Genomic DNA, 112960 nt, shown 5'->3' on the forward strand with positions numbered 1-112960 from the left:
GCGCGCGAGTAGCGCAGGGAGTTTGCCGTACGAGCGCGTGACGGCCGCCCACGTCATTTCGTACTGGATCGTGTGAAACGCCCTGATGAAGCTCAGCTCCTCGGGTGTGCGGCCGGCCTCCAGGGCAGCCTTCGCCATCTCCAGGCGAATCAGGTTGTAGGCGATCAAAGCGCCCCAGAACTCCTGGTAGACGCCTTCCACGGTCTGACTGCGAAGGGTCAACTCCATGCCCAGCATCGATTGCTTCAATTCACGGTAGCTGGTCTCGATTTGCCAGCGACGTTCGTAGCAGGACACGATGTCACCGGCCTTAAACCGCTGCCGATCGCTCAGGGAAGTCAGCAATACCCGCTGCCGGCCACCGGCATCGACGGCGAGCACGGCACGGGCCTGCCAGGACTCGGGCAGCTCCGGACACGCCTTTCGCGCCTGCGGCGACACGCGCATGCGCACCATCTGATCGCCGGACTCACCACTGAGCACCTCCCAGCGTGTATTGGACTTGGCCGGAATGATGAAATGCCGGTTCTCCCCGCCCGCGACCAGGCTGCACAGCAGCTGGGCGGACAGGAACCCTTTATCGAACACCGTAATGGAGTTCTCCGGCACACGCGGCATGAGTTCACGCGCCGAGATCATCTCGTTGACGTCATAAGGGCCGAATTCGACATCGCGTACCAGATGCGTGGGAATGGCGGTGAGCGTAACGGCACGCAACTGGGGATAGCTGCCCACCCGGTCATGCACGGCCGCGGATGCCCCGAAGTGCCTGCGGTTGGCGGCACTGTCGGCCGTGCGCAGCGTGGTGCCGTCCATGGCGAACAGCGAGAATCCCTTGAAGAGGTATTGCGCCTGATCCTGGGCAACCCAGTTCCTGGCGGACTCGTGAAAGAGCCACGCCAGCGGCGCGGCGCCGGTGCGTTGCCGTGCCTGGGTGATGGCGCTCTTGCTGACAAACGACGCATCGGGCGCGGGAAGCGCAAGTTCCAGCCCGTCAACCACCTCGCTGATTGACTGATGCCGGTACAACGCCAGTGCGATCACCAGCCACACCACCTGCTGCGCTGGCAGACGACGACGGCGCAGGCTGGCACTGCCGCTGGCCTGAACTGCCTGCTCGATCCATTCGTACGGCAGATGCTCGCCCAGCCGGTCCCATTCGAACGGTGGGTGTGAATCGACAAGAAGAGGAAGGTCGTCAACCAGCATGGCGACGAAAGTTAACATCGCCACGCCCTGTTTACAACAGGTTTGCTCCATCAACAAAAATGCCGTTCAGTCGCTTAACTGAACGGCATTACGTCCTTCGGCTGGTTTTTTCCTGTCGTCATCGAAGCGCTGTCCGCGGGATAAACCGAAGGCAAACAGAAAGCTTTCCATCTCTGGGCATGCATCCACGCGTGGCTGAATACGTCCGCTTCTTCACACCTACGACGCAGCCCTCAACGATCGTGGTGGGTGCCGTCGTTGGCGACGACACCCGAACTCTGACGTTCAGCGCCGCCGTGCGCTCAAGTATGGAACGCCCGAATGCCGGACAGGCAGGAATAAAACGGATGATCCGACAGTCTAGTTCTTGAGCCCAGTCGGGAGGCCCGTTGGACGATCCGGCGGTCTACCTTCTGAACCAGCGACGCCGCAGCCGCCCGCCTCGGCGGGCGTGGGCGAGGAAGCGCTGCGTTGAAGGCCGGGACGCTCTCCATCTTTTTAGCGGAGGTATTGCCATGAATATGCTCAGGCTTGCCGCGGTCGCAACGATCGCGCTTATCGGGACGGGCGCGTGGGCGCAGGAACTGACGCCGGAGCAGGCACAGATTCAGGCGGCCCAGTTCTCCACGACCGAGTCGGCTTCTCAGGACGTGGGCGGCGTGGAACCGGGCGTCGGCGGAGGCGCGCCGCAGCGCGTGACGCGCCAACAGGTCTATCAGGATCTGATCCATTCCGAAAAGTCGGGCCAACTGCAGATGATCCAGAACAGCGTCTTCCGCGGCCAGTGACGGCTTGATGGCCATGCCGGGCGCCGCGACGCGGCATACCGGCGCCAGAATCACTCCTTCCTCGTCTTCGATTGTTCGGGTTGCGGGTCACGTCCGCGTTGCGTCGGTGCCCTCGTACACGCATCCGGAGGCGTCACGTAGGTCACGTCTTTGCAGCAGCACGCATAGACCGGAAACCCGAACGCATTCGTGCCGATGACTTTCGTTGGCCCGTGCAGCGGGCACACTGCGTCCATACCATCATCTCCTCAACTCATGATCGACCAACCCGATCTCGTAGGCGCGGCTCGTCGGTTCGGGACGGCCGAACGCCGACTCGACTCGACTCGTCGATCACGTCTGGCGAGATAACCGTCCCCGGTCCGGCGCTCGAGGAAAGCACCGGAAAACGATCCACAGCGATATTCTACGACTCTCATCGCATCGTGAAGGCACGATTGTCGGAAGCAGGCGGATTACGCTGGATCAAGCCGGATAGATCCCCATGAACCGGAGGGGCGACGGGAGTGAATGCATAAAGTCTCAGCCATTCGCTGTATCCCTTTACCAGAAAGCCTCCCGAGCGCTCTATGTATTGCTGGCGAGACGCTTCATAGACTTTCCGAAGCGCAAACCAAGGCACGTGAGGCAAGTCGTGGTGAACCACGTGATAGTTGTTGTTGAGAAACAGCAACCGCCAAGGCAGCGCAGCCTCGTTGATCACCGATCGGTGTTCATGCGCATCAGCCGCGCGGTGCTCATGAAACGAGCGAACCGACCCTAGCGCAAGCGCCCCATATCCAACGACGCCGATAAAAAGCCAAGGCGCGATTCCGCAGCGGGTATCGAGCCAGTGCACGATCGCAGTAAGCGTCACACCGTGAATGATCCAAACCGGCACGTCGCTCAGGTCGCCGCGCGTAATTTTGTCGGTCGCATCCGAAACCAGTGCGGCGATCGAAAACGCTGGCCCGATAACGATGCGCCCGACAAACGTATTGCGCACCGTCAACAGCGCTCGCATCACGCGTCCGTTCTGCTGCCACGCACGCGGCGCAACAAAAAAGCTTTCCGGATCGAGGCCCGGATGCGTCAAGAGCGGATCGTCGTGATGCCGAAGGTGCGATTCGCGATAGATGCCATAGGGAAACCAGACCGCCAGCGGCGCGATACCGATTAGCGCGTTGATCAGCGGCGAGCGGGTAGGGTGGCCATGCAAAAGCTCGTGCTGCAGCGACATGTACCACGCGCTTAGCACCACCAGAACGCCAAGCGCGATAGGAAGCCCTAGCCGCCGGGCATGCAGTGCGACGCCAAACCATCCTCCGTAAATCACGGCGATCAACAACCAAGTCGGCCATTCGCTGCGCCAGGTCCACGTGCGGCGCAGGACCGCGAGCGCGTTGCGCTGATCGTCGTCGAGATAGTTCGCCATCGGCAGGTTCGGTCGGATTGGAATGAGCAATGCGGTCGATCGTAGAGCGACGCCCGCGCCGACAGAACCAATTTGTTGCGAAATGCTTGTGCCGATTTGGACAATACGGACCACGGAGGGCAAGCGCTGCTGCCCAACAGGCGAATCGGCTAACATGCGCGAATACGAACAACATATTCGAACTCTGACTTCATGACTAAAACCCCTCGAAAACAGGCCGTTGCACCGGATGCCCCCGTGATCCCCAGTGTCGGCGAGGGAAAGCGCGGCGAGCAAGGCTACGTCGGCTACCTGATGCGCCAGGCCGGCGCGGCGCTTCGGCTGCGGATGGAGCGCGCCCTGGCGGACTACGGCGTGACGCCCCCGCAATTCAACGTGCTGACGATGCTGGTCGCGTATCCGGGCATATCGAACGCGGATGTGGCGCGGCTCTCGATGCTGACGCCGCAGACGGTCAGCGTGATCGTCGCGAACCTGGAACGTTCGGGCGCAATCGAGCGCCGGCCGCACGCGATCCACGGCCGTATTCAGCACATCGATGTGACACCCGCCGGCAAAGCGCTGCTCAAGTCATGCCGCGTGCGCACGCGCGAAATCGAGCAGCAGCTGCTGAACGGCTTGAGCGAGGATGAGGAGCGCGTGATTCGACGCTGGCTCGTGCGTGTCGCGATGGAAGGCGGCGGGGCGGACGCGATAGCGGAATAGCAGAGTGACGAGCCGGAGGCGGCCTGTCTTCAGCGATGAGCGACCGCGCAGGCGTGGTCGAGCAGCGGCTCGGCTGACCCGCTGCCGCCCGTGACATCGGTGCCGCTGTTGAGGATCAGCCAGCCGTCGTTCGCGGCGGTGGGCCCGGCGCCGGTCACGAGTATCGTCTGCATGCCCATTTGGTCCGATCCCGCGCGATCGCGCGCGACGATGTCGAACGGATCGACATCGAACGCCGGGCCGGTCACGCGCATGATCCGATAGCGGCTGCCGCCGATTGTGTCCCAAGTCCATTGGCCCGGCGGGTCGCTGCGATGGCTTTCGAGCTCGGCGCTTGCGTCCGCGTGCATGCAGTCGATATGGATGTGCAGTTGCTCTTGCGAGCGCCGGTACTTCGAATTGACTTCGAGCCCGAGCAGATTGTCGGGCAGGGGTTTCTTGAGCGACGCTTCAACGAAACTGCGCGCGGTCCATGCGTCGGCCCAATAGTTCGGTGCGGCGGGGCCGAGCAGCAGCGGGCTTTCGATTCCGGTGACGCGCTCGGTCGGGATCAGCAGATGTTGCGCGACCCCATTGCGGTCCTTCAGAAGCGCGTAGTGTTGCGTGAGATTGACGTTCGCGCACAGGCCCGTCTTGCCGGTGTTTTGCGCGGCGGGCACGCAGTCGAGATGGACGATGTCCCACAGCGCGTTGGGGTCGGCGGAGGCGATGGTTTCGCAGCCTGTGCTTGCCGCCGCGAAGACCACCGCGGCGAGCACGGTTTTGACGAAAGGGTTCGAGCACATCGGGGACGTGGCCTTCTTCTTACTTCTTCAAGAAGCGCAGCGCGAATTTCGCGAGGCGCGGAACCGTGGCCGGACGCAGCAGACGTTCGTCGTAGCCGCTCATGCGCCGCTGGTTCTCGGCGAGGCAGAGTTCGATCATCGCGCGCGGGCTGAGCGCCTCGCCGACGCTGACCGCGCCCTTCGCGGCAAAGGTCGCGTCGTGCATGACGCCGTCGGCATCGATGCCTCTCGCAATGCCGACTCGTTCATAGATCAGGAACGCCCACACGGCCAAGACCCGCAGCGAGAACCACGGGCGTTTCCACCACGGCAGGTTCTTGCGGTACCACGCGGCCCAGTTCACGAAGAACAGGATGTGGCGCGCTTCCTCTTGAATGACAGGCTCGAAGGTCTCGACGAGCTCTTCCGGAAAGTAACCCGATTTCTGTGCCGAGCGAAAGAGACCGAACGCGAAGAAGCTGTCGATGCACTCGCTATGGCCCGTGACCAGCCACGCCCACTCGGGGTCCTTGGGGGCGGGATAGTCGGGTTCCGGCGCGAGCTTGATGCCGTACGCCTCGACGAGCTTCGACAGCACGACTTTATGACGCGCTTCCTCTCCTCCGTCCATATCGAGCGCTTGGCGCAATAGCGGGTCGTGCATGGAGGAGGCGAAGGTCGCGACGCGGATCGACGCGCGGCCTTCCGTTTGTACGGCGATGTCCCAGATGGGCAGGGAGGTGATGCGATGCAGTTCGTCGGGCGCGAGCGGCGGCCAATCGATGACGGCGGGCTTGTACGGATTGTGCGTTTCGAGCAGCATCCGGCAGAACATTTGCTTGTGCTCGTCGGAACCGATCCGCACGGGCGTGCGGCCGGGGGCGTTCCAATGGCGCATTGCATGATCTGCCGCTGCTTGTTCTTGCAGCGTTTCGGACATAGCGTTGCTGATGTAGGGCAGGAGCAAGGTCCGGCCATTCTGGCATAGTTCGCGTTGCACTGCCGCGAACTGCGCAACGCGTGCGCGGCGCGCGGCTAGGCGGTCTACATCGGCACGGCAGGCGAGCCTCGGCGCCCGCCGCAAAGAGGGGGCGGGCGTTTCAGTTACGGCTGTCGATCCACATGCGGCCCCAGCGGAAAGCGTATGCGAGGGCGTGTTCTTCGTCAAAAAAGTAGTCGAGTGCGTCGAACGAATAGGCGTGACTTTGCGCGGTGCTGGCTTTCTCGATCGTGATGCCGGCCGCGAACAGCCCGTTCGGCAGGCGTTGCGCCATCGGCGCGACTTCGTAGCCTTTGTAGAGAATGTGTTGGGTCATGGCGTTGACGGCGAATGCGTTTGAGCGTGAACAGTCCCTAGCGTAGAGGGCGTCGTGCCCGGAGTGAACGAATCATTCGTCGCAAGCTAATCACGGATGGGGGCTAGCTGCCGCCATGGATCGGAAGATAGCGACGATCCGGATCGAGGCCGCGTTGCGTGCCGGGCGCCGGGAGATCGCCCGATAAGCGCAGCCTGATAGGATGACGTGCCGCGTTAGCAGAAGCACCGACGGCGCGAGACAGACTTGCCTTGGTGCAGCGGCAGCGGAATACCAACGAGGGAAATAAGGATGCCGGAAATTAGAAAGGCGACGCGCGCCGATGCGCAGGCGGCGTGGGATATCAGGAAGCTGTCCGTGCTGGCGCAGTGCGAGGGGTTTTATCCCGGGCATCTGCTCGAAGCGTGGACCTCCGGCGTGCCGTCGGAGAAATGGGCGGAGCTGGTCGAGCGCGGGTTCTACGTCGCTCATGACGATGCGGCCGTGCTTGCCACAGGCATGATCGCAACCGATACGGGCAGGATCGACGCCGTCTTCGTCCATCCGGATCATATGGGCCGAGGCTTGGGCAAGCGGATGATGGATTTTCTGGAAGGACTCGCGCGCGCCCATGCTCTGCCCGAGCTGAGCCTCGATGCGACCTTGAACGCCGCGCCGTTTTATCGACGCTGCGGATTCGCCGGGGAGACGCTGTCGCTGTATCACTCGCCGAGAGGCTTCTCGCTCGAATGCGTGCCGATGACGAAACGGCTGACCGCTTGCCACGCATGACCGGCGCGACACGGATATCCAAACATGCTGAACGATCTCGTCGAAACCATTCTGCTGATCATCGCCGGGCTATTTCCGATCATCAATCCGCCGGCCGCGGGCTTCATCGTGCTGAGCATGGTGCCTCACGCGACGGCAGCCGAGCGGGCCGAGCTCGCCAGGCGCATTTCGCTCAACAGTCTCATCATCCTGCTCGCGTCGTTGTCGATCGGCGCTTACGTGCTGTCGTTCTTCGGGATCTCGATACCGGTGTTGCGGGTAGCGGGAGGGTTGGTGATCGGCTTCGCTGGGTGGAATCTGCTCCACGCCTCGGCGGATGAGGAGCGCGAGGCCGAGCCGAACGTGGCGTCGAGCGCGGCTCGGATCGCGACGCTGCGCGCCAAGGCGTTTTATCCGCTCACGCTGCCTATCACCGTCGGCCCGGGCTCGATCGCGGTGGCGATCGCACTTGGGACGGGTTCGCCGCGCGGGGGCCTCGCGCCGATTCACCTGGTGGGCGTGGCTATCGCGCTCGCGTTTCTGTGGGCTTCCATCTATGTCTGCGTGAGGTACGCGGCCTACGTCGAAAGGTGGCTCGGCCCGATCGGCACGCAAGTGGCCATGCGCCTGTTCGCGTTCGTGCTCTTCTGCATCGGTCTGCAGATCTTGTGGCTCGGGCTTGCCGAGCTGATCGGATCGGTGCATGTCAAGTAGGGGCTTTACAACCCGCTCGACACCTGTTCACGCCCGCAGCCTCACGACGCGCGCTTCGAAGCGGCCTTCGTCGCCTCCCTGACGAACGCGACGAAGCGCGCGGCTTTTTTGCCTCACTGCAGCCTCACTGCGCCGTTTGCTGCCGCTGATACTCGTGGTTCTTCATTTGCAGATAGTCCTGCCGATCCACTTCGTGCAGTTGCTGCGGATATTGTTCGGTCGCGTCGAACCAAGTCGCGAGGCGCTGAGCGAGTTGCTTGTCCGGCGGGCTTGCAAGTGAGCCGAGATATGCGTCAATCGCGAGGTAATAGCGCATCGTGTTGCGCTCGACGAGACCGCGCACGCCGCCGATATATTGCAGCTTCCCGCTCGACGGATCGCTCGTCGAAGTAAAGCCGACTTTGTCGGCGCCCAGAGTCGCGAGATAGGTTTTCATCGCGAGCCGCCCGGCAAGGCCGTAGCCATACGCGTAGGTCAGATGCAGGAACGTGCGGTTGCCGCTGATCGAAACGGCTTCGAGCACGATGCGGTAGTCCTTGGTGCTGAGCGGGCCGCTATCCGCGCTGAGCTCCACTTTGAAGTAGTCCGCGCTGCTTTCGACCGGGTGGTAGCTGAATTGCAATCGATAGGTGGACGGCAGCGCTTCTTCGACTTTCCTGCCGAGGTTCACGGTCAGCATGCTCGCGTTGTCGTTGCTCGATGCGTGGCAATACTTGATGTTCAAGTGCAGGATCAGTACGTCGCACCAGTTGCCGGGGCCGCGCACCGGATCGTCGAGCGCGCCGTTGACGGTCGCGAACGGATAGTCCATCACCGCGTAGATGTCGCCCTTGAGCCTCGACGGCGATTCTTCGGAAACGAGGGCCAGCTCGCGGTGAAACGGATTGTGCGCGAGCTGCTGCGTGAGGCTCTGGTAGGTGTCGCGCAGGCTCTGGGCGTCGTCGGCCGCGGCGGCGTTCGCGACGAGACCGTACCCGCAAAGGCACCACACCAGCAGCATGGCGAGCACCGCTGCCAGCTTGTGCCGTTTGGTGTGCCCGCTCGTTTTGCCTTCGCGAGCACGCGCTCCTGCCAGACCCGATCTCATCACGCCTCGCAATCGGCAGACTTGGCAAGCCGCCGCAGCGCTGCGTACTGCAACAGCATGATCGTCTTGCCGTCGACGATGTTGCCTTCGCGGATCATCGCGAGCGCGTCGTCGAGCGGCAATTCGATGACCTCGATATCTTCGCCCTCCGATTCGACCCCGCCGCCCGGTCCGACTTTCGAGGCCGACTCGTAGTCGGCGACAAAGAAGAACAGCTTTTCCGTGACCGAGCCAGGGCTCATGAACGCCTCGAAAACCTTCTTGACGTGCTGCACGTGATAGCCGGTTTCCTCTTCGACTTCGGTGCGGATGCGCTCTTCGGGGGACGCGTTGTCGAGCAGGCCGCCCGGCGCTTCGATCAGCATGCCGTCGTGGCCGTTGACGAACGCCGGAAAGCGAAACTGCCGGGTCAATACGACGGTGTCGCGCCGGCGGTCGTGCAGGAGGACGGTCGCGCCGTTGCCGCGATCGTAGGTCTCGCGCGACAGCCGCTGCCAGACGTTGTCGCGGCGCAGGAAGTCGAACGTGGTTTTCTTCAGGAGGTACCAGTCGTCGGAGAGCACTTGGGTTTCCAGGATGCGGACGCGGTCCGTGGTGGCCTTCGCGGGTTCATTCGCGTTTGCGTTCATGTGTCGGCTCCAGTTGCGGTGAGGCTGGCTCGATGATATCGTGCAAATTCGTGCAAAAACAAGATTTTTCGTGCAAACACTTTCATGCTCACCAGTCAACGAAAAAGCGAAATCCTTGCCATCCTCAAGCGCGACGGGCAGGTGCTCGCCAAAGCCTTGAGCGAATCGTTCGAGGTCTCCGAAGACACGATTCGCCGCGACCTGCGCGAGCTCGCGAGCGAGGGGCTGTTGCAAAGAGTGCATGGCGGCGCGCTGCCCGCGTCGCCGGCGACGGCGGATTTCGCGCATCGCCAGCCCATCGAATCGGCGACCAAGCGCGCGGTCGCGAAGGCGGCCGCCGGCATGATCGGCGAGGGGCAGGTCGTGATCGTCGACGGCGGCACCACGGCGATCGAACTCGTGCGGCAGTTGCCGCGCGAGCTGTCGGCAACGGTGGTCACGCATAGTCCGAACGTCGCGGTGGAGCTGGTCGAGCACCCCGGGATCGAGGTGATCGTGATCGGCGGCAGGCTCTTCAAGCATTCGATCGTGACGGTCGGCGCGGCCGCGATCGAGGCGCTTTCGCACATTCGCGCCGATGTGTTCTTCATGGGCGTCACGGGCGTGCATGCCACGGCGGGCTTGAGCACCGGCGATCTGGAGGAGGCGTATATGAAGCGCGCTTTGGCGGCTCACGCGGCGGAGACTGTTGTGCTGGCTTCGGCCGACAAGATCAACGCAGCGTCGCAATACCGGATCGGCGAGCTCGCGATGGCTAGCGCGATCATTGTCGAGAAGTCGACGGATGCTGCGCTGACCGAGCCGCTGGAGGCGGCGGGGGTGACGGTGGTGAGGGCGTAAGCGTTAAAGAAGCGCGGACAACGCTCCCATGTTGGCACGACGCATCGACCGGTTTAATCTCACGCGAACCGTCCCGATTCCCTCTGCGCCAACCGGAACCCCAAGTCATGACCGATCAAACTTCGACCATCGAAATCGAAACCGCACCGAACCCCGAATACGCCGTGATCCTGATGCACGGTCTCGGGGCCGACGCGAACGACTTCGTCCCGCTCGTTCCCGAGCTTCGCATCCCGGGTGCGCCGGGCGTGCGCTTCGTGTTTCCGAACGCGCCGGAGATCGCGGTCACCGCGAACGGCGGCTATGTGATGCGCGCGTGGTACGACATCTACGAATTCGGCGGCGTGACCCGCAAGGTCGACGAAGCGGGCATCGAGGCGTCCTGTGCAACGGTGCGCAAGCTGATCGACGAGCAGAACCGGCGCGGCATCCCGACTTCGAAAATCTTTCTCGCCGGTTTTTCGCAGGGCGGGGCGATGACCTATTCGGCGGGACTCACGCATCCGGAAGCGCTCGCCGGACTGATCGTCTTGTCGGGATACGTTCCGTCGAGCGGTTTCATCGAGAGCCGCTTCGAGGCGGCGAACCGTGAAGTGCCGGTCTTCGCCGCTCACGGCACGCAAGACGACATCTTGGCGATCCAGCTGGGCGAAGCCGGTCGCGATTTCGCGCTCGCGCGCGGCTGCAAGGTCGAGTGGCACGCGTATCCGATGCCGCACTCGGTGTGCCTCGAAGAGGTCGAAGCGCTGCGCACGTGGCTGGCAGCGCGCCTCGCACAACGCTGACCCATTCACCGCTAGAGTGACGGCTCGTCCCAATCGGTCGGGCCGTCACCTTGCGGCGCCGCGTAACTGCCGATAGAATCCATTCCCTGAGCTTTCGCTCTCGTCATTTCATTTCTTCATTTCACTCAACGTTCAAGGGAGGCGCCACATGATCTTCGCAATGCGTTCGCCAGTCCCTAACGTTTCTCCGCGACGGCCTTAAATCGTCGTCCGCGCGAAGGGGCCAGCCGCCTCCGCGCTGCTTTCAGAAAGTCCGTCGTTTGATCGTCAGCAGCCATGCTGGCGCGTCGACTATTTCTTTCGTTTCTTCTTGATTGGAGTACCTTGCACGTTCCGCGTCGCAGGGTCGTCGAAAAATGACTCGCAAAAAACTCGACTTCGGTGGAAGGGCGTTCGATGACGTCCTCGGTTTCACCTTCAAGCACTGGGGCCGGCAGCCCTGGCGCGTCTTCGTCGTCGCGATGGCGGCGTTGCTCGCGGCGGTAGCCGATGTCCTGACCCCGTTGTACGCGGGACGGCTCGTCGATGCGCTCGCCGCCGGCGCGAGCGACCGCGCGCTGGCGTGGCACGCCGCCACCACGGCGTTCTGGCTGCTCGTCGTGCTCGGCTTGACGGGCACGTTGCTGCGGCAGGCCGTGTTCCACAACATCATCGTGCTGACGCTCAAGATGATGAGCGAAGTGGCGGCGAACGCCTTTCATCGCGTCCAGCGTTTCTCCACCGACTGGCACGCGAACAGCTTCGCGGGCTCGACGGTGCGCAAGATCACGCGCGGCATGTGGGCGATCGATCTGCTCAACGACACGCTGCTGATCGCGCTGATGCCGTCGCTCGTCATGCTGGTCGGCGCGACCGTTTTGCTCGGCGTGCATTGGCCGGTGATGGGGCTGGTGGTGGGCGTGGGCTCGGTGCTCTATACCGTCGTGACCGTCAGCATTTCGCTGGGTTTCGTGGCGCCCGCCGCGCGTCTCGGCAACTTGTGGGACACGCGCATGGGCGGCGCGCTCGCCGACGCGGTCAGCTGCAACACCGTCGTCAAGGCGTTCGGCGCCGAGACGCGCGAGGAGGCGCGCATTGCGCGCGTCATCGGCAAATGGCGTCACCGCACGGGGCGCACGTGGGTGCGCGGCACCTTGAACGGCGGCGCGCAGGGCGTGATGCTGGTCGCGATGCAGGCGGCGATCGTCGGTGCGGCGCTGCTGCTGTGGATGCACGACCGCGCAAGCGTCGGCGACATCACGTTCGCGCTCACGATGTTCTTCATGTTGAAGGGCTATCTGCGCGACGTGGGCATGCACGTGCGCAACCTGCAGCGCTCGGTCAACGATATGGAAGAGCTCGTGGCGCTCGACAGCCAGCCGCTCGGCATCGACGACAAGCCCGGCGCCCGTCCGATCGTGATCGACAAGGGCGAGATCCGCTTCGAGAAGGTGACGTTCCACTACGGCAAGCGGACGGCGCCGCTCTATACCGATCTGAGCGTGCGGATCGCGGCAGGCGAGCGCGTGGGGCTGGTCGGCCATTCCGGATCGGGCAAGACGTCGTTCATCAAGCTGATCCAGCGTCTCTACGACATCTCGGGCGGCCGCATCACGATCGACGGTCAGGACATCGCCGAGGTGCAGCAGGCGACGCTGCGCCAGCAGATCGCGATCGTCCAGCAAGAGCCGCTGCTGTTTCACCGCTCGCTGGCGGACAACATCGCGTATGGCCGCCCCGGCGCGACGCAGGCGGAGATCGAGCGGGCCGCGAAGCTCGCGAGCGCGCACGAGTTCATCACGTCGTTGCCCAAGGGCTACGACACGCTGGTCGGCGAGCGCGGCGTCAAGCTGTCGGGCGGCGAGCGGCAGCGCGTGGCGATCGCGCGCGCGTTCCTCGCGGATGCGCCGATCCTGATCCTCGACGAAGCGACCTCGAGCCTCGACAGCGAAAGCGAGGTGCTGATTCAGCAGGCGATGGAGCGGCTGATGGTCGGACGCACGACCTTGGTCGTGGCCCACCGGCTGTCGACGATCCGCAAGATGGACCGGCTGCTCGTGCTGGACCACGGCCGGATCATCGAGGAGGGCAGCCACGACGCGCTGATCCGGCTCGAGAACGGCTTGTACCGGAGGCTGTTCGAACGCCAGGCGCTGGAGTTGACGAAGGGGCTCGACGATATCGAGCTTGGCGGCGCGTCTCGTGTGCCGGGCAAGCGTCAGATCGACGATCCGACGCTCGTCGCGGGGAAGTGATCGTCGATGCTTGAACGACAGGTCATGCAATTGGCGCCCGTCGCGACGAATCTGGCGCGGGCTTTCGCGCGTGGCGTGCAAAACCTGGTGATCGTCGCCGACGAGAGCTATCACGCGGGGCGGATCTACGAAGGCATGGGGTTCCGGCGGAGCCAGTGGGTGTCGAGCCTGTGCCAGGAGCCGCATGCAGCGGCGGCGGCACGTGGCGATACGCCGGACGAGCCACGCTGAATCGGCGCGGCTGCGTCCGGGCAATCCATGACGCGGGTTTAGTTCGCCGCCTGCTGCCCAGCGGCCTTTGCGTTCAGCGTGATAGTGATCGTCGGCGCGTATTGCGGCACGGTGATCAACGCGTCTTCCTCGCCGTCGCCGCCTGCGTCAGTGCCGAAAGTGAAGCGCTTGGGGGTGATCTGCGTCGTGGATGCCTTGACCGCGCCGGTCGCCGTGTCGTATCCCGTCTTGGCGCACTCGATTTTCAGATCCGAGCTGGAGCGCCGGACCGTCACCTTGTCGGGCGCGGTGACCGACCAGTCTCCCTTGTCATTCGAAAGCGTGCACTTCGCATCGGCAACGGGGCCATTGGCGTCGACCACAGCGACCGACAGTTCCTCGCGATTCTTGTCTTGCGCGTTGTTTTGTCCGCTGTTCGCTTCCGTGACGGTCACGACGTTTTGAAGGTTGTTGAGCTGGCCGCCGGAGCCTGCGAAGGCGTAAAGCGGAAGTATCGAAATAGCGACGGCAAATGCAGTTTTCATCGGGTTTCTTTCCTTTTTGTTGTTGTGCAACTGACAGCGCTCAAGCGGTACGCCCGGCAAACGGCGTCTTCACTTTCCGCCGTCCCCACCACGCCCACATCAAAGCCGCGACCACGATCAGCAGCGGAATCACGAGTACGCTTCCCTCGGGCCCAGTGGCGCCGCCGCTCAACAGGACGTTCCCGATCGGATGTGCCCTAAACAGCGAGCCTAGCGAAATCTCGCCGCTATCCGACGTCCCATAGAAGTACGACTCGCCCCAATCCCACGCCGCGTGAAAGCCGATCGCCCACCAGAGCGAGCCCGTGTACCAGAGCGACAGACAAAAAACGAGGCCGGCCAGCACCGCCGTCACGAGACCCACCGGTGTTTCGCCGGGATTCCAGCCGTGCAGCCCGCCGAACAGTACCGACAGCAGGATCGCGGCCCACCCAAAGCCAATCCGGCGAGCGAGCGCGTATTGCAGATAGCCTCGCAGCACCGTCTCTTCGAAAAGGCCCGCCATCAGGAAGACACCCGCCCACATCGCGGCATATTTCCAGGCTTCGCTCGCCTGCAGCGTCGAGGCATTCAACTGGAGCAGACCGGCTTTCAGGAGGATCAGCACCAGCGCAGAAATCGCCACGAAGCCGCACACCACGCCCGACACGAATCGCAGCCCCCGCGCAGTGCTCTGCAGGCCGAACGAGAAAAACGACTTGCGTTCGATCGCGGCGAGCACGCCCGTCGCGATGGCCGCGGCGGCGACTTGAACGCCCTCCATCAGCAATGCCGAACCCGCCGGAAGCGCATGGAAATTGACAGGCCCGAGCACGAAATGCCGCACAACGAACGAAAGGCCGAAGGCGACGCTCCCGACGATCACGATAAACAGCAACGCGAGCCAGCCGGTGCGAATGCCGTCGCGGCCGATAACAATCCGGCGCAGCTTGCCGCCGCGCCGGATCGAGGTTGAGGTTGACGTGGGAGTTGACGCTGCGTCAGCGGATGCCGGGCGATGTTCGATGTCGTCCAAATTGCCTCCTTACCTGGCTTGTTGTTATCTCAAGCGTGGCCTCGGAGTTCATCGCGTTTGCGAACACTCGGGTACCACGCGCGTGCGCAGTACCTTAGCGTTTTCTAAATCCGCCGTGCGCTGTTGCAGCGCGATTTAGTGTGATTCTTCGGATGAATTGCGCGGCTCGACGAACCGGCTTCGGCCCGTTCGAGCGCGCGATTTTTTATTTCCTGCTACGCATGGTACGAGGGGCATCCTCGCGTCATCAGAACGCGATCGTCGTTCTCACGCCGACGATCGCTTCGTCGCCGACACGTTGCGATGGATTGTCCGGATTGGGAATGCCGCCTGCCGGACGGAACGCGTACTGGAAGTCCGCCTGCACTTGCCACCACGGCGTGATTTGCGCCATATAGGTCGCTTCGAGAATCGTCTCGGCGCTGCGCGACGGGTAGCCCGGCGTGATCGTGCCTTGGGCGGTGGCGAGGTCCTGGGCGTGCGAGCCGATGTGCGCGTAGCCGATGGCGAGACCGGCGACGTCGTTGTCGCGGCCCTTGAACGGCGCCTTGAGCGTGACGCCCGCGTTCACGCCGAGGTCGATGAGATTGCGGTCGCCGGGCGCGCCCATGATGCGCGCGAACACGCCGACGGCTTGCGGGCCGTCCGCGCTCGGACGCCACACCATCTGATCGGCGACGGCGTAGATGCTGTAGTTGCCGCTATGGCTCGCCGGGACGCCCGTGCTGTTCGGGTTCGCGAGCGACAGACTGGTATTGTCGAAGCCCGTATCGTCGAAGTGGTTGCTGTTGTACCAGAAGCCCAGCTTATAGGTGCCCGGCAGGCCGCTCGGCTTCGGCGCGTTCGGGTCCGACGGCGGCTGGTTGATCGCGTACTGCACTTCGCCGATCACGAGTGCGCCGTTGTGCAAATTGAAGTTCGTGCCGCTCGCGTTGAGCTTCTGCGAATCGCCGGTGCCGGGCGCCGGGTTGCCGTCGAAGATGCCGCCGAGCACGGTGATCGCGTCGGTCGGCTGGGCACGCAGACGAATGCCGAGCGACGACAGCGGATAGGCCGGGCCGCCTGCGGGCAGGTCGTTGGAGGGCAGACCCGACCAGCCGAACGTCGCGTTCATGAACGTGCTCGCGTACTGGCTCACCATGAACTCTTGGTCGAGGCTCTGCTGACCCACTTTGACGTCGAACTTGCCGCCCAGGAACGCCTGCTGGTACCACAGTTCCCAGAGGCGCGTCGAAGCCTCGGCCTCGATGCCGGTCGTGGCCTGGAGCGTCTGCGTGTTGCGCAGCGTCAGGTCGGTGCCGTGAATCTGGAAGGCCGACACGTTGAAGGTGCCGCCCGGCAGGCCGAACGCCTTTTGCGTGTCGATGCCGAGGCCCATCTGCGTCACGCCCTGATAGGCGCCGCCCGTATGGGTGCCGCCCGACAGGTTCGCCATGTACTCGCTGGTTTCCTGCAGCCCGAACGTCACGCCGTAATTGCCGAGCCACGGACGCAGGCCGCCCATGTCGCCGAGCAGGTTCGAGCGATCCCAGAAGCCGGTGGGGGCGGGCGGCGTTTGGTCTGCTGCTGCCGTTGCCGCGCCGCCGTTATCGGCGCCGGCGGCGGGCTGCGAGGACGACGGGGCTTCCGTCGCAGCAGGAGCGGTGGGCGTCGACGAAGGGTTCGCAGCCGGCGCGGCCTCGCCGCTCGTTTGCGCGAAGGCGTGCGGCACGAGACCGAGGGAAAGCAGCAGCGTGAGGCTGGCCGGTGCGCCGGACATCCGCAGAGCGGTTTTAAGGTTCTTTTTCATGACAAGTGGAGTGGTTTTATTTCTGGCTGGCGGGCCAGGGTGTTAATGAATTTGACACACGCACTGTTGCGAAGCTGTGACTGTAGGGCGATAGCAACGGCCCGCGTAGGGGCCGATGCGTCTCAGGCGAAATACCCGTTTACGCGTAACGCACCCTCCAGTTCGCTGCCGGCGGACGACGTGACGAGCATCGCCACCATGGCGATGGCGCCGACCGTCAGCGCCAGCACCACATAGCCGGTTGGGGTGAGCGGGCTGCCAACGTAAGCAGCCCGAAGTGCCGTGCGAGCGGCAGACTTGGCGGCGCGGCGAAACTGGCCTTCGACCGAGGCGCGAACGCGCTGCGTGAAACTGCGATCCGAGCGGCCGGCGGCAAGTGCGGCGCGCGCGGCGTCGCCCGACGGCGTAACCAGGAAATGCACGCGGGCGGGCCATTCGGCCAGCCGCAGCGCGACGGCTTGCGGACGCTGGGCACGCGCTGCGCCCACGAAAGAGATGACAAACGATTTGACGAACATGATTCCCCCCGTCCGGCCCGACGAAGTCGGGCGACGTATGAATACGCGACGGCGTCTCGCAAGCGCGATTGCGAGAGACGGTCTAAATTTTTTAGGGGAGCGTGCTGCTGTCGGACCGGCCGGCCCGTATTGGGCTGGCCCATATTGGGCCTGGAGCCGATCGAAGATGAAGCGCGCTAACCCGACGAATGCGAGTTAGCGGCGAAGGAGTGAACCTGCTGCGGCTATCTCGCGGTTGTGCCGGCTTGGGCCGGCAACGGACTTCCACTACTCGAAGACGCGTCCACAAGGGACTCCTTTTTATGAGACGGGCGGATTGTAGACGGAGCTTGTGCAATGCGGCAAGTAAAAAAAGTATAAAAACAACGATTGTGTTTTCCCCCGACCAAACCGGTTGAAGCATCGCACTGCGTAATATCGAGCGCGTCTTATGGATTTCACCGACGACCTTTCGTCTTGGTTTCGATGTAAGGCTTATGTAGTGTTCTGGGCGCAACGAACCTTGGTGTAGTAAATGAGAATTACATTGGTTCTGCTTAGTGATTCGTGTTGACTTCGAGAGACGACGCTGTCTAGAATTCGCCCGTCGTCACAAAAGGGCCACATACCTCGGACAGCCGCGGTTGCAGCCGTTTCGCTGCCCGATCGGATGAACGTCCCGCGTTGCTTTCTTGGCCGCGCTCCCACCGCCGGGCAGGCGGCGCGCCCCTTCGCAGCACCCTCTGCGCTTTGACCAGCGCCCCATTAGCGCCGCAACAGCCTCTGTTTGCGTTTCGTAATGTTCGGTCGATCTCTTGTCACATATCGGTGCCATCCTCTAGTGCTGCGGAGGTGTGCCCATTGAATTCGTCGTTAAAGAACCCGTGCCGGGGAGGCATCGAATGAATTTCAGTTTTGACCTGAATCGCACTGCCAACGCTTCGGCGTGGCGGCTGCTCCCCAACCGCTGGGACTTCGTTGCGTTCCCGCTGATCATCGGCTTGATCGCGATGGCGGCGATCGGCTTCCATCAGACGATGGCGCCGATCGCGACGCTCAAGACCCAGGTGATCTCGACCAATCCGTCGAACCTGCCGGAATACGCGTTGCGCACGACGCTGCGCATGCTCGCGGCGATGGTGGCGTCGCTGGTGTTCACGCTGATCTACGGCACGCTCGCGGCGAAAAGCCGTCGCGCGGAGAAGGTGCTGATCCCGATCCTGGACATCCTCCAATCGGTGCCGGTGCTCGGCTACATCTCGTTCACGGTGACGTTCTTCATCGCGCTGTTCCCGACCCGCGTGGCCGGCGCCGAATGCGCGGCGATCTTCGCGATCTTCACGAGCCAGGCGTGGAACATGACGTTCAGCTTCTATCAGTCGCTGACCACCGTGCCACACGATCTTGAAGAAGTCTCGCGCGGCTTTCATCTGACCGGCTGGCAGCGCTTCTGGAAGCTCGAGGTGCCGTTCTCGATGCCGGGGCTCATCTGGAACATGATGATGTCGATGTCGGGCGGGTGGTTCTTCGTGGTGGCGTCGGAGGCGATCACCGTCGGCAACAACACGATCACGCTGCCGGGCATCGGCGCGTATCTCGCGCAGGCGATCTCGGACAAGAACCTCACGGCGATCGCCTGGGTGATTCTCACGATGACGATCGTGATCCTCGCCTACGACCAGTTCCTGTTCCGTCCGCTCGTCGCGTGGGCCGACAAGTTCCGCATGGAAACCACGAGTTCGGGCGTTGCGCCGGAATCGTGGCTGCTCGATCTGCTGCGCCGCACGCACCTGATTCACCGCGGGCTCGTGCCGATGGGCGTGCTGCTGGCGAGGGCGGCGCGTGTGCCGATGCGCCTGCCGCTGCCTCGCGCACGGCGCTTCGGCCCGGTGGCGTTCACCGGCAAGCGCTCGAAAATCGGCGACATCATCTGGGGGATTCTCGTTCTCCTCCTGACCGTCTATGTGGTCTATCGCGTGGTCTCGTATGTGAGCACCGGCGTCACGATGAGCGAAGTGGAGCATGTGTTCGTGCTCGGCTTCATCACGCTGTTCCGCGTGGCGATTCTGATCGCGATCTCGTCGGTGATCTGGGTGCCGCTTGGCGTGCTGATCGGGCTGCGTCCCGCGCTCGCCGAAAAGATCCAGCCGCTCGCGCAGTTCCTCGCCGCGTTCCCGGCGAACCTGCTATTCCCGGTGTTCGTGATCGTGATCGTGAAGTTCAATCTGAACCCCGATATCTGGCTGTCGCCGCTGATCGTGCTCGGCACGCAGTGGTACATCCTGTTCAACGTGATCGCGGGCGCGACTGCGTACCCGAACGACTACAAGGAAGCGGCGACCAATTTCCGCATTCGTGGATGGCAATGGTGGCGCCAGGTGATGTTGCCCGGCATCTTCCCGTACTACGTGACCGGTGCGATTACGGCTTCGGGCGGCGCATGGAACGCGAGTATCGTCTCGGAGTTCGTGCAATGGGGCGACACCAAGGTCCAGGCGCATGGACTTGGCGCTTACATTGCGCAGACCACGGCCGCAGGCGACTTCCCGAAGATCATCCTGGGCATCGCGGTGATGTCCTTGTTCGTGACCCTGTTCAACCGTCTGCTGTGGCGTCCGATGTTCCGACATGCCGAATCCAAGCTTCGGCTCGACTGAGAGAGATAGGCGATGCTAAATCCTAAAGCTGCAACTACCGAAGTGCTTCAGACGCCGCCGCGCGCGGGTACCCCGGACGCCGGCCGCGAAATCCTCAACGTCAAGGACGTGAGCCGCGGCTTCAGCAAAGCCCAGGAAGATCTGCTGGTGCTCGACGACGTGAATCTGACGCTGCGCGAAGGCGAGATCGTCGGGCTGCTGGGCCGCTCGGGTTCGGGCAAGTCGACGCTCCTGCGCATCATCGCGGGTTTGATTCAGCCGACCGACGGCCACGTCGATTACCTCGGCAAGCCGCTCGACGGTCCGGCCGAAGGCGTCGCGATGGTGTTCCAGACCTTCGCGCTGTTCCCGTGGCTCACCGTGCTGCAGAACGTGGAAGCGGGGCTGGAAGCGCTGGGCGTCGGCGCCAGCGCGCGCCGCGAGCGCGCACTCGCCGCGATCGACCTGATCGGTCTCGACGGCTTCGAAAACGCCTATCCGCGCGAGCTGTCGGGCGGCATGCGCCAGCGTGTGGGCTTCGCGCGCGCGCTCGTCGTCGATCCGACGCTGATGCTCATGGACGAACCGTTCTCCGCGCTCGACGTGCTGACCGCCGAAACGCTGCGCACCGACTTGCTCGACTTGTGGACGCAAGGCCGTCTGCCGATCAAGTCCGTGCTGATCGTCACCCACAACATCGAAGAAGCGGTGTTCATGTGCGACCGCATCCTGGTGCTGTCGTCGAATCCGGGCAAGGTGATCGCCGAGATCCAGGTGCCGTTCAAGCATCCGCGCAACCGTCTGGACCCGGCGTTCCGCCGTCTCGTCGACGATATCTACGCGCGCATGACGGCGCGTCAGGTGAGTGAAGCGGCGACGACGGGGCTCGAACTCGGCAGCCGGCTGCCGGAGGTGTCGACCAACCTGATGGCGGGCCTGATCGAGACGCTGGCCGTGCCCCCGTATAACGGCCGCGCGGACATGCCGGAAATCGCGCGCTCGCTGCACCTCGAAGTGGACGATCTGTTCCCGATCGCCGAAGTGCTGCAGCACTTGGGTTTTGCGGAAATGCGCGAAGGCGACATCTTCCTCACGCCGCAAGCGCGCGCCTTCGCCGAGTTCGGCACGCAGGAGCGCAAGATGATGTTCGCCGAGCATCTGCTGCGCAACGTGCCGCTCGCCGCGCGGATCAAGAAGGTGCTCGACGAGCGGCCGGGACATCGCGCGCCGCGCGTGCGTTTCGAGCAGGAGCTGGAAGATTCGCTGTCTGATCACGCGGCTCAGCAGACGCTCGACGCGGTCATCAACTGGGGCCGTTACGGCGAGGTCTTCTCGTACAACGACCAGTCGGAAATTTTCAGCCTGGCCGACGTCGAAGCCTGATAGGCGGTATCGATGAATGCATCGCGCGCCGGCGGGGTTGCCTCGCCGGCGCGCGATGTTTTTGCAAGGTAGGGCGGCTACGTCGCGAGCCGGTTCTGCATGTTCAATTCGCGAGCGTCAGCGCCTTGGCCACGGTTCGTTCGGTGGCAAGGCTGGCGGCGCAGTGCGACCCAAAGGCCAGCGCGAACTCGGCCGCCTGCCGGCCGACTGTCGCGAGCTGCTCGACGACCTTCGCATCCGAGCACGTATCCGGCGTCTCGAAGCGCGTCTCCAGGGTATTGACCGCGGCGCCGAACGGCGTCGGCCAGCCGCGCAGCGCATGCACGATCGAGCGCAGCGACGTCAGCACCGTGCCCGTCGCCTGCCAGCCATAGGCCGTCACGATAGTGCCGACGGCGCGGCCGTCCAGATACGGCCGCTCGTCGGCGCGCAGTTCTTCGAGCGTGTCGAGCGCGTTCTTCACCAGACCCGAGACGCCGCCGTGGTAGCCGGGCGTGGCGATGATGATGGCGTCGGCGGCGCGCACGGCTTCGATCAGTTCGAGCTGCGCATCGGTTCGCTCCGGATGCTCCGGTGCGTAGTGAGGCAGGCTGTGCAGAAACGTACCGCCGAAGAAGCGCGTACGCGCGCCTGCAGCCTCGGCGCCGCGCAGCGCGAAGCCGAGCGCGCGTTCGGTCGACGACGCGTCGCGCGTGGTGCCGCCGATACCCACGACGAGCGGCAAGGGAAGATGTTCGAAAGCAGTCAAGACAACACTCCGTCGGTCAGCGGCGCCGGAGCGCCGGGTCCTCAACTTCAAACTGCCATGGTAGTGACTGCTTAACTGCGCCGGAAACGACTTTTTCTTCTATCGATATGCCGGAAAGCGCAGTTCAGAACACTTTCGTGAGCGTCGCGAGCACGGTCGTCGCCAACGGATTCGACACGGCGATGTTGCCTGACGAATCGCGCGCGCCCGTCGTGTAGTTGTCGTAGACGTTGGTCGCGCCCCAGCCCTTCGTGACCGCGCCGGTCAGCGTCCAGCCGCCGTCGAACGTCTTCGACACCGCCACCTTCGCGTCCTGCCAGTTGTACGCCGAGAAGTTCTGCACGCGCTCCCAGCCGTAGTGCAAGAGCAGCGAGAAGCCGTGCGTCAGGTCGATGTTCGTGTTCAGGTCGAGATAACCCGAGCCGCGGCTCCCTTGTCCGCTGCCGATGCCGAGCGACTGGCTGTCATAGCCGAAGTAGTTCGGCGTGTACGTGAGCCAGTATTTCGCGGTGAACCACTTGTAGGTGAGCGCCGCGACGAACTCGCCGTAGTTGTAGCTCGTGTCGCTAGCGGCCATGCGCGCGCCCGGATATACGTAGTAGTACACAGTACCGGTGTACGACAGATCGCCGATCGATCCGCCGTAGCCGCCGTACAGATCCCATTCGACGGTACCGTCTTCGACGAACTTGCTGCTCACGCTGGAGAGCCACGTGCCGACGAACAGGCCGCTCGAGTGCGCGTAGTCGAAGCCGCCTTGGATCGCAGGCTTGCCCCAGCCTTGCCGGAAGCCGCGCGACACGTATTGCGAGGCGAGCGTCACGTTGGCTGTCAGCGGCGAGGCGGCGGCCGGCGCGGGTGCCGCGGCTGCCGCGGGAGCGGGCGGATCGGCAGGATTCGCGGCGAGCGTGGGTGCCGGTGCGGCGCTCGATGCCGGCTCAGCGGCTTGCGCGACCGTCGTCGATGGGTTGGCCGCGGCGGGCGCGGTCGCCGCGTCGGCGGCGCCGGCGCTGTTCGATTCAGCCGATTGCGCAACGGCAGCGGCCGTATGCAGCGTACCGATCAGGAACGCGCCGCAAAGCGCGGCTGACGTGAGGCGTGACTTCGTCTTGCCGTCGTGCATGAAGAAGATCTCCGTCGTTGAGGGCGGGCCGCTTTGAGTGCTTATTCGCGATGGCTTGCGGCTTCACCGGGCAGTGCGATTGAAGGGGCGGGCGTCTCGCGTCGATGTCTGCGGTGTCGAGCGGGCGTCCGGTCGAAATGACGGCCCGAGTATGTCCAGCCAAATCCGCCATTGCGCATAGCATTTCGGACGCGAATCTGCACGGCGGCGACACGCCGGTTTGGCATGCAAGATTCTTCATGCGGTGCACCATCGGCCAAGCCGCGCGTGCGGCGGGCGTTTGCGCGCTTTCGGGACGATCGTCCGTTTCCATGCGTGTCGCATTTGCGCAAGCGTCTGTCGGAATTCGTCGGCTGCAACGTCTTTTTTCTGGCAACTATGTATTAACGCTGCGGAGGCTGGCGCCTGCCGCCCCCGCTCTTGGAGGAGATGGATTCGATGAATGCCAGAAAGGTAGTGGTCGAGGGTCTATGCAAGGTGTTTGGCAACAACCCGAAGCAGGCTCTCGACATGCTCGCGGGTGGTGCGACGAAGGATGAAATCTTCGCGCGCACCGGCCAGGTGGTCGGCGTGCACAACGTGTCGTTCGATGTTCAGGAAGGCGAGATCTTCGTGCTGATGGGCCTCTCCGGCTCCGGCAAGTCCACGCTGATCCGCCTCATCAACCGCCTCGTCGAGCCGACCTCGGGCAAGGTGATCGTCGACGGCCGCGATATCGCGGCGGTCAAGCGCTCGGAACTCACCGCGCTGCGCCGCACCGACATGAGCATGGTGTTCCAGTCGTTCGCGCTGATGCCGCAGCGCACGGTGCTCTCGAATGCGGCATTCGGGCTCGAAGTGGCGGGCGTCGCGAAGAAGGAGCGCGAAAAGCGCGCGCTGGCGGTGCTCGAGCAAGTCGGGCTCGCGGCCTTCGCGCAGAAGCTGCCCTCGGAGCTGTCGGGTGGCATGCAGCAGCGCGTGGGGCTCGCGCGGGCGCTGACCGTGAACCCGTCGCTGATGATCATGGACGAGGCGTTCTCGGCGCTCGATCCCTTGAAGCGCAAGGAGATGCAGAACGTCCTGCTGCAACTGCAGAAGGAGCAGCGGCGCACGATCATGTTCGTGTCGCACGATCTCGAAGAGGCGCTGCGCATCGGCAACCGCATCGCGATCATGGAGGGCGGCCGGCTCGTGCAGCTCGGCACGCCGCAGGAAATCATCAGCAAACCGGCCGACGATTACGTGCGTGCGTTCTTCGAGGGCGTCGACACGAGCCGCTATCTGACCGCCGCCGACCTCATGCAGACCGACGCCGTGCCGCTCGTGCGCCACGCCGACACGGCCGCGGTGACGGCCTCGCTCAACGGTAGTGCGGACTACGCGTTCGTGCTCGACGCCGAGCGAAAGCTTCGCGGCTTCGTCACGCGCGACGCGCTCGGCGCGGCGACGGCCGCGGCCACGGCGGCACCGCATATCGCGCAGGTCGAAAGCATTTCGCGGGCGGCGACGCTCGAGCATGTCGTGTCGCGCGTCGTCGCGAGCGCGAGGGCGCTGCCGGTCGTGGACGACGACGGCTGTTATTGCGGCTCGGTCGATCGCGCAGCCGTCCTGAAAGTACTCACGCGTTCGCGAGGCTCCCATGTCTGAACTCATTCCGCTCGGCAGTTGGGTCGATCACTCGGTCCACTTCCTGCTCGATCACGACAGCGACACGTTCGACGCGATCGGCAAGGTGATCGAGGGCATCGCGGCCTTCGTCGAACACAGTTTGCAGGCGGTGCCGATGTGGGCGCTGATGGCGTTTTTCATCGGCATCGGGTTGTGGCGCGTCGGCTGGCGCTTTGCGATCTTTACGACGCTCGCGCTGCTCTTGATTTATGCGACGGGCTTCTGGGATCAAACGGTCGTTACCTTGGGCCTCACGTTGTCGTCGACGATCATCAGCCTCGTCTTCGGCGTGCCGCTTGGCATCTGGACGGCGAAGAACAAGCATGTGGCCGCGATCGTCCGTCCGATACTCGACTTGATGCAGACGATGCCCGCGTTCGTCTATCTGATTCCGGCCGCGATGCTGTTCGGTCTTGGGCGCGTGCCGGGGATTCTGTCGACCGTGATCTTCGCGATGCCGCCCGCCGTGCGGCTCACGAGCCTCGGCATTCGCCACGTGAATCGCGAGATCGTCGAAGCGGGGCAGGCGTTCGGCTGCACGTCATGGCAGCTGCTCTACAAGGTGCAGTTCCCGAACGCGCTGCCGTCGATCATGCAGGGCGTGAACCAGACGATCATGATGGCGCTGTCGATGGTGATCATCGCGTCGATGGTGGGCGCGGGCGGCCTCGGCAACGACGTGCTGGCGAGCATTCAGCGGCTCGATATCGGACTCGGCTTCGAGAGCGGCCTTTCGGTGGTGCTGCTGGCGATCATTCTCGACCGCATTACCGAGAGCTTCGGCCGCACGCCGGGCACGGCGCCGGCGCCACGCTTCGCAGGGCTGCGCCACGTGATGCGAGTGCGCCGCGCGCAACAACAGCCGCTGACGCAAAGCTAAGCCAACCGAGGGCCTTTTACTGGTGCGAACAGGTCCTATGCCCTTGGAGAGCGACGTGACGCCTGCCATGACGGAATCGCCGTTGCCGTCCCCCGTGCATTTCGGTTTTCTGACGTTGCCCAACTTCTCGATGATCGCGTTCACGAGCGCGATCGAAGTGCTACGGATGACGAACTATGTGGCGCGGGAGGCGCACTACCGATGGTCGATCGTCTCGACTGACGGGGTGCCCGTGCGGGCGAGCAACGGCATCACCGTCAAGCCCACGCGCACGCTCGAAGAAGCCGGGGTGCCCGACGTGCTGATCGTCTGCGGCGGCACGCAGATTCGCAGCGCGGTCGATACGCCGGTCAAGACGCTGCTTGCGGACATGGCGGAGCGCCGCGTGCCGCTCGGCGGGATTTGCACCGGCGCCTATGCGCTGATGAGCGCGGGACTCCTCGACGACTACCGCTGCACCGTGCATTGGGAAGACATGTCGGTGCTGCACAAGGAGTTCCCGCACGTGCGTTTTACCGACGAGTTGTTCGTCATCGATCGCGACCGGCTCACCTGCACGGGCGGCACCGCGCCGCTCGATCTGATGCTGCATCTGGTCGGCCGGCGTTTCGGCCAGAACCTCGCCGCTCAGGTCTCGGAGCAGTTCATTCTCGAGCGCATCCGCAGCGCGTCCGATCATCAGCCGATTCCGGTGGACGCGCGCGTCGGCTTCTCGCGTGCCGAGCTGATCGAGGTGGTGCGCCTGATGGAAGCGAATATCGAAGAGCCGCTCTCGCTCGAAGAACTCGCGCGGCTCGTGCAATTGTCGCAGCGCCATTTGCAGCGGATGTTCAAGGTGTATTTGAACGTCTCGCCGACGCATTACTACCTGTCGCTGCGCTTGCGCCGCGCGCGCGATCTGCTGCGCACGACGGATGCCTCGATCGCGCGCGTGACGACGGTCTGCGGTTTTCATTCGCCGTGTCATTTCAGCAAGGCGTATCGCGCGCAGTTCGGACATGCGCCGAGCCTGGAGCGGCGCCAGCCCGAGTGAACGGATTTCCCTGTCGTTGATTTCACTGATCCACATATCGATACCCGAGGAGAAAAATAATGAAGCGAATCCTGACAGCGGCGCTCTGTGCGCTCGGCATGGCGTCCGCCATCACAGCCGCACCCGCGCAAGCGTCGGACCCCGGCGTGTGCCGCAACGTGCGCTTCGCGGACGTCGGCTGGACCGACATCGCGGCGACCACCGGCATCGCGTCGACGATTTTCAGCGGCCTCGGCTACAACCCGACAAAGACGATCGCGTCGGTGCCGATCACGTTCGCCGGCATCAAGAGCAAGCAGATCGACGTGTTCCTCGGCTACTGGGCGCCGACCATGGACCCGATCATCGACCCGTTCGTCAAAGCCGGATCGATCAAAGTGCTGCCCACGCCAAACCTGACCGGCGCGAAGTACACGCTGGCCGTGCCGGATTACGTCTATAACGGCGGGCTCAAGTCGTTCGCCGATATCGCGAAGTACGCGGATAAGCTCGACGGCAAGATCTACGGCATCGAGCCCGGCAACGACGGCAACGCGCTGATCAAGAAGATGATCGACAGCAATCAGTTCGGCCTCGGCAAGTTCAAGCTCGTCGAGTCGAGCGAGGCGGGGATGCTCGTCCAAGTGAACAAGGCGACTCGCGAGAAGCAGTGGATCGTGTTCCTCGGCTGGGAACCGCATCCGATGAACGTGCAGATGAAGATCGACTACCTGAGCGGCGGCGACGACGTGTTCGGTCCGAACTATGGCGAGGCGAAGGTGTTCACAGCCACGCCGCCCGACTACGCTGCGCGCTGCCCGAACGCGGCAAAGTTCGTGTCGAACCTGCAATTCACGACGGGCATCGAGAACCACGTGATGGTGCCGATCATGAACAAGGAAGATCCGAACAAGGCCGCGCTCGCATGGCTGAAGGCCAATCCGCAGGTGTTGAACCAATGGCTCGCGGGCGTGACGACGATCGACGGGAAGGATGGACTGACGGCGGTGAAGGGGTATCTGGCGTCGCATTGAGCCGAGACCGGAATGCGGCACGCGGTATTTTGTATACCGCATGCCGCTTGCGCAGGATCGTTACCGCTTCTCGTCTTCGATATAGCTGCGAATCACATCGGCGAACCGGGTATCGCCCTTGAGCCCCAACCGCTCGGCGCGCTCCGTGTTCCAACTGCCCGGCCAACTGCCGACGATCTTCACGACGCGCTCGTCGGTTTCCCAGCGGATGCGCGCGACCGCTTCCTCGCCCGCCACTTCGCGCAGCGCCTCGACCATGTCATTCACGCTCACCGAAATACCCGGCAGGTTGACGACGCGCCGGTTGCCGAGCGCGGCGCCGTCCAGCTCGTAGCCTGCGATCAGCGCTTCGATCGCGCCGCGCGGCGACAACAGCCACAGCTTCGTCTCGCCCGGCACGGGGCACACGGCGGGTTCGCCGTTCAAGGGCTCGCGCACGATGCCGCTCGCGAACGACGATGCGGCCGCGTTCGGCTTGCCGGGACGCACGCTGATGGTCGGCAGGCGCAAGACGCGCCCGTCGACGAAGCCGCGCCGCGTGTAATCGGACAGCAGCAGCTCGGCGATGGCCTTTTGCGTGCCATAAGACGATTGCGGATTCAGCGCGGTGTCGTCCTGCACGACGGCGGGCAGGTCGCCGCCATAGACCGCGACCGAGCTGGTGAACACGACGCGCGGACGATGGCCGCGCGCGCGGCACACCTCGAGCAGCAAGCGCGACGCGTCGAGATTGATCCGCATGCCGAGATCGAAGTCCGCTTCGGCCTGACCGCTGACAATCGCGGCGAGATGAAAAATCGCTGCGGTGTTCGTATCGATCGCGTGTTCGAGCACGCTGCGCTCGCCGATGTCGCCGACGAGCGAGGTAACGCGCGCGTCACCGAGATCGGCGCCTTTCACGACGTCGAGCAGCACGAGCTCGGTGATGCGCCGGCGTTCGCCGTCCGGGCCCGCGATGTCGCCGCGTTTGAGCAATTCGCGCGCGAGGCGCTGGCCGAGAAATCCGGCGCCGCCGGTAATCAGAACTTTCATGTCGGGTCCTTCGTTCTAGAGCCAATCACAGATACGGCTTGAGCCAGCCGAGGCCCGCCGACGTGCCCGCGCGCGGGCGGTATTCGCAGCCGATCCAGCCGTCGTAGCCCAGTGCATCGATCAGCGCGAACAGGTACGGATAATTCAGCTCGCCGATATCCGGCTCGTGCCGCTCGGGCACGCCGGCAATCTGGATATGGCCGATGCCGTGCATGTCGCGCTTGAGCTTCACGGCGAGATCACCTTCGACGATCTGGCAGTGGTAGCAATCGAATTGCACTTTCAGGTTTGCCGCGCCGACTTCCCGGCAGATCGCTTGCGCATCGTCTTGCCGGTTCAGGAAGAAGCCGGGAATGTCGCGCGTGTTGATGGGCTCGATCACGACCGTGATGCCATGTGCGTGCGCCGCCTGCGCGGTATGCGCGAGATTGCGCAGATAGACGTCGCGATGTACTTCGCGCGATTGCTCAGGGCGGATCAGGCCCGCCATCACGTGGATCTTGTCGTTGCCGAGCACGCTCGCGTATTCGAGCGCGGTATCGATGCTGCGGCGGAACTCGTCTTCGCGGCCCGGCAGCGAGGCGATGCCGCGCTCGCCATTCGCCCAGTCGCCGGGCGGTGCGTTGAAGAGCGCCTGTGTCAAGCCGTGCGCGTCGAGGCGGGCCTTCAGCTCGGCCGCGGGAAAGTCGTACGGGAACAGGTACTCGACCGCTTTGAAACCGTCCGCGGCTGCGGCGGCGAAGCGGTCGAGGAACGCGTGCTCGCTGTACATCATCGTCAGGTTGGAAGCGAAACGAGGCATGGTGTGCTCTCCAAGCTAGGTGAATTAGCGGTTCACGAGCCGCGCCGGCGTGAGCCACACGGCGATCGCGCCGATCACGAGCATGCCGGACAGGACGTACATGCCCGCCTGCGTGCTGTGCGTGAGGTCTTTCAGATAGCCGATCATATAGGGGCTCGCGAAACCCGCGAGATTGCCGATCGAGTTGATGATCGCGATGCCCGCCGCTGCGGCGGCGCCGGAAAGGAACGCGGTCGGCAGCGACCAGAAGAGCGGGGCGCAAGTCAGCACACCCGCCGCCGCGAGCGACAGGAAGACCAGCGAGATCACGGTGCTATGGGAGGCGGATGCGGCGATCGCGAATCCCGCCGCGCCCATCAGCGACGGCACGATCAGGTGCCAGCGGCGCTCGCGGCGGTGGTCCGAGCTGTAGCCGAACAGGTTCATCGCGACGATCGCGCAGGCGAACGGAATCGCGCTCAAGAGGCCGATGTTCAGTGCGCCGGTCACGCCGGTGGATTTCACGAGTGTCGGCAGCCAGAACGTCAGCCCATATTGACCGGTCACGAACGCGAAGTAGATCAGCGACATCCACCACATGCGCGGATCTTTGAACACCGCGCCGAGCGAGTGCGATTGCTTCGCCTTTTCATGCGGCTGCGCGGCGATTTCGTCGGCGAGCATGCGCTTTTCCTCGTCGTCGAGCCACTTCGCGCCCTGGATGCCGTTGTCGAGATAGAGAATCGTCGCGATGCCGATCAGCACGGCGGGAACGGCTTCGATCATGAACATCCATTGCCAGCCGTTGAAGCCGCCGTTCGTGTGGAACGACTGCATGATCCAGCCCGACAGCGGATTGCCGAAGATGCCCGACACCGGAATCGCCGACATGAAGACCGCGATGATCTTCGCGCGCCGGTGCGTCGGAAACCAGTACGTCAGATAGAGGATCACGCCGGGATAGAAGCCGGCTTCGGCGAGGCCGAGCAAAAAGCGCAGCACGTAGAACTGCGTGGGCGTCTGCACGAAGACGAACAGCCCCGACAGGATGCCCCACGTGATCATGATCCGCGCAATCCAGATGCGCGCGCCGAGCTTGTGCATGAGCAGGTTGCTCGGCAGTTCGAACAGGAAATAGCCGAGGAAGAAGATGCCGGCGCCCAGGCCGAACACGGTCTCGCTGAATGCGAGGTCCTGCGACATCTGCAGCTTCGCGAAGCCGACGTTCACGCGGTCGAGATACGCCACCACGTAGCAGAGCATCAGGAACGGCACGATGCGCCAAAACACTTTCTTGTAGGTGCGATCGAGCTTGGCGTCGCCGGCGGTGGCGGCGTGTTCGGCGGGGTGGGTGGGGCGGACCTTCGCGGCCTCGAATGAACTCATTTCCTTGTCTCCTGTTGATCGTTGGCTACCAGCGCGCGTGAAAGGCGCGTCGCAAATCGTCGAGTGCGGCTTCGTCCAGCGGCGCGGGCTTCGGATCTGTCATCAGCCACAAGCGCGCGGTCTCCTCGAGTTCTTCGAGCGTGAACGATGCCTGCGAGACCGACGGCCCCCAGACCACCGGGCCGAGCCGTTCGAGCAGCACGCCGCGCACGTTCGGCGCGAGCGCCGCGACTTCCTCCGCGACTTGTGGATCGCCGGGGCGCCGGTAGCGAATCAGCGGCACGTGGCCGACTTTCATGACGTAGTAGGGCGTAATCGGCGGCAGCACGTCGGTGTCGCGCCAGACGCCGTGCAGCGTCAGTGCGACGAGATGCGTCGAATGCGTATGGACGATGCCGCGCGCCTCGGTGTTGTTCGCGTAGATGCCGCGATGCAGCGCGAGCGTTTTCGACGGCTTGCCGCCCGACACCGCGTTGCCCGCGAGATCGACTTTCGCGATCTCGGCGGGGTCGAGCCGGCCGAGGCATGCGTCGGTCGGCGTGATCAGCCAGCCGTCGGCAAGCCGCGCGCTGATGTTGCCCGCGCTGCCGACCGCGTGGCCGCGCGCATACAGGCTCGCGCCGACAGTGCAGATCTCTTCGCGCAGTTTCGCTTCGCTTCGGTCGACGGCTTGCATCACGCGGCTCCGCTAAGACGGCGCAGGGCTTTGTCGAAGAAATCGACGGCACCGAAGTTGCCCGATTTGAGCGCGAGGCCCAGCGGCTCCTCGCCGAGGGTGACTGTGGCCGGCACGCCCGGATCGATCTGCGCGCCGATGACGAGCGCCGGCACGCGCAGCGCCTGCACGACGGCGCCCGACGTTTCGCCGCCCGCGACGACGAACTTGCGCACGCCGAGTGCGTGCAGCCCGCGCGCGATCGAGGCGAGCGCGGCTTCCACGATTTCGCCTGCATGCGAGACGCCGAGCGCCTGCTGCACGCGCTTGACCTCTTCGGGTGCCGCGGTCGCGTAGATCAGCACCGGCTGCGGATTCGCGCCGAGCAGGGTCTCGCGTGCAAACGCGAGCGCGGCCTCGACGACCGGCTCGCCGCGCGCGACCGCGAGCGGATCGATTCGGAAGTGCGGCCTGCCGGCGCCGCGCCACGCCGTGACCTGCGCGTTCGTCGCCGTCGACGCGCTGCCCGCCAGCACGGCCGACAGTCCGTTCACCGCCGGCACCCTGGCCGCGTCGCCGTGCTTCGCCAAGAGGCCGGCGCGCCGGAAGTTGGCGGGCAGTCCAAGCGCGATGCCCGAGCCGCCGGTGATGAGCGGCAGGTCGGCGCACGCTTCGCCGAGCACGCGCAGATCGTCGTCCGTGAGCGCGTCGGCGATCGCGATGCGCACGCCCTCGGCGCGCAATGCGGCGATCCGCGCGCGCACGGCCGCGACGCCTTGCGCGACCGTGTCGAAGCGGATCAGCCCGACCTTCGAGTTCGTCTGCTTCTGCAGCACGCGCACGAGATTCGCGTCGGTCATCGGCGTGAGCGGGTGCGTCTCCATCCCCGATTCGTTGAGCAACGTATCGCCGACGAACAGGTGCCCGCGGTACAGCGTGCGGCCGTTCTCCGGAAAGACCGGGCAGGCGATCGTGAAGCCGCGATCGTCCCCGATCGCGAGGGCATCGAGCAGCGCATCCGCGACGGGACCGATGTTGCCTGCCTCCGTCGAGTCGAATGTCGAGCAGTACTTAAAGAAGAACTGACGGCAACCTTGCCCGCGCAGCCATGCAAGCGCTTGTTGCGATTGGGCGACCGCATCGGCGGCCGGGATCGTGCGCGACTTCAGCGCGACGACGAGCGCGTCCGCCTCGATGCGCTCGGACGACGCGGGGACGCCGATCGTCTGCACGGTGCGCATGCCGTTGCGCACGAGCATGTTGGCGAGATCGGTGGCGCCGGTGAAATCGTCGGCGATGCAGCCGAGGAGCGGCCGCGGACTGCTGTAGGGCGTACTCATCAAGAGGGAACTCGCGAAATCAGTGACCGGCCGGCAGTTCGATGCCGGGGAAAATTTTGATGACGGCGGAGTCGTCTTCGCCGCCGTGGCCGGCGCTCGACGCCATCATGAACATCTGGTGCGCGGCGGCGGAGAGCGGCAACGGGAATTTCGACGCACGCGCCGTATCGAGCACGAGGCCGAGATCCTTCACGAAAATGTCGACGGCGGAAAGCGGCGTGTAGTCGCCGGAGAGGATGTGGGGCACGCGGTTCTCGAACATCCACGAGTTGCCGGCGCTGTGCGTGATGACGTCATAGAGCGCATCGGCATCGACGCCTTCGCGCAGGCCGAGCGCCATCGCCTCGGCGGCCGCGGCGATGTGCACGCCGGCCAGCAGCTGATTGATGATCTTCACCTTGGAGCCGATGCCGTGCGCGCCGCCGAGCCGGTACACCTTGCCCGCGATCGCGGCGAGCACGTTTTCGCAGGCGGCGTAGGCGGCGGCGGGGCCGGACGTCATCATCGTCATGTCGCCGGAAGCCGCGCGCGCGGCGCCGCCCGAGACCGGCGCGTCGAGCATCTGCAGGCCGGCGGCCTCGATGCGCTTGCCGAGTGACATCGCGAAATCGGGCGACACGGTCGCGCTTGCGATCACCACGCCGCCGGGCTTCATCTGCGCGACGGCGCCGTGCTCGCCGAAGAGCACCGCCTCGGTTTGTGCGGCATTGACGACGAGCGTGATGACGACGTCGCACTGGCGTCCGACTTCGGCGGGGCTCGCGCACGCGATACCGCCCTCGGCCGCGAACGACTGCAAGACGGCTGCGCGCAAGTCACAGGCGTGAACGCGAAAGCCCGCGCGCAAGAGCGAGCGCGCGACGCCCAACCCCATGGCGCCCAGGCCGACGACTCCAATGTTTCTCGACATATCAGTTGTCCTCAGAAGAATGGACACCTCGCCGCGCACGCCGGCAGCGGCGGGATGTAATCGCTAGCAGATGCCCGCTTCCGCGAGGCGGCGGGCAGCGTTGTACATGTGCGTGCGCGCGGCGTTGAGCGCGGCCATCGGTTCGCCCGCGCGAATCGCCGCGACAATTGCTGCGTGTTCCTCGCGCACCTGCCGCGAGAAGTCTTCGCGGCGTGCCTCGTTGCGGCGCGTGACGGCCACGCCCGCTTCGAGATACTGATTGAGGAACGCGAGCGTCTTCAGGAAATAGGGATTGCCGGTGGCCGCGGCGATCGAGCGGTGGAACGCAACGTCTTCGGCGACGCCATCACGGCCTTCGGCCACCGCGACGTCGATTTGCGCGAGCGCGGCATCGATCGCGGCCATGTCGGCGTCCGTGCGATGCATCGCGGCCTCCGACGCGACTTCCGCCTCGATCGCGCGGCGCAGCGCGAGGATCTGCAGCACGGATTCGCCGTCGGCCACCTCCGCGTAGTCGATGCGCAGCGGACGAACGCCGCTCTTGCCGGCAATAAAGACGCCGCTGCCCTGACGCGCTTCGACCACGCCTTCGTTCTTCAAGCGCGAGATCGCTTCGCGGATCACGGTGCGGCTGACGCCGAATTCCTGCGACAGCACGGCTTCCGACGGCAGCTTGCCCGTGTCGGCGAAGCTGCCTTTTTCGATCTGTGCGAGCAGTTGCTGCGCGACGGAGTCGCTCATCGCGCGGGCAGGGATTTTTTCGAACATGGGATTAGGCTGTCTGGTTATGTGGTTATCATACAAGTTGAACTTGTGTGCTGCATTAGGGCGAACCCTTAATGCCTTCATGCCGTAGTAGGCGGCGAGAGTCAGCGTTGCGGCTTAGACAAGGACGTCAATAGACGCCGCCGACTCCCGCGAAATTCTCGCCGCAGGCCATCTCGTCGTTTTGGGCATCCGCGCCACGCGTCTCCCGGAACGTCACCGGCGGCAAGCCAAACTGCTTCCTGAACTCCCGCCCCAAGTGCGACGCGTCGGAAAATCCGCAGCTCGACGCGATATCGGCCACGGTCCGGTCCGAACTCGTTAACAGCCAGGCCGCCGTACGCAGCCGCACTTGCTTCGCAAACGCCTGCGGGCTCTTGCCGGTCTCGGCCTTGAACAGCCGCTCCAACTGACGCGGCGACAAATCGAGCTTGCACGCGAGTTCTTCGAGCGGCAGCGAGCGCCCGACATGCTGCTCCATCAGCAGAATCGCGCGCTTGACCTTCGGATGCGTCGCGGGCTCGAGCCCAGGCGGATGCGGTTGCGGCGCGTTGCCCTTTTGCATCTCGCCGACCAGCAGGATGCGCAGCGCCTTTTGCACCGTCGCGTGCTCGAAGTGACGCAGCAGAATCGCCGCCGCGACGTCGATCGACGCGCGCCCGCCCGAGCACGTGATGCGCCGCCGGTCGATCACGAACAGCCGGTCGGCGATCAGCGCATCGGTGCTGACCGTCGGAAATCGTTCGACGAAATCCCAGTAGTGGAACCAGCTCACGCAGATGCGGTGGCCGTCGAGCACGCCCGCGCGCATCAGCGCGAACACGCCTGTGCAGATGCCGACCAAGGTCGTGTTGCCGCGCGCGGCGCGCTGGATGAAGCGCAGTGTCTCGTCGCTCGCCTGCGGGCCGGAGTGTAAGAGGCCGCCGACTACGACGACGTAGTCGAACGGCTCGGCGGTATCGAACGTCTCCCAGGGCGTCACCTGAATGCCGCAGCTCGCGCGCACGGGCGCGAGCGTGTCGCCGATCACGCTCCACGAGCAGCGCACGGGCTTGCTGTAGTCGCCTTCGTCGGCGGACAGGCGCAGCATGTCGACAAAGCCGGAGAACGCCGTCAGCGTGAAGTTCGGCAACAGCACGATGCCGAAGCGGATGCGCGCTTTCGGCGCGGTGGTGGCGGCTTCGGCGGTGGTGAGCGGTTGCGAGTCGGCGAGTTTCATGCGGGTGTGTCGGGCGGTGGGGCGGTGTCCGGTGGCGTCGCGGCTTGCGACTGCCACGCTTCGAGCGTCGCTGATCGCTAGGGTCCCCGCTTGTGCTTTTCCGCCTCAAACCATCGGCGAAGCGCACTTCAAGGCCGCGTGCAAGCGGGTATGGCGGCGGCATCCCACGTCGATGCCGTTTTTGTTCTATCGGCGGATTTTACGCTTTGGTGTACTGGCGCCAAGTCACAAACGATGAGGCAGCCCAGCATGAACGTCAGCGTCTTCGATCTGTTCAAGATCGGCATCGGACCGTCTAGCTCGCATACGGTTGGGCCGATGATCGCCGCGTGCCGGTTCGCGTCGCACGTCGAGGATACGAACCTGCTCGGCTTCGTGCGGCGCGTCAAAGTCGAGCTGTACGGCTCGCTCGGCGCGACCGGCAAGGGGCACGGCACCGACAAGGCGGTATTGCTCGGGCTCGAAGGACATCTGCCCGATGCGATCGATCCGGACCTGATCGAGCCGCGTCTCGCCGAGATTCGCCGCGGCAAGTCGTTGCGCCTCTTGAACCTGCACGCGATCCGCTTCGACGAGAAGGAAGACATCGCCTTCTATCGCAAGCTGATGACCGGCACGGCCGTCGTGCATCCGAACGGAATGCGCTTCCAGGCGTTCGACGAACACGGCCAGTTGCTCGTCGAGAAAGAGTATTACTCGGTGGGCGGCGGCTTCGTCGTCAATCGCGAGGGCGATCGCGTGAACGGCGCGCGTCAGGGCGGCGAGGTGCCCTATCCGTTCCGTACCGGCGACGACCTGCTGCGCCAATGCCGTGCGAGCGGCAAGTCGATTGCGCAGGTGGCGTTCGCGAACGAATGCGCGTCGCGCTCGCCCGAGGACGTGCGCGAGGGTCTGCTTGCGATCTGGCGCACGATGGCCGCTTGCGTCGAGCGCGGCTGCAAGGCAGAGGGCAATCTGCCGGGCCCGATGGGCGTGAAGCGCCGCGCCGCCGAGCTGTCCAAGAACCTGCGGATGCGCTCCGAAGAATCGCTGCGCGATCCGCTTTCGATGCTCGACTGGGTCAATCTCTATGCGATGGCCGTCAACGAAGAGAACGCCGCGGGCGGGCGCGTCGTCACCGCGCCGACCAACGGCGCGGCCGGCGTGATTCCCGCCGTGCTGCACTACTACGTGAAGTTCGTGCCGGGTTCGAACGAGAACGGCATCGTCGACTTCCTGCTGACCGCCGCCGCCATCGGCATCATCTACAAGGAAACGGCGTCGATTTCGGGCGCGGAAGTGGGCTGCCAGGGCGAGGTGGGCGTCGCCTGCTCGATGGCCGCCGCCGCATTGGCCGCGGTGATGGGCGGCACGGCGAGCCAAGTCGAGAACGCCGCCGAGATCGGCATGGAGCACAACCTCGGCATGACTTGCGACCCGGTCGGCGGACTCGTGCAGATTCCCTGCATCGAGCGCAACGCGATGGGCGCGGTCAAGGCGCTCAACGCGTCGCGGATGGCGCTCAAGGGCGACGGCCACCACTACGTGTCGCTCGATTCCGTCATCAAGACGATGCGCGAGACCGGCGCCGACATGAAGACGAAATACAAGGAGACGTCGCGCGGCGGACTCGCCGTGAACGTCATCGAATGTTGATGAAGAACCACCACCACGCTTAACGCTTCAGGACTTAAGCCATGAGCCGCTATTCGATATTCAGTTTGTTGCGCAACGGGTTGTCGTATCACGAGAACTGGGAGCGTCAATGGAGAAGCCCAGAGCCCAAGCGCGAGTACGACGTGGTGATCGTCGGCGGCGGCGGGCACGGACTCGCCACCGCGTATTACCTCGCCAAAGAGCACGGCGTGCGCAACATCGCCGTGGTCGAGAAGGGCTGGATCGGCGGTGGCAATACCGCGCGCAACACGACGATCGTGCGCTCGAACTATCTGTGGGACGAATCGGCGGCGCTGTACGAGAAGGCGATGAAGCTCTGGGAAGGGCTCGCGCAGGACCTCAACTACAACGTGATGTTCAGCCAGCGCGGCGTGATGAATCTCGCCCACACGCTGCAGGACGTGCGCGACACCGAGCGGCGCGTGAACGCGAACCGGCTCAACGGCGTCGATGCGGAGTTCCTGACGCCCGCGCAGATCAAGGAAATCGAGCCGACGATCAATCTCAACAGCCGCTATCCCGTGCTTGGCGCTTCGATTCAGCGGCGCGGCGGCGTCGCGCGGCACGATGCGGTGGCGTGGGGCTTTGCACGCGGCGCGGATGCGCGCGGCGTCGACATCATCCAGAACTGCCAGGTCACCGGCATTCGCCGCGAAAACGGCGCGGTGACAGGCGTCGAAACCGTGAAGGGCTTCATCAAGGCGAAGAAAGTGGCCGTGGTCGCGGCAGGCAACACGACGACGCTCGCCGACATGGCCGGCATCCGCCTGCCGCTCGAAAGCCATCCGCTGCAGGCGCTCGTGTCGGAGCCGATCAAGCCGGTCGTCAACACCGTCGTGATGTCGAACGCGGTGCACGCGTACATCAGCCAGTCCGACAAGGGCGACCTCGTGATCGGCGCGGGCATCGATCAATACACGGGCTTCGGCCAGCGCGGCAGCTTCCAGGTCATCGAAGGCACGCTGCAGGCGATCGTCGAGATGTTCCCGGTGTTCTCGCGCGTGCGGATGAACCGCCAGTGGGGCGGGATTGTCGACGTGTCGCCCGATGCGTGCCCGATCATCAGCAAGACCGACGTGAAGGGCCTTTACTTCAACTGCGGCTGGGGCACGGGCGGCTTCAAGGCGACGCCGGGCTCGGGCTGGGTGTTCGCGCACACGATCGCCAACGACGCGCCGCATCCGCTCAACGCAGCGTTCTCGCTGGACCGTTTCTACAGCGGCCATCTGATCGACGAACACGGCGCGGCCGCCGTGGCCCACTAACTCAACGCACAAACGGAGACACCTATGCTGCTGATCGAATGCCCGTGGTGCGGGCCGCGCGCCGAATCCGAATTCTCATGCGGGGGCGAGGCGGACATCGCGCGCCCGCTCGACACCGACAAGCTCACTGACCGCGAATGGGGCGACTACCTCTTCATGCGCAAGAACCCGCGCGGCGTGCATCGCGAGCAATGGTTGCATACGCAAGGATGCCGTCGCTGGTTCATGGCGACGCGCGATACGGTGAGCTACGAAATCCAGGGATATCAACGATTCCCGACGCAAGCCGAGGCCGCCGCGAAAATCGTCGCCGGCCAGGTTGGCAACGCTGCACAAGAGGGCAAGCAAAAATGAGCCAAAAAGACCGCCTCGGTTCCGGTGGCCGGATCAATCGCGCGATCCCGCTCACGTTTACGTTCAACGGCAGGACCTATCAGGGCTATCAGGGAGATACGCTCGCGTCGGCGCTGCTCGCCAATGGCGTGCACTTCGTCGCGCGCAGTTGGAAATATCACCGGCCGCGCGGCATCGTGACCGCAGGTGTCGAAGAGCCGAATGCCGTCGTGCAGCTCGAGCGCGGCGCGTACACGGTGCCGAATGCGCGCGCGACCGAAATCGAGCTCTATCAGGGGCTCGTCGCGACGAGCGTCAATGCCGAGCCGTCGATCGAGCACGACCGCATGGCCGTCAATCAGAAGATCGCGCGCTTCATTCCGGCGGGCTTCTACTACAAGACGTTCATGTGGCCGCGCAAATGGTGGCCGAAGTACGAAGAGAAGATCCGCGAAGCCGCGGGCTTGGGCAAGGCGCCCGATACGCTCGACGCGGACCGCTACGACAGGTGCTACGCGCATTGCGACGTGCTCGTCGTCGGCGGCGGGCCGGCGGGACTGGCCGCTGCGCATGCGGCGGGCGCGGCGGGTGCGCGCGTGATCTTGGTCGACGATCAGCGCGAACTGGGCGGCAGCCTCTTGTCGTGCAAAGCGGAGATCGACGGCAAGCCGGGCCTGCAATGGGTCGAGAAGATCGAAGCGGCGCTCTCGCAGATGCCCGATGTGAAGATCCTCTCGCGCAGCACGGCGTTCGGTTATCAGGACCACAACCTCGTCACCGTCGTGCAGCGCTTGACCGATCACCTGCCGGTGTCGATGCGCAAGGGCACGCGCGAGCTGATGTGGAAAGTGCGCGCAAAGCGTGTGATTCTCGCGACCGGCGCGCATGAGCGTCCGCTCGTGTTCGGTAACAACGACCTGCCGGGCGTCATGCTGGCGTCGGCGGTGTCGACGTATGTGCATCGCTTCGGCGTGCTGCCGGGGCGCGAAGCGGTCGTGTTCACGAACAACGACGACGGCTATCAATGCGCGCTCGATCTCAAGGCGTGCGGGGCGGCGGTGACCGTTGTCGATCCGCGGCCGCAGGGCAGCGGCACCTTGCCGAACGCGGCACGCAGACAAGGCGTGAAGGTGTTGAACGGCGCGGTGGTGACCGAGGCGCGCGGCAAGCTGCGCGTGGCGTCGGCAGAAGTGGCATCGTTTGCGGGCGGCAAGGTCGGCGCCAAGCAAACGAGCCTGCCGTGCGATCTGCTTGCGATGTCGGGCGGCTGGAGCCCTGTGTTGCACCTGTTCGCGCAATCGGGCGGCAAGGCGCATTGGAACGATCAGAAAGCGTGCTTCGTACCCGGCAAAGCGATGCAGGCGGAGTGCAGCGTCGGCGCGGCGGCGGGCGAGTTCAGTCTCGCGCGCGGCTTGCGCTTCGCAGTCGATGCGGGCGTCGAGGCGGCGAAGGCGGTCGGCTGCAAGTCCGAGCGTCCGGTGGCGCCGCGCGCCGCCGAGATCAACGAGAAGCCGTTGCTGCCGCTGTGGCTCGTCGGCAGCCGCGAGGCCGCGCCGCGCGGGCCGAAGCAGTTCGTCGACTTCCAGAACGATGTGTCGGCGGCCGACATTCTGCTCGCCGCGCGCGAAGGCTTCGAATCGGTCGAGCACGTCAAGCGCTACACGGCGATGGGCTTCGGTACCGATCAAGGCAAGCTCGGCAACATCAACGGCATGGCGATTCTCGCGGAGGCGCTCGGCAAGACGATTCCCGAAACCGGCACGACGACGTTCCGCCCGAACTACACGCCCGTTTCGTTCGGCGCGTTCGCGGGACGTGAAGTCGGCGACTTCCTCGATCCGATCCGCAAGACCTGCATCCACGAATGGCACGCCGAGCACGGCGCGATGTTCGAGGACGTCGGCAACTGGAAGCGGCCTTGGTACTACCCGAAAAACGGCGAGGACCTGCACGCGGCGGTGGCGCGCGAATGTCTGGCGGTGCGCAACGGCGTTGGCATTCTCGATGCGTCGACGCTCGGCAAGATCGACATCCAGGGCCCCGACGCCGCGCAACTGCTGAACTGGGTCTACACGAACCCGTGGAGCAAGCTCGAAGTCGGCAAGTGCCGCTATGGGCTCATGCTCGACGAAAACGGCATGGTGTTCGACGACGGCGTGACGGTGCGCCTGGCCGATCAGCACTACCTGATGACGACGACCACGGGCGGCGCGGCACGCGTGCTCACATGGCTCGAACGCTGGCTGCAGACTGAGTGGCCGAACCTGAGAGTGCGTCTCGGGTCGGTGACCGACCATTGGGCGACGTTCGCGGTGGTCGGACCGAAGAGCCGCAAGGTGCTGCAGAAAGTGTGCGGCGATATCGACTTCGCGAACGAGGCATTCCCGTTCATGACGTATCGCGAAGGGACCGTCGCCGGCGTCGCGGCGCGCGTGATGCGCATCAGCTTCTCGGGCGAGCTGGCCTACGAGGTCAACGTGCCCGCGAACGTCGGCCGCACCGTGTGGGAAGCGCTGATGGCGGCGGGCGACGAGTTCGGCATCACGCCCTACGGCACGGAAACGATGCACGTGCTGCGCGCGGAGAAGGGCTACATCATCGTCGGCCAGGACACCGACGGTTCGATCACGCCGTTCGATCTCGGCATGGGCGGGCTCGTCGCGAAGTCGAAGGACTTCCTCGGCAGGCGCTCGCTCACGCGCTCGGATACGGCGAAGGAGGGGCGCAAGCAACTGGTCGGCCTGCTGACCGACGACGCTTCGTTCGTGTTGCCGGAAGGCGGCCAGATCGTCGCGAAGCCTCTCGTCAATCACCAGTTCGGCGATCTCGCGCCGATGATCGGCCACGTCACGTCGAGCTACTACAGCCCGATCCTCAAGCGCTCGATCGCGCTGGCCGTGGTGAAGGGCGGCTTGGGCAAGATGGGCGAGACGGTCACGATTCCGCTCGCGAACGGTAAGCAGGTCGCCGCGAAAATTTCGAGCCCGGTTTTCTACGACACCGAAGGAGTGCGTCAACATGTGGAATGAAGGTAGGGGCAATGCTTCGGCCGTCGTGGAGCGCGGCGTGCGTTACGAATCGCCGTTCATCGGTGTGCAGGATCTGATGCAGGCGCATCAAGCGGAGGCGTCGAAGCAGTTCCGCTTGAACGAGCGGCCGTTTCTCGAACTCGTCAATGTGCGCGGCGATCTCGCCGATCCCGCGTTCGTCGGCGCGGCGGAGAGCGTGCTCGGCTGCAAGCCGCCTGCGAAGGCGAACACGGTCGCGCAGGGCAACGGCTGCGACGTGCTGTGGCTCGGCCCCGACGAGTGGCTCGTGCGCTCGCTCGAGGCGCGCGCCGCGACGCTCGAGACGAAGCTGCGCGTTGCTTTCGAAGGCGCCTATGCGGCAGCCGTCGATGTCGGCAGCGGCTATACGGTGGTCGAAGTGAGCGGCGAGCGTGTGCGCGACGTGCTCTCGCGCGGATGTCCGCTCGACTTGCATCCGCTCATGTTGGCACGCGGGCAGTGCGCGCAAAGCCATTTCTTCAAGGCGTCGATCGTGCTGATCCCCACTGGAAACAACGCGTTCGAGATCGTCGTGCGACGCAGCTTCGCCGACTATTTCTGCCGCATCCTGCTCGACGCCGCCGCGCCGCTGATGTCGTGAAACCGCGCGAACCATTTGTGCCGCTCGCCGAGCGGCCGCTCCTGGATCGGGCGTCGCCGCTCGCACACGATGAACAGGCGCCGCGCCGCGGGCGCGGCTGGCGCGTGTTTATCGACGAACTGGTCGTGCCCACGCGCATCGGCATTCACCCGCATGAGCACGCGGCGCCGCAGCCCATCGTGATCGACGCGAGCTTGACGTATCGTTGCGTGCCGTCCGAGACCGGCGGGTGGATCGACTACGAGCGCTATTGCGAGCGCATCGCCGCGTTTCTCGCGGCGAAGCCGCATACGCGCTTGCTGGAGATGCTGGCCGTCGAGATGGCGCTGCTGTCGTTCCGCGAATGGCCGGCGCTCGATGCGCTGACGCTCGCGTTGCACAAGCCGAAGATTCGTCCGGGCACGAAGCGCATCGGTGTCGAGCTCGAATGGACGCGTGCCGACTACGACGCATGGTCTCGCGCGCAGATCGCCGCCGACGCCATGGCGGCGACCTGACTCCGGCACGCGTGTGTTGCGATGGCGCGCGCCCACATATCTCACTTGGTGAAGCTCGCGTATGAATCACGCGATCCGGCGGCTGCGCTCGCGCTGCTCGATCGCAGCATCGAGCTTGGCCACCGGCGTATTGCGCTCATCCGCTATTTGCAGGCGCAGTTCGTCGCGGCGCCGCTGGAAGCGCGGCATCACGCCTATGTTCACGAAGTCGCCGCAAGGATGAGCGCGGAAACGCTCGGCCGCGTAGCCGCCGAGGCAAGATCGCGATCGCTGTCGCGTCAGCCGTCAGCTCACGCGGCGGGGCACGGCGGCGGTGCCGTCGCCGCCTTCCAACACGCGGGCACGGACGAGCGGCCGGATCTTGACGATGCCGGTGGTCAGCGCCGTTCTGGCTAGCACGATTGCGCACGCGAGCGCTATTCTGTCGCCTTGCCAGCAACGCCTCGCCTCGCAACCCAGGAGCCACCATGCAATACAGGAAATTCGGCCATACCGGCCTGACGGTGTCGAATTTGTGCCTCGGCACGATGACGTTCGGCCTGCAGATCGACGAAGCCATGTCGACGCAAATTCTCGACAAAGCGACCGACGCCGGCGTGAATTTCATCGACACGGCCAACTCGTATCCGCTTGGCGGCGGCGCACAAATGGCGGGACGGACCGAGGAGATCATCGGCCGCTGGCTGAAAGGCAAGCGTCAACGCTTCATCGTGGCGACGAAGGCCGTCAGCCAAGTCGGGCCCGCGCCGTGGGACAAGGGCGCCTCGCGCAAGCATCTGCTCGATGCGATCGACGCGTCGCTCGAGCGCCTCGGCACCGACTACGTCGATCTCTACCAACTCCATTACGACGACCGCGACACGCCGCTCGACGAAACGCTCGACGCCCTCGATACGATCGTGCGCTCGGGCCGCGTGCGCTATATCGGCGTGTCGAATTTTCTGGCGTACCGGCTCGCGAAGGCGCTCGGACGCGCCGATCTGCGCGGGCTCGCGCGGTTTGTTTCCGTGCAGCCGCGCTACAACTTGCTGTTCAGACAAATCGAACGCGAGCTGCTGCCGTTGGCCGAAGAGGAGCACCTCGCCGTGATTCCGTACAACCCGCTCGCGGGCGGCCTTCTGACCGGCAAGCACAAGGGCGATGCGCCGCCGCCCGAGGGGCGCTTCACGGGCGGCAAGTCGGGCGCGATGTACCAGGAGCGCTACTGGCACGAACGCGAGTTCACGACGATCGAAGCGCTGAAGAAGGTCGTGGACGAAGCGGGCGTCGCGCTTTCCACGGCGTCGATTGCGTGGGTGCTGGCGAATCCGGCCGTGACGTCGGCGATCATCGGCGCGAGCCGCCCGGAGCAATTGACCGCCACGCTCGCGGCCGCGGATATGACCCTCGATGCCGGCTTGAAGGCGAAGCTCGACGAGCTCACGCATGAATACCGTTGGGGTGACGCGCAGCGTTGAATGCTGCGCCAAACGCAAGCGACGCTGACGACTTGTGGCCCCCATCGGAGCGAAAAGGCAGCTCTCAGGGATACGCCTAGGGTGCGCAATTTGAACGAGTTGGTTAAAATTGAGGCCACCGATACCGTACCGGTAAGGTAAGACTTGCCTTTCCCTGGAGACTGAATGCCCGGCGATCCCACCCCTTCCAGCGAAGCGACATCCGGCACGAATCCGCTCGGCATGGCCGGGCTGGAGTTCGTCGAATTTGCGGCGCCTGCGCCGGAAGCTGTCGCAAAGCGCTTCGAGCAGCTCGGCTTCAAAGCGATCGCGCGGCACGTCAGCAAGGACGTCACGCTCTATCGGCAAGGGCAGATGAATTTCCTCATCAACGCGGAGCGGGACTCGTTCGCCGGGCGCTTCGCGGAGGAATACGGCATGGGGGTGTGCGCAATCGGCATCCGCGTGGACAACGCGCGGCGCGCGTTCGAGCGTGCGCTCAAGCTGGGCGCCTGGGCATTCGAAGGTGAGCGGGTCGGAGTCGGCGAATTGCGGATTCCAGCCATTCAGGGAATCGGCGCGTCGCATCTGTACTTCGTCGACCGCTGGCGCGGACGCGGCGGTCAGCGCGGAGGGGTGGGCGACATCTCGATCTTCGACATCGATTTCCGGCCGCTCGACATCGCGACGGCCCATACCGACCTCGACTATGCAGGCACGGGGCTGCAGCAGGTCGATCACTTCACGCAAACGGTCGGCCAGGGCCGCACGCAGGAATGGCTCGACTTTTATCATGACCTCCTGCATTTCCGCGAGATTCATGAAATCGATCCGAGTTGCCATCTCTCCGATGACTCGCGTGTCATGGTGTCGCCGTGCGGCGCGCTGCGCATCCCCGTCTACGAAGAGGGCGCGCCGCGCACCGAGCTGATGCATGCCTACCTGCCGGGCCATCCGGGCGAGGGCGTGCAGCACATCGCGCTCGCTACCGGCGACATCCTCGCTTGCGTCGATGCGCTGCGGGCCAACGGCGTCGAGCTGATCGAGCCGCCCTCGCGCTATTACGACGAAGTCGACGCGCGTCTGCCGGGGCATGGCGTGGACCTGGATGCATTGCGCCGCCGCGCGGTGCTGATCGACGGCGAGATCGGCGACGATGGCGCGCCGAAGCTGTTTTTCCAGACCTTCGTGAAGCCGCATCCCGACGAGATCGTCATCGAGATCGTGCAGCGGCAAGGACATCAAGGATTCGGAGCCGGCAATCTCGCCGCGCTCGCCCGCGCGCGTCAAGCAGGCTGACGCGCGCCGCAACGGGCCACCGCCGCGCAAGCCAGTCGACAACACGACGCGGCGAACAGCCCCGCCTCAGCGCAACCGGAACACCGATGCCGCCGATTGCAGCCGTCCCGCCTGTTCGTCGAGCGAGGCCGCGGCTGCAGCGGCTTGCTCGACAAGCGCGGCGTTCTGCTGCGTCACCTCGTCCATTTGCGCCACGGCCCGGCTGATCTGATCGATGCCCGTGCTTTGCTCGTCGGAGGCCACGTTGATTTCCTCCATGATAGTCGCGACCTGGCGGATGACGGATTCCATGTTCGTCATGCGTTCGCCCGCCACCTCCACGAGCCGGCTGCCGTTACCCACCTTGGCGACGGACGCCTGAATCAGCTCCTTGATGTCCTTGGCCGCGGTGGCGCTGCGCTGCGCGAGCGAGCGGACCTCGGATGCCACGACGGAAAATCCGCGGCCTTCCTCGCCGGCCCGCGCGGCTTCCACGGCAGCATTCAACGCGAGAATGTTGGTCTGGAACGCGATGCTGCTGATGATCGACGTGATATCGGAGATTTTTCCGGACGCTTCGGTAATCTCCCGCATCGTCAAGATCACTTCCTGCACGGCTTCGCGGCCGCGCTCGGTGGCCTCGGTCGCCGACACGGCAAGATCGTTCGCTTGCCGCGCGTGTTGCGCGTTGCGCCTCACCGTCGCCGTGAGCTGCTCCATGCTCGCCGCGGTTTCCTGCAGCGATGCCGCCTGTTCCTCGGTGCGCTGCGAGAGATCGAGATTGCCCTGAGCGATTTCCCCCGAGCCGTGCGCGATCGAGTGGCTGGTCGACTGGATCTCGGCGATCATCGCGGCAAGGCGCGCCTTCATCTCGTCGAGCGCGGCGAGCAGGCTGCCTGGCTTGACGCCCGCCGCGTCGAGATGCACGTTGAGGTTGCCGTCGGCGATTTCGGTGGCGATCCGCACGGCGTATGCGGGCTCGCCGCCAAGCTGGCGCTTGACGCTGCGCAGCACCGCCCAGGCGATTGCGGCGACGGCCGATACGATGGCGGCGGTGATCGCGCCAAGCACGATGGCGAGCCTGTGGAACGCCTCGTCGATATCGTCATAGAAAAAGCCTGTGCCGATCCACCAATCCCAATCCGGAATCGCGACGACGCCTTGCAGCTTCGGCTCAGGCATCGCCTCGGGGCTGCGTTTGATCAGGACGTCGACCAGCGCAAAGTGGGATTGCGCCATCCCGGCGCGGTAGGCTTCGCTGTCGGTCAGGCCGCTCGTCGTCCGGTTTCCTTTTGCCTTGGTGCCGATGAACTTCGCGTTGGGATGCACGAGGTTGATGCCGTCGGAAGTCGTGACCCAGAAGTAGCTTTTGGTATTCGCGTTCAGCTGCGAGAGCGCGGTTTTGGCCTGCTGCTGCGCCTGCTCGCGTGTCAGCGTTCCGCTCTCCTGCAGGGCGCGATACGAATTGACGAGATGCTCGGCCTTGGTCAGAAGCGTGACGATCTGCTCGCGCCGGCTGTCGATCAGCGTGTCGCGCAGGGTATGCAACGCCACGGCGGCGAGCGACAGAACGCCGAGCAGCGCTGCAATCACGAGCACCAGCAATTGTTTGGAGAGCTTCATGGGAAATCCAAAAAGTTAACTACTTGGTGCATATATCGACCCCGGGCAGAGGGGTCTTGAGGTCGTTTTGTTGCCGGCAGTCCACATGCGTCGTCGGGGCAAACCCGAAAAACGTGCGCTAATCGCGCAAAATGTTCGATCATCGATCAGGTCGGTTCGCGACTGCATTGCCGCACCCGCTGCGCATCCCTATCCTTGACTCACCGTTTGGTACATTTAACGGATCTTCCCAAGCGGCTGGCCGGGCAAGCTCGCAAAGCCGCGCTGGTTCCACAGTACTTCGCACAGCAAACCTGTTCGGGGCGCGATCGCCCCGCGCAGCGGACGAGTTGTGCCCATTAAAACGATGAAGGATTGGAGATGGTGAAAAAACCTTACCCCGCGAAAGCGGCCATAGCCGGCGCGGCGGCGATTCTCGCAACGGCGCCTGCGTTCGCGCAGTCGACGGTCACGTTGTACGGCGTAGTCGACAACGGGATCGGATACCAAAACAATGCGTCGACACTGGGGTCGACTTCCGGCGGCAAATCGGCAGTCAAAATGGTGAGCGGCGTCTGGCTCGGCGATCGCATCGGGTTCAAAGGGAGCGAGGACCTCGGCGGCGGCACCAAGGCGATCTTCCAATTGGAAGAGGGATTTAGCGGCGCCACGGGCGCCATGTCGGTGTCGAACGTGATGTTCAGCCGCCAGGCCTATGTCGGCGCGACCAATCCCACTTACGGTACGTTGACCGCGGGGCGGCAGTACGCGTCGTACTACCAGTTCCTCTCGCCGTACAGCCCGACCACCTGGCTGACCGGGTTCTATGGCGCGCACGCGGGCGACGTCGACGGTTTGGACAGCATCTATCGCGCCAATAACACGCTCGTGTACACGTCGCCGACGTACTACGGCTTCTCGGCGTCGGGCTCGTATTCGCTTGGCGGTGTCGCGGGCAGCTTCAACGCCGGGTCGACATGGTCGGTGGCGCTGCAGTACTCGAGCGGTCCGCTAGGCGGAGCCGTTGCCTTCTCGCGCATCAACAACTCGACTTCGGGCGGCGGCGCGTTCGGCGCGGCATCGACGACCTCCAACGCTGGCGCGCAGATCGGCGTGTCGGCCGTGACGAACGGCTATCAGACCGCGCAGGCGCAGCAGCGCTTTGCCGTGGGCGGGCTCTACAAGTTCAACAGCAGCTGGGACGTCTCGGCGACCTACTCGAACGTCGAATACATTCCGGGTACGGGCTCGGCGTTCACCAATACCGCGATCTTCAATACCGGCGGCGTCGTATTGCATTGGAAGCCGGCCGCCGCATGGGACTTCGCGACGGGGTACAGCTACACGCGGGCGACGAAAGCCAACGGCATCACGAGCAGCGCGCAATATCAGCAGGTCAATTTGTCCGAGTACTACTCGCTCTCGAAGCGCACGGGCATCTACGCGCTGCAGGCGTATCAGCGCGCAAACGGCCAGACGTTGGGCACGGCTGGCGCAGGCCACGTCATCGATGCCACCGCTACCATCGGCGACGGTTTCCAGACCACGCCGTCATCGTCGCGCAGCATGTTCGCCGCGGGCGTCGGGATCGTGCATCGGTTCTGATGCGCTAGCGGGGCTCGTCGAGCTTCGCTGCATATGCAGATGTCGTGACTGCTTCACGGGCCTCTGCCGATTCGTCGGCGGAGGCCAATGCTTCGAGCGCGAGACCCTTGGTCTCGATGCCCATGATCCACACGGCCAACGCCGCGACCGCAAACGACAGGGCGCCTAGCGTAAACACCCCGCCCTGACCGAATACGGGCAGCACGACACCGACGGCATACGGGCCGATCAACGACCCCACGCGTCCGATCGCGGAAGCAAAGCCCGAACCGGTTGCGCGCGCGCCGGTGCCGTACAGTTCCGGCGTGTACGTATAAAGCGCGGCCCACATGCCGAACAGGAAGAACTGCATCGCGAGCCCGGCGCAGATGATGAGCGTGACGTCGCCCGCGTGCAGTGCCGTCTGACCATACACGTAGGCCATGACGCCGCCGCCCCCGAGCGAGGCGATGCAAGTCGGCTTGCGTCCCCAGCGTTCGACGAGCCACGCCGCGCAGAGAAAGCCCGGAATGCCGCCGAGAGAAATTAGCACCGTATACAACACCGAAGTCGCGACCGCGAAGCCGGCTTGCTGCATGAGCGCGCCGAGCCACGAGGTGAGCCCATAGAACCCGAGCAGCGCGAAGAACCACAGCGTCCAGACCATGATCGTTCGGCGGCGGTAGGCTCCGCTCCAGAGTTCGCGGAAGGCGCCGCGCGTGCGCGCGGCCGCCTGCTCGACGCGTTGCGATGGCGCGGGCAGCGACGCCAATCCGGTCGCCTTCAACACCTTCGCTTCGATGCGCGCCATTACCTTGTCCGCTTCGGCAAGACGCCCGCGATGTTCGAGCCAGCGCGGCGATTCGGGAACGATGCGTCGCACGATCAGCACGAAGATGGCGGGCACGGCGAGCAGCGCGAACACGGTGCGCCAGCCGAAATGCGGCAGCACGAAGTACGAGACCACGCCGGCCGAGATAAAGCCGAGCGGCCAGAATCCGTCCATCAATGCGATCAGCCGCCCGCGCTTGGCGGCCGGCACGAATTCCGACAGCAGCGTTTGCGCAACCGGAAACTCCATCCCCATGCCGATGCCGAGCAGCACGCGATAGACGATCAGCGCATCGACGCTTTGCGCCGTCGAACACAGATACGACGCCACGCCCCACAGCACCATGCTCCACTGAAACACCGGACGGCGCCCGAAGCGATCGGCAAGGAGACCGGCGGCTGCGGCGCCCAAAACCATACCGAAGAAGCTTGCGCTCGCAACCAAACCGGTGGTTGCCGTAGTGAGCCCGAATTCTTTCTTGATCGAGCCGAGCACGAACGTCATCGTGCCGAGATCGACCGAGTCGAAGAAGAACGCAACCGCGATGATGATGAAGATCGTGCGGTGATAGCCGGAAAACGGCAGACGTTCGAGGCGTGCGGCGGCGCTGGCGCGCGCAGGGGTCGAGCGAAAGGCGGGGGGCATGACACCTCCGAGTGAAAGAGAAGGGCCTCGTGATGGTTCGAGGCGGGCCTTCACTCAGTAAATGCCGCCATTAATCGCAGACATAGAAGGAATCCGGCATTGGCTTGGAATGGGCCCGTCATCGACGGCCGCGCCCTGACAGGCCGTGCCATGACGGGCCGTGCCCTAACAGGCCGTGCCCTAACAGGCCGTGCCCTGACAGGCCGTGCCCGTTTTCACCAAGTGGCGTGCTCAATTCGCGTGCGCGACGCCGGAGTTCGAGCGCGCTTCGGCACTGCGCCGCGCGGGCTTGCCGTTCGCCACAAAATAAGGCACATCCGCGCGCGCAAGTGCTTCATGTCCGCGAATGCGATCGACAATTTTCTCGGCGAGCATGATCGTCGGCGCATTCAGATTGCCCGTGGTGATACGCGGCATGATCGACGCATCGACGACACGCAAGCCCTCGATCCCATGCACGCGCCCCTCGCCATCGACGACCGCCATCTCGTCGTAGCCCATCGCGCAGGAGCAGGACGGGTGATAGGCGGTTTCGGCGCGGGCGCGCACGAATGCGTCGAGTTCGGCGTCGGTCGTGAGATCGGCGCCGGGGTTCAGCTCGCGGCCGCGATACCGATCGAGCGCGGGCTGACGGATGATCTCACGCGTGATCCGGATCGCGTCGCGGAACTCGCGCCAGTCGAGCGGCTCGGCCATGTAGTTGAAGAGAAGGCTCGGGTGTTCGTGAGGATCGCGCGAGCGCAGCTTCACGCGACCGCGGCTCGGCGAGCGCATCGAGCCGACGTGTGCCTGGAAGCCGTGCATTTCAATGGCGTTCGAGCCGTTGTAGTTGATCGCGACGGGCAGGAAGTGATACTGGATGTTCGGCCACAAGTCGTCGTCGCGCGTGCGGATGAAGCCGCCTGCCTCGAAGTGATTGCTCGCGCCGATGCCGGTGCCCTTCAGCATCCATTCGATGCCGATCGCGGGCTGGTTGCGCTTCAGGAGCGCGGGGTAGAGCGAGACCGGCTCCTTGCACTCGTACTGCAGGTACATCTCGAGATGGTCTTGCAGGTTCTGTCCGACGCCGGGCAGATCGAGCACGACCGGGATATCGAGTTCGCGCAGCCAGGCGCCGGGGCCGACGCCTGAACGCTGCAGGATCTGCGGCGACGCAATCGCGCCGCCGCACAGCAGCACTTCGCGCCGTGCGTGCGCGGTGACGCGCTCGTTGCGGTGCAGGTACTCGGCGCCGATCGCGCGCTTGCCTGAGAACAGGATGCGATCGGTGGTGGCGTGCGTGACGATGGTCAGGTTCGGACGCTGACGGGCTTGGTCCAGATAGCCGCGCGCGGTGCTCGCGCGCCGGCCTTTCGGCGTCACCGTGCGGTCCATCGGGCCGAAGCCTTCTTGCTGATAGCCGTTCAAGTCGTCGGTGCGCGGATAGCCGGCTTGCACGCCGGCCTCGACCATCGCTGCGAAAAGCGGATTGTTGCCGGGCTTGCTGGTTGTCACGCTGACCGGACCGTTGCCGCCGTGATAGTCGTTCGGGCCGATATCGCGCGTCTCGGATTTCTTGAAGTACGGCAGGCAGTCGAGATAGCTCCAGTTCTCGAGGCCCTTGTTCTCGGCCCAGCCGTCGAAATCGAGCGCATTGCCGCGGATATAGCACATGCCGTTGATCAGCGACGAGCCGCCGAGCCCCTTGCCGCGCCCGCACTCCATGCGGCGATGGTTCATGTGCGGCTCGGGATCGGTCTCGTAGGCCCAGTTGTAGCGCCGTCCTTGCAGCGGATAGGCGAGCGCGGCGGGCATCTGCGTGCGGAAGTCGAAGCGATAGTCGGGGCCGCCCGCTTCGAGCAGCAGCACGGTCACGCCGGCGTCTTCGGTCAGGCGAGTGGCGAGCACGTTGCCGGCCGAGCCGGCGCCGATGATGATGTAGTCGTATTCATGGGCGGTCATGGACAGCTTCCTCCTTTAGAACACCGGGTTATAGCGGCCAAGCTCGACCTGCACGGATTTGATGCGCGTGTAGTGCTCGAGCGTCGTGATGCCGTTTTCGCGGCCGACGCCCGACTGCTTGTACCCGCCCACCGGCATTTCGGCGGGCGATTCGCCCCAGGTGTTGATCCAGCAGATACCGGCTTCGAGGCGATGGATCGCGCGATGGGCGCGCGCGAGGTTTTCCGTGACGACGCCGGCCGCGAGGCCGTACGACGTATGGTTCGCGCGGGCGATGACTTCGTCTTCGTCGTCGAAGCCGAGCAGGCACATGACGGGGCCGAAGATTTCCTCGCGCACGATCTGCATGTCGTCGCGGCAATCGCCGAATACGGTCGGCGCGACATACTGGCCGCGCGCGAACTCACCGTCGACGAGGCGCGTGCCGCCCGCGAGCACGTGCGCGCCTTCGCGCTTGCCGCTTTCGATGTAGCCGAGCACCTTGTCGAGCTGCGCCGCGCTGGCGAGCGGGCCGAAGTTCGTCTGCGGATCGGACGGCTTGCCGACGCGAATGCGCTTCACGCGCTCGAGCACGCGCTCCTTGAAGGCTTCCTTGATCGAGCGATGCACGAACACGCGCGTGCCGTTCGTGCACACCTGCCCGGCGCTGAAGAAGTTTGCGGTGACGGCGATGTCGGCGGCGCGATCGAGATCGGCGTCGCCGAACACGATCAGCGGCGACTTGCCGCCGAGCTCCATCGTCACTTCCTTCAGCGACGACGCGCCCGCCAGCGACATCACCTTCTTGCCCGTTTCGACGCCGCCCGTAAACGACACCTTGGCGATCTCCGGATGCGCGGCGAGCCATGCGCCGACGCGCCCGTCGCCTTGCACGACGTTGAACACGCCGGGCGGCACACCGGCTTCGAGGTAGATCTCGGCGAGTTTCGAAGCGGACAGCGGCGTGACTTCGCTCGGCTTGAAGATCATCGCGTTGCCGGCCGCAAGCGCGGGCGCGGACTTCCAGCAGGCGATCTGAATCGGATAGTTCCATGCGCCGATGCCCGCACACACGCCGAGCGGTTCGCGCCGCGTATACACGAACGATTCGGCACGCAGCGGAATCTGCTGACCCTCGATCGCGGTGGCGAGACCCGCGTAGTACTCGATCACATCGGCGCCGGTGACGATATCGACGGCGAGCGTTTCCGCAATCGGCTTACCCGTGTCGCGCATTTCGAGTTCGGCTAGCTCGTCATTGCGCGCGCGCAGCAATTCGACGGCGCGGCGCAGGATGCGCGAGCGCTGCATCGCGGTCATCGCAGCCCATTCACGCTGGCCTTCGCGCGCCGATTGCACGGCGCGCTCGATGTCGGCTTCGCTCGCCTGCTGGACCGATGCGAGCGTTTCGCCGGTGGCGGGATCGAACGTGTCGAACGTGACGCCGCTGGTGGCGTCGACATAAGCGCCGCCGATGTAGAGACGTTGCAGGCCGTAAGCGGTGGAAGAGGGCATCGAGTATCTCCTTGGATGCGCGAATCGCGGCTTGAGAAGCGACCGCGAGCGAATTGATCGGGACGTAAACGTGATGGGTGGCTACGCGTGTTGGGCGAGCAGCAAATCGATGTAGTCGTTGGCGAGACGGATCGCGGCCTTCGTATCGAACGGCTCGCCGCTTAACGCGCCGCGCAGCCAGAGCCCGTCGATCATCGCGGCGAGACCGCTCGCCGAGCGCCGCGCGGCGGCACGCGGCATCGCCTTGCCGAACTCCGCGCACAGATTCGAATAGAGGCGGCGCGTGTTCACGTGCTGCAGGCGCTTCAGCGACGGCTCGTGCATGCTTTGCGACCAGAACGCGAGCCACGTCTTCATCACCGGAGCGCTGATCTGGCTCACGTCGAAATTCGCGGCGACGACGGCGCGCAAGCGCGAGCGCGGATCGGGCTTCGCCGCGGCGCGCCGCCGCGCCGTGGCGGCCCACAGATCGCGCAGGACGTGGCGCATCGTGGCTTCGATGAGGCCGTTCTTGTCGCCGAAATAGTGACTGACGATGCCGGTCGAGATGTTCGCGCGCTGTGCGACGAGCGCGAGCGTCGTGCCGGACAGGCCGGCTTCGTCGATGGTGTGCAGCGTGGCGTCGATCAATTGGGCGCGGCGCACTTCGCGCATTCCGACTTTGGGCATGGTCGTTTCCGGTTTCGTTGTGCGTCAAAAAGGACTCAATGATAGTCTTTTTATATTGAACGTTCAATCAATAAAAACGAACCGAACACGGGATGTCTGCGTTGGGCAAGCACGTGTCGGGTTTTGAACGATTGCTGCGGGGCCTTGCGGACTACGCTCGAACGAGTCGCGGCGGCTAATGATCGAGGCCGGTCTCACGGCGGACGCCGCGCTTAATGGACGTTGAAAAGGACGTTGAAAGGACGTCGAAACCAGCGTCGAACGAACGTATCGCTGGGCTTTGACGATGATGCCCGGGGCTTGATCCTGTTAAGGGACGTCGGCCCCGGGTTACGCTCAGTTCTTCACCGGGAAATACCAGAGATTGCGGTCGCTATAGCCGAACTGCTTGATGATCGACGCCAGCGTTCCGTCGGCGCGAATTTCGTCGAGCGCCCGCGACACCGCGTCGTTCAAGTCGACGTCGCCCTTGCGCAACGCGTAGCGCGCATAGCCGTATTCCTGAGGCAGCGGCTTGTAGTCGGTCACCATTTCCATTGCCGCAGAGGGATGCTGTTTCAGGAATTGCCCGATCTTGATGTCGTCTTCCATCGCGACGTCGATTCGCCCCGCGATCAAATCCGAGAACTCCGCCTCGTTGCTCGTGTAGAGCTTGAGTTCCTTCAGGTCCTTGCGCCCTTCGAGCAGTTGGTGATTGATGCTCCCACGCACCGTGCCGACGGTATGGCCGGCGAAGTCGTCCCACCCATGAATCTTCGACGGATTGCCGCGCTGTACCGCGATGCCCGATCCGTACCAGTACGCCGGGCTGGTGAACGCCACGACGCGCAGCCGCTTCTCGTTCTCGTGCAGGTTGTCGACGATGACGTCGGCGCGGCGGGCGAGCAGGGCCGGAATCATCGCGTCGAACGGCACGATGTCCCAGGTGACCTTGGTGATGCCGAGCCGCTTCACGACTTCGCGAAAGATGCGCACGTCGGCGCCGTCGTACGCGTGCGTTTTTTCGTCCTGGAAGGTCGATGGCGGATCGGGCGCGATGACGAGCGTGATGCCGTTCTGGATCGCGCGCGCGTAGGAACCGTCTCCGCCATCGAAGCGCACGCCGCTGATTCCGCCGCTATCAGCCGCATGAGCATTGGACAACGTGACAAGCCCCGTCAATATCGAAGCAAACACCAGCGTAGTTTTGCGCATCAAAAGCCCCCGAGTGGTTGATATTACCGACGTGTCGAACCGATCGTGCCATCCAGCCGCCGGTAGGATTGTTCGCCCTCGCGCGATCGCGCCGGGTCGTGGCGTGCCGCGGCGTTCGCATGGCGGGCGGTGCCCATCTTGCGTTCGAGCCAATGCACGACGAGCGCGCTCGGCCACGAAAACGCCAGATAGAGCGCGCCGACTATCGTGAATATGGTGACGTACTGGAAGTTCGTCGACGAGACGACCTGGCCTGTAAACATCAGCTCCTTGACCGTCACGATCGACACGAGCGAGGTGTCCTTGAAGAGCGAAATCGCGTAGTTGCCGAGCGGCGGCACGACGATACGGATGGCCTGGGGCAGCACGATCAGGCACAGCGTGTGGCGGCCGGACATGCCGAGCGCCTTCGCCGCTTCGATCTGGCTCTTCGGCACGGCTTCGATGCCGGCGCGGTACACCTCGGCGAGATACGCGGAGTAGTTGATCGAAAGCCCGACCACGCCTGCTGCGAACGGGGCAAAGCGAATCCCGAACGCGGGCAGCACGAAATAGATGTAGAACAGCTGCAGCAGCGCGGGCGTGCCGCGGATCACTTCGATATAGACCGACGCGAGCACGCGCGGCAGCCGCGCGCGGCCGATTTTGGCGACGGCAAGCAGCAGGCCGCACGGCAGGCTGAGCGCGAGGATGCTGAATGTCAGCTCCAGGCTCGTGAGCGCCCCCCTGAGCAGGTCGGGCAGATAGTTGCTCGCGTCGTGCAGATCGAACAGATCGAGAAAGGTGGTCAGCATGAGGTTCTGGCCTGTTGCGGGGACGCGGGTGTTTCGCTGAGCAGAAGCGCGCTAGCGCGGCACGCCTGGTTACCGCGGGCCCGAGCGCGCGCCGAGCATCCGGCTGATGCGCTCGGCATGCGCGCGCAGTGTGCGCCCCAGTGCGTGCAGGTCGTCGTCGCTCAGTCCGGTCTTGAGCGTGGTGACGCTGATCGCGGCCACGCCCTCGCCATCGCGGTTCGTAATCGCCGCGCCGACGCAGACCACGCCGATGTTGTCTTCTTCGTCGTCGAATGCGTAGCCTTGCTCGGCGACGAGGATCAGATCCTTCATCAGCTCCGCGGGCGTCACGCGGGTGTATTCGGTGCGGCGCGGCATGCCGGTATGCGCCAGCAGCTTCACGACCCGCGCCGGCGGCAGCAGCGCGAGCAGGGATTTGCCGAGTGCGGAGCAATGCGGAAGCTCGCGTTGCCCGAGTGCGGAGGCGATCCGCACGATGCCCGGCGCCTCGACGCGGCTGATCGCCACCGCATAGCCGTTGTCGTCGAGCACCGCGAGCCGGGAGGTGAGGCCGGTCGTCTCGGTCAGCTCGCGCAGCACCGGCATCGCGACCTGGGACAGGCCGACGTCGGCCGCCGCCCGGTCGCCGAGATGCACGAGCGCAAACCCGAGCCGATAGCGCCGCGAGCCGCCAAGGCGCACGTCGGTGACGTAGTCGCGGGCAAGCAAGGTCTGCAATAACGCGAACGCCGTGCTCTTCGAGACGTCGATCGCCGTCGCGATCTCGGCAACCGTGAGCCCCTCGGTGCCGCTGGCCCCCAAGGTATCCAAAACGTCGAGCGCCCGGCTGACGCTGCGAAGTGCGTTGCGTTCTCCAGTGGTTTGAGCGGTTTGTGTCATTTGTATTTCGAGTTCTTACCGATAGCGTGGCGGTCGAGCGTTTCAGCGAGCTTCGCACAGACGATATTGACAGTCATTAGGGTGGGACCGTACCATGAATATCTCGCCGAACCGCGTTCGGCAGAGCAGAACAATTTAAATAATTCGAGAGGCGGCACAGCGGATTCACGGTGTGCTTCACCCAGGCAAACAGCTACGGGGGCTACGGAACGGTGGCGTGCTCGCGGCATGCGCGCCACCGTATTCCGACGGCGAACAACGATGGGAATCATTTCAGAACGGGATTTGAACGACGGCGGGCAACCGAAAATGTCGGGTGCCTATTCGTTGAAAGTCGCACATGGCGACATTCTGCACATTAAGTCCGTGATTCAGCGATTGTCGACCCAGGATTTGAACGAATCGCGTTTGCCGCCGGCATATTGGCGAAAGCGCTTGCAGGAAATCATTGAAAGCCATCAATTGTCGAAAAGCCAATTCGACGAAATCGGCCGTCTTCTCGCTACGTTGAAGGAATAGCGGCCCACGGTGGGCTGTCCGGGGCTTCAGAGCGGGACCAGTTAATTGCCGAGGAACATCAGATGGAATGCTTTTCCGAAATTCAACGGAATGTCGTATTGCCGCCCGTTCTGCCTGAAGCGCGCAGCGCAAGGCGTATTGGCGTGGTGTTATTCAATGGCTTTGCACTCCCGGGTGCAGTGGCAATCACAGAGGTATTCCATTCGGCGAATGCATTTACCGACTCTGCGGATAGCGATGGCGCGCGCTATGAAGTCTGTCTGTTGTCGGCGGCCGGCGGCAGAATCGCAAGCTCGTCATCCGTCTTCGTTTGGACCGAAAGTGTCGACACGCAGCGCGATACGGACGATTTCCGTGCGCTCTTCATCGTCGGCGGTACCGGGGCGGCCAATGCGTCGCGGGATGATCGCCTCGTCGCTTGGTTGCGCCGCTCCCATTCCCGAACCGATCTGCTATTCCCGGTCGCCGAGGGCCGCTTGCTCCTCGAAGCCGCTGGCTTCGGGCAAACCGCCAATGGAGGGGGCAGCGGGGTACGTGCCGCCGAGTCAGAGCGAAACGTGACCCATGCCGCTCCCGCTGCCGAGCCAATGGACCCCATGCGAATCGCCATGTCGGTGGTGCAAGAGGATCTCGGCTCGGAAGCCGCCCGTCATATCGCTGACCGAATCGCGCCGTCCGCGGAAACGAAGCTCACCTCCAACGTGCGCAAGAACGCGTCGGATTGCGTCAACGAAAAGATTCAGGAATCAGCCCGGTGGCTCGAAGCGAACGGCGACCGGCCCATCGCTATCGACGACGCCGCACAAATCGCCGCCATGAGCGAGCGAAACTTCCTGCGGCGCTTCAAGATGGAAATGGGCGTCACGCCATCGGATTACCTCACGTCCGTGCGACTCGACATGAGCTGCCGCCTGCTCGTCGAAACCGATCTGCCGATCGATAAAATTGCCAGGCGTTGCGGTATCGGCAGTGGCGGGCGGTTATCGAAGCTGTTTCGTCAGCACTTCGAAACGACTCCGACCCAATACCGCGCAAGCAAACAGGTGGTCGGCAAATCGACGTAGGAAGCTCGCTGGCCTAATCGCCAGCGACGCGTGTCGGACGTCCGGCTTCGCGCAACCTAAGCATGCATCAGCACGCCGCCCGTCATACCGGCAGCTGGCACCATAGGCGAAGCCGCCGCAGGCGCAAGGGGGGCAACCTGCCTGCGCCGCTCCCTTGTCGGCGCCGTACCGAACGCATCGCGATAACTCTTGCTGAAATGGCAGGCCGACTGAAAACCGCAGGCCATCGTGATGTGCATGATCGACATATCGGTTTGCAGCAGCAATTCCCGCGCGCGCCGCAACCGCAGCGTGAGGTAGTAATGCGTCGGCGTCATCCCGAGATGCTCGCGGAAGAGCCGCTGCAGTTGCCGTTGCGACATATTCGCGAGCCGCGCGAGCTCTTCGCGCGACAACGGCTCCTCGATATTGTTTTCCATCAGCGCGATCACTTCGAACAGCGACTTGTTCGCTGACCCCAGCCGCGCAACGAGCGGCATGCGCTGCTGCGCGCTCGTATCGCGCACGTGCTCGACGATGAACTGTTCGGCGATCTGCGTCACGCGCGCCGTCCCCACGCGCGCAGCAATCAAGTTGAGCATCATGTCGAGCGGCGCGACGCCTCCCGTACACGTCACCCGATCGCGATCGACCACGAATAGTTCTTTCAGAAAACGCGTGCCGGGAAATTCCTCTTTGAGCGCCGACATGTTTTCCCAATGGATCGCGCACGCATAGCCGTCGAGCAATCCCGATTTCGCGAGCGCATACGTGCCCGTGCAAAGACTGCCGAGCGCCACGCCCTCGCGCGCGAAGCGGCGCAGTGCCGACAGATGAGCCGGCGTGGTTTCGCGCTGCACGTCGATGCCGCCGCAGACGAACACGATATCGGGCTTGCCGACGCATTCGGCCGGACCCGATTCGACGGATAACCCATTGCTCGCCGTCACCGGTCCGCCTTCCGGGCTCACCACCGACCAACGGTAAAGCGGTTTGCCGCTCAAATAGTTCGCCATGCGCAGCACTTCGATCGCATTCGTGAACGCGATCATCGTGAAGTTCGGCAACGGCATGAAGGCGAAGTGAGACAGCGACGCAGTTCGGTCGGGCGACATGGAGAAGCGTTCCTTCGGATCTGATGTGTTGCGGCCGATGCGGGGACATGGGCTCATTCATTGTGGAATCGGTGGCAACAAGCGTGCCATACGGCTTAACCCTTATCTCGCCGCCAAGCGGCACCGTGGCGTTGCATTGCGATGCACTGCGCGCGTGCGGCGGCAGCACGGGTTTCGCGCGCGATTCGCACTCGCGCAGTGCGAAGCTGTTGCGATGCAGCAAATCGTGACGAAGCGCGGATGCCGAAGTGTGCGCACGAAGATAACAATTTGAAAGCCGCACCTAATCGGCATAGATCGAGCCATCCGCACGATCTGTCACTTGTCCAAAATGGACTTCGATGGCGCAAAAAACCAAGAAAGCGTCTGAAATCGTAAATCGGCTCCAAAAGCGAACGACAAGAATAGAGCCGTCAAGTACGAGAGCCCGCAAGCCTTGCCGCAAGCGGGCGTGCTCCACCCACTCTCCAGGGACTCACTATGTCTAAGACGCTTCCATTGTTTGCGCAGACACTTGCCGAGCGCGATGCGCCGGTGCGCGGCGCGGTGTTGAGGGAACTCGAACGGCAGCAGTCGCAGGTCGAGCTGATCGCGTCGGAAAACATCGTGTCGCGCGCCGTGCTCGAAGCGCAAGGCTCCGTGCTGACCAACAAGTACGCGGAGGGGTATCCGGGCAAGCGTTACTACGGCGGTTGCGAATTCGTCGATGAAGTCGAGACGCTGGCGATCGACCGCGTCAAGCAGATCTTCGGCGCGGGCTACGCGAACGTGCAGCCGCATTCGGGCGCGCAAGCGAATGGCGCGGTGATGCTCGCGCTGACGAAGCCCGGCGATACGGTGCTCGGCATGTCGCTCGATGCGGGCGGCCATCTCACCCATGGCGCGAAGCCGGCGTTGTCGGGCAAGTGGTTCAACGCGGTGCAGTACGGCGTCGATCGCGAGACGCTCTTGATCGACTACGCGCAAGTCGAGGCGCTCGCTCAGCAGCACAAGCCGAGTCTCATCATCGCGGGCTTCTCGGCGTATCCGCGCGTGCTCGACTTCGCGCGCTTTCGCGAGATCGCCGATAGCGTCGGCGCCAAGCTGATGGTGGACATGGCGCACATCGCCGGCGTGATCGCGGCGGGACGGCATCCGAATCCGATCGGCTACGCAGACGTCGTGACGTCGACCACGCACAAGACGCTGCGCGGCCCGCGCGGCGGCTTCGTTTTGACCAACAACGAAGACATCGCGAAGAAGATCAATTCGGCCGTGTTCCCAGGGCTGCAAGGCGGTCCGCTGATGCATGTGATCGCGGGCAAGGCCGTCGCGTTTGGCGAGGCGTTGCAGCCGAGCTTCAAAACTTATATCGACAACGTGCTCGCCAACGCCAAGGCGTTGGGCGAAGTGCTCAAGGACGGCGGCGTCGATCTCGTGACGGGCGGCACCGACAACCATCTGCTGCTCGTCGATCTGCGTCCGAAGGGCCTCAAGGGCACGCAGGTCGAGCAGGCGCTCGAACGTGCCGGCATCACGTGCAACAAGAACGGCATTCCGTTCGACACCGAGAAGCCGACCGTCACGTCGGGCATCCGTCTCGGCACGCCGGCCGGAACCACGCGAGGCTTCGGCGTCGACGAGTTCGGTCAGATCGGCCGTCTCATCCTCGAAGTGTTCGATGCGCTGCGCAAACACCCGGATGGCGACGCCGAAACCGAACAGCGCGTGCGGCGGGAAATCTTCGCGCTGTGCGAGCAGTTTCCCATCTACTGATCCGCACGACGATACGCGCGCCGATAAGGGCCGAGAGGGCCCGCCAACCCAACCGCACGGTTGAAGACCATTCGCAAGAACGCCTGGAGAATTCGATGAGCACCCTGCACGAGAACAGCATCATCATCGACGGTCTGAACATTTCAAAGTTCGACCGCTCGGTATTCGAAGACATGAGGAAGGGCGGCATCACGGCCGCGAACTGCACGGTGTCCGTCTGGGAGAACTTCACGAAAACGGTCGACAACATTGCGCTCATGAAGCAGCAGATTCGCGAGCACAGCGAGATCCTGACGCTCGTGCGCACGACCGACGACATCCTGCGCGCGAAAAAGGAAAACAAGACCGGCATCATTTTCGGCTTTCAGAACGCGCATGCGTTCGAGGACAACCTCGGCTACATCGAGGCATTCCGCGACATGGGCGTGCGGGTCGTTCAGCTTTGCTACAACACGCAGAACCTCGTCGGCACGGGCTGCTACGAGCGTGACGGCGGCTTGTCGGATTTCGGGCGCGAGGTCATCACCGAAATGAATCGCGTCGGCATCATGGTCGATCTCTCGCATGTCGGCGGGAAGACGTCGTCGGAGGCGATCGCGTTTTCGAAGAAGCCGGTCTGCTATTCGCACTGTCTGCCGTCGGGGCTCAAGGAGCATCCGCGCAACAAGAGCGACGAGCAATTGAAGGAGATCGCCGACGCCGGCGGCTTTGTCGGCGTGACGATGTTCGCGCCGTTCCTGAAGCGCGGCATCGACGCCACGGTTGAGGACTACATCGAAGCGATCGGCTACGTGGTCAACCTGATCGGCGAAGACGCGGTCGGCATCGGCACGGACTTCACGCAGGGCTACAGCACCGAGTTCTTCGACATGCTCACGCACGACAAGGGCCGTTATCGCCGCCTCACGAACTTCGGCAAGGTCGTCAATCCCGAAGGCATTCGCACGATCGGCGAGTTTCCGAACCTGACGGCGGCGATGGAGCGCGCCGGCTGGAGCGAGACCCGCATCCGCAAGATCATGGGCGAAAACTGGGTGAGGGTCTTCAAGGACGTTTGGGGCGCTTGAGCGTCGGCCGTCCGCTTCCCTCTCATTCTTAGCAAACCTGAGTCATTCGATGCAACCGCAACTGCCGATCGACGTCGATCCCAACACGGGCGTCTGGACCACCGACGCGCTGGCGATGCTGTACGTCCCGCGTCATTTCTTCACGAACAACCACACGGCCGTCGAGGAAGCGCTCGGCCGCGAGGCGTATGCCGAGATTCTTTATAAGGCCGGCTACAAGTCCGCGTATCACTGGTGCGATAAGGAAGCAAAGCAGCACGGCATCAGCGGCATGGCGGTTTTCGAGCACTACTTGAAACGCCTCTCGCAACGCGGCTGGGGGCTCTTCAAGATCGTCGAGGCCGATCCGGTCAGCGCGCGTGCGCGCATCGTACTGCGTCATTCGTCGTTCGTGCTCCAGCAGCCGGGCAAGGAAGGCAAGCTCTGCTACATGTTCGCCGGTTGGTTCGCGGGCGCGATGGATTGGGTCAACGACACGCGCGATGGCGGCAAGCATGCGCCGCGTTCGCAATCGAAAGAGGTGCAATGCGCGGCCGAAGGCCACGACCATTGCGTATTCGAAGTTTCGCCGCTCGCTCAATAACACGCGGTAAAAAGCACTACGTTCGAGGTTGCCTGAGATGCGCTATCCCCATCTGTTCAAACCCCTGACGCTGAACCAGCTCACGGTGCGCAACCGGATCGTCAGCACGGCGCACGCCGAGGTCTATGCGGAGCCGGGCGGGCTGCCCGGCGATCGCTATATCCGCTACTACGAGGAGAAGGCGAAGGGCGGCGTAGGCCTTGCCGTCTGTGGCGGATCGAGCCCGGTGTCGATCGATAGCCCGCAGGGATGGTGGAAGTCGGTGAATCTCGCGACCGACAAGATCGTCGATCCGCTCTCGCGCCTTGCCGAAGCGATGCATCGCCACGGCGCGAAGATCATGATCCAGGCGACGCACATGGGACGCCGCTCGGCATTCCATGGCGAGCACTGGCCGCATTTGATGTCGCCCTCGGGTGTGCGCGAGCCCGTGCACCGTGGCAACGCGAAGATCATCGAGGTCGAGGAAATCCGCCGCATCATTGGCGATTTCGCGGCGGCGGCGAAACGCGTGAAGGATGCCGGAATGGACGGCATCGAGATCTCCGCTGCGCACCAGCATCTGATCGATCAGTTCTGGAGCCCGCGCACGAACTTCCGCACCGATGAATGGGGCGGCAGCCTCACGAACCGGCTGCGCTTCGGTGTCGAAGTCCTGAAGGCGGTGCGCGAGGCGGTCGGCCCCGATTTCTGCGTCGGCCTGCGCATGTGCGGTGACGAATTCCACGAAGACGGTCTCGATCACGAGCAGTTGAAAGAGATCGCGCAAGCGATGTCCGAGACCGGGCTCATCGACTATCTCGGTGTGATCGGCTCCGGTGCGGATACGCACAACACGCTCGCCAACTGCATGCCGCCGATGGCGCTGCCTCCCGAGCCATTCGTGCATCTCGCGGCGGGCATCAAGTCGGTCGTCAAGCTGCCGGTGATGCACGCGCAGAGCATTCGCGATGCGGGGCAAGCCGAGCGCTTGCTCGCGAGCGGGATGGTCGATCTCGTCGGCATGACGCGCGCGCAGATCGCCGACCCGCACATGGTCATCAAGATCCGCGACGGACGCGAAGACGAAATCAAGCAATGCGTCGGTGCGAACTATTGCATCGACCGCCAGTACAACGGCCTGGACGTGCTGTGCGTGCAGAACGCCGCGACGTCGCGCGAAGCGACGATGCCGCACGTGATCGAGAAGTCGCGCGGGCCGAAGCGCAAAGTCGTCGTGGTCGGCGCCGGCCCGGCGGGTCTGGAAGCCGCTCGCGTCGCGCGTCTGCGCGGCCACGACGTCGTGCTGTTCGAAAAGCAGAACGAAGTCGGCGGGCAGATCCTGCTTGCCGCGAAGGCGCCGCAGCGTGAGCAGATGGCGGGCATCGTCCGTTGGTTCGATATGGAGACGAAGCGTATCGGTGTCGACCGGCGCCTCGGCGTCGCTGCCGACGACAAGATGATTCTCGCGGAGAAGCCCGACATCATCGTGCTCGCCACCGGCGGTTCGAGCTTCACGAACCAGGTGCCGGCGTGGGGCGTCGAGGAAGGGCTCGCGGTCAGTTCGTGGGACATTCTCTCGGGGCGTGTCGAGCCGAAGCAGAACGTGCTCGTCTACGACGGCGTGAGCACGCATGCGGGCGCAGGCGTCGCCGATTTCATCTCGAGCCGTGGCTCGAAGGTCGAGATCGTCACGCCGGACGTCAAGGTGGCCGATGACGTCGGCGGCACGACGTTCCCGATTTTCTATCGCCGGCTCTACGCGCAGGGCGTGATTCACACGCCGAACTACTGGCTCGATCGCGTGTATGAAGAGGACGGCAAAAAAATCGCCGTACTGCGCAACGAGTACACGGAAGAGCAAGAGGAGCGTGCCGTCGACCAGGTCGTGATCGAAAACGGCGTCACGCCGAACGATGCGCTCTATTGGAAGCTCAAGCCCGAATCCGTCAACAAAGGACAAGTCGACGTGCACAAGCTCTTCGCAGCCGAGCCGCAGCCGTCGCTCGCGGAGCAACTTGGCGACGGCCGCTTCCTGCTGTTCCGCGTCGGCGATTGCATTTCGATGCACAACATCCACGGCGCGATTTACGACGCACTGCGTCTCGCGAAGGATTTCTGACGATGAATCCGGCCTTTCTGATTACCGCATTGCTGTGGCTGTCGGTGGCGGGGCTCGCGTTCGCGGTCGTAAAGCGCTCGTCGTACTGGCGTCTCGGGCGCGCCACCGCGCCGGGCGCGTTCGGCGTCGCGAACCTGTTCGCGATCCCGAAGCGCTATTTCGTCGATCTGCACCATGTGGTCGCGCGTGACCCGTACATCGCAACGACGCACGTCGCGACCGCTGGCGGCGCGATCGCCGCGCTCGCGCTGGTGTTCGTCAACTACGGGCTCGCGATTTATTCGCCGTGGCTCGACAAGCTGATCTTTCTTGCGGCGCTCGCGATGCTGATCGGAACGGTGTTCGTGTGGCGCCGCCGTCACACGAAGAACGTTCCGGCGCGGCTCTCGCGCGGCCCCTGGGATGCGCTGCCGTGGCTGCTCGGGTCGTTCGCGCTGGGGCTGCTGCTGTTCGTGACCGTGCCGGCGCCGGCGATGTCGAAGGGGCTTGCCGTGACCTTCGCGGTGCTGATCGGCATCGGCGCGTTTGCGATGACGTTCGGCGCGGCAAAAGGCGGCCCGATGAAGCACGCGATCGCGGGCCTGCTGCATCTCGCGTTCCATCCGCGCCAGGAGCGTTTCGCGGCGAACCGCGAAGCGTTCACCGGCAACGGTAGCGCGACGCCGCCGACTGCGCTGAAGCTGCCCGACATCGAGCATCAGGAATATGGCGTGGCGAAGCCGGTCGAGTTCCGCTGGAACCAGCTCTTGAGCTTCGACGCGTGCGTGCAGTGCGGCAAGTGCGAAGCGGCGTGTCCCGCGTTCGCGTCGGGCCAGCCGCTGAACCCGAAGAAGCTGATTCAGGATCTCGTCGTCGGGATGGCGGGCGGCAGCGACGCCGCCTACGCGGGCAGCCCGACGCCGGGCATCGCGGTCGGTCAGCATCGCGGCGAGCCGAACGGACCGATCGTGTCGAGCCTGATCGAAGCCAATACGCTCTGGTCGTGCACGACCTGCCGCGCGTGCGTGCAAGAGTGTCCGATGCTGATCGAGCACGTCGATGCGATCGTCGACATGCGCCGCAACCAGACGCTCGTGCACGGCGAAGTGCCGGGCAAGGGCGCTGAAGTGCTCGCGAATCTGCGCGAGACCGGCTCGGCGGGCGGCTACGACATCGCGGCGCGCTACGACTGGGCGGTCGACCTGAACGCGCCCACCGCGCAACCGGGCAAGCCCGTCGACGTGCTGCTGATTGCCGGCGAAGGCGCGTTCGACATGCGCTACCAGCGCACGCTGCGTGCGCTCGTCAAAGTCTTGAACCGGGCCGGCGTGGACTACGCGGTGCTCGGCGGCATCGAGACCGATACGGGCGACGTTGCGCGGCGCCTCGGCGACGAAGCCACGTTCCAGCGGCTCGCGACACGCCTGATCGGCACGCTCGATCGATTGAGCTTCAAGCAAATCGTCACGGCCGATCCGCACGTGATGCACAGCCTGCGAAACGAATACCGCGCACTGGGCGGACGTTACCCAGTCCAGCATCACACGAGCTTCATCGCGGAGCTGGTCGCGCAGGGCAAGCTCTCTCCGAAGGCCGCGGCCGCGCTGCGCGACAAGCGCGTGACCTATCACGACCCGTGCTACCTGGGCCGCTATAACGGCGAGACCGAAGCGCCGCGCAAGCTGCTGAAATCGATCGGCATCCAGGTGGTCGAAATGGAGCGGCACGGCATGCGCGGACGCTGCTGCGGCGGTGGCGGCGGTGCGCCGCTGACCGATATTCCCGGCAAGCAGCGCATTCCCGATATCCGGATCGCGGATGCGCGTGCGATCGGTGCGGAAGTGGTTGCGGTCGGATGCCCGAATTGCACGGCGATGCTCGAGGGCGTGGTCGGTCCGCGTCCGGAAGTGCTTGACGTGGCGGAACTCGTCGCCGGCGCGCTGGAGTGAAGCGATGAATACCATCAAAAGAATCGATCCACGCAGGCCGTTCACGGTCACGGGGGCTGGGCTCAAGCGCATTACGCTCGGGGCGGAAGCGGTTGCGGGCGCAACCACCGACTATGTCGCGATGGCGGCGCATGGACCGGGCGTCAAGCCGCGCCGAGCGCTGACTACCGTCGAGCGCGTCGTGCTGGCGGTTGCCTACAGCGATCGGGGGGCGCTCGACGAGCACGCGCGGCAAGCCGTGGCGGCCGCCGCCCTGATCGCGGATTCACGCACCGAAGTTGCGCTGCTCGTCTTCGGCGAGTTGAAGGATGACGCGGCTGCGCTCGGTGCGGACAAAGTCATCGAACTACCCGCGCTTGACCGTCGTGCATTCGCGCCGGAGAAAGCACTGCGGGCGCTCGAAGCTTGCGTCGCCGGCATGACGCCCGTGCACATCGTCATGCCGGACAGCGTGACGGGCGATGGCGACATCGGCCGCCGGTACGCGGCGCAAACGGGCGCGAGCATCGCAACCCACGTCGTGGAAATCGACAACTCGCACGTCGGCGTCTACGCCAAGGCGAAGCAGTCGTTCGCAACGCGGCCGCTTCCCGAGGTGATCTTGCTCGCACCGAATGCGGTCGACCCGAAGCTGCCGTTCGTCGGCGCGGGCGAGCGCGTGAACTTGGTCGGCGACGAAACGATCGGCGCCGAAAGTCCGGCATACCGCGATCTCGGCATCGAGGAGATCGACGCCGCGCAGGTGGCGCTCGAAGAAGCCGACTTCATCGTCTCCGCGGGCAATGGCGTGAGCGACGTCGCGGCATTCGAAACGCTCGCGGGTGTCTTCGGCGCGGCGATCGGCGCGAGCCGGGTGGCCGTCGACAACGGCAGTTTTACGCGCGACAAGCAGGTCGGGGCGACGGGCAAGACGGTCGACGCGAGCGTGTATATCGCATTCGGTATATCGGGCGCGGTACAGCACCTGCAGGGCATCAAGGATTGCCGGCATGTGATCGCGGTGAATCTCGACGGCAGTGCGCCGATCGTGAAGCGCGCGAATCTCACGGTGATCGGCGACGCGCAGACCACCATCGCCGCGCTGACGGACGAAGTCAGGCGCGCTCGCGCGGCGCATGCGGCGCAGTCGAGTGCATCTTTCGAAGGCGTATCCGTATCCGCTCACGAAGGAGTCACGGCATGAACGGCACAGGAACGCTGAAGCGAATCGCGGTGTTGGTGTCGGTGGGTATCCACCCGGTGAGCGGCGCGCCGCGTTATAGCCGTAACGACGCTGCCGCACTCGACATCGCACGCAAGCTCGCCAAGACCCATCAAGCCGCTCTCGAAGTGGTGCACGCAGGCGATCCGTCGAATCCCGCGCTGACCGACTACCTCGCACTCGGCGCGGAACGCATCGACGTACTCGCCTGCGGCGACGGCGACGATGCCGCGCCGGCGCTCGCGAAGCGTCTGCAAGGCTGCGACCTCGTGCTGACCGGCACGCGAGCCGAGGGGGCGTACGACACCGGCATGCTGCCGTACCGCATCGCCGCTGCGCTCAGGTTTCCGCTGATCGGCTCGGCTGTCGACGTTTCGATCGACAACGGTCGCGTTGCGGTTCGGCAATTCTTGCCGAAGGGGGTGCGCCGGCGCGTCGACGCGGGGTTGCCCGCGGCCGTGGCCGTCCATCCGCTCGCGAACGCTGCGCCGCGCTATGCGTACGCGCGTTCGCAAGCGGGCTCGATCGTCCCGAACCCACTCGCCGCGCAAGCCGACCTGGATGCCGCCCAGTGGACCGTCGCACGGGCCGAACGCAAACCCGTGAAGCTCGCCGCCGCTGAAAAGCGCTCCGGCCACGCCCGGATGCTGTCCGCGACGACGACGGAAAGCCGCGGCGGCAGCGTCGTAATTGACGGGAGTTCGGTCGAAAAAGCACAAGTGATCCTCGCGTATTTGCGGGAGCATCAACTCATCGATTATTGACGCGTCTGGTGTTCATCAGACGCGCAAGCACTGAGACGTAACGAATCCGGAGCCAACGAGATGAAGGTATCGGCAGACATTCGCGCGCTGGTTGACCGGCGCAAAAAGGGCTACAGCCTCGAAGCGCCGTTTTATACGAGCGACGAGATTTTCGCGCTCGACATGGAGGCGATTTTTCGCAAGCACTGGATTCAAGTCGGGGTCGAACCGGATGTTCCCGAGCCGGGCGACTACGTGACCGTCGAGCTCGGGCACGATTCGATCCTCATCGTGCGCGACGACGACATGCAGATCCGCGCGTTTCACAACGTCTGCCGCCATCGCGGCGCGCGCCTGTGCAATGAAGACAAGGGCTCGGTCGGCAACATCGTGTGCCCGTACCACAGCTGGACTTACAACCTCACCGGCCAGTTGATGTTCGCCGAGCATATGGGCGAGCAATTCGACCGCTGCAAGCACAGCTTGAAGTCGGTTCACGTGCAGAATCTCGCGGGACTGATCTTCGTCTGCCTCGCCGATGAACCGCCTGTCGATTTCGGCGTCATGCGTGCAGCCATGGAACCGTACCTGCTGCCCCACGACCTGCAGAACTGCAAGATCGCGGCTCAGATCGACATCATCGAGAAAGGCAATTGGAAGCTCACGATGGAGAACAATCGCGAGTGCTACCACTGCGTCGCGAACCATCCCGAGCTGACCATCTCGCTCTATGAATACGGCTTTGGCTATCAACCGTCGCCGGCCAACGCGGAAGGGATGGCCGCGTTCGAGCGCACCTGCGCCGAGCGCGCCGAGCAGTGGGAGTCCCTGGATTTGCCGTCGGTGGAAGTCGATCGCTTGACCGACGTGACGGGTTTCCGCACGCAGCGGTTGCCGCTCGATCGTTGCGGCGAGTCGCAGACGCTCGATGCGAAGGTCGCATCGAAGAAGCTGCTGGCCGAATTCAAGCGCGCCGATCTCGGCGGCTTGTCGTTCTGGACGCAGCCGAATTCGTGGCACCACTTCATGAGCGACCACATCGTGACGTTCGTGGTGATTCCGCTGTCCGCGGGCGAGACGCTCGTCCGCACGAAGTGGCTCGTGCACAAGGACGCGAAGGAGGGTGTCGACTACGACGTCAAGAACCTCACGGCGGTCTGGAATGCAACCAACGACCAGGACCGCGCGCTGGTCGAGTTCTCGCAGCGCGGTGCCACGAGCAGTGCCTACGAACCGGGGCCGTACTCGCCGTACACCGAAGGTCTCGTCGAGAAGTTCTGTGAGTGGTACATCGGTCGCGTTGCCGCGCAGATCGACGCTTAGCGAATGCCGGAGGCAACATGAAGCGAGACGGGGAGACCTTCGAGCCCGCGGCTAGCCGGCTCACGCGGCCCGGCTTCTGGAACGCGTTGCCCGAGCGTTGGACGAGCGACCTCGAAGAGACGCTGGTCTGCGCTCAGGTGCGCCAGGAGACGCACGACGTGAAGAGTTTTTTCTTCAAGTCGCCGGAAGGCCGTGCGTTCGCGTTCGAGCCGGGGCAGTTCATCACGCTCGAACTCGAGATCGACGGCGAGACGGTCAATCGCTGCTATACGATCTCGTCCGCGCCCACGCGGCCGCATACGATATCGATCACGGTCAAGCGGGTGCCGGGCGGGAAGGTGTCGAACTGGCTGCACGACAACTTGCAAGCGGGCACGGCCGTGCGCGTGCTCGGGCCGGCGGGCGAGTTCACGTGTGCGCGGCATCCGGCAAGCAAGTATCTGTTTCTCTCGGCGGGATCGGGCATGACGCCGTTGATGTCGATGAGCCGTGCGCATCACGAATTGAACGAGGATCGCGACATCGTGTTCGTGCACAGCGCGCGAACCCCCGACGACATCATCTTCGCGCGCGAACTCGATTTGATGGCGGCCAATCAGGCCAATTTCCGCACGTCGTTCGTTTGCGAACGAGTAGGGGCGCGCACGAATTGGCCTGGAATCACGGGGTTTCTGACGCTGCCGCTGCTCAAGCTGATTGCCCCCGACTTCATGGAGCGCGAGATCTTCACGTGTGGCCCGGCGCCGTATATGAAGGCGGTGCGCGACCTGCTCGATGAAGCCGGCTTCGATCGCAACCGCTATCACGAAGAGAGTTTTTCATTCGAAACGCTGGCGGAATCGGCGGCGCAGGTCGTGAGCGAGGCAGCGCACGTCACCGCACCAACGCCGGATAGCGCGTCGCAAACCGCCTCGCGCTTCGCCGTCACGTTTGCCAAGAGCCGGCGCGAGATCGAATGCGGCAGCGATCAGCATGTGCTCGAAGCCGCACGGCAAGCCGGCGTGCGTCTGCCGGCGTCGTGCACGCAGGGCATGTGCGGCACGTGCAAGGTGAAGCTCGTGTCGGGCCAGGTCGACATGAGGCACAACGGCGGCATTCGTCAACGCGAGATCGATCAAGGCATGGTGCTGCTTTGCTGCAGCAAACCGCTCAGCGATCTGATCATCGACAAATAAGCAAGGGAACGATCGGGTCGCACATGGACAAGACCATGTCGCAATCCGAACTTACCGGCGATTTCTGGCTGTTCATCCTTAAGTCACCGGCATGAGACCGGCACCGTTTACGTCAAGGAGATCGACCATGAATTTGCTGAAGAAACTGCTGTTGTTCGGTGCGCTTAGCGCCGGGTTGGTCACGGTGCTGCCCGTGGCCGCCGATACCAAGCCGACGATCAAGATCGGCTATGTCGAGGGATGGGATGACAGCGTGGCGACCACCAACGTGGCCGCGCGCATCATCGAAAAACGCCTCGGCTACCCGGTGCAGATCGTCCCCGTGGCGGCGGGCATGATGTGGGAGGGCGTCTCGCGCGGCGACCTCGACGCGACGCTTTCCGCTTGGCTGCCCGTGACCCACGCCGCGTATTGGGATAAGTACAAAACCAAGGTCGTCGACCTCGGCGCCAATTTTACGGATGCTAGAATCGGGTTGATCGTGCCCGCCGACGTGAAGGCGAACAGCATCGCCGATCTCGAATCTCAGAAGTCCGAATTTGGTGGACGTATCGTGGGAATCGACGCCGGTGCGGGCGTGATGGCAAAAACAGCGGATGCGATCAAGGCTTACAGCCTCGACTATCAACTGATGCCGAGCTCGGGAACCGCGATGACCGCGGAACTCGCGCGCTCGATGCATGCCAATAAACCCGTGATCGTCACGGGCTGGGCGCCGCACTGGATGTTCGCGAAGTGGAAGCTCAAGTTCCTTGACGATCCGAAGAAGGTCTACGGCGGCGCCGAGCATGTCGACAACGTCATCAATCCGGACTTGGAGACGAAAGCCAAACCGGTCGTGGCGTTCTTGAAGCAGTTTCAATGGAAGCCGGGCGAGATCGACGGTGTGATGCTGTCGGCTCAAAACGGCACGAAGCCTGATGCCGCCGCGGATGCATGGATCGCGGCGCACCCCGACCGGGTCAATAGCTGGTTGGCGGGAACGCAGTAACGCTTGATGTGCAGCAAACGCCGGGCGCACGGAGCAGTCAGCCGTGCGCTTGGCGCTTGATGCGGCGCATGTGACGCGGACGCGGCGGCCCGGGCCTCATAGCGGAGGTGCAAGATGGATCAAAGCGGACTGCGCGCGCGCAGCGATAACAGCATCAACGAAGGGGCAGCGCATGACGGAGGCCACACGCTGCATCGCGGCCTCACCTGGAAGGACGCGTTCTGGGTGACGAGCGGCGTGCCTGCCGGCGTGCTGTTCACGATAGGCGGGGTGTGCGCGACGATCGGGCAACCCGCTTGGGCCATCTGGATCGCTGCGATCACGATGGGCCTGATCCAGAGCGCGACTTATGCGGAAATCTCGGGGCTGTTTCCCCATAAGTCGGGCGGCGCGTCGGTGTACGGCGCGATAGGCTGGGTGCGGTACAGCAAGCTGATCGCTCCGGTCTCGGTGTGGTGCAACTGGCTCGCGTGGTCGCCGATGCTCGCGCTCGGAACCGGCCTCGCCGCCAACTACGCGCTCACCAGCCTCTTTCCCGCGGACGCGGCGATCAATACCTGGCAGTGGACGCTCGCCGATCTCGGCTTCATCAAACCGGGGCTGACGCTGCGCATCAACGCGACGTTTCTGATCGCGGTCGTGTTGCTCCTCACCACGTTCAGACTGCAGCACAGCGGCGCATCGAAGGCCGCGAAGACGCAGCGCATGCTCGGCATCGCCTCGCTCACGCCGCTCTTGATCGTCGGTATCGTTCCGTTCGTGACCGGCGATGTGCCGATGTCCAATCTCATTCCGCTCTTGCCGCTCGGCCACGACGCACAGGGCAATCTCACGGCGGCGACGTTCGGCTCATGGAACGGCACCGGCATCACGATGGCGATGGGCGCGATGTTCATGGCGGGGTGGGCATCGTACGGGTTCGAGACGTCGGTGTGCTACACGCGCGAGTTTCGCGATCCGCGCCGCGATACGGCCAAGGCGATCTTCTGGTCCGGCGCGCTGTGTCTCGTCGTGATGACGCTCGTGCCGCTTGCGTTTCAGGGCGTGCTCGGCACGCAGGGTATGCTCGATCCGAAGATCGTCGACGGCACCGGCGTGGGCACCGCGATGGCGCATATGGTGGGCGGCGGCGCATGGGTGGCGAACGCGATCGTCGTGATGCTGATGCTGTCGATCCTCTTGATCGTGATGACGTCGATGATGGGCTCGTCGCGCACGCTGTATCAAGCCTCGGTGGACGGCTGGCTGCCGCGCTATCTCTCGCACGTGAACGAGCACGGCTCGCCGACGCGCGCGATGTGGACCGACCTCGGTTTCAATCTCGTCCTGTTGATGATGTCCGATTACATGACGGTGCTGTCGATCTCGAACGTGTGCTACATGATCTTCGTGTTCCTGAATCTGCAATCGGGATGGATACACAGGCTCGATCGCGCGAAGTGGGATCGGCCGTTCCGTTGCCCGACCTGGCTCCTCGGGCTGGGCGCACTGTGCGGCTACGTCAATCTCGCGTTCGTCGGCGCGGGGGCGGACATGCAAGGCGCGGGCACGATGAGAAATGGCCTCATTGCGATGCTGCTGATCGTACCGGTGTTTCTGTATCGCCATTACTGGCAGGATCGCGGGCGCTTCCCGGCGCGCATGGCGCAGGACATGGAGCTCGATGATGCGGACGCCGCGCCGCACGGTTCGATTCGCAAGGTCTTGCCGTATTGCGCGCTGGTGCTGGCCGCGCTCGTCATGTGGGGCGCGCACCGGCTGGCTCACGGATAGCGGCGGTCGAGGCGGCCACCGGACCGCCTATTCGCCTATTGCAGCACGACAGTCCGGTCGCCGTTGATAAACACGCGCCGCTCGATAAACGCCTTGACCGCGCGTGCGAGCGTAATGCATTCGACGTCCCGGCCGACCGCAAGCAGCCGCTCGGGACGATACGAATGGTCGACGCGCTCGACGACCTGCTCGATGATCGGCCCTTCGTCGAGGTCGTCGGTGACGAAATGGGCCGTCGCGCCGATCAGCTTGACGCCGCGTGCATGCGCCTGATGATAGGGCTTCGCGCCCTTGAAGCCCGGCAGGAACGAGTGATGGATGTTGATCGCGCGGCCCGCCAGCTTGCGGCTGGTCTCTTCCGACAGGATTTGCATGTAGCGCGCGAGGATCATGAGCTCGGCGCCGCTCGATTCGAACAAATCCAAGACTTTCTCTTCTTGCTGCCCCTTCGTTTCAGCCGAGATCGGCAGATGACGAAACGGCAATCCGTGCTGCGCCGCCATCGGTTCGAGGTCCGCGTGATTCGAAGCGATGCCGACGATATCCATCTTCAGCTCGCCCATGCGCCAGCGGAACAGCAGGTCCGCGAGGCAATGCTCGAGTTTCGACACCATGATGAGCACCTTGGGTCGCGCGTTCACGTCGTGAATCGCCCACGTCATGTCGAAGCGTGACGCGATCGGCGCGAATTCGGTTCGAAGCGTGTCGATTCGCAACGGCGCCTCGCTTTCGTTCGTCGCATGAAAGACGCAGCGGACGAAGAAGCGCGAGCTGAGTTCGTCGTCGAACACGGTGAGTTCGTCGATATAGCCATGATGGCGGTCGAGAAAGCCGACTACGGCGGCGACTTGTCCGGCGGCGCTCGGGCAGGCGAGCGTCAGAACGAATTGGCGAAGGCGATCGGATGCGAGCATGCAGGTCCCCGGGGTGTCGATGGAGCGTGCCGCGCGGTCAGGGTGGAGCGTGTAGCGTCGTGCGCGGCGTACCTCTAGTAAAACAACACAAAAGGGCCGCGAATAGAATCGACGCGCCGTGATGATGGAACGGGCGCGTCAGAAGCGGACGTTCCATCAGGTGTCGCGGCCGCCGCTCGTTGAAGTGCTTGGCGGCGAGCGTACCGCGAGCGAAACTGTCGACACCGCGATATTCGTGTACGCCACGCTCGGCATGCATCCGCCGCGTGACTTGAGGATTGAAATGACGGACTTGAACCAAGCAGCGCCTTTGCCGATCTACCGCGATCGCGTTCGCGCCGAATGGGTCGATTACAACGGCCATCTGCGCGACGCGTTCTATTTGCTGATTTTCAGCTTCGCGACCGATGCGCTGCTCGACCATATCGGTCTCGACGACGCTACGCGTAAGGCCCGCAAGCGCTCCGTGTACACGCTCGAAGCGCACATCAACTACCTTCGCGAAATCAAGGAGGGGACGCAGGTCCGTGTCGATGCGCGTGTCATCGCGCACGATGCCAAGCGCCTACATCTCTATCTGGAGATGTTTGCTGACGATGCCGGTGCAGCGGTGGCGGCAAGCGAGCAGATGTTGCTGCACGTCGATACGAATGGACCGAAATCGATCGCGTTCGATCCTGACGTCAAAGCGCGTATCGAAGACATCGCGGCCGCGCATGCAGCGCTTCCGTCTGCGCAATACGGTGGACGAGTGATCGGATTAGCCGGTAAATCGAATCAATGAATCAGCAATGCGGGCATTGCGCCGATTGATTCAACGCAATGCCTGGCCGTTATTCGTCAGCCGATTGGCCGAAAACGTCGACTGAAATCATCGCTTTTGCATTCGATGGCGCGGGCCGTTCCGCCGGTCTGAATACCGCGTCGCCGCGATGGATCGCGCGCCGCGACAGCACGCAGGTTCCTGAGGAATTGGCCGAGCGGCGGCGCCACCGCTGCTCGCCGTAGTGGCATCGGCCGGGTTCGACCCATCGCACGATCAGGGTCGTATCGGAGCGTTCGAGAATTTCGACTTGGACGCGGCTCATGTCCGGGGCCGGAGACTGTTTTGTCTTCATTTGCTTCTTCCTTTAAGCAAGCCCTGTAAATGTATTCGCGCGCCGGAAGAATAACCATTCTTAGGCCGGTTGAAACACTATTCTGCATACGGCAACAATCGATTCATATTATTGAGAAACCCCAGCTGACGCGGCTGAGAGAGTGCAGTCCGAAATAATAGGGTGTTTTTGCAACAGATCGTTGACTAAATGCAAGGCAGACAGATCATTCTTCTGGTGAAATGGCCGGCATTAATATCGAGAAATACCAATAAAAAAACGCGGTTCGCAAAGCGAGCCGCGTCGGGGTCGGAGACGGAATCGGTTAGGTCGACGCGCCGCTGTATGGCGGCATCGGGAGCGATTAGCGCGAAAGCTGTTCGAGCTGCAGACCGCTCGTGCGCGGACCAAAGCCGCCTATCGTGGCGACGACGATCGCCATCGAGCCGGCGATCAGCACGAATACGCCGGGCACGCCGAAATCGCGCATGAAGAACGCAATCATGAAACCGGACAGCATCGCGCTCACCCGGCTCACCGAATACACCAAGCCGATTGCGCGCGCCCGCACGCGCGTGGGGAACAGTTCAGCCTGATAGGTGCGGTACGAAAACGTCATGCAGTTGCTGAGCAACGTGAGCAATACGCCGAGACAAATCAATATCGTGGTTTCGCGCTGCTGAGAAAACAAAATACCGACCACGGCAATCGACGCGGCGGAAGCGGACACGAGCCATTTGCGCTCGATGCGATCGGCAAACAGCATCGAGATCAACGGGCCGACCGGATTGGCGATCGCGATGATGAACGAGTACATGAGGCTGTGCGTGACGGTGATGCCTTTTTCGACGAGCAACGTCGGCACCCAGCTCGCGAAGCCGTAATACCCGATCGACTGGAAGAAGTTGAACACCATGAGCATGATCGTGCGCGACCGGTACGGCGGCTTCCAGATTTCGCCGATGCCGCCTGTGACGGCACGCGCGGCGCCCGTGACGGGCTGAGGCGCGGGCAGTGCCGCGCCGAGCGAGCGTTCCACTTTGTGCTCGAGCTTGGTCACGATCGCGTCTGCTTCGGCGAGTCGGCCTTTTTGCACGAGCCAGCGCGGGCTTTCCGGCAGGCCGAGCCGGATGAACCAGACCACCGCCGCGCCCACGCAGCCGGCCAAGACGACCCAGCGCCAGCCGTCGAGCCCAAGCGGCGCGACCGGCACGAGCTTCCAGGCGAGAAACGCCAAACATGGCACCGACGTGTACTGGACGGCCTGCATGAACGCATACGCGCGCCCGCGCACGCTTGCGGGCACGAGCTCGGAGACGTACGAATCGATCGTCACGAGCTCGGCGCCCACGCCGATCCCCGCCATCACGCGCCAGAACACGACCGCATAGGGGTTCGTCTGAAACGCCATGACGGCCGCGGCGATCGTGTACCAGAGCAACGCAAACACGAAGACCTTGCGACGGCCGTGCGTGTCGGCGGCGAACGCGACGCCGAACGTGCCGATGAAGAGCCCGAGAAACAGCGCGCCGACGAAAGCGCCCAAGCCCGTCAAGTCGAAGAACGAAGCGGTGGTTGGCGTGAAGATGCCCGCCTTCACGAGCCCCGGGCTCACGTAGGCGGTGAGGAACATGTCGTAGATCTCGAACCATGCGCCGAGCGCGAGCAGCAGCACCATGACCCATACGGGGCGGCTCGCGGGTATCCGGTCGAGACGGGCGTTGATGGTTGCCGCGCTCAGCGCGTTTGCGCGCCGGCCTTCGACGACGGCCTCGATGGGAGGGGCGTGCGGCGGGATCGAGTGTGCCGCGGAGGACCGTAGGGCTCCGAAGCCGGCCGGCTCATTCATTGGAGTGTCTCCTGATATGTGTTCTGTTAGATAGAACGATGGTTCGTTAAAAAGAATGATAGGGTGACTCGCCGGGGCGAGTAAACGTAGTGGTTTTCCCGATGCGGAAGCGCCGCTTATCGACTATTATTGGAACGTCGTTCTGTTGTGTAGAACGAATTTGGCAGGCGAAGACGCATCGGCGGATTGCCGGTGAGAAGCGAACATCAAGGAGTCGGAAATGGATTTGCCCTTGCACGGCATACGCGTGCTGGACCTCTCGAACGTATTGGCCGGGCCGTTCTGCGGCTATCAGCTCGCTTTGATGGGGGCTGAAGTCATCAAGATCGAGGTGCCGGGGCAGGGCGATCTCGCGCGGCGTCTCGGCGCGGACCCGAAAGCGTCGGCGCGGCAGATGGGGGCGTCGTTCGTTGCGGTCAACGCAGGCAAGCAGTCCGTCACGCTCAATCTGAAAGATCCGCGCGGCCGCGAGATTCTGCTGCAGATGGTGCGCGAGTCCGACGTGCTGATCGAGAACTTCCGCCCCGGCGTGATGGACCGCCTCGGGCTCGGCTACGACGTGTTGCGCGACGCCAATCCGCGCATCGTCTACTGCGCGATTTCCGGCTTCGGCAAAGAGGGGCCGCTCGCCAACCGGCCCGCCTACGATCAGATCATCCAAGGCATGTCGGGCGTGATGAGCGTGACGGGCGATGCCGAATCGGCCCCGCTGCGCACGGGCTTTCCGATCAGCGACACGATCGGCGGCATCACGTCCGCGTTCGCGGTTGCGTCGGCGCTCGTCGATGCCGTGCGGACGGGCACGGGCCGCATGATCGACGTCTCGATGCTCGAAGCCACGCTCGCGACGATGGGCTGGGTCGTATCGAACTACTTGAACGCAGGCGTGAAGCCCACGCCGATGGGCAACCAGAATTTCACCGCGGCGCCGTCGGGCACGTTCCGTACCGGCGACGGGCTCATCAATATCGCGGCCAATGAAGACAAGCAGTTCGCGTCGCTGTGCCGGATCGTCGGACATCCCGAGTGGCTCGACGATCCGCGCTTCAACGAGCGCAACGCGCGCAAGGCGAATCGCGCGGCGCTGACGCAAGCACTCGAAGCCGCGTTGGCGAGTGCACCGGCTACGCAATGGGAGAGCGCGTTCACCGCAGCGGGGGTGCCGGCCGGGCTCGTGCTCGACGTGCCCGGCATTCTCGCGCATCCGCAAATCGCGGAGCGCGGTTTCGTCGCGTCGTTCGACGAGGCCGGCCAGCACGTGACGCGTGCGGGCTTCCGCATGTCCGACGCGGACCCGGTGCCGCGCGCACCCGCGCCGCAACTTTCGCAGCACACACAGGCATGGCTCGCCAAGCTCGGCTACGACGCCGCCGCGATCGAAGCCCTGCGCAACGAAGGAGTGATTTGATGAGCGCCAACGGCAGCACCTACGATAGCGTCGACTACCGGCAACTCGGCGCCGACTACTGGCGCACCGACATCATCGATATCGAGCCCGGCAAGATCCATGTGCGCGGGTATCCGATCCAGGAGCTGATCGGGCGCTTGAGCTTTCCCGACATGATCTGGCTGATGCTGCGCGGCGAAGTGCCGGGCAAGACGCAATCGCGCCTGCTCGAAGCGGCGCTCGTGGCGTCGGTCGATCACGGGCCACACGCGCCGTCGATCGCCATCTCGCGCATGGCGGTGAGCTGCGGGCTGCCGCTAAACGGCGCGATGGCGTCGGCGCTCAACACGCTCGACGATGTGCACGGCGGCGCGGGGCAGCAGTCGGTCGAGCTGTATCGGCAGATTCGCGATCGTGTGGCCGAAGGCGTGCCGCTCGACGAAGCGGCCAAGCTGTGCGTCGATGCGTTCGTGGCCGAGCATGGCAAGTATTTGCCGGGCTTCGGTCATCGATTTCATCCGGTCGATCCGCGTGCGGGCACGTTGCTCGGCATGGTCGACGAGGCGGCCGCGGAAGGGGCGGTCACGGGCGAATACGCGCGCATCGCGCGCGCGATCGAAGCGCTGCTCGCGTCGGGACGCAGCAAACCGGTACCGATGAATATCGACGGCGCAACCGCGGTGATCTACGCGGAGCTCGGTTTTGCGCCGGAGCTGGCGCGCGGCATTTTCTGCTTGTCGCGCGCGGTCGGCATCTTGTCGCATGCGTGGGAGCAGAGCGGACGCGGCGAGCGCAACAAGGGGCCCATGCCGCGGCAAATGCCGTATCGCTATACGGGTCCTGCAACACGGCATCTGGAGGACGACGCGCGATGAGCTGGTATCCCGTGCCGCGCAGCGTGGCAACCGAAATTCATACCGCGATGCCGGACTCCGTGCGAAGGCGCGAAGTGTCGGAATGGTCGAAAGGGAACAAGGGCGGGGCGGTCGTCGATTCGTTTCTCGAAGGGCCGTGCTTCGATCCCGATGGCAACCTGTATGTCGTCGATATTCCGCACGGCCGCATCTTCCGGATCACGCCGGAGCTCGAGTGGCAGCGCGTTGCCGAATACGACGGCGAGCCCAACGGCCTCGCGTGGCATCCCGACGGACGCATTCTGATCGCCGACTACAAGAACGGCATCCTCGCGCTCGATCCGTCGAGCGGCGAGATCGCGCCTGTCATCACACGGCGCAACAGCGAGCGCTTCAAAGGGCCGAACGACCTGATCGTCGCGGCGAACGGCGACATCTATTTCACCGATCAAGGCCAGACGGGGCTGCACGATCCGAGCGGGCGCGTCTATCGGCTGCGCACCGACGGCCGGCTCGATTGCCTGCTTGCGAACGGGCCGAGTCCGAACGGTCTCGTGTTGAACGCGGAAGAAAACGTGTTGTTCGTCGCGATGACGCGCGACAACTCGGTGTGGCGTCTGCCGTTGCTCGCCGATGGCAGCACGAGCAAGGTGGGCCGCTTCGCGCAGTTTTACGGCGTGAGCGGACCGGACGGCATGACGATGGACCGCGACGGCAATCTGTTCGTCGCGCACGCGTCGCTTGGGTGCGTGTTCGTGCTGAATCCGCATGGCGAAGGGATCGCGAAAATCGAGTCGTGCGGTGGCCGCACGATCACGAACGTGACGTTTGGCGGCGCGGACAACAGCACGTTGTTCATGACCGATTCGTCCGGCGGCAACGTGTTGCGTGCCGCTTGGCATGTGCGCGGAGCGGCACGGCCAATGCGTTCGGGCCGCTGAGGCGTGCACGAGAGCCGGGCGGGGTGCGCGGGGGCGTGGGACATCGCATAAAATGGCGTTCTGTTAGGCATAACGCCGCCGCTTTGACGTGATACAACCGATAGTCAAAGCGGCAGCGATTCTATCCACACTCACCGCCAAACCACCGCTCATGGTTGCCGCAAAACGTCCTACCCCCGATGCACCGGCGCCGCCGGTCTCTTCGCCCGACGGCGTGGCCGCGCTCGACCGCGCGTTCTCGATTCTGTTTGCTTTTCGTCCCGACGACCGCGGCTTGTCGCTCGCCGAGCTGGCCGCGCGCACGGGCCTCTACAAAAGCACGATCCTGCGGCTCGTCGCGTCGCTGATCCACCATCGGCTCCTGGTGCGCCTCGACGACGGCCGCTACCAGATCGGCCCCGCGACGCTGCAACTGAGCGCGATCTACCAGCGCGGATTGCAGCTCGCCGACATCATCCTGCCGGTCATGCGCCGTCTGCGCGACGAGAGCGGCGAAAGCGTGTCGTTCTACGTGCGGCAGAAGAACCTGCGCGTGTGCTTGCATCGCGTGGATTCGACGCATGCGATACGCGACCACGTGCGTGAAGGCGACGTGCTGCCGCTCGACAAGGGCTCGGGCGGCCGCGTGCTGAGCGCGTTCGGCGGCACGCGCGGCGCGTTGCACGAGCGCATTCGCCGCGATGGCTACTACGCGTCGACGGGCGAGCGCGATGCCGAGACGGCCGGCATTTCGACACCGGTCTTTTCGGCCGAGCAGCCGCTGGCCGGCGCATTGACGCTCGCCGGTCCGCGCTCGCGCGTCGACGAAGCGCTGATGATGCGGATGCGCCGCCCGATGCTGGAGGCCTCGATCGAGGTGAGCGAGATGCTCGGCGGCGATGTCGCGCCGCTGCGCTCGGCGCTCGCGCTTCTCAAGCCGGAGCGGGCGCGCTGAACCATGCGATGAGCGAGGCGCGGGCGGGCTTAGCCCGCGACTTCGGCCTCACGCTTTTGCAATTCGCGCGAGGCGGCGAGCGGAATGCGCGCGTCGTCCCAATCGGCCAGCCAGGCGATTTCCTTGGCCGTGAAAATATGTCCGTAATTGCGCAGGGAATATTGCAGCGAATCGATGATGTGGTTGCGAATGATTTCCGGCGTGTGGGCGTCGTCGAGTACGGCGCGAAATGCTTCCAGCGTTGCCATCGGATTGCTCCGTTAATTGGGCGATGGCAAGCGTTATCGCACGCCATAAATGGCGCGCCAACTGAACAAAAATCGGTACCGGATTAACTGGGCTTAACGGGGCTTGTCGCGATCGGGCGCGCATTCGTTCAATGCGTGCGTCAAATGCGTCCGTTAAATACGCGGCAGATCGTCCATGGATTTTTCGACACTGCCGTCGGGGACTTCGGTGTCGATGCCGTCAATTCCATTGGGGTGCGGGACGGCTTTGATTTTCGGCCCGAGGAATCGCATGCCCCCGAGTGTAAAGAGGGAATAAACGATGTTTCCCGAACGGATGCCGTTTGCGACATCCGACACTTCGGCGATTTGCGGGGGCGAAAGCCAATCGTGAGTTCTGGGGTCGATTGGCGCCCAGCGCACATGCGTTACGCGGTCCGTAGAAGAACTGATGCGTACGCCGTCGATAGCATACGTAGCCATGGCTGTCCCCCACTCAACTGATTTGAACATGCTAGTCCGATCAGCAGCCGGTGGGAAGTACCGGCAATTATCTGGAGAAAACGCATTTTCAATGGCGCGCGATTTTCCATAGTATGGAGAACGTGGAACCCCCTTCGGTGACGTAGCCCGTCGATTTACAGTTATCGGCAAACGGATCGCATGAAATGCTTAACGTCTTTTTATCACCAAAAGTGATATTGACGGTTGGACCCGTGCCCGCAGGTTGTTTATCCGGCACGTCGTAGATAAACGGAACCGATTTCTTCGGGGTTTTGGTCCGATCGCCGAGGATGACGAGCGTTCCGTTATGTGAGGGGGCCGCATCGAAACGCAGCTCGGCGGTGTCGCCCATTTGGTTTTCGCCTGTCATCACGACAGGTTTCGAATAAAGGCCAGCAAAGGCGCTCCCAGCTAATGTAACGAAAATGAAAGCGGCAGCGGCTTTCGCAAACATGGTTTCTGACTCCGTTGAATAGCGCCGAATCCTAGCATGCGATGTCTGACCTTCGCAGGTGGCGGGGCAACGAGGGGGACGCATGGGGCCGCGTCAAATCTCCGACGCGTCGGGGACTTCGATCACGAGGTCCGATTGGGCGATGGCCACGCACGGCAAGATCAAGCCTTCGGCCTTTTCCTCGCGGCTCAAGCCAGGCCATTCGATCCGGTAGGAGACGGTGCCGCTGACGAGCCGGCACAGGCAGGTGCGGCAGGTGCCGTTGCGGCACGATCTCGGCAGATGCACGTTCGCGAAGCCGGCGGCCTCGACGAGCGACAGCGAATCGGGCGCTTCGAACGAGCGCCCGAGGGGTTCGACGCGGACAACGCAAGGACGATCGGCAGACGACATACGCGCGGCGAGACAAGAACTAGGAGATGGACACGCCCAGCAACTTGCCGACGCCGAACGTGAAGCCGGCGGCAAGCAGTCCGATCAGGATTTGCCGCAGCGCGGAGAACGCCGCTCCGCGTCCGTTGAACAGCGACGTGAAGAGGCCGACGGCGGCAAGCCCGAACGCGGCGAGCGCGACGCACTGAAGGATGGCCGCGAGACCGTGCGCCCAGAGAAACGGCGCAGCAGGAAATATCGCGCCGAGCGAGAAAAGTCCGAATGAAATCGCCGCCGCCGACCACGGGTTGCCGCCAAGCTCCGCCGGGTCGAGGCCGAGCTCCTCGCGTGTGAGCGTATCGAGGGCCTTGTCCTTGTCGCGCATGATCTGGCTCGCGACGCGGCGTGCTTCGGCCGCTTCGATGCCCTTCGCCTGATAGATCAGCGCCAGTTCGTGACGCTCGGCGTCGGGTGTGTGCTCGATCTCGTCGGCTTCCTTGGCGATCTGCGTGCGCGCCAACTCGCGTGCGTTCGTCACCGAAAGCCACTCGCCGAGGGCCATCGAGCACGCGCCCGCGATCAGGCCCGCGAGCCCGGTCAGGAGGATCGTCTTGTTGGCCGCGCCGGCGCCCGCCACGCCCATGATCAGACAGAAGTTCGAGACGAGCCCGTCGTTCGCGCCGAGCACCGCGGCGCGCAAATCGTTGCCCGACGTGACGCCCTTGTGCCACGCCTCGGCGCTCGCGATTTGCGCGCCCTTGGACACGCTTGCTTTGTCTCCGTTGGCGACCTCTTGCACGATCGCGGCGTGATGCTGTTCGTCGGCGGAAAGGTGGGCCGCGTCGGGTTGATGCGCGTACTTGTTGCGGTCGGCGTATTCGGCGGCGGCGATCGTCGGCAGCACGAACGACGGGCCGAACGCATGGATGAGGCCGCGCATCAAATGCGTCTTCAGGCTTTTGCGGGGCATGCGTGTGTGTACGCCGTTCGCGTGCAATTTGTCGATCCAGACTTGCGCGTGGCCGCGTTCGGATGCGGCGAGTTCGCTGAACACGGCGGCGCGCTTTTTGTCCGCTTCGACGCGAGCGAGCGTTTCGTAAAGCGCGGCGCTATCGAGTTCGTCGGCGAGGTTCGTCTTGTAGCGCTTGAGTTCGCGTTTCGATGCCATGTGCAGATTGCCTCGGAGTGTCGGACGCAAGCATACCCGAAGCGGCGCACGCGCATTGGTCAGCGGCTTTCGCGGCGGCGCAAATGCCGGTACACGGTGTTGCGCGCGAGCCCGAGTTCGCGCGCCGCTGCCGATACGTTGCCGCCGTGGCGCGCGAGCGTGGTGTCGATCAGCGTCGCTTGCCAGTCCTGCATGCGCGGCGGCTTGGCATTGAGGTTCGCCGCTGCGTTCTGATCCTCGCCGTGCGCCGCGGTACTGAGCTTGTTCGCGCCGTCTGCTTCCAAGGAATCGCGTTCGCGCATGACGTCATCGCGCGCTGCGCCTTCGTGCGCCGCGCCTTGGGTCGCCCCGCATTCGTGCGCCGCGCAATCGTGAAGGAAATCGTCGGGCAAATGCTCGAGTTCGATCTGCGCTTCGCCCTCGGCCATGATCCCCGCCGTGCGCAGCACGTTCGCCAGTTGGCGCAGATTGCCCGGCCAGCGGCAACGCTCGAAGCGCTCGAACACGGCAGCGGATATGTGGAGCGGCGTCGCCTCCATCTTGTCCATACGACGCTGCCGATCGAGGATACGCTCGACAAGTGCCGCCAAATCGGTGCGCTCGTAAAGCGCGGGCAGCGTAACGACGAGGCTGTTGATCCGGTAATACAGGTCCTCGCGGAAAGTGCCGGCCGCGATCATCGCGCGCAGGTTGCGGTGCGTCGCGCAGATCACGCGCAGGTCCACGGGAATCGCGCGCGTGCCGCCGAGCGGCACCACCACGCGCTCTTGAAGCACGCGCATCAGGCGCACTTGTTGAGCGAGCGGCATGTCGCCGATTTCGTCGAGAAAGAGCGTGCCGCCGTCGGCTTGCACGATCTTGCCCGCGGCTCCGCGCTTCTTCGCGCCCGTGAACGCGCCGTCTTCATAGCCGAAGAGTTCGGCTTCGATGAGCGTATCGGGCAGCGACGCGCAATTGACGGCGACGAAGGGTGCCGCGCGCCGCGGCGAATCTTCGTGGATGGCGCGCGCGAGCCACTCCTTGCCGGTGCCGGTCTTGCCAAGGACGAGGATCGGGATGTCGCGTCCGCGCACTTTCTCGACACGGCGCAGCACGGCCGACATCTGCGCGTCGCCGGTGTCGAGCGACGCCAGGGTGATCGTGTCAGCATCGCGCACAGCCGGCGTCGACGCTAACGAAGCGGCGCTTCTGGCGGGTGCGGCCAGAACCGTCCCCGGCCGCGCGCCGGCAAACTCGCCGCGCGCGACGACCTTGACGCCGCTCGGCAGCGTCAGCGTCACGCATTCGCTCGGCGCATGCGCGACGTGCTGCAGCAGCGCAGCAAACGGGATGCCGAAGAGCGCGGCGAACGGCTGCCGCTGCAGCGAAGCAAGCAGTCCGCCAAGCTGAAAGAGCGCGCTGCGGTTCGCGGACAGCAGCATGCCGTCCGGCGCGAACGCCGCGAGCCCTTCGAACAAGGTGCCGACGAATTCGGCGCGTGCATGAAAGCGGATGCGCACGGCGTCGTCGAATTGGTTCGCGAACAGATGGTTCTCGATCATCTGCGCGGACATCCTCACGAGCGCGAGCGTGTGCTTGTGAAAGCCGCGCGCGTCGCCGCTCACGTCGAGCGCCCCGATCGTGCGGCCGAACGGATCGGCGATCGGCGCGCACGAGCACGTGAGGATGCGGTTGGCGCGCAGGAAATGTTCGTCGGCATGGACGACGGTCGGAATGCCGTCGACGAGGGCCGTGCCGATCGCGTTCGTGCCCCGGTCCGATTCCGCCCACGACACGCCGGCGCAGAGCGCGACGCGGTTCGCTTTCTCGATGAAGTCGCTGTCGCCGAGGCTGTGCAGGATGACGCCGTGCTGGTCGGTGAGCAGCACCATGCTTTGCGTATCGACGATCTGCGCGTGCAGCGTTTCCATCACCGGCAGCGCGTGCGTGTAAAGGGACTGATTGCATTCGATCAGTCCGCGCAGCACCGCGCTTTGCAGCGGATGAAAATCGGGCGTTTCCGAGGCGCGCAGGCCGACTTGAAGCGAGCGGGCATGGGCTTGCCCGATCACGTCGACATGGCTTCCCGCCGGCGTCATGGCGCGAGATTGGGTCACATCTGTCTCCGATTTTTGTCGTGGCGTTTGCAGGAAATCATACAAGATGCGGCGCGAAAGCCGAACCCATCCGCGCGGCCCCCGCGGCTCGGGACAGCCCGTCTTGCGTTCCGCGCGAAAGGTGCAATCATGAAAGCGGGAAACGCGCATGCGCCGCGTTTCTTCGGGCCTGCAGCTCTGCATGGGGCCGGAGTAAGGCTCTGCATGGGGCCGGAGTAAGTGCTGAAGCACTAACTCCGGCCGACACGCTAAAGCGCTAACTCCGGCCGACAAGGGAGGCCGCCATGGTACGGACGGAATTCAGAATCGTATTGGCCGTCATCGCGGCGTTCGTCGCGATTGCCGGGATCGCCGTGGCCATCCACGGCATGCTGTTCGATCAGGGGAATTCGCTGCTGTACGGCAGCATCGCGATCGGTGTCGGCGTCTTCGGATGCGCGCTACTGCTCAACGTCTGGCCAAAAGATATGAAAGACGAATCCGAGCACCCGGAGAATCAGCACGCACCCTGAGAGATGTTAGGTACCGGATTGCCGAGGTTTCGTCGGTTGATTGACGAGATCGGCCTGACGTTGCGGGAAAACTTGCTCCTCTCGCGAAACCGTCTAAAGTGAATGAAATTGGTGTGACAGCCATGTTTCGCCAATTTGAACGCGCGCCGATAACAATGGAGGCCAATTGAAGCGGTGCGCGGCACACCTGTTTTCATCCGTCACGGCAAAGGCGATTCCCATGCAGATCAATTTCCCGAACGAAGCCCCTGAGTACTCGGGGCGCGAGCTGACTTTAGCGTTCCCGGCGTTGGTCGATGGGGAACGTGTGCAGTGCAGCATCACCGCTGAAGCCATGGAAGATCACTTCGGCGCAGCCTCCTATCGCTTCGAAGACATGATCGGCGCGTTCGATACGCACCGTGAGCGCATCGAGGCGGCGGCTCGCCGCCTGCTTTCGGAAACCCGGGCCCAATGCCTGGTTTTGCGCAGCGGCTATGTGAGGTTCTACGAGGCGAACTGGCGCGCGTAGCGTAGTGCGCGGGCAGGTTTTTCCGCGGGTCTTTCCTAATTCGCCGGCGCGTTACCGAGTCTGCAAAGTAAAACGCCACCCGAGGAGCGGGTGGCGCGGATTATTGCGTGCTGCCTTTGCGTGTCACTCGGACCCGAGATAGAAATAGCGGAACAGGAAGATCGCGGCGATGATCCACACGACCGGCTTGACTTCGCGCGCGCGGCCCGTGAACAGCTTGAGACCTGCATAAGTGATGAACCCGAAGGCCACGCCGTTCGCGATCGAATAGGTGAACGGCATCAATAGCGCGGTCAACGCGGCCGGCACGACTTCGGTCGCATCGTCCCACGGCAATTGCGCGAACTCGCGCAACATCAGACACGACACATAGAGCAGCGCGGGCGCGGTCGCGTAGGGCGGCACGACCCCCGCGAGCGGCGCGATGAGCAGGCACGCGAGGAACAGGACCGCGACCGTGATCGCCGTCACGCCCGTGCGCCCGCCCGACTGCACGCCGGACGCGCTTTCGATATACGCCGTCGTCGACGACGTGCCGAGCACCGAACCCGCGACGATCGCCGTGCTGTCGGCAAGCAGCGCCTTGTTCAGCCGATGCATCTTGCCTTCGACGAGCAGCCCCGCGCGATTGGCGACGCCCATCAGCGTGCCGGTGGCGTCGAACAGCTCGACGAGGAAGAACACGAGCACGACATTGATGATGCCGGTCGACAGCGCCGCGCGAATGTCGAGATGAAAGAGCGTGGCATCGATCGACGGCGGCGCCGAAATGACGCCATGAAACGCGTTGCCGCCGAAGAAGAACGACAGGACCGTCACGGCCAGGATGCCGATCAGTATCGCGCCGCGAACGCGCAGGACGTCGAGCGCGACGATGAGGAAGAAGCCGATGGTCGCGAGCACGACCGGCGGTTTGTGCAGATCGCCGAGCGTGACGAACGTAGCCGGACTGGCGACGACGATGTCGGCCGACTTGAGCGAAATGATCGCGAGAAAGAGCCCGATGCCGCCGGTGATCGCGACGCGAATCGAATGCGGTATGCCGTTGACGATCATCTCCCGCACGCGGAACAGCGTGACGAGCAGGAACAGGCACCCGGAGATGAACACGGCGCCAAGCGCTGCCTGCCAGGTGAACCCCATGCCCTTGACGACGGTATAAGCGAAGTACGCGTTGAGCCCCATGCCCGGCGCGCAGGCGATCGGGTAGTTGGCGTAGAGGCCCATGATCAGCGAGGCGAGCGCCGCCACGAGGCAGGTCGCGACGAACACGGAGTCTTTCGGCATGCCGGCGTCGCCGAGGATCGACGGGTTGACGAAGATGATGTAGGCCATCGTCAGAAACGTGGTCACGCCGGCCAGCACTTCCGTGCGCAGGTTCGTGCCCGCTTCGTCGAACCCGAAGTAGCGTCTTGCCGATTCCGTGAACGAATATCCTCGCGCGTCTGCCATGAGCTGTTTCTCCTGTTTGCCCTAGGGCGGGCCGATACGAAAAGCCGTGATGGTACTGCAGAGGAGGGGGCGGCTCCAGTTTGGAAGCCTGGCGGCAAAAACACAAATGACAAAAAAGAAACCGGACATATGGTTTATGTCCGGCTTTGGCGATGCTACGCTGCGTCCTCGCAAGAAACTAGAGTCAGCCTGGGATCTTCACGCTCGGTTCGATCGATATCGGCTTGCCGGTCTACTACCGCCGCGTGCCGGTCGAGCAACTGACCGGCACGCCCGCGCGACCCGATTACTTGCGCATCGAATCGATATCGATGACGAAGCGATACCGCACGTCGCTCTTGAGCATCCGCTCATACGCGTCGTTGATCTTTTGCATCGGAATGATTTCGATGTCCGACGTGATGCCGTGCTCGGCGCAGAAGTCGAGCATCTCTTGCGTCTCGGCGATGCCGCCGATCAGCGAGCCCGCGAGGCGCCGCCGCTTGAAGATCAGATTGAAGACCTGTGGCGACGGGTGATCGTGCTCGGGTGCGCCGACGAGCACGAGCGTGCCGTCGCGCTTGAGCAGGCTGATGAACGGATTGAGGTCGTGCTGCGCGGCCACCGTGTTGACGATGAGGTCGAAGCTGTTCGCGTGGGCCGCCATGTCCGACGGGTTCCGTGACACGACGACTTCGTCCGCGCCGAGACGCTTGCCGTCTTCGATTTTCGATGCCGACGTGGTGAACAGCACGACGTGCGCGCCCATCGCGTGCGCGAGCTTGACGCCCATATGGCCGAGGCCGCCGAGACCGACGACGCCCACTTTCTTGCCGGGTCCCGCACCCCAGGTGCGCAGCGGCGAATACGTCGTGATGCCCGCGCACAGGAGCGGCGCGACGCCCGCGGGGTCGAGATTCTCGGGCACGCGCAGGACGAAGGCTTCGTCGACGACGATGTTCGTCGAGTAGCCGCCGTAAGTGTTCTCGCCTGTCTGACGGTCCGGTCCGTTATAGGTGCCGACAAAGCCGTTCTCGCAGTACTGCTCGAGACCTTCCTCGCAGCTCGGGCACGTGCGGCACGAATCGACGAGACAGCCGACGCCGACGAGATCGCCGACCTTGTATTGCGTGACTTGCGGACCGACGGCCGTCACGCGCCCGACGATCTCGTGACCGGGAACGACCGGATACACCGTGTTCTTCCACTCGTTGCGGGCGGTGTGAAGATCCGAGTGGCAGACGCCGCAGAACAGGATGTCCATCTGCACATCGTGGCCGCGCAGATCGCGGCGCTGGAATTCGAATGGCGCGAGCTTCGAGCGTTCGTCGGAAGCGGCGTAGGCATAGGCGGTGGTAGTCATGAGAGCTCCAATAAGTGGGAATCGGATGCCGCAAGCAATCAAGCGGTCTTACGTCCTTCGACCGGATAGGCGGGGTCGGTGTAGCCCGGTGTCGACGCATGTCCCGGCGGGACCAGACTGTCGACGAATTTTTCGTCTTCCGCGCCGAGCTCGAGCGAGAGCGCGTCGATGTAGCTGTCCCAGTGCGCTTCGGTGCGCGGTCCCGCGATCGTCGAGCTGACGAGGCGGTTCTTGAGCACCCAGGCGAGCGCGAACGCGATCGACGTCGTGCCGCGCGCCGCCGCGTGCGCGGCCACCTGTTGCGCGATGGCGAGCGACTCGGGCCGCCATTCGGTTTGGTGAATGCGACGGTCGCCGCGGCCGGCGCGCGAATCGGCGGGCGGCGCGGTGTCGGCCGCGTACTTGCCGGTGAGCACGCCGCGCGCAAGCGGGCTGTACGGCACGACGCCCAGGCCGTAATGGGCCGCTGCCGGCAACTGCTCGACTTCGGCCGTGCGGTCGACCAGGTTGTAAAGCGGCTCGCTCGCGATCGGGCGATCGATGCCGAGCTGATCGGCAAGCCGCACGATCTCGGCGATACGCCAGCCGCGGAAATTCGACACGCCGAAATAGCGCACCTTGCCTTGGCGGATCAAATCGCCGATCGCGCGCACGCCTTCTTCGAGCGGGGCATCCGTGAGCGCGCGATGAAAATAGAGGATGTCGATGTAGTCGGTGCCGAGGCGCTTGAGGCTCGCTTCGACGGACTGGAAGATCCATTTGCGCGACTGGCCCTGTGCATTGGGGCGCTGCGCCGACGGCGTCAGCGGATGGCCGAACTTGGTCGCGACGACCCAGCTGTCGCGATGCGCCGCGATCGCGCGGCCGACGATCTCTTCCGACCGGCCCGCGTGATAGACGTCCGCCGTGTCGATGAAATTGACGCCTTGATCGAACGCCTTGTCGACGATCCGGCGCGAGCTGGCTTCGTCGGTCTCGCCGCCGAACATCATCGCGCCGAGGCACAACGGCGACACTTTGAGGGCGCTGCGTCCCAGATACCGGTAATCCATGGTGTTGAGCTCCAAAGTCGAACGAATCGTTCTTAGGCCGAGCAATGTAACCAGCACGGGGTTGCGCGACTAGGCGGTCAAAGGCGCAAGCGCCTATGAGCGAGATTCATGAATGGCGGGGGAACGCTGGATGGCCGCTCAGTGTGACCGCTCAGTGACAGGCGTGGGAGCGCGTTCCTGAGCCGAGGCGAAAAAAAGCCCGGTATCGCGAGAAACCGGGCTCGAAGTTTGAGATTGTGTTGCCAATCACGTACTGCTGGACTGCCGTTGCTTACCTTTCGCTACACCTGCTTACCGACTACACCTGCGACTCCATCGTAGAGGCACGGCGCGCGCAGAAATGTCAGGCTGCACGGAAAATGCGTCGTGCACGGCCTGAATCGCGTGTCAGGAAAACCTGATGGGCTGCGCTGGAAGCCGCACGCGGTCACGGCAGAACCGGCTCGTCGTTGCGAATCAGCACGCGAATCACGGAGCCGGCGTTCTGCGTGCTTTCGATGCGCAGCTCGGCGTCGGCCATGCGGGCGCGCTCGGTCATGCCGAGCAGTCCGTACGAATAGCCTTGGCGCGCCGCGCGGACATCGAAGCCGCGCCCGTCGTCGCGCACGATCAGTTCGAGATCGGTATCGAGATTGTTCAGCGTGACATCCACATGCGAGGCGCCCGCATGGCGCGCGACGTTCGTCAGCGCTTCCTGCACGATGCGGAAGATCGCTGTTGCGCGTGTTTCCGACAGCACCGGTTCGGCGCCCAGCATTTGAAAGCGGCATTCGATCGGGCTGTGGCGGTTGAAATCGTCGGCGAGCCATTCGAGCGCCGACGCGAGGCCATAGTTCAGCGCCGCCGGCCGCAGGTGGCTCGCGACGTTGCGCACGATCTGGATCGTGCGCTCGACGAGCTCGCCGATCTCGTCGGCTTTCTCCCGGCCGGGCGCGTCGGGCCCGAGCGTGAGCTTCATGAGCGACACGTCCATTTTCACGGCGGTCAGCAATTGGCCGAGCTCGTCGTGAATCGCCATCGCGATGTGCTTGCGCTCCTCTTCGCGAATCGCCTCCTGGTGCGCCGCGCGCAACAGCAGCCGCTCCGCCATCACGTTCACGCGCGCGGCGAGCCGGCCGAGCTCGTCGCCGGATTCGACCGTGCAGCGCGCATCGAGATCGCCGCCCGCGATCCGGTCGACCATTTCCTCGAGACGCGCGATCGGCTTGCGCACGACGTGCCGCACGAGCAAGAACGTCGCGCCGTACAGCACGATGAGCGCGAGCGCCAACGTTTCAAGCACCGTGCGGCGTGCGTGGTCGATGTCGCGCAAGGCGACGGCGCGCGTCAGCACGATGCGGACCTCGCCGATCTTTTCGCGCGGCGCGTCGCCGGGCGGATCGTATTCGATCGGCCGCACGCGCACGACGCCTTCCTCGGGCGCCACGTCCGCGCGCTTCTTGATCGACGACACGACACCGTAGTTGGCCGCCGTCACCGTGAACTGCACGACTTCGGGGTTCGGCGCGAGCGCGGCGAGCTGTTCGTCGATCGCGGCGCGGTCGACGTTCCATAACGGCTGCGCGAGCGAGCGGCTCAACAAGTCCGCAATGCGCGTCGCGCGCTCTTCGAGCACGTTCATGCGCCGCTCGCGCTCGTGGTTCATCAAACGGTACGTGGACGTGCCCGCGACGACCGTGATCAGCACGAGCAGCGACAGCATCAGCTTGGTGTGCAGGCCCGGCGGCCAAAGCATCGACTGGAAGGGCAAGCGCATCAGGACACCTTTATGCCTGTGTTCAGCAGGCGCTGGAGATCGAAGTCGTAGCGCGACGCCTGCGTGTGCCGGTAGCGCGAGAACTGGGCGAAGTCGGGGCGCTGTCTGCGCACGAACACGGTTTCGTCGTATTGCGCCGCGTTGCCGCGATCGATCACGCTCAGGAAGTCGAGCGTCTGCCGCACGCCGCCCGCCGCGGCGAAGTCGGCGCCGTGGTGGTAGTCGTAGAGCAGCACCATCGCAATGGCGCCGATGAAGTAGTCGCCCGCGATCATCGCCGTGAGGCCGCCGTCGCGCACGCTCGCCACCGCTTCCTGCATCGCCCCCATGCCGCCCACGACCACCTGCGCGCCGCGCTCCATCACGGCCTGCAGCGCGCCGAGCGTCATCGAATCGTTGGCGGCCCACACGATGTTTGCGGCGGGATAGCGCGCGAGCAGCACGCGGGCTTTCTGGAACGCGTCGGCGTAGCTCCAGTCGCTGTTGACGAGCTGGACCGTGCGGCCTCGCTCCGAGTGCGCGAGCCACGCCTCGACGCCCTCGGCGCGTTCGAGCGACGCCGGCGTGTTCGGATCGCCCGTAATGCCGATCACGCGCACCTCGCCGGCGCCGTGCGCCATGCACAGGTACTGCATGAGCCGGTAGCCGCCGCGCTCGGCGTTCGCGGTCACCGTGCCGATCCAGTTCGCGATCCGTTCGCGTTCGTTGCCGATTTCGGTGCGCTGCGCGCTCGTCAGGTCGTTGTGGATCAGGAGCACGCGTGCGGGCGAGGCGGCGAGGATCGGCAGCATGCGTCCGGCCGCCATTTTTTCGTTGACGATCACGACGTAGTCGGGGGGATCGCGGCGCTGCGCCACTTGCTGGGCCTGACGCAGCATGAGCAGGTGGTCGCGCTCCGCGTACAGCACTTCGAGCTGCATGCCGAACGTCAGCGCCGCCTCGGTCATGAAGCGCGAAACCAGCTGCCAATGCTGCCCGGTGCCGCGCTCGACCGCTTCGCCCGGATTCAGGAAGACGACGCGCGCCGGACGCTCGATCGCCCGTGCAGGCCGCGCGACGGCCGACAAGCCGGCGAATGCCAGGCGCAGCAAGGCGTCTCGACGATTCATCAGAGGGTTCTTGGCGGCTGGGGCGGCCGGGCCGGCCGCAGGGGCTGGGTGCCGGATCGCGATTCGGACGCCCGGGCGTTGGCGGCGGCGCCGTCGACGGGGAATTCCATGGAGTCTCGTAAGCAAACGCAGGGGACGGGAAACCGGCGAGATCCGCCGGCAAGCGGGGAAGGCCGGGCTTTCCTGTTCGCGGCAGGATAGCTGCGAAGAAAATCGATGACAACAGGCGGTGCTCCGTTCACCCCGCACTCACCCCGGCGCGACACGCCCATGACGCTCAATTTCTTGAATTACTGCCGTTAAATCAGGCTATTCCGGCGATCGAAGCGAGGGCACGTACCGGACAATCTGCAACTGCACGATGCCGGCGGCGAGCGCCGGCAATGCCAAACCACTCGATCGAATTCACCCCCAACTCCCGCTTTGTCGAGGTAGAGACATGTCAAGCAGCGTCACCATCACGGAAGAAATGATCGCCGAGATTGCCAATCGGATGGCCGATGAAGGCCAGAAAGTTTCTCCGCTGGCGATCTGGTCCGAAGTGCATACCGGTTCGGTGGTCGCTGTAGCCGCGGCGCTGCGCAAGTGGCGCGAAACGCGTGCTTTGCGCGCGCCCCAGGTGGCGGAGCGCCCGGCGCTGCCGGAAGTCGTCACCGACACGATGCGCGACGCGCTCGACCGGCTGTGGACGTCGGCGCAGGACGAGGCCGAGCGCGCGGTGTCGCGGCGCCTCAACGCGCTGACGCAGCGCGTCGAGGATGCGAGCAACGAGCGCGACGACGCGCTCGCGGAACTGCAAAACACGGTCGAGGAACTCGAGTCGGGGCGCCGGCAGCTCGTCGAGATGACCGATGCCTATCACGCGAAAACCGACGAAGCCGGCCGCTTGGCGGAGGACGTCGCACAGGCCATGCAGCGCGCCGATGCTGCCGAACTGCGCGTGCACGAGCTCGAGGCGCGCATCGCGGCGCTCGAGGCCGAGGTGGAACGCCTGAGCGCCGAACTCGAGGCGGAGCGTGAAGCGCATTCGCAGCGGGAGACCGAGGCTGCAAGCGCCGGCAGCGAGACGGCGGATGCCGCCGAGCTTGCGCAAACGACCCCCGATGCCGCGAATCCTGAGCAGATCGCCCAGCTCGAAAGCGAGCTGACGGCGATTCGCGCGTTGCTGGAAGCCGAGCAGCAGGCGCACGCGATGCAGACGCAAGAGGCGGCCCGTGCGCGCGACGAACTGGATTCCACCTCGCACGAACTGTATGAGACGCAAGTGAAGCTCGCCAAGCTGACTGAGGAGCGCAGCGGCGACGCGTCCGAAATCGCGCGATTGACGGCGACGTTGTCGGCGGCCGAAGAGCGGGCCGAAGTGCTGCAGCAACATGCGAGCGAACTCGCCGCGCGTGCGAGCGCGCCGGGCGTGTCTGCCGAAGCGCCGAGCGCCGCCGCACCGGAGGGCGGCGCGGGTGCCGAGGAGATCGAGGCGCTCAAGCTCCAGATCTCGCGCGACGCCGAGGCCCACGCCGCCGCGCTTGCCGAAGCCCGCGAGAATATGAAGAAGTGGTCGGATTACGCCAATGGGCTCAAGCAGCAATTGGTTCAGGCAAACGAAAAAATGATCGTCATCAATGCGCGCGGGGTAGGTGAAGCCTCCCTGAGCCGCAAGCTCGCCGAGGAATTGAGCCGGCTGCAGCCGGAGCACGAGCTGGCGCGCCGCGAGAATCAGCAGCAGTTGATCGTCGAATCGATCGGCGCCCAGCTCGAGCAGCAGGGCTATCAGTACGATCCGAAGACGGGTGCGGTGACCAAGCAGACGCAGACGGTCTAGTGATCTTCGAGTGACCTGTAAAGCGGCGCCTTCTCCGCCGCCGACGAGCCGATCGGGCGTTCATCTAGGACGCCCGATCGGCTTTTGTCATATATCGTCAGAAAATAATCAAGTTGGCGCGCGCCGTGCCGTTAATGCAAGCGTTGCCTTAGCGGCGCTAGGTCTTCCTCTCAGAATGTCAACGCGAACTTCCAAGCGAACGGCGAAACCGCGCCAGACCATCCGGCTCATCGACGGCGCGAGCCGTTTGCTGCCGATGCCTCGCGACGAATCGCGGCGTCTCCTGATCAGCTATTACTGGCAGCTCGACGAGCTCAAATCGGGACGCGGCAACGCAGCGATGATCGGCACGATGGCGGGCGTGATCGTCGCCACTTGCCTCCTCGTGAACGCGGGGTGGGGCGAGGCGCAGGCCGAGGGCATGGCCGAAGTGCAGTCGCGCCTGATCGAGTGCAACGCGGAGGCGGCCCGCACCGGCTCCTGGCGCGTCGACCCGCTGACCTACGAACTGCTTTGCGAAGTCCTCGACCTGCATGGCGAACAGCTTCAAGACGCGCCGCTCCATGAGGTCATCAAGGTCAGCCGGCACCTCGACCGCATGCGGGACGCCGCAGCGCCGGGCACCGGGGATCGCATGCTGGCGGCCGCTTAGCGTCGCAGCCGCGCAAACGTTTCAAGCCGGAGCCATCGCCTTCACGGGGAGGGCGCAGGCATTCATCTCGGGCGACCGCGCGATCATCCGGCCTGCTGCAGATAACGGTGCACGAACGCGATCGCCATACTCCCTTCGCCGACCGCGGAAGCCACGCGTTTGATCGGACTCAGCCTCACGTCCCCGCATGCGAAGATGCCGGGCACGCTGGATTCGAGCAGGTAAGGGTCGCGGCTCAGCGGCCAGCGCCCGGCCTTGACGACGTCGTCGCCGGTCAGCACGTAGCCGCGCTGGTCGAGTGCGATGTCCGCCGGCAGCCAGCCGGTTTCCGCATCGGCGCCGATGAAGACGAAGAGGCCGCCGCAATCGTGCCGGCCGACCGTTGCGCTCGCGCCGTCGCGTATGTCGATCGCGGTCAGATGCGTATCGCCGTATGCGCCGACCACTTCGGCGTGCAACCTGACGGACACGTTCGACTTCGCGGCAATCTGTTCGACCAGATAGCGCGACATGCTCTTCTCGAGCGCATCGCCGCGCAGAACGAGCGTGACTTCCCGCGCGTGATTCGAAAAGTACAGCGCGGCCTGCCCGGCCGAGTTGCCGCCGCCGATCAGATAGACGTCGAGCCCGTGCGTCGCGCTCGCTTCGCTGCGCGCTGCGCCGTAGTAGATGCCTTTGCCGATGAAGCGGTCGAAGCCCTCGACGGCGAGTCGGCGCCACGTCACGCCCGTCGCCACGATCAGCGTGCGCGCGCGGACGACATCGCCGCCGTCGAGATGGATCTCGCGCGAGGCGGCGTCGATGCGCTCGACCGAGCGCGTCACCAGAATCTCCGCGCCGAGCCGCTTGGCCTGCTGCAATGCCCGGCTCGCGAGTTCGTCGCCCGACACGCCGTTCGGAAAGCCGAGGTAGTTCTCGATCCGCGACGACGTGCCGGCTTGCCCGCCCGGCGCTTCGCGCTCGACGACCACCGTGCACAGCCCCTCCGACGCACCGTATACCGCCGCGGCGAGCCCCGCCGGCCCGCCGCCGATGATCATCGTGTCGTATTCGGCGAGGCGCGGTTTCGTCTGAAGACCCAGTCGCTCGGCGAGTTCGCGCGCGGCCGGCCGCAAGAGCTGCGTGCCGTCGACGAGACGCAGCGCCGGACAATCCGCGTCCGACGGGCAGGTCCCGGGCCATTTGGAAGGCAGTTCGGGCGCATCGGGCGTCATCCAGTCGTAGCTGATCTGGTTGCGCGCAAGGAACTGGCGCAGCCGCGTGCAATCGGCATCCCAGCGATTGCCGACCATCGTCACGCGTGCCTTGGGCGGCTCGGCGGAGAGTCCTTGCAAGCCGCCGATGCGCTCGCGCGCGAGCGCGCCCATCTTGGTCGCGACGTCCGGCGAGACGGCGGCGAGCTGGTAATAGCGCTGGGCATCGACGCGCATCACGCGCGACGGCTCGGCGGCCCGATACGCGCCGGGGAAAGGCGAACTGAGGGCCAGCGGGACTTCGCCGAAGATGGTCCCGGGTGCGCGCCAGCCCAGCGTGCGCTCGATGCCGTCGAACGTTTTGATCACTTCCATCTTGCCGGAGAGCACGGCATAGAGCGCACGCTCGCCGCCTTCATGGACGGCGAATTCGCCCGCGCACAGACGCATATCGGCGGACGTGTGAGCGAGATCCTCGAGTTCGGAATCGGGAAGGGTGGAGAAAAGGGGGATTGCCCGGATGTCGTCGACGGTCAGCATGGCTTCGCAAACCCCTTCAAAAAAGAAGCGACAATTCGCGCTACATGGGCCTGAACGCCACCTGGGACTACGCCGCCGGACCGACGCGGTTGATTAAGGCATTGAGCAGCTCGATGGGCACCGGAAAGATAATCGTGGAGTTCTTGTCGGCGGCGATCGTGGTCAGCGTCTGCAGATACCGCAGTTGCAGCGCTTGCGGCTGCTGCGCGATGATCTGCGCGGCCTGCAGCAGCTTTTCCGACGCCTGCAATTCGCCTTCCGCGTGAATGATCTTCGCGCGCCGCTCGCGCTCGGCTTCGGCTTGCCGCGCAATCGCACGGATCATCGTCTCGTTGATGTCGACGTGCTTGATCTCGACATTCGACACTTTGATGCCCCAGGCGTCGGTCTGCGCATCAAGCGTTTTCTGAATATCGGCGTTCAATTGCTCGCGCTCGGCCAGCAATTCGTCGAGTTCGTGCTTGCCGAGCACGGCGCGCAGCGTCGTTTGAGAGAGCTGGCTCGTCGCCTCGAAAAACTTCGCGACTTGGATCACGGCCTTCTCCGGATCGACGACGCGGAAATAGACCACTGCGTTGACCTTGACCGAGACGTTGTCGCGCGTGATGACGTCCTGTGGCGGCACGTCGAACACGACGGTGCGCAGGTCGATGCGCACCACCTGCTGCACGATCGGGATGATCAGCACGAGGCCCGGCCCTTTGACCTTCCAGAAACGCCCGAGCATGAACACGACACCGCGTTCGTACTCGCGAAAAATGCGGATCGACGACGCGACCAGGATGACCAGAAATAGAAAAAGGATGCTGGAAAAGCCGAACGTGAAGCCGATCATGAGTGTTCTCCTTGTTTTTCGACCACGGGCACGACCGTTAGCGTGAGGCCCCGGCGGCTCGTCACGCGCACACGGCGGCCCGCCGCGAGCGGTTCACTCCCCGACACCCGCCAGCGCTCGCCATGCACGCGCGCCCAGCCGAGGTTTTCAGCGGCGCCGGCGCTATCGCCGCCGCTCGGAAGCAAGCCTTCATCGATGATTTCGCCGACGCTGCCGACGATCGCCTCGGACCCCGTCACGACCGGCCGCCGCCGCGCCCGCAACGCCACGCTCGACACCGCGAAGATGAAGAGCGCGCTCGCGGCGGTGAGGGCGGCGACCATCGGCAGCGGCACGCCGTAGCCGGGCACGTCGGTGTCGATCAGCATCAGCGCGCCGACCGCGAACGCGATGATCCCGCCGAAGCCGAGCGTCCCGAAGGTCGGCAGGAACGACTCGGCGATCAGGAACGCGATGCCGAGAAAGATCAGCGCGAGCCCCGTGTAGTTGATCGGCAGCAGCTGCAGCGCGAAGAGGCCGATCAAGAGCGCGATTGCGCCCGCCACGCCGGGCAGCACGAAACCGGGATTCGCGAATTCGAAGAAGAGCCCGTACATGCCGATCGTGAGCAGGATCAGCGCCACGTTCGGATCGGTGACGACGGCGAGGAAGTGGCTGCGCCAGTCGGGCTCGAGCGTGACGACCGGCGCGCCCGCGGTCGCGAGGCGGTGGGCGCCGGTCGAGGTTTCGACGGTGCGTCCATCGACTTTCACGAGCAGGTCGGGCACGTCGCGCGCGATGAGGTCGACGACGTGCTGATCGAGCGCGTCGTTCGCCGACAGGCTCACGGCTTCGCGAACGGCTTTCCCGGCCCAGTCGACGTTGCGCCCGCGCAGTTGCGCGAGGCCGCGGATGTACGCTTCGGCGTCGTGGATCTGCTTGCGGATTTCAGTCGATTGCGAGTCGGTGCCGGTGGGCAACGACGCGGCCTTGTCTTTCTGGTCGTCCTGCGCGCTTTTGTCTTTGTTGGCGCTTGGTCCGCCGGTCACGGGCTGCGGCGGCGTTTCCGGTCCGCCACCGCCGACGCCGAGCTGCACCGGCGTCGCCGCACCGAGATTGGTGCCGGGCGCCATCGCCGCGATGTGGCTCGAATAGACGATGTAGGTGCCGGCGCTCGCCGCGCGCGCGCCGCTCGGGCTGATGAACGCGGCCACCGGCACCGGCGACGAGAGGATCGCCTTGATGATCTGGCGCATCGAGGTATCGAGCCCGCCGGGCGTGTCGAGCTGGATGACCGCGAGCTGCGCGCCGTCGCGCTCGGCGCGCGCGAGGCCGCGCGTGATGAAATCGGCGCTCGCCGGGCCGATCGCGCCGGAAACCGGCAGCACCAGCACCTCCGCGGGCCGCGCCTGGGCCGCCTCGCCGACGCCGCAAGCGAGCGACAGGCCAAGCGCGGCGGCGAACGCACCCCAAGCACCAAGCGGCCTGAACCTGAACTTGGCGAGCGACAGAACCCGGAGAATCGATGCGGTCCGAAGCAAGAGAGGCGTTTTCATCGTTTTCATCGGCGCCAGGCGGGGGCGACGGCACCGCCTCGACAATGCGGGAAAGGCTTAAAAAGCGGCCTGATGCTTACAGATTAGGCGATTCGCGCGCGGGCGTGAGTGCTCGGAAACGCGAGCAGCGCACCCGCTGGCTACACTACGGTTTCCAACGCAGCGGCGTGACAGACGCTGAAATGGCCTAATCCGCACGAACGCGGCGAGCCGCAAGATCCTCTGACAATGAAAGGAGAGACCTCATGCCGAGCCTTGAGCGAGCGCGAGCAGCTACGCTTATCGATTTTGTCTGGCGCATGGCGCTTCGCTTCGGATTTCGGCTCGCTCGCGCCTGGTGGCACCTTCGACGGCCTCGCCATGAGGGTGCGCTCGTCGCAATCTACGTCGGGCGAGCGCTGTTGCTGGTGAAGTCGTCGTACCGGGCCGAGTGGGGTTTTCCCGGCGGGAGTCTGCGGCCCGGTGAGACGCCTGATGCAGCGGCGCAGCGCGAAATGGACGAGGAGATTGGTCTCTCGTCGTACCCATTACGCCCTGCGGGCAGCGTCTGCGGCATGTGGGACGGGCGAAGAGACAGGGTGCACTTCTTTGAACTGCACCTCGATCGCATGCCCAAACTGCGGCTTGATAATCGCGAAATTATCGCCGCGCAACTGGCATCGCCGGAGGAGTTGCACGGCATCGCGCTGACTGAGCCGGTCGCAGCGTATCTCGGCGGAGAGAGTCGAGGCCGGCGCGAATGATGAGCCTGTTAGTCGTTTTACTGGGATAACGTCACGACTTCTACGGGATGGCGGCCGATCGCATAGTGCCTGGGTGACTACCCAGGAGACTTCACGATGCGTATCTTTCTGACGGGCGCAACCGGCTTCATCGGCTCCGCTCTGGTGCCCGAACTCATCGAAGCCGGTCATCAGGTGATCGGCATGACGCGATCCGATCAGGGCGCGCAGGCGCTGACCGCGGCGGGCGCCGGCGTTCATCGCGGCACGCTCGAAGACATCGACAGCCTGCGCAGCGGCGCCGCGAAAGCGGACGCCGTCATCCACCTCGCGTTCGATCACGATTTCTCGCGCTTCGTGGAGAATTGCGAGAAGGACAAGCGCGCGATTGCGGCACTCGGCTCGGCGCTGGCCGGCTCCGATCGTCCGCTTCTCATCACATCGGGCACGGGCGTCGGCAGCCGCGACGACGGGCAACCGGCCACCGAGGATGTGTTCAACACCACGCACCCGAATCCGCGCATCGGCTCGGAGCTAGCCGGCGATGCGCTACTGGAGGCGGGCATCAACGTGTCGGTCATGCGTTTGCCACAGGTGCATAACCCGTTCAAGCAGGGCCTCATCACGCCGCTCATCCAGATCGTGCGTGAGAAAGGCGTCTGCGCCTACGTGGAGGATGGCCGTAACCGCTGGCCGGCGGGGCATCTGTCGGACGTCGTGCGGTTGTACCGGCTCGCGATCGAGAAGGGCGAACGCGGTGCGCGCTATCACGCGGTCGGTGAAGAGGGCGTCAGCGCCCGCGAGATTGCCGAGGCGCTGGGGCGCGGTCTGAAGGTGCCGGTCGTCTCGATCGCGCGTGCGGAAGCGCAAGCGCACTTTGGATGGATGGCAATGTTCGCCGCGCTCGATATGCCGGCATCGAGCGCGCAGACACAGGCGCGCTTGGGCTGGCAGCCGACAGGCCCGACGCTCATCTCCGATCTGAACGAAGCGCGCTACGTCCAGGCGTTGACGTAAGCTTCGCGGTCGCTGTCCGCCAGCAGCCGAAAAGAACGGCGTAGGTCGTCGCGTTGCGCTGCCTACCTTGCTCGCGTGCCGTTCGTGAAGTAGATTTTTCTGATGAGGTCCGTCACGCGGGAGGGACTGCCATGGAACTCAGTGTGGAACGTGTCGATGTTTGGGCAGCGGCCATCGACGACAAACCGGGAGGCCTTGCGAAGGTATTAGGCGTCTTGCGGGATGCGGGTGTCGACTTGCAGTTCGTCGTGGCACGCCGCACGCCGGAGGCATCGGGTAAGGGCGTCGTGTTTGTCGCTCCGCTACAGGGCGACAGTGCGATCCGTGCCGCCACGCAGGTGGGGTTCAGCGTCAGTCCGAGCCTTTACTCCGTCCGTGTAATGGGTCTGGACCAACTGGGCGTCATTGCACAATTGACCCAGATGCTGGCAGACGGGGACATCAATCTCCGAGGTGTCTCGGCCGCTGTACTTGGCTCTCAGTTCATTGCCTATATCGCGGTCGACTCGTTGGACGATGCCGAAAAGGCGATTGACATCCTGCAAAGGGCCTGAAGCCCCGGGCATTTCGGCGAATCCCGGCGCCGGGAGGAGGTCGGGAGTGTGAATACTCCGACGACCAGGACGCGGGTATTTTGGGTGCTCGCGCTCTGCATCATTGTGACGTGCACGGCAGTTGGCGGCGCATTGCTGTTCGAGCTGTCGGTGATCGGTCATGCCGTGAGCGATTTCCGCCGGGACGAGGCCATGGCGCAAGCAGCCATCGCGCGTGGCGAGCCGGCTACGCTCGAGGAGCGCTTCGATCCGCCCTATCTGAAGCAGTACGGGTTGGACCGCAGCCTGTACACGGATAGTCACGGAAACTTTTCGCCAACAGGGGCTGACTGGCGGCAATGGGGGTTGCGAACCAAGGCCGCCGCCACCGTGATGTGGCTGGGTCACGATCCACCGGGAACCTGGTGGACCTTCGTTCAGATCAAGTGCGTCGACCGGTTTCCTCAAGCTCACGCCGACAGCGAGCCGATCGTCGACGTTGCCGACGCTTGCCTCGGTGAACCGCATTGATCGACACACAGCCGGTCCGGGCGGTGCCGCCTTCGCTGCTTGCGCACGATCAAAAAATCGACTGCCCGGTCAGCGTCGTCAACCATTCCAATGACTTGACGCCCGCAAGCGAATTGCCGTTCGCGTCGAGCCCAGGCGACCAGACGCATACCGCCATCTCCCCGGGCAGCACCGCGACGATCCCGCCGCCGACGCCGCTTTTCGCCGGCAACCCGACGCGGTAGACGAAGTCGCCCGCCGCGTCGTAGGTGCCGCAGGTCAGCATCAGCGCGGAGAGGCGCTTGGCCGAGCTCGCGTCGAGGATGCGCTCGCCCGAGACCGGCGCGACGCCGCCGTTGGCGAGGAATAGGGCGGCCGTCGCCAGTTCGACGCAATTCATTTCGATCGCGCACTGGCGGCAATAGGCGTCGATCACGATATCGGGTGGCATCTGCAGGTTGCCGAAGCTCGCGATGAAGTGCGCCATCGCGCGGTTGCGCTCCGCATGCGCGAGCTCGGAGTGGGCGACGCGCAGGTCGTAGTCGAGATCGATCACGCCGGTCAGGCGCCGCATGAACTGGACGAGCGCCGTCTCGGCGCCGACGAAGCGGCGGCACAGCACGTCGGTGACGACGAGCGCGCCCGCGTTGATGAACGGATTGCGTGGCTTGCCGCGCTCGCTTTCGAGCTGCACGAGCGAGTTGAACGCCGTGCCCGACGGCTCGCGGCCGACGCGCTCCCACAATGCGTCGCCGACGAGCTGAAACGCGAGCGTGCAAGCGAAGAGCTTCGAGATGCTCTGAATCGAGAAGCGCTGGCGAGCGTCGCCGATGGAAAACACGCGGCCGTCGAGCGTGACGACCGCCATGCCGAAGCGTTCGGCGGGCACCTTGGCGAGTTCGGGAATGTAATCGGCGACACGCCCGGCGCTGAGCCACGGCGTGATGTCGCGATGAATCTGTTCGAGGATCGCGGAGTAGTTTTGGTCGGTCATTGACGGGTGCGTCCGAAGGCCCATGAGCGCGGGCCGCGATGATACCGCAGCCCGCTTTCACAGTCCGTTTCTTGGCCTGCTTCTTCGCCCATTGCTTGGCCCGCGCCTCGATCCAGTCCGCAGTCAGTCCCTTAGCGCACCCGCACGCCCAGCACCGTCAGCGTCCGCCCGATGGCCGCGACCACGTTGTGCATCTCGTTCGCATCGATCGCGCCGATGCAGCCGACCCGGAACGTCTCCATCTTGGTCAGCTTGCCGGGATAGAGCACATAGCCCGCTTCCCGCACCGCCGCATAGAACGTCTTGAAGTCGTAAGCGGGGTCGCGCGGTGCGTGGAACGTGACGATCACGGGTGCTTGCACCTCCGGTTTCAGGAACGGCTCGAAGCCGAGTGCGCGCATGCCTTGGACGAGCACCTCGCAATTCTTCGCATAGCGCGCGCCGCGAGCCGGCGTGCCGCCTTCGGCGAGGAACTGGTCGAGCGCGGCGCGCAGCGCGGCGATGACGTGCGTCGGCGGGGTGAAGCGCCACTGCGTCGTCTTCTGCATATAGACGTATTGATCGTGCAAATCGAGCGCGAGCGACGGCGAGCGGCCCTCGCTCGCTTCGAGCACCTCGCGCCGCACGATCACGAAGCCCATGCCCGGCGCGCCTTCGAGGCACTTGCCGGAGGCCGAGATCAGCGCATCGATGCCGCCGCGCGAGAGGTCGATCGGCAGCGCGCCGAACGAGCTCATCGCATCGACGATCAGGCTCTTGCCGTGGCGCTTGCAGAGCGCGGCGATCTCGTCGAGCGGATTCAGGAGGCCCGCGCTCGTCTCCAGATGCACCTGCGCGACGTGCGTGATGCGCGAGTGGTGGTTGAACGCATCTTCGATGGCCGCCACGCCGACGGGCTCGTCGTCGTCGAGCGCAAGCTCGATGTAATCGATGGCGAGCCGCTGCAGGATGCGGATGATGCGCGCGCAATACGCGCCGTTGTTCGGCACCAGCACGCAGCCCTGGCGCGGCACGAGCGTGCCGAGCGCCGCTTCCACCGAGAATGTGCCGCTGCCCTGGAGCGGCACGCACACGTAATCCCGGCCGCCGTTCGCGATGGCGACCAGATCGGCGCAGACGCTTTGCGTCATCTGGTTGAAGGCGGCATCCCACGAGCCCCAGTCGCGCAGCATCGCTTGCCGCGTCGCAGGCGAAGTTGTCAGCGGTCCTGGCGTAAGCAGGATCGGTTCGTTACCTAAAATCACAGTGGCTCCTTGTGAAAAATGGCTCGAGAAAGGGACGATGCGCTCCGGTTCGGCACATCGATCGCTATGTATTTTATTGGCGAATTGTGTCATTTTTTGGTTTTTGTGAGAATCGTCATCGCGCTGTCACGGAAGCCTGTGATTCTTGCCGTGCCCGCACAGGCCGAGGCAAGAGCGCTGTGGGTAGCGTCTGGCTCGAAATTCGGCCGTGCAAACAGCTCTCGGGTTGTCGACAATCTGCAAAATGCGTCGCCCGACTGTGGCAATGTGTGCAGCGCCGCCGCGCTGCCGTTCAATCACAACAGGGATCGGGATTTCTCCCGACCAATAGTCTTTCCTCCCTTCGGAGAAAACGAGATGAACACGACGAAACACCACGCGACTGCCCGTATCGTCCGCAAGCTGCTGCCGGCACTCGCCGCGGCGGCTCTGTTCGAGGGCATGGCGATGCCTGCGCACGCCGCCGATGCGGTGGTGCTGTACACGGCCGACGGCCTCGAGAATCTCTATAAGGACGTGCTGCCGGCGTTCGAAAAACAGGAAGGCGTCAAGGTCAACATCGTGACGGCCGGAAGTGGCGAAGTTGTGAACCGTGCGACGGTCGAGAAGGATTCGCCGAAGGCCGACGTGATCGTGACGCTGCCCCCGTTCATTCAGCAGGCGCAGCAAACGGGCCTGCTGCAGCCGTATCAGAGCGTGAACTACAAGAACGTGCCGGCGATCGCGAAGGCGCCGGACGGCGCCTGGGCGACGTTCGTCAACAACTACTTCTCGTTCGCGATCAACCCGGATGTCGTGAAGAACCAGCCGAAAACGTTCGCCGACCTGCTGCACCCCGACTACAGCGGCAAGGTCGCGTACTCGAACCCGGCGACGGCCGGCGACGGCATGGCGGTCATCATCCTGACGACGTCGCTGATGGGTGAAGACAAGGCGTTCGACTACCTGAAGAAGCTCGAGCAAAGCGCCAAGTTCCACACCAAGGGCACGGGCTACCTCGATGTGCTGCTGTCGCGCAACGAAATCTCGGTGGCGAACGGCGATCTGCAGATGGACCTCGACGACGCAGCCAACGGCGGCCTGTCGCTCAAGCCGATCTTCCTCGCGGCGAAGGCGGGCGGCCAGCCGACCACGTTCCAGCTGCCGTACGCGATCGGTTTGATCAAGAACGGCCCGAACCAGGCTGAAGGCAAGAAGCTGATCGACTATCTGATGTCGACCGACGTGCAGTCGAAGGTGCCGGACATCTTCGGCATCCCGGCCCGCACCGACGTGCCGCTGACGGGCAAGAACGGCGAAGCGGTCAAGCAGGCGATCGCGGGCGTGAAGCTCGTGCCGGTGGACTGGAACCAGGTGATGGCGAAGAAGGCCGGCTGGACGGCGCGCTGGAAGAACGAAGTGATCGGCAATTCGGGCAAGCAGATCGAAGTCGTGAAGCCGGCGCAGTAAGTCGGCTCAGTAAGCCGGATCTATAAGCCGGATCAATAAGCCGGATCAATAAGCCGGATCAATAAGCCGCGCGGCTTAAGCCGATGTAGTTGAGGGCCTGTTCTCGGCGAGGACAGGCCCTGGTGCAATCAAGTAAGAGGATGAAGCCGGTGACCACTGCCAGCCTTGCTCAACCCGGCGCGCTCGGCGCCGCGCGTGACGCGCGGGAAGACGCGCTTACGGGTACGCCGGACGGCGTGCATATCGAACACCTGACCGTGCGCTTCGGCGCGCGCACCGTGCTCGACGATTTATCGCTGACGATCGAGCGCGGCGAGCTCTTGACGGTGCTCGGCAAGAGCGGCTGCGGCAAGACCACGTTGTTGCGGTTCATCGCCGGCTTTGTCGAAACCGAAGGTTTGGCGGGCACGCTGACGGTCGCGGGGCGCGACCTCACGCATGTGCCGCCGCACAAGCGCAATCTCGGCTTGCTGTTCCAGAGCTACGCGCTGTTTCCGCATCTGTCGGTGTTCGAGAATGTCGCGTTCGGGCTGCGCGCGCGGCGCGTGTCCTCGGGCGAGGTGTCGCGGCGCGTGGCCGATGTGCTCAAGCTCGTGCAGCTCGGCGACGCCGGCCACGTCATGCCGGCGCAGCTCTCGGGCGGCATGCAGCAGCGCGTCGCGCTCGCGCGCGCGCTCGTGATCGAGCCTGACGTCTTGCTGCTCGACGAGCCGCTGTCGGCACTGGACGCCAATCTGCGCGCGTCGGTGCGTTCCGAATTGAAATCGCTGCATGAGCGCCTGCCGAACCTGACGATCGTCTGCGTCACGCACGACCAGGACGACGCGCTCGTGCTGTCCGACCGCACGCTGCTGATGCGCGAAGGCCGCGTCGCGCAGCTCGGCACGCCGCAGCAGCTGTACGACACGCCGAACGACGGCTTCGTCGCGCGCTATCTCGGCGCGGCCAATCTGCTGCCGCCTCACGTCGCGTTCCCGCTCGGCGACTCGCGCTATGAAGAGCGCGACCGCGTCGCGTGCATTCGCCCCGAGCGCTTGCGCATCGTGCCGCTCGGCGAGGCCGCGCTGCACGGCGTGATCACGTCGGTCGAATGGTATGGCTCGGCGCTCTCGGTCCAGGTCGCGCTCGATGCGATGCCGAACGAGCCCGTGCTGATCGCGACGCAACGCGGTCTCGGCATGACGCCCGAAAAGGGCGCACGTATTTCCTTGCACTACGAGGCGGATGATGTCGTCCTTATCAAGCCCTGAGGCGCTCGCCGCACTCGATGCGCGCCGCGCGGCGACGGCGGCCGCGCATGCCGCCCACGCTCGCCGCCGCGAACGTGCCGCGCAATGGCATCTCGTGTTTTTGACCCTGGTGGTGCTCGGGCCGCTCGTCATCTACCCGCTGATTCGTCTCGTGCTGTTGAGCCTGACCGGGGCGCACGGCGGTTTGAGCTTCCAGGCTTACGCGTCGTTTTTTCAGAACCCCGAGACGCGCGGCGTCGTCGGCACCACGCTGTGGGTGCTGTTCGCAAGCGCGGGGCTGGCTTCGGTGCTCGGCGTCGCGCTCGCTTCGATGCTGTTCTTCAAGCCGTTTCCGGGCGCGAAGCTCGTCACGCGCTTTCTCGAGCTGTTCGTAGCGTTTCCGTCGTTTCTCGTCGCGTTCACGCTGATCTTCCTGTACGGCTCGCAGGGCTCGGTCAGTATCGGCCTGCAGCGCCTCTTTCACCTCGATCAGCCGCCGCTCAATTTCCTGTTCGGGATCGGCGGCGTGATTCTCGCGGAAGTCGTGTTCTACGCGCCGTTCGTCGTGCGGCCGACGCTCGCGTCGTTCGCCACGCTCGACATGCGTCTTGTCGAAGCCGCGAAGAGCCTCGGCGCGAACGGCTGGATGGTCGCGTGGCGCGTGATTCTGCCGATCGCGTGGCCCGGTATCGCGGCGGGTACGATCCTGTGCTTCCTGCTGACGTTGAACGAGTTCGGCATTCTGCTCGTGCTCGGCAGCGCGCACCTGATCACGCTGCCGGTGGCGATCTATAGCTCGGCGACCGTCGACCTCGACTTGCCGACCGCCGCCGCGGGCGCGGTCGTGATGCTCGCGATGTCGTTGTCTTTGTATGCGTTGTATCGCCGGGTCAACCGGCGCAAGGTGGGGAGCGCTGGACATGGCCGCTGATCTGAATCCTGGCACCGCGCCGCGCCTGCCCAGGGTGAAACCCGTGCCGCATCCGGCACGCCGCACGCTCGTTGCCCGCATCGGCAGCGGGGCATTCCTGTTGTTCGCCGGGCTGCTGTGCTTCTGGCTCTTCGTGCTGCCGGTGCTGGTCGTCGCGCTCTCCAGCGTCGCCGCTCACTGGTCCGGCACGATCCTGCCCGACGGCTTGAGCATGCGCTGGTTCGAGCGCCTCGGCTCGAGCGATTTCGACGCGCTCACGACGAGCCTCGAAATCGGCTTCGGCGTCGCCGTACTCGGCACGGCGCTTGGCCTGTGGCTCGCGCTGGCGCTCGAAGGGCGCGACCGGCGCGGCCTCGGCGCGTTCGTCGACATGATCGCGATGATGCCCAACGGCGTGCCGAGCGTCGTGCTCGGGCTTGCGGTGCTGATCGCGTATCACAAGCGGCCGCTCGATCTGTCGAGTTCGGCGGCGATCGTCGTGTTCGTGCAATTGGCGCTCGTGATGCCGTTCTGCTACCGCTGCGCGGCCGCCGCGCTGCGTCCCGAGCTGACGATATTGCGTGAAGCCGCCGCGAGCCTCGGCGCACCGCCGTCGATGGTGCTGCGCCGAGTCGTGCTGCCGCAGCTGGTGCCCGCGATCCGCGCGAGTCTCGCGCTTGGCTTCGCGCTGTCGCTCGGCGAGCTGGGCGCGACGCTGACGGTGTATCCGCCGGGCTTCGCGACCGTGCCGATCGTCGTCGTCGGACAGGTCGAACGCGGCTATTACTTGCCGGCATCGGCGCTGTCGCTGGTCCTGTTGCTCGCGTCGCTCGCCGCGTTGCTGTTGATCGCCGCGCGCGTGCCGCGCAAACGCATCGATTGATGGGATAGAACGCACGTGCCGGCGGGCACGGGAACGCGCGCCGGCCGCCAGCGGCATACCCGTATCGATGTGGCAAAAAATGTGAATATGACCGAAAATATGGAAATTCAAACGCTCGATCCGATCGAGGTTCTGCGCAGCCATTCGCTGCCGGCGCTGGTGCGCGACGAGATTGAGCGAAACATCATCGGCGGCGCGCTCGAGCCGGGCGACAAGCTCAACGAAGCCGATTGGGCGGCGCGGATGAAGGTGTCGCGCGGGCCGGTGCGCGAGGCGTTCCGCGCGCTCGAACAGGCGGGCCTCTTGCGCACCGAGAAGAACCGCGGCGTATTCGTGCGCACCGTCTCGCTCGAAGAAGCCGACGAGATTTACGCCGTGCGCGCCGCGCTCGAAGAAGCCGCGTGCCGAATGCTCGCCGCGCGCATCGACGCGAAACAGGTCGCGCTGCTGCGGGAACACCTCGATGCGTTGGGCGACGCGGTCGCCGCGCACGACCCCGATGCCTACGCGCGCATCAACGTCGCGTTCCATGACGCGATCGTCGCGGCGTCCGGCAACGGCAAGCTGCATGAAACGTATCGGCGGCTCGTCGGCGAGTTGAGCCTGTTCCGGCGTGCGGCGTTGAGCGTGCACGCCGACGCGATGCAGCAGTCGCTCGCCGAGCACCGCGCAATCGTGACGGCGCTGGCGTCGCGCGATCCCGCGCGCGCCGAAATGCTGATGCGCGCACACGTGGAGGGCGGCCGGCGGCGCGCGCACGCCGCTTATGAAGAATCCTCCGAGCAGTCGTCGGCGTGAGAGACGTCGACAAACCCGATGAATCCGATGTACGAACGCGCGTGACCGACGCGCATGGAACCAAAGATGTCAGCGAATCCTGAACGCACTATCGAAGTCAACGGCCGCGCCTACCGGATGCCGGCCCTGCCGACCGTGGTCGTCTGCGTCGACGGCTGCGAATACGACTATCTGGAAGCGGCGGTCGCCGCGGGCGTCGCGCCGTTCATCGGCAAGATGCTGCGCGACGGCGCGGCGTTCAAGGGCGATTGCGTGATCCCGTCGTTCACCAACCCGAACAACTTGTCGATCGTCTGCGGCGTGCCGCCTTCGGTACACGGCATTTGCGGCAACTACTTCTGGGATCCGGAGGCGGACGGCGGCAAAGGCGCCGAAGTGATGATGAACGACCCCGCGTATCTGCGCGCCGGGACGATTTTGGCGTCGGCGGCGGACGCGGGCGCGTCGGTGGCCGTCGTCACCGCGAAGGACAAATTGCGCCGGCTTCTCGGCTGGCAATTGAACGGCATCTGCTTCTCGGCCGAAAAGGCCGATCAAGCGACGCGCGAAGAAAACGGCATCGACAACGTGCTCGAACTCGTCGGGCTGCCGGTGCCCGACGTGTATAGCGCGGGCTTGTCGGAATTCGTGTTCGCGGCGGGCGTGCGGTTGGCGCAAACG

General features: G+C 64.4%; 103 protein-coding genes and 3 pseudogenes (2 of these 106 running past the window's edge). 57 read left to right on the forward strand and 49 right to left on the reverse strand.

Annotated features, from left to right (window positions below):
* Positions 1 to 1209 carry the 5' portion of an IS4 family transposase gene (locus FAZ95_RS30060; protein WP_175425684.1) on the reverse strand. The gene continues 120 nt to the left of window position 1, outside the view, so the window shows 1209 of its 1329 coding nt (coding positions 1–1209); the start codon lies at positions 1207 to 1209; the stop codon falls past the left edge of the window.
* A 515-nt stretch (positions 1210 to 1724) separates the two neighbouring features.
* Here FAZ95_RS30060 and FAZ95_RS30065 point away from each other — a divergent pair.
* The gene (locus tag FAZ95_RS30065) at positions 1725 to 1997 is read left to right on the forward strand and encodes a hypothetical protein (protein ID WP_137336080.1); all 273 of its coding nucleotides are present in this window, start codon (positions 1725 to 1727) and stop codon (positions 1995 to 1997) included.
* A gap of 415 nt (positions 1998 to 2412) precedes the next feature.
* Here FAZ95_RS30065 and FAZ95_RS30075 read toward each other — a convergent pair whose 3' ends face one another.
* Positions 2413 to 3411 (reverse strand): fatty acid desaturase, encoded by a 999-nt coding sequence (locus tag FAZ95_RS30075; protein ID WP_137337671.1) that lies wholly within the window; start codon positions 3409 to 3411, stop codon positions 2413 to 2415.
* 192 nt (positions 3412 to 3603) lie between these two features.
* Here FAZ95_RS30075 and FAZ95_RS30080 point away from each other — a divergent pair, with 192 nt between their 5' ends.
* Positions 3604 to 4116, forward strand: a complete 513-nt coding sequence (locus FAZ95_RS30080; protein WP_137336082.1) for a MarR family winged helix-turn-helix transcriptional regulator — start codon at positions 3604 to 3606, stop codon at positions 4114 to 4116.
* A 29-nt stretch (positions 4117 to 4145) separates the two neighbouring features.
* On the opposite strand, the gene FAZ95_RS30085 is transcribed toward FAZ95_RS30080, so the two are convergent.
* The 3 genes from FAZ95_RS30085 to FAZ95_RS30095 all read right to left on the reverse strand — a co-directional run bounded on the left by FAZ95_RS30085 (position 4146) and on the right by FAZ95_RS30095 (position 6196).
* Positions 4146 to 4901 carry a CDP-diacylglycerol diphosphatase gene (locus tag FAZ95_RS30085; protein ID WP_137336083.1) on the reverse strand — a complete coding sequence of 252 codons (756 nt, stop codon included), beginning with the start codon at positions 4899 to 4901 and terminating at the stop codon, positions 4146 to 4148.
* A 19-nt stretch (positions 4902 to 4920) separates the two neighbouring features.
* The gene (locus FAZ95_RS30090) at positions 4921 to 5820 is read right to left on the reverse strand and encodes a ferritin-like domain-containing protein (RefSeq protein WP_137336084.1); all 900 of its coding nucleotides are present in this window, start codon (positions 5818 to 5820) and stop codon (positions 4921 to 4923) included.
* 160 nt (positions 5821 to 5980) lie between these two features.
* Positions 5981 to 6196, reverse strand: a complete 216-nt coding sequence (locus FAZ95_RS30095; protein ID WP_137336085.1) for a DUF6566 family protein — start codon at positions 6194 to 6196, stop codon at positions 5981 to 5983.
* A gap of 291 nt (positions 6197 to 6487) precedes the next feature.
* Between FAZ95_RS30095 and FAZ95_RS30100 the strand changes: the two genes are divergently transcribed.
* Both FAZ95_RS30100 and FAZ95_RS30105 read left to right on the forward strand, forming a co-directional pair.
* On the forward strand, positions 6488 to 6967 hold the full coding sequence (locus FAZ95_RS30100; RefSeq protein WP_137336086.1) for a GNAT family N-acetyltransferase: 480 nt from the start codon (positions 6488 to 6490) through the stop codon (positions 6965 to 6967).
* Positions 6968 to 6991: 24 nt separating this feature from the next.
* Positions 6992 to 7660, forward strand: a complete 669-nt coding sequence (locus FAZ95_RS30105) for a MarC family protein (RefSeq protein ID WP_137336087.1) — start codon at positions 6992 to 6994, stop codon at positions 7658 to 7660.
* 124 nt (positions 7661 to 7784) lie between these two features.
* On the opposite strand, the gene FAZ95_RS30110 is transcribed toward FAZ95_RS30105, so the two are convergent.
* Positions 7785 to 8660, reverse strand: coding sequence for a hypothetical protein (locus tag FAZ95_RS30110; protein WP_137337672.1), 876 nt, complete (start codon positions 8658 to 8660; stop codon positions 7785 to 7787).
* An 86-nt stretch (positions 8661 to 8746) separates the two neighbouring features.
* Positions 8747 to 9376 carry an NUDIX domain-containing protein gene (locus FAZ95_RS30115; RefSeq protein WP_137336088.1) on the reverse strand — a complete coding sequence of 210 codons (630 nt, stop codon included), beginning with the start codon at positions 9374 to 9376 and terminating at the stop codon, positions 8747 to 8749.
* Positions 9377 to 9460: 84 nt separating this feature from the next.
* On the opposite strand from FAZ95_RS30115, the gene FAZ95_RS30120 reads away from it, so the two are divergent.
* The 4 genes from FAZ95_RS30120 to FAZ95_RS30135 all read left to right on the forward strand — a co-directional run bounded on the left by FAZ95_RS30120 (position 9461) and on the right by FAZ95_RS30135 (position 13466).
* Positions 9461 to 10216 (forward strand): DeoR/GlpR family DNA-binding transcription regulator, encoded by a 756-nt coding sequence (locus tag FAZ95_RS30120; RefSeq protein WP_137336089.1) that lies wholly within the window; start codon positions 9461 to 9463, stop codon positions 10214 to 10216.
* Positions 10217 to 10323: 107 nt separating this feature from the next.
* The gene (locus FAZ95_RS30125; protein ID WP_137336090.1) at positions 10324 to 11001 is read left to right on the forward strand and encodes an alpha/beta hydrolase; all 678 of its coding nucleotides are present in this window, start codon (positions 10324 to 10326) and stop codon (positions 10999 to 11001) included.
* A 356-nt stretch (positions 11002 to 11357) separates the two neighbouring features.
* Entirely contained in the window at positions 11358 to 13235 is a 1878-nt protein-coding gene (locus FAZ95_RS30130; RefSeq protein ID WP_137336091.1) for an ABC transporter ATP-binding protein, read from the forward strand.
* Positions 13236 to 13259: 24 nt separating this feature from the next.
* A complete protein-coding gene (locus FAZ95_RS30135; RefSeq protein ID WP_137336092.1) occupies positions 13260 to 13466 on the forward strand; it encodes a hypothetical protein in 207 nt (68 codons plus the stop codon).
* Positions 13467 to 13504: 38 nt separating this feature from the next.
* Here FAZ95_RS30135 and FAZ95_RS30140 read toward each other — a convergent pair whose 3' ends face one another.
* The 4 genes from FAZ95_RS30140 to FAZ95_RS30155 all read right to left on the reverse strand — a co-directional run bounded on the left by FAZ95_RS30140 (position 13505) and on the right by FAZ95_RS30155 (position 17312).
* Positions 13505 to 13990 carry a hypothetical protein gene (locus FAZ95_RS30140; protein ID WP_137336093.1) on the reverse strand — a complete coding sequence of 162 codons (486 nt, stop codon included), beginning with the start codon at positions 13988 to 13990 and terminating at the stop codon, positions 13505 to 13507.
* A 40-nt stretch (positions 13991 to 14030) separates the two neighbouring features.
* Positions 14031 to 15005: a CPBP family intramembrane glutamic endopeptidase gene (locus FAZ95_RS30145; protein WP_254700344.1), complete on the reverse strand. Its 975-nt coding sequence runs from the start codon at positions 15003 to 15005 to the stop codon at positions 14031 to 14033.
* A gap of 247 nt (positions 15006 to 15252) precedes the next feature.
* Positions 15253 to 16794, reverse strand: a complete 1542-nt coding sequence (locus FAZ95_RS30150; protein WP_137336094.1) for a carbohydrate porin — start codon at positions 16792 to 16794, stop codon at positions 15253 to 15255.
* Between the two features lie 122 nt (positions 16795 to 16916).
* Positions 16917 to 17312: a hypothetical protein gene (locus FAZ95_RS30155; RefSeq protein ID WP_137336095.1), complete on the reverse strand. Its 396-nt coding sequence runs from the start codon at positions 17310 to 17312 to the stop codon at positions 16917 to 16919.
* An 881-nt stretch (positions 17313 to 18193) separates the two neighbouring features.
* Here FAZ95_RS30155 and FAZ95_RS30160 point away from each other — a divergent pair.
* Together FAZ95_RS30160 and FAZ95_RS30165 are read left to right on the forward strand one after the other, a co-directional pair.
* Entirely contained in the window at positions 18194 to 19948 is a 1755-nt protein-coding gene (locus FAZ95_RS30160) for an ABC transporter permease (protein WP_137336096.1), read from the forward strand.
* Between the two features lie 12 nt (positions 19949 to 19960).
* Positions 19961 to 21310: an ABC transporter ATP-binding protein gene (locus FAZ95_RS30165; protein WP_137336097.1), complete on the forward strand. Its 1350-nt coding sequence runs from the start codon at positions 19961 to 19963 to the stop codon at positions 21308 to 21310.
* A gap of 103 nt (positions 21311 to 21413) precedes the next feature.
* Here FAZ95_RS30165 and FAZ95_RS30170 read toward each other — a convergent pair whose 3' ends face one another.
* Together FAZ95_RS30170 and FAZ95_RS30175 are read right to left on the reverse strand one after the other, a co-directional pair.
* On the reverse strand, positions 21414 to 22058 hold the full coding sequence (locus FAZ95_RS30170) for an NADPH-dependent FMN reductase (RefSeq protein WP_137336098.1): 645 nt from the start codon (positions 22056 to 22058) through the stop codon (positions 21414 to 21416).
* Positions 22059 to 22182: 124 nt separating this feature from the next.
* A complete protein-coding gene (locus FAZ95_RS30175; RefSeq protein ID WP_137336099.1) occupies positions 22183 to 23181 on the reverse strand; it encodes a TorF family putative porin in 999 nt (332 codons plus the stop codon).
* A gap of 438 nt (positions 23182 to 23619) precedes the next feature.
* On the opposite strand from FAZ95_RS30175, the gene FAZ95_RS30180 reads away from it, so the two are divergent.
* Genes FAZ95_RS30180 through FAZ95_RS30195 form a run of 4 tightly spaced genes read left to right on the forward strand, consistent with a single transcriptional unit; the run spans position 23620 to position 27754 of the window.
* Complete coding sequence (locus FAZ95_RS30180) at positions 23620 to 24807, forward strand: quaternary amine ABC transporter ATP-binding protein (RefSeq protein WP_137336100.1); 1188 nt, start codon at positions 23620 to 23622, stop codon at positions 24805 to 24807.
* Positions 24800 to 25708: a choline ABC transporter permease subunit gene (choW, locus tag FAZ95_RS30185; protein ID WP_137336101.1), complete on the forward strand. Its 909-nt coding sequence runs from the start codon at positions 24800 to 24802 to the stop codon at positions 25706 to 25708. Before FAZ95_RS30180 ends, choW begins: the two co-directional genes overlap by 8 nt.
* A gap of 37 nt (positions 25709 to 25745) precedes the next feature.
* Positions 25746 to 26741 (forward strand): GlxA family transcriptional regulator, encoded by a 996-nt coding sequence (locus tag FAZ95_RS30190; protein WP_137336102.1) that lies wholly within the window; start codon positions 25746 to 25748, stop codon positions 26739 to 26741.
* Between the two features lie 59 nt (positions 26742 to 26800).
* On the forward strand, positions 26801 to 27754 hold the full coding sequence (locus FAZ95_RS30195; protein ID WP_137336103.1) for a choline ABC transporter substrate-binding protein: 954 nt from the start codon (positions 26801 to 26803) through the stop codon (positions 27752 to 27754).
* 60 nt (positions 27755 to 27814) lie between these two features.
* Here FAZ95_RS30195 and denD read toward each other — a convergent pair whose 3' ends face one another.
* The 8 genes from denD to FAZ95_RS30235 all read right to left on the reverse strand — a co-directional run bounded on the left by denD (position 27815) and on the right by FAZ95_RS30235 (position 35842).
* Positions 27815 to 28786, reverse strand: coding sequence for a D-erythronate dehydrogenase (gene denD / locus FAZ95_RS30200; RefSeq protein WP_137336104.1), 972 nt, complete (start codon positions 28784 to 28786; stop codon positions 27815 to 27817).
* A 25-nt stretch (positions 28787 to 28811) separates the two neighbouring features.
* On the reverse strand, positions 28812 to 29588 hold the full coding sequence (gene otnI / locus FAZ95_RS30205) for a 2-oxo-tetronate isomerase (RefSeq protein WP_137336105.1): 777 nt from the start codon (positions 29586 to 29588) through the stop codon (positions 28812 to 28814).
* 24 nt (positions 29589 to 29612) lie between these two features.
* The gene (locus FAZ95_RS30210) at positions 29613 to 30953 is read right to left on the reverse strand and encodes an MFS transporter (RefSeq protein WP_137336106.1); all 1341 of its coding nucleotides are present in this window, start codon (positions 30951 to 30953) and stop codon (positions 29613 to 29615) included.
* A gap of 25 nt (positions 30954 to 30978) precedes the next feature.
* Positions 30979 to 31629, reverse strand: a complete 651-nt coding sequence (otnC, locus tag FAZ95_RS30215) for a 3-oxo-tetronate 4-phosphate decarboxylase (RefSeq protein ID WP_137336107.1) — start codon at positions 31627 to 31629, stop codon at positions 30979 to 30981.
* The gene (gene otnK / locus FAZ95_RS30220) at positions 31629 to 32948 is read right to left on the reverse strand and encodes a 3-oxo-tetronate kinase (protein ID WP_137336108.1); all 1320 of its coding nucleotides are present in this window, start codon (positions 32946 to 32948) and stop codon (positions 31629 to 31631) included. Before otnK ends, otnC begins: the two co-directional genes overlap by 1 nt.
* Positions 32949 to 32967: 19 nt before the next feature.
* On the reverse strand, positions 32968 to 33858 hold the full coding sequence (gene ltnD / locus FAZ95_RS30225; protein WP_137336109.1) for an L-threonate dehydrogenase: 891 nt from the start codon (positions 33856 to 33858) through the stop codon (positions 32968 to 32970).
* Positions 33859 to 33921: 63 nt separating this feature from the next.
* Positions 33922 to 34626 carry a FadR/GntR family transcriptional regulator gene (locus FAZ95_RS30230; RefSeq protein WP_137336110.1) on the reverse strand — a complete coding sequence of 235 codons (705 nt, stop codon included), beginning with the start codon at positions 34624 to 34626 and terminating at the stop codon, positions 33922 to 33924.
* A gap of 127 nt (positions 34627 to 34753) precedes the next feature.
* On the reverse strand, positions 34754 to 35842 hold the full coding sequence (locus tag FAZ95_RS30235; protein WP_137336111.1) for a GlxA family transcriptional regulator: 1089 nt from the start codon (positions 35840 to 35842) through the stop codon (positions 34754 to 34756).
* Positions 35843 to 36091: 249 nt separating this feature from the next.
* Here FAZ95_RS30235 and FAZ95_RS30240 point away from each other — a divergent pair, with 249 nt between their 5' ends.
* The 9 genes and pseudogenes from FAZ95_RS30240 to FAZ95_RS30280 all read left to right on the forward strand — a co-directional run bounded on the left by FAZ95_RS30240 (position 36092) and on the right by FAZ95_RS30280 (position 45976).
* Positions 36092 to 37477: an L-serine ammonia-lyase gene (locus tag FAZ95_RS30240; RefSeq protein WP_137336112.1), complete on the forward strand. Its 1386-nt coding sequence runs from the start codon at positions 36092 to 36094 to the stop codon at positions 37475 to 37477.
* A 41-nt stretch (positions 37478 to 37518) separates the two neighbouring features.
* Positions 37519 to 38763, forward strand: a complete 1245-nt coding sequence (locus tag FAZ95_RS30245) for a sarcosine oxidase subunit beta family protein (protein WP_137336113.1) — start codon at positions 37519 to 37521, stop codon at positions 38761 to 38763.
* A gap of 24 nt (positions 38764 to 38787) precedes the next feature.
* Positions 38788 to 39117: a sarcosine oxidase subunit delta gene (locus FAZ95_RS30250; protein WP_137336114.1), complete on the forward strand. Its 330-nt coding sequence runs from the start codon at positions 38788 to 38790 to the stop codon at positions 39115 to 39117.
* Positions 39114 to 42125, forward strand: coding sequence for a sarcosine oxidase subunit alpha family protein (locus FAZ95_RS30255; RefSeq protein WP_137336115.1), 3012 nt, complete (start codon positions 39114 to 39116; stop codon positions 42123 to 42125). Before FAZ95_RS30250 ends, FAZ95_RS30255 begins: the two co-directional genes overlap by 4 nt.
* Positions 42115 to 42744, forward strand: a complete 630-nt coding sequence (locus tag FAZ95_RS40265) for a sarcosine oxidase subunit gamma (protein WP_137336116.1) — start codon at positions 42115 to 42117, stop codon at positions 42742 to 42744. The genes FAZ95_RS30255 and FAZ95_RS40265 overlap by 11 nt, the downstream gene beginning before the upstream one ends.
* Positions 42745 to 42785: 41 nt before the next feature.
* Positions 42786 to 43241 (forward strand): dihydroneopterin aldolase, encoded by a 456-nt coding sequence (locus FAZ95_RS30265; protein ID WP_254700369.1) that lies wholly within the window; start codon positions 42786 to 42788, stop codon positions 43239 to 43241.
* A gap of 21 nt (positions 43242 to 43262) precedes the next feature.
* A pseudogene (locus tag FAZ95_RS40270) lies at positions 43263 to 43508 on the forward strand (hypothetical protein); the annotation flags it as partial.
* Positions 43509 to 43708: 200 nt separating this feature from the next.
* On the forward strand, positions 43709 to 44698 hold the full coding sequence (locus FAZ95_RS30275; protein WP_137336118.1) for an aldo/keto reductase: 990 nt from the start codon (positions 43709 to 43711) through the stop codon (positions 44696 to 44698).
* 165 nt (positions 44699 to 44863) lie between these two features.
* Complete coding sequence (locus tag FAZ95_RS30280) at positions 44864 to 45976, forward strand: 4-hydroxyphenylpyruvate dioxygenase family protein (RefSeq protein WP_137336119.1); 1113 nt, start codon at positions 44864 to 44866, stop codon at positions 45974 to 45976.
* 66 nt (positions 45977 to 46042) lie between these two features.
* Here the strand turns inward: FAZ95_RS30280 and FAZ95_RS30285 are convergent, their stop codons facing one another.
* Positions 46043 to 47578 (reverse strand): methyl-accepting chemotaxis protein, encoded by a 1536-nt coding sequence (locus FAZ95_RS30285; RefSeq protein ID WP_137336120.1) that lies wholly within the window; start codon positions 47576 to 47578, stop codon positions 46043 to 46045.
* 360 nt (positions 47579 to 47938) lie between these two features.
* Here FAZ95_RS30285 and FAZ95_RS30290 point away from each other — a divergent pair, with 360 nt between their 5' ends.
* Complete coding sequence (locus tag FAZ95_RS30290) at positions 47939 to 49162, forward strand: porin (RefSeq protein ID WP_137336121.1); 1224 nt, start codon at positions 47939 to 47941, stop codon at positions 49160 to 49162.
* A 4-nt stretch (positions 49163 to 49166) separates the two neighbouring features.
* Here FAZ95_RS30290 and FAZ95_RS30295 read toward each other — a convergent pair whose 3' ends face one another.
* The 7 genes from FAZ95_RS30295 to FAZ95_RS30325 all read right to left on the reverse strand — a co-directional run bounded on the left by FAZ95_RS30295 (position 49167) and on the right by FAZ95_RS30325 (position 57589).
* Positions 49167 to 50618, reverse strand: coding sequence for an MFS transporter (locus FAZ95_RS30295; RefSeq protein WP_137336122.1), 1452 nt, complete (start codon positions 50616 to 50618; stop codon positions 49167 to 49169).
* 231 nt (positions 50619 to 50849) lie between these two features.
* Entirely contained in the window at positions 50850 to 52559 is a 1710-nt protein-coding gene (betA, locus tag FAZ95_RS30300; protein WP_137336123.1) for a choline dehydrogenase, read from the reverse strand.
* Between the two features lie 15 nt (positions 52560 to 52574).
* Entirely contained in the window at positions 52575 to 54053 is a 1479-nt protein-coding gene (betB, locus tag FAZ95_RS30305; RefSeq protein WP_137336124.1) for a betaine-aldehyde dehydrogenase, read from the reverse strand.
* Positions 54054 to 54134: 81 nt separating this feature from the next.
* Positions 54135 to 54722, reverse strand: a complete 588-nt coding sequence (betI, locus tag FAZ95_RS30310; protein WP_137336125.1) for a transcriptional regulator BetI — start codon at positions 54720 to 54722, stop codon at positions 54135 to 54137.
* A gap of 336 nt (positions 54723 to 55058) precedes the next feature.
* A complete protein-coding gene (locus FAZ95_RS30315; RefSeq protein WP_137336126.1) occupies positions 55059 to 55916 on the reverse strand; it encodes a substrate-binding periplasmic protein in 858 nt (285 codons plus the stop codon).
* Between the two features lie 23 nt (positions 55917 to 55939).
* A complete protein-coding gene (locus tag FAZ95_RS30320; RefSeq protein WP_137336127.1) occupies positions 55940 to 56710 on the reverse strand; it encodes an amino acid ABC transporter permease in 771 nt (256 codons plus the stop codon).
* Positions 56711 to 56779: 69 nt separating this feature from the next.
* Positions 56780 to 57589: an IclR family transcriptional regulator gene (locus tag FAZ95_RS30325; RefSeq protein ID WP_137336128.1), complete on the reverse strand. Its 810-nt coding sequence runs from the start codon at positions 57587 to 57589 to the stop codon at positions 56780 to 56782.
* A 261-nt stretch (positions 57590 to 57850) separates the two neighbouring features.
* Between FAZ95_RS30325 and FAZ95_RS30330 the strand changes: the two genes are divergently transcribed.
* Both FAZ95_RS30330 and FAZ95_RS30335 read left to right on the forward strand, forming a co-directional pair.
* The gene (locus FAZ95_RS30330; protein WP_137336129.1) at positions 57851 to 58108 is read left to right on the forward strand and encodes a hypothetical protein; all 258 of its coding nucleotides are present in this window, start codon (positions 57851 to 57853) and stop codon (positions 58106 to 58108) included.
* A gap of 98 nt (positions 58109 to 58206) precedes the next feature.
* Positions 58207 to 59172 carry a helix-turn-helix domain-containing protein gene (locus FAZ95_RS30335; protein WP_254700345.1) on the forward strand — a complete coding sequence of 322 codons (966 nt, stop codon included), beginning with the start codon at positions 58207 to 58209 and terminating at the stop codon, positions 59170 to 59172.
* A gap of 56 nt (positions 59173 to 59228) precedes the next feature.
* On the opposite strand, the gene FAZ95_RS30340 is transcribed toward FAZ95_RS30335, so the two are convergent.
* Positions 59229 to 60323 carry a GlxA family transcriptional regulator gene (locus FAZ95_RS30340; RefSeq protein WP_137336131.1) on the reverse strand — a complete coding sequence of 365 codons (1095 nt, stop codon included), beginning with the start codon at positions 60321 to 60323 and terminating at the stop codon, positions 59229 to 59231.
* Positions 60324 to 60746: 423 nt separating this feature from the next.
* On the opposite strand from FAZ95_RS30340, the gene FAZ95_RS30345 reads away from it, so the two are divergent.
* From FAZ95_RS30345 to FAZ95_RS30395, 12 genes and pseudogenes are all read left to right on the forward strand, one after another.
* Positions 60747 to 62021 (forward strand): serine hydroxymethyltransferase, encoded by a 1275-nt coding sequence (locus FAZ95_RS30345; RefSeq protein WP_137336132.1) that lies wholly within the window; start codon positions 60747 to 60749, stop codon positions 62019 to 62021.
* Positions 62022 to 62116: 95 nt separating this feature from the next.
* Positions 62117 to 63088: a dipeptidase gene (locus tag FAZ95_RS30350; RefSeq protein WP_137336133.1), complete on the forward strand. Its 972-nt coding sequence runs from the start codon at positions 62117 to 62119 to the stop codon at positions 63086 to 63088.
* A gap of 49 nt (positions 63089 to 63137) precedes the next feature.
* Positions 63138 to 63671, forward strand: a complete 534-nt coding sequence (locus FAZ95_RS30355; protein ID WP_137336134.1) for a DUF5943 domain-containing protein — start codon at positions 63138 to 63140, stop codon at positions 63669 to 63671.
* 37 nt (positions 63672 to 63708) lie between these two features.
* Positions 63709 to 65772 (forward strand): NADH:flavin oxidoreductase, encoded by a 2064-nt coding sequence (locus FAZ95_RS30360; protein WP_137336135.1) that lies wholly within the window; start codon positions 63709 to 63711, stop codon positions 65770 to 65772.
* Between the two features lie 2 nt (positions 65773 to 65774).
* Complete coding sequence (locus FAZ95_RS30365; protein WP_137336136.1) at positions 65775 to 67700, forward strand: (Fe-S)-binding protein; 1926 nt, start codon at positions 65775 to 65777, stop codon at positions 67698 to 67700.
* 4 nt (positions 67701 to 67704) lie between these two features.
* A complete protein-coding gene (locus tag FAZ95_RS30370) occupies positions 67705 to 68883 on the forward strand; it encodes an electron transfer flavoprotein subunit alpha/FixB family protein (protein ID WP_137336137.1) in 1179 nt (392 codons plus the stop codon).
* Positions 68880 to 69665, forward strand: a complete 786-nt coding sequence (locus tag FAZ95_RS30375) for an electron transfer flavoprotein subunit beta/FixA family protein (RefSeq protein WP_137336138.1) — start codon at positions 68880 to 68882, stop codon at positions 69663 to 69665. The genes FAZ95_RS30370 and FAZ95_RS30375 overlap by 4 nt, the downstream gene beginning before the upstream one ends.
* Positions 69666 to 69725: 60 nt before the next feature.
* Positions 69726 to 70967, forward strand: coding sequence for an aromatic ring-hydroxylating oxygenase subunit alpha (locus tag FAZ95_RS30380; protein WP_137336139.1), 1242 nt, complete (start codon positions 69726 to 69728; stop codon positions 70965 to 70967).
* A gap of 17 nt (positions 70968 to 70984) precedes the next feature.
* Positions 70985 to 71813, forward strand: a pseudogene (locus FAZ95_RS30385) (FAD-binding oxidoreductase); the annotation flags it as partial.
* A gap of 77 nt (positions 71814 to 71890) precedes the next feature.
* Positions 71891 to 72142 (forward strand): annotated as a pseudogene (locus FAZ95_RS40920) (2Fe-2S iron-sulfur cluster-binding protein); the annotation flags it as partial.
* Between the two features lie 127 nt (positions 72143 to 72269).
* Positions 72270 to 73133: a glycine betaine ABC transporter substrate-binding protein gene (locus tag FAZ95_RS30390; protein WP_137336141.1), complete on the forward strand. Its 864-nt coding sequence runs from the start codon at positions 72270 to 72272 to the stop codon at positions 73131 to 73133.
* Positions 73134 to 73247: 114 nt separating this feature from the next.
* Positions 73248 to 74906 (forward strand): trimethylamine N-oxide permease, encoded by a 1659-nt coding sequence (locus FAZ95_RS30395; protein WP_137336142.1) that lies wholly within the window; start codon positions 73248 to 73250, stop codon positions 74904 to 74906.
* A gap of 35 nt (positions 74907 to 74941) precedes the next feature.
* Here the strand turns inward: FAZ95_RS30395 and purU are convergent, their stop codons facing one another.
* Positions 74942 to 75820, reverse strand: coding sequence for a formyltetrahydrofolate deformylase (purU, locus tag FAZ95_RS30400; protein ID WP_137336143.1), 879 nt, complete (start codon positions 75818 to 75820; stop codon positions 74942 to 74944).
* A 283-nt stretch (positions 75821 to 76103) separates the two neighbouring features.
* Between purU and FAZ95_RS30405 the strand changes: the two genes are divergently transcribed.
* The gene (locus FAZ95_RS30405) at positions 76104 to 76604 is read left to right on the forward strand and encodes a thioesterase family protein (RefSeq protein WP_137337674.1); all 501 of its coding nucleotides are present in this window, start codon (positions 76104 to 76106) and stop codon (positions 76602 to 76604) included.
* Between the two features lie 49 nt (positions 76605 to 76653).
* On the opposite strand, the gene FAZ95_RS30410 is transcribed toward FAZ95_RS30405, so the two are convergent.
* Complete coding sequence (locus tag FAZ95_RS30410) at positions 76654 to 76938, reverse strand: DUF3331 domain-containing protein (RefSeq protein ID WP_137336144.1); 285 nt, start codon at positions 76936 to 76938, stop codon at positions 76654 to 76656.
* 343 nt (positions 76939 to 77281) lie between these two features.
* Positions 77282 to 78766 (reverse strand): MFS transporter, encoded by a 1485-nt coding sequence (locus FAZ95_RS30415; RefSeq protein ID WP_137336145.1) that lies wholly within the window; start codon positions 78764 to 78766, stop codon positions 77282 to 77284.
* Positions 78767 to 78986: 220 nt separating this feature from the next.
* On the opposite strand from FAZ95_RS30415, the gene FAZ95_RS30420 reads away from it, so the two are divergent.
* The 4 genes from FAZ95_RS30420 to FAZ95_RS30435 all read left to right on the forward strand — a co-directional run bounded on the left by FAZ95_RS30420 (position 78987) and on the right by FAZ95_RS30435 (position 82882).
* A complete protein-coding gene (locus FAZ95_RS30420; protein WP_137336146.1) occupies positions 78987 to 80174 on the forward strand; it encodes a CaiB/BaiF CoA transferase family protein in 1188 nt (395 codons plus the stop codon).
* Complete coding sequence (locus FAZ95_RS30425) at positions 80174 to 81028, forward strand: citryl-CoA lyase (protein WP_137336147.1); 855 nt, start codon at positions 80174 to 80176, stop codon at positions 81026 to 81028. Before FAZ95_RS30420 ends, FAZ95_RS30425 begins: the two co-directional genes overlap by 1 nt.
* Entirely contained in the window at positions 81025 to 81948 is a 924-nt protein-coding gene (locus tag FAZ95_RS30430) for an SMP-30/gluconolactonase/LRE family protein (protein WP_137336148.1), read from the forward strand. The genes FAZ95_RS30425 and FAZ95_RS30430 overlap by 4 nt, the downstream gene beginning before the upstream one ends.
* Before the next feature lie 151 nt (positions 81949 to 82099).
* The gene (locus FAZ95_RS30435; RefSeq protein WP_137336149.1) at positions 82100 to 82882 is read left to right on the forward strand and encodes an IclR family transcriptional regulator; all 783 of its coding nucleotides are present in this window, start codon (positions 82100 to 82102) and stop codon (positions 82880 to 82882) included.
* Between the two features lie 29 nt (positions 82883 to 82911).
* Here FAZ95_RS30435 and FAZ95_RS30440 read toward each other — a convergent pair whose 3' ends face one another.
* The 6 genes from FAZ95_RS30440 to FAZ95_RS30465 form a co-directional block, all read right to left on the reverse strand.
* The gene (locus FAZ95_RS30440; RefSeq protein WP_137336150.1) at positions 82912 to 83130 is read right to left on the reverse strand and encodes a hypothetical protein; all 219 of its coding nucleotides are present in this window, start codon (positions 83128 to 83130) and stop codon (positions 82912 to 82914) included.
* Positions 83131 to 83283: 153 nt separating this feature from the next.
* On the reverse strand, positions 83284 to 83592 hold the full coding sequence (locus FAZ95_RS30445) for a hypothetical protein (protein ID WP_137336151.1): 309 nt from the start codon (positions 83590 to 83592) through the stop codon (positions 83284 to 83286).
* Positions 83593 to 83680: 88 nt separating this feature from the next.
* Positions 83681 to 84067, reverse strand: coding sequence for a hypothetical protein (locus tag FAZ95_RS30450; protein ID WP_137336152.1), 387 nt, complete (start codon positions 84065 to 84067; stop codon positions 83681 to 83683).
* Between the two features lie 93 nt (positions 84068 to 84160).
* Positions 84161 to 84460 carry a 2Fe-2S iron-sulfur cluster-binding protein gene (locus tag FAZ95_RS30455; RefSeq protein WP_137336153.1) on the reverse strand — a complete coding sequence of 100 codons (300 nt, stop codon included), beginning with the start codon at positions 84458 to 84460 and terminating at the stop codon, positions 84161 to 84163.
* A 19-nt stretch (positions 84461 to 84479) separates the two neighbouring features.
* Positions 84480 to 85607, reverse strand: a complete 1128-nt coding sequence (locus FAZ95_RS30460) for a VIT1/CCC1 transporter family protein (RefSeq protein WP_137336154.1) — start codon at positions 85605 to 85607, stop codon at positions 84480 to 84482.
* 59 nt (positions 85608 to 85666) lie between these two features.
* Positions 85667 to 87703 (reverse strand): sigma-54-dependent Fis family transcriptional regulator, encoded by a 2037-nt coding sequence (locus FAZ95_RS30465; protein ID WP_137336155.1) that lies wholly within the window; start codon positions 87701 to 87703, stop codon positions 85667 to 85669.
* A gap of 284 nt (positions 87704 to 87987) precedes the next feature.
* Between FAZ95_RS30465 and FAZ95_RS30470 the strand changes: the two genes are divergently transcribed.
* Complete coding sequence (locus FAZ95_RS30470) at positions 87988 to 88215, forward strand: DUF2964 family protein (protein WP_137336156.1); 228 nt, start codon at positions 87988 to 87990, stop codon at positions 88213 to 88215.
* A 220-nt stretch (positions 88216 to 88435) separates the two neighbouring features.
* On the forward strand, positions 88436 to 88726 hold the full coding sequence (locus tag FAZ95_RS30475; protein ID WP_137336157.1) for a DUF1488 family protein: 291 nt from the start codon (positions 88436 to 88438) through the stop codon (positions 88724 to 88726).
* Positions 88727 to 88849: 123 nt separating this feature from the next.
* Here FAZ95_RS30475 and FAZ95_RS30480 read toward each other — a convergent pair whose 3' ends face one another.
* From FAZ95_RS30480 to FAZ95_RS30500, 5 genes are all read right to left on the reverse strand, one after another.
* Positions 88850 to 90178, reverse strand: a complete 1329-nt coding sequence (locus FAZ95_RS30480) for an NCS2 family permease (protein WP_137336158.1) — start codon at positions 90176 to 90178, stop codon at positions 88850 to 88852.
* 286 nt (positions 90179 to 90464) lie between these two features.
* Entirely contained in the window at positions 90465 to 91520 is a 1056-nt protein-coding gene (locus FAZ95_RS30485) for an NAD(P)-dependent alcohol dehydrogenase (RefSeq protein ID WP_137336159.1), read from the reverse strand.
* A 38-nt stretch (positions 91521 to 91558) separates the two neighbouring features.
* Positions 91559 to 92572 carry an aldo/keto reductase gene (locus tag FAZ95_RS30490; protein WP_137336160.1) on the reverse strand — a complete coding sequence of 338 codons (1014 nt, stop codon included), beginning with the start codon at positions 92570 to 92572 and terminating at the stop codon, positions 91559 to 91561.
* A 427-nt stretch (positions 92573 to 92999) separates the two neighbouring features.
* Complete coding sequence (locus FAZ95_RS30495) at positions 93000 to 94328, reverse strand: HAMP domain-containing sensor histidine kinase (protein ID WP_137336161.1); 1329 nt, start codon at positions 94326 to 94328, stop codon at positions 93000 to 93002.
* A complete protein-coding gene (locus FAZ95_RS30500; protein WP_137336162.1) occupies positions 94328 to 95437 on the reverse strand; it encodes an ABC transporter substrate-binding protein in 1110 nt (369 codons plus the stop codon). Before FAZ95_RS30500 ends, FAZ95_RS30495 begins: the two co-directional genes overlap by 1 nt.
* A 439-nt stretch (positions 95438 to 95876) precedes the next feature.
* Here FAZ95_RS30500 and FAZ95_RS30505 point away from each other — a divergent pair, with 439 nt between their 5' ends.
* A complete protein-coding gene (locus FAZ95_RS30505; protein ID WP_137336163.1) occupies positions 95877 to 97256 on the forward strand; it encodes a DNA-binding protein in 1380 nt (459 codons plus the stop codon).
* Between the two features lie 175 nt (positions 97257 to 97431).
* Positions 97432 to 97908, forward strand: a complete 477-nt coding sequence (locus FAZ95_RS30510) for a hypothetical protein (RefSeq protein WP_137336164.1) — start codon at positions 97432 to 97434, stop codon at positions 97906 to 97908.
* Positions 97909 to 97991: 83 nt separating this feature from the next.
* Here the strand turns inward: FAZ95_RS30510 and FAZ95_RS30515 are convergent, their stop codons facing one another.
* From FAZ95_RS30515 to FAZ95_RS30525, 3 genes are all read right to left on the reverse strand, one after another.
* Positions 97992 to 99641 carry an FAD-dependent oxidoreductase gene (locus FAZ95_RS30515; protein WP_137336165.1) on the reverse strand — a complete coding sequence of 550 codons (1650 nt, stop codon included), beginning with the start codon at positions 99639 to 99641 and terminating at the stop codon, positions 97992 to 97994.
* Positions 99642 to 99708: 67 nt separating this feature from the next.
* Positions 99709 to 100476 (reverse strand): slipin family protein, encoded by a 768-nt coding sequence (locus tag FAZ95_RS30520; RefSeq protein ID WP_137336166.1) that lies wholly within the window; start codon positions 100474 to 100476, stop codon positions 99709 to 99711.
* Entirely contained in the window at positions 100473 to 102011 is a 1539-nt protein-coding gene (locus FAZ95_RS30525; RefSeq protein ID WP_137336167.1) for an NfeD family protein, read from the reverse strand. Before FAZ95_RS30525 ends, FAZ95_RS30520 begins: the two co-directional genes overlap by 4 nt.
* Before the next feature lie 245 nt (positions 102012 to 102256).
* On the opposite strand from FAZ95_RS30525, the gene FAZ95_RS30530 reads away from it, so the two are divergent.
* The 4 genes from FAZ95_RS30530 to FAZ95_RS30545 all read left to right on the forward strand — a co-directional run bounded on the left by FAZ95_RS30530 (position 102257) and on the right by FAZ95_RS30545 (position 104814).
* Entirely contained in the window at positions 102257 to 102754 is a 498-nt protein-coding gene (locus tag FAZ95_RS30530; RefSeq protein WP_137336168.1) for an NUDIX domain-containing protein, read from the forward strand.
* Positions 102755 to 102850: 96 nt separating this feature from the next.
* Entirely contained in the window at positions 102851 to 103750 is a 900-nt protein-coding gene (locus FAZ95_RS30535; protein WP_137336169.1) for an SDR family oxidoreductase, read from the forward strand.
* Between the two features lie 131 nt (positions 103751 to 103881).
* Positions 103882 to 104304, forward strand: coding sequence for an ACT domain-containing protein (locus tag FAZ95_RS30540; protein WP_137336170.1), 423 nt, complete (start codon positions 103882 to 103884; stop codon positions 104302 to 104304).
* A 48-nt stretch (positions 104305 to 104352) separates the two neighbouring features.
* A complete protein-coding gene (locus FAZ95_RS30545) occupies positions 104353 to 104814 on the forward strand; it encodes a hypothetical protein (protein ID WP_137336171.1) in 462 nt (153 codons plus the stop codon).
* 49 nt (positions 104815 to 104863) lie between these two features.
* On the opposite strand, the gene FAZ95_RS30550 is transcribed toward FAZ95_RS30545, so the two are convergent.
* Both FAZ95_RS30550 and FAZ95_RS30555 read right to left on the reverse strand, forming a co-directional pair.
* Positions 104864 to 105787 (reverse strand): glutaminase, encoded by a 924-nt coding sequence (locus tag FAZ95_RS30550; RefSeq protein ID WP_137336172.1) that lies wholly within the window; start codon positions 105785 to 105787, stop codon positions 104864 to 104866.
* 131 nt (positions 105788 to 105918) lie between these two features.
* A complete protein-coding gene (locus tag FAZ95_RS30555; RefSeq protein ID WP_437437749.1) occupies positions 105919 to 107031 on the reverse strand; it encodes a 2-aminoethylphosphonate--pyruvate transaminase in 1113 nt (370 codons plus the stop codon).
* Positions 107032 to 107388: 357 nt separating this feature from the next.
* On the opposite strand from FAZ95_RS30555, the gene phnS reads away from it, so the two are divergent.
* From phnS to phnA, 6 genes are all read left to right on the forward strand, one after another.
* Positions 107389 to 108480 carry a 2-aminoethylphosphonate ABC transporter substrate-binding protein gene (gene phnS / locus FAZ95_RS30560; RefSeq protein ID WP_137336174.1) on the forward strand — a complete coding sequence of 364 codons (1092 nt, stop codon included), beginning with the start codon at positions 107389 to 107391 and terminating at the stop codon, positions 108478 to 108480.
* 149 nt (positions 108481 to 108629) lie between these two features.
* The gene (gene phnT / locus FAZ95_RS30565; protein WP_175425806.1) at positions 108630 to 109730 is read left to right on the forward strand and encodes a 2-aminoethylphosphonate ABC transport system ATP-binding subunit PhnT; all 1101 of its coding nucleotides are present in this window, start codon (positions 108630 to 108632) and stop codon (positions 109728 to 109730) included.
* Positions 109708 to 110640 carry a 2-aminoethylphosphonate ABC transporter permease subunit gene (locus FAZ95_RS30570; protein WP_137336175.1) on the forward strand — a complete coding sequence of 311 codons (933 nt, stop codon included), beginning with the start codon at positions 109708 to 109710 and terminating at the stop codon, positions 110638 to 110640. The genes phnT and FAZ95_RS30570 overlap by 23 nt, the downstream gene beginning before the upstream one ends.
* Positions 110630 to 111502, forward strand: coding sequence for a 2-aminoethylphosphonate ABC transport system, membrane component PhnV (phnV, locus tag FAZ95_RS30575; protein WP_137336176.1), 873 nt, complete (start codon positions 110630 to 110632; stop codon positions 111500 to 111502). The genes FAZ95_RS30570 and phnV overlap by 11 nt, the downstream gene beginning before the upstream one ends.
* A gap of 87 nt (positions 111503 to 111589) precedes the next feature.
* Complete coding sequence (locus FAZ95_RS30580; protein WP_137337676.1) at positions 111590 to 112300, forward strand: phosphonate utilization associated transcriptional regulator; 711 nt, start codon at positions 111590 to 111592, stop codon at positions 112298 to 112300.
* 66 nt (positions 112301 to 112366) lie between these two features.
* On the forward strand, positions 112367 to 112960 hold the 5' end (the start) of the coding sequence (gene phnA, locus FAZ95_RS30585; RefSeq protein WP_137336177.1) for a phosphonoacetate hydrolase. Its footprint extends 666 nt past the window's final position; 594 of the gene's 1260 nt are visible here — the first part of the coding sequence; it begins with the start codon at positions 112367 to 112369; the stop codon falls past the right edge of the window.

Origin of the sequence: Trinickia violacea, from assembly GCF_005280735.1 — a bacterium.
GTDB lineage: Bacteria > Pseudomonadota > Gammaproteobacteria > Burkholderiales > Burkholderiaceae > Trinickia_A > Trinickia_A violacea.

Bases quoted from the DNA above. Each gene is read 5' to 3' on its own strand.
- betB (WP_137336124.1), bottom strand. From the start codon at position 54,053: ATGCCCTCTTCCACCGCTTACGGCCTGCAACGTCTCTACATCGGCGGC.
- FAZ95_RS30140 (WP_137336093.1), bottom strand. From the start codon at position 13,990: ATGAAAACTGCATTTGCCGTCGCTATTTCGATACTTCCGCTTTACGCC.
- phnS (WP_137336174.1), top strand. From the start codon at position 107,389: ATGAACACGACGAAACACCACGCGACTGCCCGTATCGTCCGCAAGCTG.
- FAZ95_RS30180 (WP_137336100.1), top strand. From the start codon at position 23,620: ATGAATGCCAGAAAGGTAGTGGTCGAGGGTCTATGCAAGGTGTTTGGC.
- FAZ95_RS30330 (WP_137336129.1), top strand. From the start codon at position 57,851: ATGGGAATCATTTCAGAACGGGATTTGAACGACGGCGGGCAACCGAAA.
- phnV (WP_137336176.1), top strand. From the start codon at position 110,630: ATGGCCGCTGATCTGAATCCTGGCACCGCGCCGCGCCTGCCCAGGGTG.
- denD (WP_137336104.1), bottom strand. From the start codon at position 28,786: ATGAAAGTTCTGATTACCGGCGGCGCCGGATTTCTCGGCCAGCGCCTC.
- FAZ95_RS30230 (WP_137336110.1), bottom strand. From the start codon at position 34,626: ATGTTCGAAAAAATCCCTGCCCGCGCGATGAGCGACTCCGTCGCGCAG.
- FAZ95_RS30440 (WP_137336150.1), bottom strand. From the start codon at position 83,130: ATGGCAACGCTGGAAGCATTTCGCGCCGTACTCGACGACGCCCACACG.
- FAZ95_RS30395 (WP_137336142.1), top strand. From the start codon at position 73,248: ATGGATCAAAGCGGACTGCGCGCGCGCAGCGATAACAGCATCAACGAA.
- FAZ95_RS30485 (WP_137336159.1), bottom strand. From the start codon at position 91,520: ATGACTACCACCGCCTATGCCTACGCCGCTTCCGACGAACGCTCGAAG.
- FAZ95_RS30520 (WP_137336166.1), bottom strand. From the start codon at position 100,476: ATGATCGGCTTCACGTTCGGCTTTTCCAGCATCCTTTTTCTATTTCTG.
- FAZ95_RS30420 (WP_137336146.1), top strand. From the start codon at position 78,987: ATGGATTTGCCCTTGCACGGCATACGCGTGCTGGACCTCTCGAACGTA.
- FAZ95_RS30525 (WP_137336167.1), bottom strand. From the start codon at position 102,011: ATGAAAACGCCTCTCTTGCTTCGGACCGCATCGATTCTCCGGGTTCTG.
- FAZ95_RS30250 (WP_137336114.1), top strand. From the start codon at position 38,788: ATGCTGCTGATCGAATGCCCGTGGTGCGGGCCGCGCGCCGAATCCGAA.
- FAZ95_RS30570 (WP_137336175.1), top strand. From the start codon at position 109,708: ATGTCGTCCTTATCAAGCCCTGAGGCGCTCGCCGCACTCGATGCGCGC.
- FAZ95_RS30195 (WP_137336103.1), top strand. From the start codon at position 26,801: ATGAAGCGAATCCTGACAGCGGCGCTCTGTGCGCTCGGCATGGCGTCC.
- FAZ95_RS30155 (WP_137336095.1), bottom strand. From the start codon at position 17,312: ATGTTCGTCAAATCGTTTGTCATCTCTTTCGTGGGCGCAGCGCGTGCC.
- FAZ95_RS30340 (WP_137336131.1), bottom strand. From the start codon at position 60,323: ATGAGCCCATGTCCCCGCATCGGCCGCAACACATCAGATCCGAAGGAA.
- FAZ95_RS30375 (WP_137336138.1), top strand. From the start codon at position 68,880: ATGAACGGCACAGGAACGCTGAAGCGAATCGCGGTGTTGGTGTCGGTG.
- FAZ95_RS30435 (WP_137336149.1), top strand. From the start codon at position 82,100: ATGGTTGCCGCAAAACGTCCTACCCCCGATGCACCGGCGCCGCCGGTC.
- FAZ95_RS30540 (WP_137336170.1), top strand. From the start codon at position 103,882: ATGGAACTCAGTGTGGAACGTGTCGATGTTTGGGCAGCGGCCATCGAC.
- FAZ95_RS30550 (WP_137336172.1), bottom strand. From the start codon at position 105,787: ATGACCGACCAAAACTACTCCGCGATCCTCGAACAGATTCATCGCGAC.
- FAZ95_RS30280 (WP_137336119.1), top strand. From the start codon at position 44,864: ATGCCCGGCGATCCCACCCCTTCCAGCGAAGCGACATCCGGCACGAAT.
- betI (WP_137336125.1), bottom strand. From the start codon at position 54,722: ATGCCCAAAGTCGGAATGCGCGAAGTGCGCCGCGCCCAATTGATCGAC.
- FAZ95_RS30350 (WP_137336133.1), top strand. From the start codon at position 62,117: ATGAGCACCCTGCACGAGAACAGCATCATCATCGACGGTCTGAACATT.
- FAZ95_RS30365 (WP_137336136.1), top strand. From the start codon at position 65,775: ATGAATCCGGCCTTTCTGATTACCGCATTGCTGTGGCTGTCGGTGGCG.
- FAZ95_RS30175 (WP_137336099.1), bottom strand. From the start codon at position 23,181: ATGCACGACGGCAAGACGAAGTCACGCCTCACGTCAGCCGCGCTTTGC.
- FAZ95_RS30130 (WP_137336091.1), top strand. From the start codon at position 11,358: ATGACTCGCAAAAAACTCGACTTCGGTGGAAGGGCGTTCGATGACGTC.
- FAZ95_RS30125 (WP_137336090.1), top strand. From the start codon at position 10,324: ATGACCGATCAAACTTCGACCATCGAAATCGAAACCGCACCGAACCCC.
- FAZ95_RS30160 (WP_137336096.1), top strand. From the start codon at position 18,194: ATGAATTTCAGTTTTGACCTGAATCGCACTGCCAACGCTTCGGCGTGG.
- FAZ95_RS30450 (WP_137336152.1), bottom strand. From the start codon at position 84,067: ATGTTTGCGAAAGCCGCTGCCGCTTTCATTTTCGTTACATTAGCTGGG.
- FAZ95_RS30105 (WP_137336087.1), top strand. From the start codon at position 6,992: ATGCTGAACGATCTCGTCGAAACCATTCTGCTGATCATCGCCGGGCTA.
- choW (WP_137336101.1), top strand. From the start codon at position 24,800: ATGTCTGAACTCATTCCGCTCGGCAGTTGGGTCGATCACTCGGTCCAC.
- FAZ95_RS30345 (WP_137336132.1), top strand. From the start codon at position 60,747: ATGTCTAAGACGCTTCCATTGTTTGCGCAGACACTTGCCGAGCGCGAT.
- FAZ95_RS30405 (WP_137337674.1), top strand. From the start codon at position 76,104: ATGACGGACTTGAACCAAGCAGCGCCTTTGCCGATCTACCGCGATCGC.
- FAZ95_RS30100 (WP_137336086.1), top strand. From the start codon at position 6,488: ATGCCGGAAATTAGAAAGGCGACGCGCGCCGATGCGCAGGCGGCGTGG.
- FAZ95_RS30295 (WP_137336122.1), bottom strand. From the start codon at position 50,618: ATGCCCCCCGCCTTTCGCTCGACCCCTGCGCGCGCCAGCGCCGCCGCA.
- FAZ95_RS30210 (WP_137336106.1), bottom strand. From the start codon at position 30,953: ATGAGTTCATTCGAGGCCGCGAAGGTCCGCCCCACCCACCCCGCCGAA.
- FAZ95_RS30355 (WP_137336134.1), top strand. From the start codon at position 63,138: ATGCAACCGCAACTGCCGATCGACGTCGATCCCAACACGGGCGTCTGG.
- FAZ95_RS30325 (WP_137336128.1), bottom strand. From the start codon at position 57,589: ATGACACAAACCGCTCAAACCACTGGAGAACGCAACGCACTTCGCAGC.
- FAZ95_RS30500 (WP_137336162.1), bottom strand. From the start codon at position 95,437: ATGAATCGTCGAGACGCCTTGCTGCGCCTGGCATTCGCCGGCTTGTCG.
- FAZ95_RS30535 (WP_137336169.1), top strand. From the start codon at position 102,851: ATGCGTATCTTTCTGACGGGCGCAACCGGCTTCATCGGCTCCGCTCTG.
- FAZ95_RS30150 (WP_137336094.1), bottom strand. From the start codon at position 16,794: ATGAAAAAGAACCTTAAAACCGCTCTGCGGATGTCCGGCGCACCGGCC.
- FAZ95_RS30495 (WP_137336161.1), bottom strand. From the start codon at position 94,328: ATGCGCTTGCCCTTCCAGTCGATGCTTTGGCCGCCGGGCCTGCACACC.
- FAZ95_RS30135 (WP_137336092.1), top strand. From the start codon at position 13,260: ATGCAATTGGCGCCCGTCGCGACGAATCTGGCGCGGGCTTTCGCGCGT.
- FAZ95_RS30360 (WP_137336135.1), top strand. From the start codon at position 63,709: ATGCGCTATCCCCATCTGTTCAAACCCCTGACGCTGAACCAGCTCACG.
- FAZ95_RS30475 (WP_137336157.1), top strand. From the start codon at position 88,436: ATGCAGATCAATTTCCCGAACGAAGCCCCTGAGTACTCGGGGCGCGAG.
- FAZ95_RS30370 (WP_137336137.1), top strand. From the start codon at position 67,705: ATGAATACCATCAAAAGAATCGATCCACGCAGGCCGTTCACGGTCACG.
- FAZ95_RS40265 (WP_137336116.1), top strand. From the start codon at position 42,115: ATGTGGAATGAAGGTAGGGGCAATGCTTCGGCCGTCGTGGAGCGCGGC.
- FAZ95_RS30085 (WP_137336083.1), bottom strand. From the start codon at position 4,901: ATGTGCTCGAACCCTTTCGTCAAAACCGTGCTCGCCGCGGTGGTCTTC.
- FAZ95_RS30415 (WP_137336145.1), bottom strand. From the start codon at position 78,766: ATGAATGAGCCGGCCGGCTTCGGAGCCCTACGGTCCTCCGCGGCACAC.
- FAZ95_RS30515 (WP_137336165.1), bottom strand. From the start codon at position 99,641: ATGCTGACCGTCGACGACATCCGGGCAATCCCCCTTTTCTCCACCCTT.
- FAZ95_RS30245 (WP_137336113.1), top strand. From the start codon at position 37,519: ATGAGCCGCTATTCGATATTCAGTTTGTTGCGCAACGGGTTGTCGTAT.
- FAZ95_RS30275 (WP_137336118.1), top strand. From the start codon at position 43,709: ATGCAATACAGGAAATTCGGCCATACCGGCCTGACGGTGTCGAATTTG.
- FAZ95_RS30255 (WP_137336115.1), top strand. From the start codon at position 39,114: ATGAGCCAAAAAGACCGCCTCGGTTCCGGTGGCCGGATCAATCGCGCG.
- ltnD (WP_137336109.1), bottom strand. From the start codon at position 33,858: ATGTCGAGAAACATTGGAGTCGTCGGCCTGGGCGCCATGGGGTTGGGC.
- FAZ95_RS30505 (WP_137336163.1), top strand. From the start codon at position 95,877: ATGTCAAGCAGCGTCACCATCACGGAAGAAATGATCGCCGAGATTGCC.
- betA (WP_137336123.1), bottom strand. From the start codon at position 52,559: ATGACCGCCCATGAATACGACTACATCATCATCGGCGCCGGCTCGGCC.
- purU (WP_137336143.1), bottom strand. From the start codon at position 75,820: ATGCTCGCATCCGATCGCCTTCGCCAATTCGTTCTGACGCTCGCCTGC.
- FAZ95_RS30390 (WP_137336141.1), top strand. From the start codon at position 72,270: ATGAATTTGCTGAAGAAACTGCTGTTGTTCGGTGCGCTTAGCGCCGGG.
- FAZ95_RS30290 (WP_137336121.1), top strand. From the start codon at position 47,939: ATGGTGAAAAAACCTTACCCCGCGAAAGCGGCCATAGCCGGCGCGGCG.
- FAZ95_RS30090 (WP_137336084.1), bottom strand. From the start codon at position 5,820: ATGTCCGAAACGCTGCAAGAACAAGCAGCGGCAGATCATGCAATGCGC.
- FAZ95_RS30115 (WP_137336088.1), bottom strand. From the start codon at position 9,376: ATGAACGCAAACGCGAATGAACCCGCGAAGGCCACCACGGACCGCGTC.
- FAZ95_RS30240 (WP_137336112.1), top strand. From the start codon at position 36,092: ATGAACGTCAGCGTCTTCGATCTGTTCAAGATCGGCATCGGACCGTCT.
- otnK (WP_137336108.1), bottom strand. From the start codon at position 32,948: ATGAGTACGCCCTACAGCAGTCCGCGGCCGCTCCTCGGCTGCATCGCC.
- FAZ95_RS30430 (WP_137336148.1), top strand. From the start codon at position 81,025: ATGAGCTGGTATCCCGTGCCGCGCAGCGTGGCAACCGAAATTCATACC.
- FAZ95_RS30235 (WP_137336111.1), bottom strand. From the start codon at position 35,842: ATGAAACTCGCCGACTCGCAACCGCTCACCACCGCCGAAGCCGCCACC.
- FAZ95_RS30445 (WP_137336151.1), bottom strand. From the start codon at position 83,592: ATGGCTACGTATGCTATCGACGGCGTACGCATCAGTTCTTCTACGGAC.
- FAZ95_RS30490 (WP_137336160.1), bottom strand. From the start codon at position 92,572: ATGGATTACCGGTATCTGGGACGCAGCGCCCTCAAAGTGTCGCCGTTG.
- FAZ95_RS30315 (WP_137336126.1), bottom strand. From the start codon at position 55,916: ATGCGCAAAACTACGCTGGTGTTTGCTTCGATATTGACGGGGCTTGTC.
- FAZ95_RS30480 (WP_137336158.1), bottom strand. From the start codon at position 90,178: ATGGCAGACGCGCGAGGATATTCGTTCACGGAATCGGCAAGACGCTAC.
- FAZ95_RS30165 (WP_137336097.1), top strand. From the start codon at position 19,961: ATGCTAAATCCTAAAGCTGCAACTACCGAAGTGCTTCAGACGCCGCCG.
- FAZ95_RS30530 (WP_137336168.1), top strand. From the start codon at position 102,257: ATGCCGAGCCTTGAGCGAGCGCGAGCAGCTACGCTTATCGATTTTGTC.
- FAZ95_RS30080 (WP_137336082.1), top strand. From the start codon at position 3,604: ATGACTAAAACCCCTCGAAAACAGGCCGTTGCACCGGATGCCCCCGTG.
- FAZ95_RS30410 (WP_137336144.1), bottom strand. From the start codon at position 76,938: ATGAAGACAAAACAGTCTCCGGCCCCGGACATGAGCCGCGTCCAAGTC.
- FAZ95_RS30580 (WP_137337676.1), top strand. From the start codon at position 111,590: ATGACCGAAAATATGGAAATTCAAACGCTCGATCCGATCGAGGTTCTG.
- FAZ95_RS30510 (WP_137336164.1), top strand. From the start codon at position 97,432: ATGTCAACGCGAACTTCCAAGCGAACGGCGAAACCGCGCCAGACCATC.
- FAZ95_RS30320 (WP_137336127.1), bottom strand. From the start codon at position 56,710: ATGCTGACCACCTTTCTCGATCTGTTCGATCTGCACGACGCGAGCAAC.
- otnC (WP_137336107.1), bottom strand. From the start codon at position 31,629: ATGCAAGCCGTCGACCGAAGCGAAGCGAAACTGCGCGAAGAGATCTGC.
- FAZ95_RS30425 (WP_137336147.1), top strand. From the start codon at position 80,174: ATGAGCGCCAACGGCAGCACCTACGATAGCGTCGACTACCGGCAACTC.
- FAZ95_RS30120 (WP_137336089.1), top strand. From the start codon at position 9,461: ATGCTCACCAGTCAACGAAAAAGCGAAATCCTTGCCATCCTCAAGCGC.
- FAZ95_RS30190 (WP_137336102.1), top strand. From the start codon at position 25,746: ATGCCCTTGGAGAGCGACGTGACGCCTGCCATGACGGAATCGCCGTTG.
- FAZ95_RS30455 (WP_137336153.1), bottom strand. From the start codon at position 84,460: ATGTCGTCTGCCGATCGTCCTTGCGTTGTCCGCGTCGAACCCCTCGGG.
- FAZ95_RS30470 (WP_137336156.1), top strand. From the start codon at position 87,988: ATGGTACGGACGGAATTCAGAATCGTATTGGCCGTCATCGCGGCGTTC.
- otnI (WP_137336105.1), bottom strand. From the start codon at position 29,588: ATGCCTCGTTTCGCTTCCAACCTGACGATGATGTACAGCGAGCACGCG.
- FAZ95_RS30075 (WP_137337671.1), bottom strand. From the start codon at position 3,411: ATGGCGAACTATCTCGACGACGATCAGCGCAACGCGCTCGCGGTCCTG.
- FAZ95_RS30285 (WP_137336120.1), bottom strand. From the start codon at position 47,578: ATGAAGCTCTCCAAACAATTGCTGGTGCTCGTGATTGCAGCGCTGCTC.
- FAZ95_RS30110 (WP_137337672.1), bottom strand. From the start codon at position 8,660: ATGCTGCTGGTGTGGTGCCTTTGCGGGTACGGTCTCGTCGCGAACGCC.
- FAZ95_RS30095 (WP_137336085.1), bottom strand. From the start codon at position 6,196: ATGACCCAACACATTCTCTACAAAGGCTACGAAGTCGCGCCGATGGCG.
- FAZ95_RS30065 (WP_137336080.1), top strand. From the start codon at position 1,725: ATGAATATGCTCAGGCTTGCCGCGGTCGCAACGATCGCGCTTATCGGG.
- FAZ95_RS30380 (WP_137336139.1), top strand. From the start codon at position 69,726: ATGAAGGTATCGGCAGACATTCGCGCGCTGGTTGACCGGCGCAAAAAG.
- FAZ95_RS30460 (WP_137336154.1), bottom strand. From the start codon at position 85,607: ATGGCATCGAAACGCGAACTCAAGCGCTACAAGACGAACCTCGCCGAC.